This window comes from Arsenicibacter sp. R0_47 (assembly GCF_057652235.1).
The window spans coordinates 56326-171668 of the sequence record NZ_JBYFCJ010000004.1 but is presented as its reverse complement, the minus strand read 5'-3'; the positions used below and the strand labels follow the sequence as shown (position 1 = coordinate 171668).

Annotated in this window: 94 protein-coding genes (1 of these 94 running past the window's edge); 65 read left to right on the top strand and 29 right to left on the bottom strand. The window is 51.5% G+C overall.

All coding sequences use genetic code 11. The features are described from left to right. Nucleotides 1-104 carry the end of a patatin-like phospholipase family protein gene (locus AC23NW_RS09465; protein WP_293837858.1) on the top strand. It extends 904 nt beyond the left edge of the window, so 104 of the gene's 1008 nt are visible here — the last part of the coding sequence; the start codon falls outside the window, past its left edge; it ends in the stop codon at nt 102-104. On the opposite strand, the gene AC23NW_RS09460 is transcribed toward AC23NW_RS09465, so the two are convergent. Both AC23NW_RS09460 and AC23NW_RS09455 read right to left on the bottom strand, forming a co-directional pair. Continuing rightward, the gene (locus AC23NW_RS09460; RefSeq protein ID WP_487449095.1) at nt 93-956 is read right to left on the bottom strand and encodes a glycerophosphodiester phosphodiesterase family protein; all 864 of its coding nucleotides are present in this window, start codon (nt 954-956) and stop codon (nt 93-95) included. The two genes, AC23NW_RS09465 and AC23NW_RS09460, sit on opposite strands and share 12 nt — an antisense overlap. A gap of 69 nt (nt 957-1025) precedes the next feature. Then, nucleotides 1026-4433, bottom strand: a complete 3408-nt coding sequence (locus AC23NW_RS09455; protein WP_487449093.1) for a TonB-dependent receptor — start codon at nt 4431-4433, stop codon at nt 1026-1028. 432 nt (nt 4434-4865) lie between these two features. On the opposite strand from AC23NW_RS09455, the gene selD reads away from it, so the two are divergent. The 7 genes from selD to AC23NW_RS09420 all read left to right on the top strand — a co-directional run bounded on the left by selD (nt 4866) and on the right by AC23NW_RS09420 (nt 10501). Beyond that, nucleotides 4866-5927, top strand: a complete 1062-nt coding sequence (gene selD, locus AC23NW_RS09450; RefSeq protein ID WP_487449092.1) for a selenide, water dikinase SelD — start codon at nt 4866-4868, stop codon at nt 5925-5927. 275 nt (nt 5928-6202) lie between these two features. Then, complete coding sequence (locus tag AC23NW_RS09445) at nt 6203-6970, top strand: alpha/beta fold hydrolase (RefSeq protein WP_487449091.1); 768 nt, start codon at nt 6203-6205, stop codon at nt 6968-6970. Then, nucleotides 6970-7671, top strand: a complete 702-nt coding sequence (locus AC23NW_RS09440) for an SAM-dependent methyltransferase (RefSeq protein ID WP_293837868.1) — start codon at nt 6970-6972, stop codon at nt 7669-7671. Before AC23NW_RS09445 ends, AC23NW_RS09440 begins: the two co-directional genes overlap by 1 nt. Nucleotide 7672: 1 nt before the next feature. Next, nucleotides 7673-8314, top strand: coding sequence for an MBL fold metallo-hydrolase (locus AC23NW_RS09435; RefSeq protein WP_487449090.1), 642 nt, complete (start codon nt 7673-7675; stop codon nt 8312-8314). Between the two features lie 30 nt (nt 8315-8344). Beyond that, the gene (gene pssA / locus AC23NW_RS09430) at nt 8345-9031 is read left to right on the top strand and encodes a CDP-diacylglycerol--serine O-phosphatidyltransferase (RefSeq protein ID WP_487449089.1); all 687 of its coding nucleotides are present in this window, start codon (nt 8345-8347) and stop codon (nt 9029-9031) included. 88 nt (nt 9032-9119) lie between these two features. Continuing rightward, nucleotides 9120-9371: a phosphoribosylformylglycinamidine synthase subunit PurS gene (gene purS / locus AC23NW_RS09425; protein ID WP_293837874.1), complete on the top strand. Its 252-nt coding sequence runs from the start codon at nt 9120-9122 to the stop codon at nt 9369-9371. Between the two features lie 128 nt (nt 9372-9499). Beyond that, the gene (locus tag AC23NW_RS09420) at nt 9500-10501 is read left to right on the top strand and encodes a 3-oxoacyl-ACP synthase III family protein (RefSeq protein WP_487449087.1); all 1002 of its coding nucleotides are present in this window, start codon (nt 9500-9502) and stop codon (nt 10499-10501) included. A gap of 70 nt (nt 10502-10571) precedes the next feature. On the opposite strand, the gene AC23NW_RS09415 is transcribed toward AC23NW_RS09420, so the two are convergent. Beyond that, nucleotides 10572-10940, bottom strand: a complete 369-nt coding sequence (locus tag AC23NW_RS09415) for a CoA-binding protein (protein ID WP_293837878.1) — start codon at nt 10938-10940, stop codon at nt 10572-10574. Nucleotides 10941-11257: 317 nt separating this feature from the next. Between AC23NW_RS09415 and AC23NW_RS09410 the strand changes: the two genes are divergently transcribed. After that, nucleotides 11258-11824, top strand: a complete 567-nt coding sequence (locus tag AC23NW_RS09410; protein ID WP_487449085.1) for an NUMOD4 domain-containing protein — start codon at nt 11258-11260, stop codon at nt 11822-11824. A gap of 68 nt (nt 11825-11892) precedes the next feature. On the opposite strand, the gene AC23NW_RS09405 is transcribed toward AC23NW_RS09410, so the two are convergent. Then, complete coding sequence (locus tag AC23NW_RS09405; RefSeq protein WP_487449084.1) at nt 11893-15675, bottom strand: sensor histidine kinase; 3783 nt, start codon at nt 15673-15675, stop codon at nt 11893-11895. Between the two features lie 99 nt (nt 15676-15774). Then, nucleotides 15775-16086, bottom strand: coding sequence for a HesB/IscA family protein (locus AC23NW_RS09400; RefSeq protein WP_487449082.1), 312 nt, complete (start codon nt 16084-16086; stop codon nt 15775-15777). Nucleotides 16087-16206: 120 nt separating this feature from the next. Between AC23NW_RS09400 and AC23NW_RS09395 the strand changes: the two genes are divergently transcribed. Continuing rightward, nucleotides 16207-16731 carry a DUF7935 family protein gene (locus AC23NW_RS09395; protein ID WP_487449081.1) on the top strand — a complete coding sequence of 175 codons (525 nt, stop codon included), beginning with the start codon at nt 16207-16209 and terminating at the stop codon, nt 16729-16731. 115 nt (nt 16732-16846) lie between these two features. Here the strand turns inward: AC23NW_RS09395 and AC23NW_RS09390 are convergent, their stop codons facing one another. Beyond that, complete coding sequence (locus AC23NW_RS09390; RefSeq protein WP_487449079.1) at nt 16847-17695, bottom strand: hydroxymethylglutaryl-CoA lyase; 849 nt, start codon at nt 17693-17695, stop codon at nt 16847-16849. Between the two features lie 170 nt (nt 17696-17865). Here AC23NW_RS09390 and AC23NW_RS09385 point away from each other — a divergent pair, with 170 nt between their 5' ends. Both AC23NW_RS09385 and AC23NW_RS09380 read left to right on the top strand, forming a co-directional pair. After that, on the top strand, nt 17866-20271 hold the full coding sequence (locus AC23NW_RS09385) for an endonuclease MutS2 (RefSeq protein WP_487449077.1): 2406 nt from the start codon (nt 17866-17868) through the stop codon (nt 20269-20271). A 66-nt stretch (nt 20272-20337) separates the two neighbouring features. Further along, on the top strand, nt 20338-21375 hold the full coding sequence (locus AC23NW_RS09380) for an aldo/keto reductase (RefSeq protein ID WP_487449075.1): 1038 nt from the start codon (nt 20338-20340) through the stop codon (nt 21373-21375). Nucleotides 21376-21416: 41 nt separating this feature from the next. On the opposite strand, the gene AC23NW_RS09375 is transcribed toward AC23NW_RS09380, so the two are convergent. The 3 genes from AC23NW_RS09375 to AC23NW_RS09365 form a co-directional block, all read right to left on the bottom strand. Beyond that, nucleotides 21417-22793: a hypothetical protein gene (locus AC23NW_RS09375; RefSeq protein ID WP_487449073.1), complete on the bottom strand. Its 1377-nt coding sequence runs from the start codon at nt 22791-22793 to the stop codon at nt 21417-21419. 97 nt (nt 22794-22890) lie between these two features. Beyond that, nucleotides 22891-23478: a hypothetical protein gene (locus tag AC23NW_RS09370; protein ID WP_487449071.1), complete on the bottom strand. Its 588-nt coding sequence runs from the start codon at nt 23476-23478 to the stop codon at nt 22891-22893. A 79-nt stretch (nt 23479-23557) separates the two neighbouring features. Then, a complete protein-coding gene (locus AC23NW_RS09365; protein WP_487449069.1) occupies nt 23558-24064 on the bottom strand; it encodes a GbsR/MarR family transcriptional regulator in 507 nt (168 codons plus the stop codon). Between the two features lie 77 nt (nt 24065-24141). On the opposite strand from AC23NW_RS09365, the gene AC23NW_RS09360 reads away from it, so the two are divergent. Then, on the top strand, nt 24142-26040 hold the full coding sequence (locus AC23NW_RS09360; protein ID WP_487449067.1) for an AAA domain-containing protein: 1899 nt from the start codon (nt 24142-24144) through the stop codon (nt 26038-26040). On the opposite strand, the gene AC23NW_RS09355 is transcribed toward AC23NW_RS09360, so the two are convergent. After that, the gene (locus AC23NW_RS09355) at nt 26041-26373 is read right to left on the bottom strand and encodes a hypothetical protein (RefSeq protein ID WP_487449065.1); all 333 of its coding nucleotides are present in this window, start codon (nt 26371-26373) and stop codon (nt 26041-26043) included. It lies immediately after the preceding gene. Nucleotides 26374-26850: 477 nt separating this feature from the next. Here AC23NW_RS09355 and AC23NW_RS09350 point away from each other — a divergent pair, with 477 nt between their 5' ends. From AC23NW_RS09350 to AC23NW_RS09340, 3 genes are all read left to right on the top strand, one after another. Further along, a complete protein-coding gene (locus AC23NW_RS09350; RefSeq protein ID WP_293842376.1) occupies nt 26851-27681 on the top strand; it encodes a sugar phosphate isomerase/epimerase family protein in 831 nt (276 codons plus the stop codon). Between the two features lie 150 nt (nt 27682-27831). Then, complete coding sequence (gene pgeF / locus AC23NW_RS09345) at nt 27832-28593, top strand: peptidoglycan editing factor PgeF (RefSeq protein ID WP_487449064.1); 762 nt, start codon at nt 27832-27834, stop codon at nt 28591-28593. Between the two features lie 68 nt (nt 28594-28661). Further along, nucleotides 28662-28919, top strand: coding sequence for a GlsB/YeaQ/YmgE family stress response membrane protein (locus AC23NW_RS09340; protein WP_071501317.1), 258 nt, complete (start codon nt 28662-28664; stop codon nt 28917-28919). A gap of 56 nt (nt 28920-28975) precedes the next feature. Here AC23NW_RS09340 and AC23NW_RS09335 read toward each other — a convergent pair whose 3' ends face one another. Then, a complete protein-coding gene (locus AC23NW_RS09335; RefSeq protein ID WP_487449063.1) occupies nt 28976-29317 on the bottom strand; it encodes a transmembrane 220 family protein in 342 nt (113 codons plus the stop codon). 13 nt (nt 29318-29330) lie between these two features. Next, complete coding sequence (locus AC23NW_RS09330) at nt 29331-30056, bottom strand: tetratricopeptide repeat protein (RefSeq protein WP_293842386.1); 726 nt, start codon at nt 30054-30056, stop codon at nt 29331-29333. Nucleotides 30057-30399: 343 nt separating this feature from the next. On the opposite strand from AC23NW_RS09330, the gene AC23NW_RS09325 reads away from it, so the two are divergent. From AC23NW_RS09325 to AC23NW_RS09315, 3 genes are all read left to right on the top strand, one after another. Then, a complete protein-coding gene (locus AC23NW_RS09325; protein ID WP_293842389.1) occupies nt 30400-31551 on the top strand; it encodes a galactokinase in 1152 nt (383 codons plus the stop codon). Nucleotides 31552-31663: 112 nt separating this feature from the next. Further along, entirely contained in the window at nt 31664-32323 is a 660-nt protein-coding gene (fsa, locus tag AC23NW_RS09320) for a fructose-6-phosphate aldolase (RefSeq protein ID WP_293842392.1), read from the top strand. A gap of 59 nt (nt 32324-32382) precedes the next feature. After that, a complete protein-coding gene (locus AC23NW_RS09315; RefSeq protein WP_293842395.1) occupies nt 32383-33072 on the top strand; it encodes a cell division ATP-binding protein FtsE in 690 nt (229 codons plus the stop codon). A gap of 91 nt (nt 33073-33163) precedes the next feature. Here AC23NW_RS09315 and porX read toward each other — a convergent pair whose 3' ends face one another. From porX to kdsB, 3 genes are all read right to left on the bottom strand, one after another. Further along, nucleotides 33164-34720, bottom strand: coding sequence for a T9SS response regulator signal transducer PorX (porX, locus tag AC23NW_RS09310; protein ID WP_487449062.1), 1557 nt, complete (start codon nt 34718-34720; stop codon nt 33164-33166). Nucleotides 34721-34810: 90 nt separating this feature from the next. Then, a complete protein-coding gene (locus AC23NW_RS09305; protein ID WP_487449061.1) occupies nt 34811-35692 on the bottom strand; it encodes a glutamate--tRNA ligase family protein in 882 nt (293 codons plus the stop codon). 28 nt (nt 35693-35720) lie between these two features. Beyond that, nucleotides 35721-36473, bottom strand: coding sequence for a 3-deoxy-manno-octulosonate cytidylyltransferase (gene kdsB / locus AC23NW_RS09300; RefSeq protein ID WP_487449060.1), 753 nt, complete (start codon nt 36471-36473; stop codon nt 35721-35723). Nucleotides 36474-36579: 106 nt separating this feature from the next. On the opposite strand from kdsB, the gene AC23NW_RS09295 reads away from it, so the two are divergent. The 4 genes from AC23NW_RS09295 (at nt 36580) to AC23NW_RS09280 (ending at nt 39771) form a co-directional block, all read left to right on the top strand. Next, on the top strand, nt 36580-37674 hold the full coding sequence (locus AC23NW_RS09295; RefSeq protein WP_487449059.1) for a septal ring lytic transglycosylase RlpA family protein: 1095 nt from the start codon (nt 36580-36582) through the stop codon (nt 37672-37674). Between the two features lie 23 nt (nt 37675-37697). Continuing rightward, a complete protein-coding gene (locus AC23NW_RS09290; RefSeq protein ID WP_293839829.1) occupies nt 37698-37910 on the top strand; it encodes a hypothetical protein in 213 nt (70 codons plus the stop codon). 2 nt (nt 37911-37912) lie between these two features. Then, nucleotides 37913-38704, top strand: coding sequence for a TIGR02757 family protein (locus AC23NW_RS09285; protein WP_487449058.1), 792 nt, complete (start codon nt 37913-37915; stop codon nt 38702-38704). An 86-nt stretch (nt 38705-38790) separates the two neighbouring features. Continuing rightward, nucleotides 38791-39771, top strand: a complete 981-nt coding sequence (locus AC23NW_RS09280; protein WP_487449057.1) for an aldose epimerase family protein — start codon at nt 38791-38793, stop codon at nt 39769-39771. 87 nt (nt 39772-39858) lie between these two features. Here the strand turns inward: AC23NW_RS09280 and amaB are convergent, their stop codons facing one another. After that, on the bottom strand, nt 39859-41388 hold the full coding sequence (gene amaB / locus AC23NW_RS09275) for an L-piperidine-6-carboxylate dehydrogenase (protein ID WP_487449056.1): 1530 nt from the start codon (nt 41386-41388) through the stop codon (nt 39859-39861). A gap of 111 nt (nt 41389-41499) precedes the next feature. Here amaB and AC23NW_RS09270 point away from each other — a divergent pair, with 111 nt between their 5' ends. Further along, nucleotides 41500-42222: a glucosamine-6-phosphate deaminase gene (locus tag AC23NW_RS09270; protein ID WP_293839818.1), complete on the top strand. Its 723-nt coding sequence runs from the start codon at nt 41500-41502 to the stop codon at nt 42220-42222. Nucleotides 42223-42277: 55 nt separating this feature from the next. Here AC23NW_RS09270 and AC23NW_RS09265 read toward each other — a convergent pair whose 3' ends face one another. From AC23NW_RS09265 to AC23NW_RS09245, 5 genes are all read right to left on the bottom strand, one after another. Further along, nucleotides 42278-47638 carry a hypothetical protein gene (locus tag AC23NW_RS09265; RefSeq protein WP_487449055.1) on the bottom strand — a complete coding sequence of 1787 codons (5361 nt, stop codon included), beginning with the start codon at nt 47636-47638 and terminating at the stop codon, nt 42278-42280. Between the two features lie 248 nt (nt 47639-47886). Further along, nucleotides 47887-49107 carry a glycosyltransferase family 4 protein gene (locus tag AC23NW_RS09260; RefSeq protein ID WP_487449054.1) on the bottom strand — a complete coding sequence of 407 codons (1221 nt, stop codon included), beginning with the start codon at nt 49105-49107 and terminating at the stop codon, nt 47887-47889. A 96-nt stretch (nt 49108-49203) separates the two neighbouring features. Next, on the bottom strand, nt 49204-49989 hold the full coding sequence (locus AC23NW_RS09255) for a glycosyltransferase family 2 protein (RefSeq protein ID WP_487449053.1): 786 nt from the start codon (nt 49987-49989) through the stop codon (nt 49204-49206). Beyond that, nucleotides 49986-50585 carry a WcaF family extracellular polysaccharide biosynthesis acetyltransferase gene (locus AC23NW_RS09250; RefSeq protein WP_487449052.1) on the bottom strand — a complete coding sequence of 200 codons (600 nt, stop codon included), beginning with the start codon at nt 50583-50585 and terminating at the stop codon, nt 49986-49988. Before AC23NW_RS09250 ends, AC23NW_RS09255 begins: the two co-directional genes overlap by 4 nt. Further along, complete coding sequence (locus AC23NW_RS09245; RefSeq protein ID WP_487449051.1) at nt 50554-51471, bottom strand: glycosyltransferase family 2 protein; 918 nt, start codon at nt 51469-51471, stop codon at nt 50554-50556. Before AC23NW_RS09245 ends, AC23NW_RS09250 begins: the two co-directional genes overlap by 32 nt. Before the next feature lie 245 nt (nt 51472-51716). Between AC23NW_RS09245 and AC23NW_RS09240 the strand changes: the two genes are divergently transcribed. From AC23NW_RS09240 to AC23NW_RS09225, 4 genes are read left to right on the top strand one after another with little or no spacing between them, the layout of a single operon-like run. Beyond that, the gene (locus tag AC23NW_RS09240; protein WP_487449050.1) at nt 51717-54554 is read left to right on the top strand and encodes a fibronectin type III domain-containing protein; all 2838 of its coding nucleotides are present in this window, start codon (nt 51717-51719) and stop codon (nt 54552-54554) included. 24 nt (nt 54555-54578) lie between these two features. Next, complete coding sequence (locus AC23NW_RS09235; RefSeq protein ID WP_487449049.1) at nt 54579-55358, top strand: methionyl-tRNA formyltransferase; 780 nt, start codon at nt 54579-54581, stop codon at nt 55356-55358. A gap of 51 nt (nt 55359-55409) precedes the next feature. Beyond that, the gene (locus tag AC23NW_RS09230; RefSeq protein ID WP_487449048.1) at nt 55410-56261 is read left to right on the top strand and encodes a polysaccharide deacetylase family protein; all 852 of its coding nucleotides are present in this window, start codon (nt 55410-55412) and stop codon (nt 56259-56261) included. A gap of 27 nt (nt 56262-56288) precedes the next feature. Beyond that, on the top strand, nt 56289-56798 hold the full coding sequence (locus tag AC23NW_RS09225) for a hypothetical protein (RefSeq protein WP_487449047.1): 510 nt from the start codon (nt 56289-56291) through the stop codon (nt 56796-56798). A gap of 54 nt (nt 56799-56852) precedes the next feature. On the opposite strand, the gene pheA is transcribed toward AC23NW_RS09225, so the two are convergent. Then, the gene (gene pheA / locus AC23NW_RS09220) at nt 56853-57926 is read right to left on the bottom strand and encodes a prephenate dehydratase (RefSeq protein ID WP_293842269.1); all 1074 of its coding nucleotides are present in this window, start codon (nt 57924-57926) and stop codon (nt 56853-56855) included. A 251-nt stretch (nt 57927-58177) separates the two neighbouring features. Here pheA and AC23NW_RS09215 point away from each other — a divergent pair, with 251 nt between their 5' ends. Continuing rightward, the gene (locus AC23NW_RS09215; protein ID WP_487449046.1) at nt 58178-59248 is read left to right on the top strand and encodes a fasciclin domain-containing protein; all 1071 of its coding nucleotides are present in this window, start codon (nt 58178-58180) and stop codon (nt 59246-59248) included. Between the two features lie 113 nt (nt 59249-59361). On the opposite strand, the gene AC23NW_RS09210 is transcribed toward AC23NW_RS09215, so the two are convergent. Continuing rightward, entirely contained in the window at nt 59362-61251 is a 1890-nt protein-coding gene (locus AC23NW_RS09210; RefSeq protein WP_293842257.1) for a DNA topoisomerase IV subunit B, read from the bottom strand. 263 nt (nt 61252-61514) lie between these two features. On the opposite strand from AC23NW_RS09210, the gene AC23NW_RS09205 reads away from it, so the two are divergent. From AC23NW_RS09205 to AC23NW_RS09105, 21 genes are all read left to right on the top strand, one after another. Next, nucleotides 61515-64121 (top strand): SLBB domain-containing protein, encoded by a 2607-nt coding sequence (locus tag AC23NW_RS09205; protein ID WP_487449045.1) that lies wholly within the window; start codon nt 61515-61517, stop codon nt 64119-64121. Between the two features lies 1 nt (nt 64122). After that, complete coding sequence (locus AC23NW_RS09200; protein WP_487449044.1) at nt 64123-65229, top strand: hypothetical protein; 1107 nt, start codon at nt 64123-64125, stop codon at nt 65227-65229. A gap of 83 nt (nt 65230-65312) precedes the next feature. Continuing rightward, nucleotides 65313-66149 carry an ABC transporter permease gene (locus AC23NW_RS09195; RefSeq protein ID WP_293842251.1) on the top strand — a complete coding sequence of 279 codons (837 nt, stop codon included), beginning with the start codon at nt 65313-65315 and terminating at the stop codon, nt 66147-66149. Nucleotides 66150-66155: 6 nt separating this feature from the next. Continuing rightward, on the top strand, nt 66156-67421 hold the full coding sequence (locus AC23NW_RS09190; RefSeq protein WP_293842248.1) for an ABC transporter ATP-binding protein: 1266 nt from the start codon (nt 66156-66158) through the stop codon (nt 67419-67421). A gap of 49 nt (nt 67422-67470) precedes the next feature. Beyond that, a complete protein-coding gene (locus AC23NW_RS09185; RefSeq protein ID WP_487449043.1) occupies nt 67471-68574 on the top strand; it encodes a DegT/DnrJ/EryC1/StrS family aminotransferase in 1104 nt (367 codons plus the stop codon). 63 nt (nt 68575-68637) lie between these two features. After that, complete coding sequence (locus AC23NW_RS09180; protein ID WP_487449041.1) at nt 68638-70728, top strand: glycosyltransferase family 39 protein; 2091 nt, start codon at nt 68638-68640, stop codon at nt 70726-70728. A 7-nt stretch (nt 70729-70735) separates the two neighbouring features. Beyond that, nucleotides 70736-71437, top strand: a complete 702-nt coding sequence (locus AC23NW_RS09175) for a WbqC family protein (RefSeq protein WP_293841120.1) — start codon at nt 70736-70738, stop codon at nt 71435-71437. Between the two features lie 59 nt (nt 71438-71496). Further along, nucleotides 71497-72153, top strand: a complete 657-nt coding sequence (locus AC23NW_RS09170) for an acetyltransferase (protein ID WP_293841117.1) — start codon at nt 71497-71499, stop codon at nt 72151-72153. Between the two features lie 60 nt (nt 72154-72213). Continuing rightward, nucleotides 72214-73428, top strand: coding sequence for a glycosyltransferase family 4 protein (locus tag AC23NW_RS09165; RefSeq protein WP_487449642.1), 1215 nt, complete (start codon nt 72214-72216; stop codon nt 73426-73428). Nucleotides 73429-73439: 11 nt separating this feature from the next. Continuing rightward, nucleotides 73440-74528 (top strand): acyltransferase family protein, encoded by a 1089-nt coding sequence (locus tag AC23NW_RS09160; protein ID WP_487449039.1) that lies wholly within the window; start codon nt 73440-73442, stop codon nt 74526-74528. Nucleotides 74529-74573: 45 nt separating this feature from the next. Then, nucleotides 74574-75575, top strand: a complete 1002-nt coding sequence (locus AC23NW_RS09155) for a glycosyl transferase (protein WP_487449038.1) — start codon at nt 74574-74576, stop codon at nt 75573-75575. 2 nt (nt 75576-75577) lie between these two features. After that, nucleotides 75578-76612 carry a glycosyltransferase family 9 protein gene (locus tag AC23NW_RS09150; RefSeq protein WP_487449037.1) on the top strand — a complete coding sequence of 345 codons (1035 nt, stop codon included), beginning with the start codon at nt 75578-75580 and terminating at the stop codon, nt 76610-76612. Then, nucleotides 76609-77436: a DUF5672 family protein gene (locus AC23NW_RS09145; protein WP_487449035.1), complete on the top strand. Its 828-nt coding sequence runs from the start codon at nt 76609-76611 to the stop codon at nt 77434-77436. The genes AC23NW_RS09150 and AC23NW_RS09145 overlap by 4 nt, the downstream gene beginning before the upstream one ends. 10 nt (nt 77437-77446) lie before the next feature. Continuing rightward, nucleotides 77447-78469, top strand: a complete 1023-nt coding sequence (locus tag AC23NW_RS09140) for a glycosyltransferase family 2 protein (protein WP_487449033.1) — start codon at nt 77447-77449, stop codon at nt 78467-78469. A gap of 62 nt (nt 78470-78531) precedes the next feature. Continuing rightward, entirely contained in the window at nt 78532-79524 is a 993-nt protein-coding gene (locus AC23NW_RS09135) for a hypothetical protein (protein ID WP_487449031.1), read from the top strand. A gap of 100 nt (nt 79525-79624) precedes the next feature. Next, entirely contained in the window at nt 79625-80731 is a 1107-nt protein-coding gene (locus AC23NW_RS09130) for a glycosyltransferase family 4 protein (protein ID WP_487449030.1), read from the top strand. Continuing rightward, nucleotides 80728-81636 (top strand): glycosyltransferase family 2 protein, encoded by a 909-nt coding sequence (locus AC23NW_RS09125; RefSeq protein ID WP_487449028.1) that lies wholly within the window; start codon nt 80728-80730, stop codon nt 81634-81636. The genes AC23NW_RS09130 and AC23NW_RS09125 overlap by 4 nt, the downstream gene beginning before the upstream one ends. A 17-nt stretch (nt 81637-81653) precedes the next feature. Further along, nucleotides 81654-83051 (top strand): O-antigen ligase family protein, encoded by a 1398-nt coding sequence (locus AC23NW_RS09120; protein ID WP_487449026.1) that lies wholly within the window; start codon nt 81654-81656, stop codon nt 83049-83051. Between the two features lie 5 nt (nt 83052-83056). After that, complete coding sequence (locus AC23NW_RS09115) at nt 83057-84220, top strand: glycosyltransferase family 4 protein (RefSeq protein WP_487449025.1); 1164 nt, start codon at nt 83057-83059, stop codon at nt 84218-84220. A 15-nt stretch (nt 84221-84235) separates the two neighbouring features. Continuing rightward, nucleotides 84236-85390: a glycosyltransferase gene (locus AC23NW_RS09110; protein ID WP_487449023.1), complete on the top strand. Its 1155-nt coding sequence runs from the start codon at nt 84236-84238 to the stop codon at nt 85388-85390. A 43-nt stretch (nt 85391-85433) separates the two neighbouring features. After that, entirely contained in the window at nt 85434-86705 is a 1272-nt protein-coding gene (locus AC23NW_RS09105; protein ID WP_487449021.1) for a replication-associated recombination protein A, read from the top strand. Here AC23NW_RS09105 and argC read toward each other — a convergent pair. The 4 genes from argC to lpxK all read right to left on the bottom strand — a co-directional run bounded on the left by argC (nt 86702) and on the right by lpxK (nt 91344). Then, a complete protein-coding gene (gene argC / locus AC23NW_RS09100) occupies nt 86702-87682 on the bottom strand; it encodes an N-acetyl-gamma-glutamyl-phosphate reductase (protein WP_487449020.1) in 981 nt (326 codons plus the stop codon). The genes AC23NW_RS09105 and argC overlap by 4 nt on opposite strands. A 14-nt stretch (nt 87683-87696) precedes the next feature. Further along, nucleotides 87697-88953 carry a glycosyltransferase family 4 protein gene (locus tag AC23NW_RS09095; protein WP_487449018.1) on the bottom strand — a complete coding sequence of 419 codons (1257 nt, stop codon included), beginning with the start codon at nt 88951-88953 and terminating at the stop codon, nt 87697-87699. 73 nt (nt 88954-89026) lie between these two features. Next, nucleotides 89027-90217: an argininosuccinate synthase gene (gene argG / locus AC23NW_RS09090; RefSeq protein ID WP_487449016.1), complete on the bottom strand. Its 1191-nt coding sequence runs from the start codon at nt 90215-90217 to the stop codon at nt 89027-89029. 92 nt (nt 90218-90309) lie between these two features. After that, a complete protein-coding gene (gene lpxK, locus AC23NW_RS09085; protein WP_487449015.1) occupies nt 90310-91344 on the bottom strand; it encodes a tetraacyldisaccharide 4'-kinase in 1035 nt (344 codons plus the stop codon). Between the two features lie 121 nt (nt 91345-91465). Between lpxK and AC23NW_RS09080 the strand changes: the two genes are divergently transcribed. Beyond that, on the top strand, nt 91466-92551 hold the full coding sequence (locus AC23NW_RS09080; protein WP_487449014.1) for an o-succinylbenzoate synthase: 1086 nt from the start codon (nt 91466-91468) through the stop codon (nt 92549-92551). A 54-nt stretch (nt 92552-92605) separates the two neighbouring features. Here the strand turns inward: AC23NW_RS09080 and hemF are convergent, their stop codons facing one another. Both hemF and AC23NW_RS09070 read right to left on the bottom strand, forming a co-directional pair. Beyond that, the gene (hemF, locus tag AC23NW_RS09075; protein ID WP_487449013.1) at nt 92606-93526 is read right to left on the bottom strand and encodes an oxygen-dependent coproporphyrinogen oxidase; all 921 of its coding nucleotides are present in this window, start codon (nt 93524-93526) and stop codon (nt 92606-92608) included. 77 nt (nt 93527-93603) lie between these two features. Then, complete coding sequence (locus tag AC23NW_RS09070) at nt 93604-94227, bottom strand: AlbA family DNA-binding domain-containing protein (RefSeq protein ID WP_293838760.1); 624 nt, start codon at nt 94225-94227, stop codon at nt 93604-93606. 373 nt (nt 94228-94600) lie between these two features. Here AC23NW_RS09070 and AC23NW_RS09065 point away from each other — a divergent pair, with 373 nt between their 5' ends. From AC23NW_RS09065 to AC23NW_RS09000, 14 genes are all read left to right on the top strand, one after another. Next, the gene (locus tag AC23NW_RS09065; RefSeq protein WP_487449011.1) at nt 94601-94966 is read left to right on the top strand and encodes a hypothetical protein; all 366 of its coding nucleotides are present in this window, start codon (nt 94601-94603) and stop codon (nt 94964-94966) included. A 64-nt stretch (nt 94967-95030) separates the two neighbouring features. Next, complete coding sequence (locus tag AC23NW_RS09060; RefSeq protein WP_293838766.1) at nt 95031-95561, top strand: ferritin; 531 nt, start codon at nt 95031-95033, stop codon at nt 95559-95561. Nucleotides 95562-95685: 124 nt separating this feature from the next. After that, a complete protein-coding gene (locus AC23NW_RS09055; RefSeq protein ID WP_487449010.1) occupies nt 95686-97782 on the top strand; it encodes a pyrroloquinoline quinone-dependent dehydrogenase in 2097 nt (698 codons plus the stop codon). 138 nt (nt 97783-97920) lie between these two features. Beyond that, entirely contained in the window at nt 97921-99990 is a 2070-nt protein-coding gene (locus AC23NW_RS09050; protein ID WP_487449008.1) for an alpha-L-fucosidase, read from the top strand. 103 nt (nt 99991-100093) lie between these two features. After that, nucleotides 100094-102778, top strand: coding sequence for an alpha-L-rhamnosidase (locus AC23NW_RS09045; protein ID WP_487449006.1), 2685 nt, complete (start codon nt 100094-100096; stop codon nt 102776-102778). A gap of 103 nt (nt 102779-102881) precedes the next feature. Then, nucleotides 102882-103595 (top strand): class I SAM-dependent methyltransferase, encoded by a 714-nt coding sequence (locus AC23NW_RS09040; RefSeq protein ID WP_487449005.1) that lies wholly within the window; start codon nt 102882-102884, stop codon nt 103593-103595. Between the two features lie 181 nt (nt 103596-103776). Then, entirely contained in the window at nt 103777-104847 is a 1071-nt protein-coding gene (locus AC23NW_RS09035) for a FecR family protein (protein ID WP_487449003.1), read from the top strand. A 237-nt stretch (nt 104848-105084) separates the two neighbouring features. After that, complete coding sequence (locus tag AC23NW_RS09030) at nt 105085-108468, top strand: SusC/RagA family TonB-linked outer membrane protein (RefSeq protein ID WP_487449002.1); 3384 nt, start codon at nt 105085-105087, stop codon at nt 108466-108468. An 11-nt stretch (nt 108469-108479) separates the two neighbouring features. Continuing rightward, a complete protein-coding gene (locus AC23NW_RS09025; protein WP_487449000.1) occupies nt 108480-110000 on the top strand; it encodes a SusD/RagB family nutrient-binding outer membrane lipoprotein in 1521 nt (506 codons plus the stop codon). A gap of 142 nt (nt 110001-110142) precedes the next feature. After that, nucleotides 110143-110628: a RidA family protein gene (locus tag AC23NW_RS09020; protein ID WP_487448999.1), complete on the top strand. Its 486-nt coding sequence runs from the start codon at nt 110143-110145 to the stop codon at nt 110626-110628. Nucleotides 110629-110641: 13 nt separating this feature from the next. Then, entirely contained in the window at nt 110642-111862 is a 1221-nt protein-coding gene (locus tag AC23NW_RS09015) for an aminotransferase class V-fold PLP-dependent enzyme (protein ID WP_487448998.1), read from the top strand. 9 nt (nt 111863-111871) lie between these two features. Next, nucleotides 111872-113134: an amidohydrolase/deacetylase family metallohydrolase gene (locus AC23NW_RS09010; protein WP_487448997.1), complete on the top strand. Its 1263-nt coding sequence runs from the start codon at nt 111872-111874 to the stop codon at nt 113132-113134. Nucleotides 113135-113317: 183 nt separating this feature from the next. After that, on the top strand, nt 113318-114217 hold the full coding sequence (locus AC23NW_RS09005) for an RraA family protein (RefSeq protein WP_487449640.1): 900 nt from the start codon (nt 113318-113320) through the stop codon (nt 114215-114217). Between the two features lie 49 nt (nt 114218-114266). After that, nucleotides 114267-115163: an SMP-30/gluconolactonase/LRE family protein gene (locus AC23NW_RS09000; RefSeq protein ID WP_487448995.1), complete on the top strand. Its 897-nt coding sequence runs from the start codon at nt 114267-114269 to the stop codon at nt 115161-115163. The last annotated feature ends 180 nt before the right edge of the window (nt 115164-115343 follow it).

Sequence of the window (115343 nt, the reverse complement as noted above, 5' to 3'; positions counted from 1 at the left end):
TCGGCCGGTTGATGGTCCTCGGCTATCAGACGGCTACCGAAACCTTTAAACAGTTACGGCTGAACCAGGCTGCTGAAAGCAAGGAAACGAACCTACCGAAATAACCGGTTAACGGCAGCAGGGCGGTCGGTTGTCAGAATATCGCCGCCTTGTTCAACGATTCTCCGGTAGTCACCCGCAGCTTTTTCCATTGGTAGCTCGTCCGTATTATCTTTTCCGTACGTACCTGTTGAGCACGGTATTCCTGCTGCATGCATGGCGTCATAAAACGCTTTCGGTGGCACCTGACGGGGTGTCAGCGCAACCAGATGATGCAGCGGTAGTCCTGCTTTTTTAAACCTGTCCAGATCTTCGGCCATTGTAACCCCCAGCGCCAGCCAGAGGTCCGGATACGCCTGCCGCAATGCAACGGCACTTTCTACGGTATAGCAGATTATAAACACGCTGTTCAGGGCCTTGTGTTTTTCCACCATCGCCATGGCTTTCCGGAGGTCAACGCCGGGTTTAATATCCAGTGCCAGCACTGCACGGTTCCTGTTCCACCTGAGCACATCTTCGAATAGCGGCATTTTTTGAGCCGTTGGTTTGCCGGTCAGATCACGTAATTGCAGCCGCGATAAAGCCTGCCATGTCTGTGCTTTCAGGGAGCCGGTGCCGGTTGTGGTACGTTCCAGTTCATCGTCATGTAACAAGGTCAGCACGCTGTCCTTCGTCATCCGCACATCCATTTCAAGAATAGCATCCGGCACATCGCTAATTGCCTTACTGAAGGTTTTCAGACTGTTCTCCGTGTCTCCTGCATCGGGTCCGCCACGGTGGGCCAGTATCAACGGTTTTGTTCGCCGCTCAGGCATCAGAAAGGTACTGATGGCAGCATTGGTCTGAAAGCGGTTTTTCTGTGCCGATACACTCCCGGCCAGCCAGCAGCCCAGTAAGGTGATAATGAGTTTTTTCATAGGGTTGATTCTGTTAAAAACAAAAGCCCCCGCTTTGGGGCGGGGGCTCTGTTATGGCGTAAAACCGGCTTAGTTAAAGATATAACGCAGACCGATCTGTGCTTGCCATACGTTGTCGATTGACACGTTCTTCACGAATGAGTCACGCAACAGGATTGTTTTGTTCGTTGTTCCTTCGGTGATAACCTGTGTGTTCAGGCGGTATGTCGGAACTCCGGCAGCGCTGATGCTTGAGTTGGTCAACGGAGTAGCTGTCGTTGTCAGGTAACCTACACCCCACTTGTTGTTCAGCAGGTTGCCGAAGTTCAGGACGTCAGCACGCAGCTGGATTGTATTTTTCTTACCTTCTTTGCCAACACGGATGTAAAATTCCTGTGTAACGGTCAGGTCAACACGAGTCAGCCAAGGGAAGTAACCACCGTTACGCTCAGCATATTTGCCGCGACGTGTTTTCAGGTAATCGTTGTTGTCGATATACTGATCGAAAGCGGCCTGCTGCTGCTCCGGCGTATAAACAACTGCTGATGCACCAGAACCTACTGTCAGCGATGCAAATGACAGGTCAGACGCTTTAGCCGGCACGAAGATCAGGTCGTTGATCTGACCGTCACCGTTCAGGTCATTACCGTATGTATACGATACTTTACCACCGCTTTGTGAAGTCAGACCCAGTGTGAACATCGTTGAACCACCGAATTTGCCACCGTAGTTCAGACGGTAGTTCAGGTAACCGATGATCCGGTTACGCTGATCGTTATCGCTGTATGATTCTGTCAGGTAGTTCTGCCCGTAAACTGTCGGCATGTTCGCCTGTACCGTGCTGCCTACTGACTGCATATCACGTGCGTAACCATATGTATAGGCTAACATACCGCCGAAACCGTTTGTAGCTGGTTTTTCCAGTTTAAACGTGGCTGTGTAGGCATACCCTACGTTTGTGTTTTTCAGCACGAATACGTTTGAAACCGCAGTATTGTAGAAACGGGCTACAGCTACCGTGTTTGCTGCACCTGAACCTGAGCTTGCAACACCTGAAGCAGGGAAACGATCACGGGTATCTGTACCGCTGAACGTACGATCCGCGGCTTTCAGGTTGGCATCGATATAACGCAGACCGTTAATCGTTTTGTTATAGATAAACTCTACGGTACCAATCAGGCCAAACGGCAATTTCTGGTCAATCGCGATGTTTGTTTTCCACATCGACGGGTATTTCAGATCAGGGTCAGTTGCATTAACAGCGTAAGGAGCCAGGTTTGCCAGAATAACTTTTGATGGATCCGGACGCAGGTTAGCAGGTAATTCACTCGGATTCAGTGCAAACGGAACAGTGTTAGTGTTGGTCAGGTTGATAACAGCCGTGTTAACACCGTTGTTACCCAATTGATTTGACACCAGTACCTGTGGAACACGTGATACGAAGATACCGGTTCCACCACGCACCTGCGTTTTCTTATCACCGGTTACGTCCCAGTTAAAGCCAAGACGCGGAGACAGCAACAGACGGTTCTTAGGGAAGGCTCCTGTATTTACTTTATAATTTGCCTTGTTTTCGTCGCGGAATGTTAAGCCTGCAACAATCGGGTTAGTAAAGTCTTCTGCCAGTGACTGATCATAGGCGAAAATATCACCACGCAGACCCAGTGTCAGTTTCAGGTTAGGCGTCGCCTGGTATTCATCCTGGATATAAGCACTGTATGTGTTTGATGCCAGCTTCTGCCATGGTTCTGCACCGCCATCCAGCAAAGAATAACGCAGATTGTATCGGTTAACCGTTACCGGTGACGTAGTGGCGGTAGGGTTGTTTTTGTACGCTAACGCTGCTGTTTTGAAATCAGCTAGTGAGTTATATACATACACACCGTTTGACGCAGGGAAGAACAGGTTATTTGATACGAAGTTTTCGTAGCCCAGACCTAAAGTCAGCGTGTGCTTACCGGCAAAGTAGCTCAGGTTGTTTGTCAGGTTCAGGGTCGAATAGTTCAGCTTATTATTTGGCGTAAACGGATCGAAACCGATAGACATATAGGTAGTACCACCCTGCAGAATGTCGATTGACGGGAACACACTGTTCAGGTACTGGCGATCTTCGATCTGCTTGTTGTAGGTAGCGACTAACTGGTTCGCCCATTTACCCTTGAAGTTCGAGTTCAGTTCGGCAGCAAATGACCGTGTGTTATCCGCAATCAGGTAGCCTGTGCTTTGCGGCGACAGGGCAAGCGATGAGTTGGTACGGTTACCGTTACCCGCCGTGTTGCTACTGTTACTGTTGCTGATCGGAACACCTGACTGTGAGTTATGGTGCGAGTACCGTACGGTCAGCTTGTGATTGTCGTTGATGTTGTAGTCAAGACGAACAAGACCTTTCTTGCTGGTTACTTCGTTGTTGAAGTTGTCGAACGGACCCAGTTCACGACCAAAGTTCGTACGCATGAAGTTCGTGATGTCATCCACATCCGCCTGCGTTACCCGTGAAATGTTACCTGATGTCTGACCACGGTTAACCTGCCAGTCAAGAGCAGGCGTGCTGCTGGTAAACTGCTCATAGTTCACGAAGAAGAACAGTTTGTTTTTGATCAGCGGACCACCTACGCGGAAACCGGTTGTTTTCTCGTTGATGTTGACCGCCGGGATATTTCGGCCATCAGCTTTTTTACCCACCATCCGGAACGAGTCTTTGCTCGTACGGAACAGGTGGTATGCTGAACCCGAGAATTCGTTTGTTCCTGAACGGGTTACGGCGTTGATACCAGCACCGGCGAAACCTGACTGACGAACGTCGTAAGGCGCTACGTTCAGCTGAACTTCGTCAATCGCGTCAAGCGAAACGGCAGTAGTACCTGTACGGCCACCTGCCTGAGCCGAAGAACCCAGACCGAAACCGTTGTTAAATACCGAACCATCAATGGTGAAGTTGTTGAAACGGCTGTCCTGACCCGCAAAAGAGCGGCCGTTACCGTAAGCATTGTACTTCGTGATGTCGTTGATTGTACGGCCGATTGTCGGCAGAGTGTTGATCGTTTCACGACCAAACGTTGCCGCAGCACCCGTACGGTCTGAGCTGAACACATCACTGCGCGTGCCCGAAACCGTTACTTCTGACAGCTGTGTGCTGGCATTTGCCAGTTTGAAATCTACGTTAGCCGCAGAACCAAGGTTGGCTGTGATGCCGTCCCGTGTCTGTTCCTGATAACCAACGAAGGTTACTGATACTTTGTAAGGACCACCGATACGCACACCCGGAATGGTATACCGGCCGGCAGCATTTGTAGTTGTACCATAGCGGCTACCCGATGGCAAGTGAATGGCTAATACTGTGGCACCTGGCAGGGATTCTCCTTTGTCGTCAACAACGGCACCGTTGATCTGAGAGGTAGTAACCTGGGCCTGTGCATTGATTAGCCCCAAAAAAAATACGGCCAAAACTCCGAAAAGTTTAAAAGCCGTCCTTGTTTTTTGTACAAGTTTAAAATGCATAAACTTGGGTTGTTTGATTAAGATGATGAAAGACATCAGACAACAATGGGTTGCCCGAAAACTTCCTCAAAAAAACAATAAAATATACTAATGAGCAACGTCCTTCTTCGAGAAATCCAGTTTAAGTGAGCTGTAAATGAGCTTTTGTAGAAAAAGTATACTTTTATATTCACATTGTTCAAGCTTTGCCGGTTAAATAATTATGAAGGAAAGGCCCTTCATTTTTTCCTTTGCCTGATCTGATACTCATTTTGCTGTTTTCAGAGTGAATAGTTGCCTGATTTTTCTCCGGAAACAGTGCCGGAAATCCGGTAAACTTAAAATTATACAAAATAAGCCTTTTAGCAGGGTTGTGTAATTTGCCCTGTTTTTTATTGCTTTACTATCAAAATGTATCGTTCCGGTGTTTCTTCACCGATAAATAGTTGAGAAATGACGCCAGTTGACACTATAAAACTTACGCAATACAGCCACGGGGCCGGCTGCGGATGCAAAATCGCGCCGAAAATTCTGGACCGGATTCTGCACCATAACCAGACGACCATCAGCCCGCCGGCCGTCTCTCCCCTCGCCCACCGGCTACTGGTCGGCAATGATTCCCGCGACGATGCCGCAGTGATGGACCTGGGCAACGGAGAAGCCATTATCAGCACCACCGATTTTTTTATGCCCATCGTGGATGACGCCTTTGATTTCGGCCGGATTGCCTCTGCCAATGCCATCAGCGATGTGTATGCTATGGGCGGTGAACCGCTGATGGCGATTGCAATCCTGGGCTGGCCGCTGGACAAGCTGCCGCCGGAAGTTGCGGGTGAGGTGCTGGCTGGTAGCCGGGCGATCTGTGCCGAAGCGGGTATTCCGCTGGCGGGCGGCCACAGTATCGACTCGCCCGAACCGATCTTCGGGTTAGCTGTGACGGGCAAGGTGCGGACAGAGCACCTGAAGCAAAACAACACGGCCACTGCCGGCTGCCGGCTTTACCTGACCAAACCCCTCGGCGTCGGTATTCTGACGACGGCGCAGAAAAAAGGGATTCTGGCACCGGAACACGCGCAGCTCGCACCTGCGCAAATGGCACAACTGAACAAATTCGGGGCAGTGCTGGGGAAACTACCGTATGTGAAAGCGCTTACCGACGTGACCGGCTTCGGACTGCTCGGTCACCTGGTAGAAATGGCCGATGGCAGCGGTCTGAGTGCGAACATTACGTTTGATACCGTTCCTAAACTGCCGGTCCTTGATGCATACCTGGCGCAGAACAGTATTCCCGGCGGAACGCACCGCAACTGGGACAGCTACGGCCATAAAATTGCCGGCCTGACCGATCAGCAACGCGTTGTTCTGGCCGATCCGCAGACATCCGGCGGCCTGTTAATTGCCGTGGAGCCGGATTCTTGTGCCACATTTGAACAAGTTGCTGCTCAAAATGGGTTTACTTTGCAGTCATTCGGCGAGTTTATTCCTCGTCAGGAGAAATCTGTTTACGTTTTTTAAGGTTGTTTAAACCACTAAGGCGGGAAGACATAAAGCAGCACAAAGTTTTTCTTTGTGCCCCTTTGGTACTTCGTGGCTTAGTGGCAGGAATTTTTATAAACCACAAAGGCGGTAAGACACAAAGCAGCACGAAGTTTTTCTTTGTGCCCTTTTGGTACTTCGTAGCTTAGTGGCAGGAATTTTTATGAACCACAAAGGCAGTAAGACATAAAGCAGCACGAAGTTTTTCTTTGTGCTACTTTGGTACTTCGTGGCTTAGTGGCTAATCAGACAATATGAAATTATTCTTTCGTCAGTCGGGCGATACCGGACCAGCCGTCATTTTTCTGCATGGCATTTTCGGATCGTCTGATAATTACGTTACCATCAGCAAGGCAATTGCCGCTCAGGGCTTCCGCGTTTTTTCGGTTGATCAGCGGAATCATGGCCAGTCGCCCCGTAGTGATGAATTTGACTACGATCTGATGGCGGCCGATCTGCATGAATTCATTCAGGATCATCAGCTCGATAAGCCGGTACTGATCGGACACTCGATGGGTGGTAAAACGGTCATGCAGTACGCCATGTCATACCCGGATACGTACAGCAAATTGATTGTGGTCGATATTGCTCCCCGTTTCTACCCCGTGCATCACGGCGAAATCCTGCGCGGCTTCAACGCCGTTCCGCTGCAAACGTTAAGTAACCGCAACGAGGCCGACACGATCTTCAGTGAGTATGAACGTGCGCCGGCCGTACGGCAGTTTCTGCTGAAGAACCTGTACCGGACCTCGGAAGGTAAGTTTGACTGGCGCATCAACCTGCCGGTTCTTGAACGGGAAATCCACGGTGTTGGTGAAGAACTGAAAGCCGTCCGGCAGGTTACGGAACCAACCCTGTTTATGCGGGGCAGTGAATCGCCCTATATTACGGAGGAAGACGAACAAACGATTAAACGTATTTTTCCGAATGCCGTTGTTCAGACCATTGCCGGTGCCGGTCACTGGGTGCAGGCTGAAAAGCCGGCAGAATTTGTTGAAGCCGTTTTAGCCTTTATCGCCTGATGCCTACATTATATTTAATCCCTACAGTTCTGGCCGACAACACTGCTGACCAGGTATTGTCTCCCCAAATCCGGGAGGTGATGGGTAAGCTTGATGCTTACTTTGTCGAAAACGTCCGGACAGCCCGCCGCTTTATCAGCAGCCTCAAGACCGGTAAGGTCATCGATGAACTATCGTTTTTCGACTTACACAAAGACACGACCGATACTGAAGTACGCCGCAACATGCAGGTGCTGACCGACCGGAAACAGGATGCCGGTGTGCTGTCGGAAGCCGGATGCCCCGGTGTCGCTGATCCGGGCGCCGCCGCCGTGCGGGTAGCACATCAGCTGGGCTGGACGGTTGTTCCGCTCGTCGGCCCCTCGTCTATCCTGATGGCGCTGATGGGCTCGGGCATGAGCGGGCAGTCGTTTGTGTTTCACGGCTACCTCCCGATCGATCGGGGCGAACGCAGCAAGGCCCTGAAACAGCTGGAAAAAGATGCCCGCCAGAAGATGCAGACCCAGATTTTCATGGAAACGCCTTACCGCAACAATCAGATGATGGGCGATGTCCTGTCAGCCTGCGCCGGTGACAGCCGCCTGTGTGTTGCCTGCAACGTAACGGCGCCGGATGCGTTTATCAAAACAAAAACTATCAAAGACTGGAAAGGACAACTTCCCGACCTGCATAAAAAACCAACTGTTTTTCTCCTTTTCTGACATGGTTAAGACATTCACATTTTCCCCGTTTCAGGAAAATACCTATATCGTTATTGATGACGAAACCCAAAAGGCCGCCGTCATTGATCCGGGTTGTTATGATCAGGCTGAGAAAGAGACGCTGTCGGCCTTCATCGACAGCCGGCGGTTGACGGTTACTCACCTGCTCCAGACCCATTCCCATCTGGACCACGTTTTCGGCAGTGCCTATGTCAAGCGTAAATACGGCGTTAAGATGTACCTGCATGAACTTGACATGGTTATTTTTAACGATGTGCCGAAGCGAATGGAGATGTACGGCCTGCGGGGCTACGATCCGACCGAAGTAGACGTTTACCTCCGCGAGGGTGATAAAATTGCGGTTGGTAACACAACACTGGAAGTACTCCATACGCCGGGACACGCACCGGGGCATGTGGTATTCGTGAACCATAAAGACCGGTATGTTATTGGCGGTGATGTGCTGTTCAAAGGAAGCATCGGCCGGACCGATTTTCCGTACTGCGACCATCAGGCCTTGCTGAACAGCATCCGGACGAAGCTCTATACCCTTCCGGACGACTATACGGTTTACGCCGGTCATATGGACCCGACCACCATTGGCCGGGAGAAAAAATCAAATCCGTTTATCCGGATGGACTAATCGCCGGAGGCGCTGTTGATACCTATATATATGCTATCCAAACTAATTAAACAGCTTCCGAATACCATGACGTGCGGCAACCTGCTTTGCGGGAGCATAGCCATCGTCATGGCGCTGAACGGTGATCTGGTAACGGCCGCCTGGCTGATGGTCATCGCCGCCGTGCTGGACTTCGGGGATGGGTTTGTGGCCCGGCTGGTGCATGCTTCCGGTCCGTTCGGTAAGGAACTGGATTCGCTGGCCGACATGGTTACATTCGGCCTGTTGCCCGGCGTTCTTGTCTTTAAACTGGCGCAGGGGCTGGACATGGGCATGCTTTCCTATGGTGCATTCCTGATCACGGTATTGTCGGCAATCCGGCTGGCTAATTTCAATATTGATACCCGCCAGGCCGATGGATTTATCGGCGTACCGACACCGGCCAACAGCCTGATGATCGCCTCATTTCCGTTTATGAGCCATTACCAGCCCGAACTGACCACCTATTGGTACAACCCCTATGTGCTGGCGGCCATCACGCTTTTTGCGTTTATGCTGGTAGCAGAATTGCCGCTGCTGGCGTTTAAATTTAAAACCTTCAGCTGGCAGGCGAATAAAATAAAATACATTTTTCTGATTCTTTCCGCCCTACTTCTGTTAATTTTGCGGTTCGCAGCCCTGCCTCTGATTATCGGGTTGTATGTGGTATTGTCAATGGGCGCCAGAACGAAAAACTGAAAAAGCGGTATTCCCGTCATGCTTGTCCGGGTAATCTGTACAATGCGTTCACGCTTTCGCTCTCTCACTCTTTCACTCTTTATCATTCATGAAATTTTTCGCAGAAATCGACGTAATGCCCCGGAAAGAAATTCTGGATCCTCAAGGAAAAGCGGTTCGGCTTGGCCTCCACAACCTGCACATCGATAATGTCGGTGACGTTCGTATCGGGAAACACATCCGGTTAGAAGTTGACGCAGAGAGCGAAGAAGCCGCAACATCAACTGTCGACGAAGCGTGCCGGCAGCTGTTGGCAAACCTGATTATGGAAGAATACAGCTTTACGTTACATACAGCGTAAGCAGCAGTAAAAACCGCATACTTTTTTTGCATTATCCCGGCAAAGTCAGGACTTTATTCATGGATACCACAATCCTCCCCGAATAAAGTGCTATTTTAGCCGGGCTTTTTTTGCTTTATCGCAATACTATGACGTACTCGACCATAACGGGACTCGGCTTTTATGTCCCCGACAATATTGTAACCAACGACGACCTGACGCAATACATGGAAACTTCGGATGCCTGGATCCGCGAGCGTACCGGTATTCAGCAACGGCGTTATTTCACCTACGGAAAAGATACGAATGCCAGTATGGCTACGGCGGCCTCCCGCATGGCCATTGAACGGGCCGGCATTGAGACATCCGCCATTGATCTGATCGTGTATGCGACCATTACACCGGATTACTTTTTTCCGGGCTCAGCTTTCCTCATGCAGCGCGAACTAGGCCTGGACGGTATCGGTGTGATTGACATCCGCAACCAGTGTTCCGGCTTTGTGTATGCCCTTTCCATTGCCGACCAGTTTATCCGGACCGGGATGTATAAAAATGTCCTGATTGTTGGTTCCGAGATTCAGTCTTCGTGGATCAACAAAAGTACCGAGGGCCGTAATGTTGCCGTCATTTTCGGCGACGGTGCCGGTGCTGCCGTAGTGCAGGCTACCACAGATCCGGAACACCGTGTGCTGTCAACGCACCTGCACGCCGACGGCCGTTATGCCGAGGAGCTGTTTGTCAAAGATCCGGGCAGCAGCCGTCCGGGCCGGGCGGTTACCAAAGACATGCTCGATGAAGGGGGTATTGATGTGATTATGAACGGCAATGCAGTGTTCAAACATGCCGTTGTCCGCTTTTCGGAGGTAATCAACGAAAGCCTGAAAGCCAACGGATACTCAGCAAGTGATATATCGCTGCTGGTGCCGCATCAGGCAAATATCCGGATTTCGGACTATGTCCGTCAGCAGATGAACCTGCCTGAAGAAAAGGTGATGAGTAACATACACCTGTATGGCAACACAACGGCCGCTTCCATCCCGATTGCGCTGACAGAAGCCTGGGAACAGGGCCGTGTGAAACCAGGCGACCTTGTGTGTCTTGCCGCTTTCGGCAGCGGCTTCACCTGGGCCTCCGCACTTATTAAATGGTGACTATTATTGAATGATTAAGTGATTGAATGATTGAATTAAATTCTATTCAATCATTCAATCACTTAATCATTCAATAATTCCCGATCGAAAGCATAACCAGCGTACAGGCTTCAACCGGTTCGATACCCTCCTGCTGTAGTATACGCTCAAATTCAGGATTTTCTGCGCCGGGGTTAAAAATAACCCGTCGTGGTTTTAACGCTTTGATGTAGTCATAATACTGCGGCTGGTTGCGGGGCCCGACGTACATGGTCACCGTATCAATCCCGGTCAGCTCCGGCTGTCCGGTCTGAATCGCATTCCCGCGTATATGCCCCTGCCGTAAGCCCACCAGTTCGATGGCATGCCCGTAGTTCAGCAGGCTGAGTGCCGCCCGGTTCGCATAGCGGTCCGGATTCTCCGAAGCACCCAGAATCAACGTCTTTTTATCTGTTATCATAGTTGTTCTTATCCGATTTATTTACAATTACTGTGTTACCTTCACGAAACAATAGCGTCTTCTAATAGAAACACATTAATTCTTTTTTTTGATTTTTACTTTCTTATGCGGCACCTTTTGTTTATCTTTTCTTGAAATTAGTTCAATAACCAACTATGTCCATTTAAATGAACTTTTTGGCCAGTATGAACGACATAAAACGATCCATCTATTAAATTAGCAGCCAGTCTTAACTTTTTCCTCAGTATTTTGTTTAAGTTTATATAAACAAACAGGTATCCTACTCAATCTATTTTACTTCTACTTTTTTGTGAAAAATGAATGACAAAAAGAATCAAAGTTACTGGAATGAGAAATGGGTAACCATTCCGTTTGATACCGTTGAAAACCCTCCCCATTACGAGGTTTCCAACTACGGCCGGATCCGGAGTTTTCAGTCTGGTGCCGTACAGGGGACTATTATTAAAGGGTCGGTTATCCAGGGGTATCGTTCCTTAAACATTCGTTCACAAGGAAAAACGCTCAACCGTTATGTACACAAGCTGGTCGCCGAGTTTTTTGTAAAACGCCTGCAACCGGAACACACTTTTGTCATCCACCTTGACCATGATAAGATGAATAACTACCATCTTAACCTGAAGTGGGTGTCAAAAGAAGAAATGATTGAGCACAACCGGAACAATCCAAATCTCAAGAACCGTCCCCAGCCCCGTCAGACCAGTAATTACAAGCTGACGGAGACAAAGGTAAAAATCATTAAAAAGCTGCTGCGGAATGACAAAAACCGGCTTAAAATGATTGCCAAGCAGTTTGGCATTACGCATACCCAGCTCAACCGCATCCGCTCGGGCGAGAACTGGAAACACGTCACGATTGATGATTAGCACACAAGAAAGGGAGTATCAGCTGATACCCCCTTTCTTGTAAACTGCCGGTATGTTTTACAGATATCTTACCGCCGGATCACGCCTTCCGGATGTTTAGAGAGACTCCCGCTTGTACCGTTAGCCCGCTGAGCCAGTGGCAGCGTCACAAAAAACGAGGTACCTACATCTTCAGTAGTTTCAAACCAGATGCTCCCGCCGACGTGTTCTATCCCGCGTTTTGCAATGGCAAGGCCCAGCCCCGAACCGTCTTTCTTGGTACTGAAGTTGGGCAGAAATACCTTTGCCCGGATCGACTCCGGAATACCTGTTCCGTTATCGTGAATCTCAATCTGGACTTCTTCTTCCGTAGTAAACAGCTTTAGGTCAATACTCGGCTTACGCCCTTGCGGTACCGACTGAATACCGTTGATGATCAGGTTCGTGATGATGCGGCCGGTCATCTGCCGGTCCCCGATAACCATGATCGGCCCCTGCATAATATCCTTGTAGATGTTGTTCCGCTCGTCGTCGGCATACAGATCAGCAGCTTTGTTCAGTACAGACGTAATCTCAAACATTTCGTTTTTCGGGAGCGGCATCTTGGCCAGTTCCGAAAAGGAAGCCGCGACTTCGCTGATGTTGTCGATCTGCTCCAGTAAGGATTCAAAAGCATTCTTAATGATCCGCCGCGCCCGGCTATCTTCTTCACCGACCGGCATTGTCCGCTGCAAATGCTGCAGCGTCAGTTTCATGGGGGTCAGCGGGTTTTTAATCTCATGGGCAATCTGCTTGGCCATTTCACGCCAGGCCGACTGCTTTTCGCTGACCGAAAGGGCTTGCTTGCTTTCTTCCAGCTTCACCAGCATCCGGTTATATTCGCCCACCAGCAGCCCGATTTCGTCGTCAGACTTCCAGTCAAGCGGCTCGTTGAGCTTGTCAAGATTTGTCCGCCGGATTTTCTGTGTAATCAGCCGTAACGGACCTGTCAGCGAGTTCGAAGCAACGTAGGATAAAATCAGAAAAACGATAAACAGAATCATAAACACGTTCAGCGTGGAGGCGACTACCTCGCTCACCTGTTCATCAAGTTCCGGCTGTGCGTAGAAATAAGGCACACTCAGCACACCCAGCAAACGGCCATTATACGATTTGATACCAGCATACGCCGTGCGGTAATCCTTGCTGCCCAGCGATTCACTCAGCAGCACCTGTTTTTCCTTGTTCTCAATGAGGTGAATGTAGGCCAGCGGATTAATGCGTTTCGACAAATGGCCGCTCTCATACATCAGCGGACGGGTCGATGTAAACAAAACGCCCGTCGTGTCGAACACATTGATGTCCGTATCCACGTCACGCGCAATCTTTTTCAGTTCCTCCTGCGCCGACTCGAGACTGCGTTTCCCTTGCTGGTATTCATCGAGATACGACAGGAAGTTAGACGCAATGTTGCGTGTGTTGCTAATGAACGCCGTCTCCTGATTCGAAACATAATTTGAGGTAATTACCCCCAGAATAATCACCATGACCAGCAACAGCGGCAGGAAAAAGGCAATGTTCAACAGGATCTGAATCCGCGTTGAATAGTTCACACTGAAATGCGATATCTGGTACCGGATAGCATAGGTCATGATCGCCACAATAACGGTCAGGACCAGAATCAGGAACAGAAAGGAGAAATTAGAGAGAATACTGCTGACCGGAAACTCCAGCGACGACGTAACAATCGTCCGCCCGTTTTTCCCCCGTAAACCAACGTGTTTATAGCCGTTCAGCGTCATGCCCTCATCGTAGAGTTCAGGCCGTTCGAGCATCCATTGCGGCATTTTCCGGTCATAGTTATAGCTGCCCGTACTGTACATAATGGACCTGGGTGACCCACCGTAAATGACATAGCTGTAATCCTGGCTTTCGGGCGACTGAATGAGTTTCTTGTCTACCAGTAATTCAAGATAGACGTTTTTAGGCGTCTCATTCCGCAGTTTCAGATCAAGCACCAGCCGGCCGATCAGCGTGCTGTCAGGATCCTGCCCGTAAATATCAATAAATCCGATGTATTGTTTGATAATGTTGTTCCCGACTTCGTTGACAAAGTACAAGCCGTTGTACTGCGTTTTGTAACGGTCTGTCCGGTAGCGGGCATCATATTCTTTATAGTCTACTGCATTGGGCCGGTGTTCCAGCGGATTGCCATCGGCGTCAAACGATAGTACCTCGACATCGTACTTCTCAAAATACTTCTCCAGATAGGTGCTTTTCACGCGATGCTGAATCCGGGCACTGCCAAGGATCGAATCCCGCCGGAATGCTTTCCGGATTTTGTTATCACCGGCAATTGCCCCGCGCGCCTTATCGAGCAGAAATTCGCCCAGCACGTCATTCTCGGCCAGCAGCCGCGCCCCGAAATCCTTTTTCTGCGCTACATCTTTCTTGATTTCCTGCCGGTAAACAACATAAGCTGTTGTCAGCGCGCAGATAAAGGCGGCAAAAAACAAATAAATCGAGGTTTGGTAGCGGAACGTGTATAAGATTCTCGGAAACCGTGTCAGATAAAGGAAAATGAAATAAACGCCGTTCAGGACCCAAACCAGCTCCGCAATGACGCCGACCGCATAATACAATACCGCCGACAGCACTGTGCCGACCAGAAAGGCCAGCCATCCCTGCCGCAGATCGTTATTGAAACGGATAAACAGACTGGTCAGCAAATGCAGGGCCAGAAAATAGATCAGCGAAATACTGACAAAAACCAGCAGACAGGCGATTTTCAGATGGGAAAAATGAATGCTCAGAGAAATATCGAGCATATACTGCGACTTCTCGTAAATATTATTCAGCTCCGTGTAACACAGGTAAAAGACCACGTAGCTGGCAATTACGGCGCTTACCGAAACAAGAAGTTTCACCCAGTCATGTTGCCGGATCAGAAACCGGAACGTACGGGTCCGGTAATAGTGGGCAATCATGTATAAGCCCAGCACTGCCACTGCCAGAGCGTTCAGCAGCATGTCGCTGAGCGAAGGCGCAATAACCGAAGAGGCGTAAAACTTAGGGTTAAACAGATCCGTATCAATGAACAGGAACGGTACGCCAAAATACAGCATAACACCCCGCAGGATCAGCAGATAAGCCAGTAAAACAAAAAAGCCGGACTCAAACTGCCGCTTCCGGCCAAAACGGATCATAAGCCGGATTACATACAGCCCCAGAAACAACACCCCGAGCGTAGCCAGTATAACGGTATTGACCGGCGTAGTGTGGTTACGGTAAGCCTGAATATGCGGCGGCGTTACGGAAAACAGAAAGACCGGCGAATTATCGTAGATGTTCTGGTACGATTTAGCCTTCTGCATCGAAATGGCTTTGGGCTCAATCGGGAACAAGGTCGGATTATACCCGGATTGCAGGTAGGTGTTGGTGTTATTATAATGGCGGTACACCATTACCAGCGAATAAATATCATACCGGTGACCGTTTTTAACGACTTTCTGCCGGCTGACAATATAGTTTCCCTGATCAAAGTTGACGAGTCTCGGATGCGCTACATTGGCAATGCTCTCATAGTCGGGCACAAAAATCTGATCAGACCAATACAGTATTTTACCATCCTGAAAGATAAAATACGGATAGCGCGTAGGAAAGCTGAGGTTCGAAAAGGCAAAATCCTTTGTTTCTTTTACGCGGTCAGTCACCTGCATCAGTTCGTCACTACTGATCCGTAATTCCGTTTTAATCCGGTCCTGAATGGCGGCAAGGTATTGCTCATCAGTAGCCCCGGGCGCATCCCTTTCTAAAAAAACATAGCAGAGTGCTGACAGAAAAACCATCAGCATTGCCAGAAACAGAAATATATGCTTTTCGACTATTTTCACGATTCAGGATAAAGACACTATTCCTCCATCTTGTAGTAAAAATCGTGCCAGAAGATGGTTTTTATATGGCTATATCGGTAACTTATATTTACCATTTTTTCAACCAGCTGTATTTGACTGCTTATCGACGGTAAATCCCCTCCCTTCTTCGCTCATTTCATAGCCGATTTCGGCCCCCAATACGTAAAGAAGATGCTTTTTGTCGATAATGATCCGTACGCCATCTACGTTATACACTTCGTCGGCCGCGCCGGGCAGGTCGAAGCCAAGCAGCCAGGATGACCCGCAGCCACCGCCCTTTATACCAACACGGAGGCCATATTCGGCAGGAATTTTCTGGGTCTGAAAAATATCGATTATCTGCGTGCGGGCATCTTCATGAAGCCGCACCGGTTGATCAAGGACAAACATGGTCTGTATTCCGTTACGTTTTACGGCCCCGGCATCCGTTTCCGGCAATTTTAAGTCGTCCGGAGGCAAGGCCCTTTTTTCAAAGTTACCTAATTTTACGCACACATAACGAAACACAGAATGGAGCTGATTGCTGATTTGCTTAAGTTGATTGTCCCCGCGGCACTGGTTCTTTACGGCATGTATCTGACCGTGAAACTTTTGCTGGAACGGGAGGCTGACCGGCATAAAAATGAGACCAAAACAGAATACGTCAAAACCGTAATTCCGATCCGCCTGCAGGCCTACGAACGCATGGTGCTTTTTCTGGAGCGCATCAGCCCGAATAATCTGCTGGTCCGGCTGAGCGGTAATGCAACCACCGTACTTGAGTTTCAGCAGTTGCTGCTGCAGGACATCCGGGATGAATACAACCATAACTTGTCGCAGCAGATTTACATGAGCGACGCGGCTTGGGAGCATATTCAGACGGCCATGAATGAGGTGGTGACTCTGATCAATCAGGCATCAGGCAATACCTCGCCGGATGCACAGCCCATCGAGCTGGCCAAAAGGCTCTTTGAACACATTATCCAGCAGGATAAACAGCCAACGGCAGCAGCACTGAAGTTTGTAAAAGCCGAAATTCAGGAGCAGTTTATCTGATTTTCCGGGAAAATTAGTTTTGACAGGATTACCGGATAAACAGGATAATGCTGTAAGCACGCAACAATCCTGTTCATCCTGTAATCCTGTCGTTATTTATATGCTACCCCGCGATTCAGTTGCCAAAGACTTCGCGGGAGATCGTCATGGCCTCTGTGAAAGCCGCCATATTGAGATCCGGTAGCAGCTCATGCTTTTGCAATACCGGCAAAATACCTTCTGTCGGCAGGTTTCCCGTCAGGTCGTCGGCGGCCATCGGGCAGCCCCCTAATCCCCGCAGGGCTCCGTCGATCCGCCGGACACCGGACCGGATAACGGCCTCAACCTTGGCCTCAACGTCGCCCGGAAGCGCGTGCAGGTGTGCTCCGAACTCCACGGCCGGATGCTGTGCGATCAGGTGAGTAAATAAACGGTCAATGGCCTGAGGCGTTGCCGTACCGACCGTATCCGACGGGGCAATTATCCGGATGCCCAGGTCTGCCAGCTGCTGCGTGAACATACTGACTACCTCCGGACTGTACGGATCGCCGTATGGATTGCCGAACCCCATCGACAGATAAATGACCAGCTCTTTCTGCGCCTCTGAGCACAGTTCCTGCATCGTTGCCACCTCCGCCAAGGCCTGTGCGATGGATTTATTCGTATTACGCTGCTGAAAGGTTTCGGATACCGACAACGGGAAGCCCAGGTAATGTACTCCTTCTGAGGCCAGTGCCTGTTCTGCCCCGCGCAGGTTAGCCACAATGGCCAGCAGCTTCGTTCTAGTCGATGACAGGTCAAGTCCGGCCAGCACATCAGCCGTATCAGCCATCTGCGGAACAGCTTTCGGGGAGACAAAACTGCCGAAATCCAGGGTATCAAACCCAACCCGCAGTAATGCGTTCAGGTACTCAATTTTCAGTGTAGCAGGCACTGTATGCGTCAGGCCCTGCATGGCATCGCGCGGGCACTCAATGAGTTTCATGAATTGTAGGGGTTACCTTTTTGGTGAAAACGCATTAAAGGCAGATTCAGTTTACGGAAATGTGTGCGCCAGCGTTTCTATGAACCGAACCACATCCCGATTAATTCTGTTTTACAATAGGGCGTGGCCTGTATACACCCCTTTCCACTTTAATTGTTCATTCATTACGAATGCTTTACCCGAATACCCTCGAACAAAAATTAGGTTTCGATAAAATACGCGAACTTTTGAAGCAAGCCTGTGTCAGCACGCTGGGTCAGGACTATGTGGATAAAATACGCTTCACGGATAACCATCAACTCATCGATAAACTGCTCCGGCAAACAGCTGAATTTAAACAGATCGTTCAGTTCGAACCGGATTTTCCGTCATCGAATTACATCGACGTACGGGAGCAGCTGAAAAAAGCCCGTATTGAAGGGCTGGCGCTGACAGAGGAAGAGTTTTTTGACCTGAAACTGTCTTTACGGACAATTCAGGATTGTCTGCGTTTTCTGGAGAAGCGCTCAGAAAAAAACGAGTACCCGTTTCTGCGGGAGCTGGCAGGACCGGTTATGGTCAATAAAGCGGTCAGCGAAGCCATTGAACGCGTTATTGACGATCGCGGGCATGTGCGGGATTCGGCCTCGCCAGAACTGGCGCGGATCCGCCGGCAGATCATTGCGGAACAGAATAACCTGCGTAAGCAACTGGACAGTATGCTGCGCATGGCCCGCAACAACGGCTGGATTCCGGATGACCTCAGCCTCACGGTACGCGGTGGCCGGCTGGTAATCCCGATTGCGGCCGAACACAAACGTAAAATAAAAGGGTTTGTGCATGATGAATCTTCGACCGGGCAAACAGTGTACCTCGAACCGGCCGAAGTCTTTGAAGCCAACAACGAAATCCGCGAGCTCGAATACGAAGAGCGCCGCGAAGTATTCCGGATTTTACAAACCCTGACCGATCAGCTCCGACCCCATCTGGAAGATCTGAAGAAAGCCGTTAACTTTCTGGCGATGATTGATTTTATCCGCGCGAAAGCACGGCTGGCCAATCAGTTAGATGCCGGTATGCCGAAGGTACACAACCGCCCGTTTGTCAACTGGACGGCAGCCCGTCACCCGTTGCTGCACCTCTCGTTTCAGAAGCAGGGAAAAAGCGTGGTGCCGCTTCAGGTACGGCTCGACGAAAAACAACGGATTCTGATTATCTCCGGCCCTAACGCAGGGGGTAAGTCGGTGGCGCTGAAGACCATCGGGCTGGTACAGTTCATGCTGCAATGCGGACTGCTGGTGCCGATGAATGACTTCTCGGAAATGGGCGTATTCCAGAATCTGTTTATCGACATCGGCGATGAGCAGTCTCTTGAAAATGACCTGAGTACCTACAGCTCTCACCTGACGGCTATGAAGCAGTTCCTGATTGGTGCCAATAAGCGTTCGCTCTTCCTGATCGACGAATTTGGTACCGGTACGGAGCCAGGGCTTGGCGGGGCAATTGCTGAAGCCATTCTGGAAGACCTTAACAAGTCGGGAGCGTATGGAGTCATTAACACTCACTATACCAACCTGAAAGTATTTGCGGATAAAACGGATGGCCTCATTAACGGCGCCATGCGTTTTGACGGTGAGCACCTCGAACCGCTTTACGAACTTGAAATGGGTCGCCCCGGCAGCTCGTTTGCTTTTGAAATTTCCCGTAAGATCGGTTTGCCGAAAGGTGTAATCGACCGCGCCAAGGAAAAACTTGGTTCGCAGCAGGTTAATTTCGAAAAACTGTTGAAGGAGCTTGATATTGAAAAGCGTGTGTTTGCCGAGAAAAACATGGAGATCGGGATTAATCAGCGTAAAGTGGCCCAACAACTGGCCGAATATACCGCGCTGAAAACCCGTCTGGAAAACGAGCAGAAGCAGCTGATTAACGAAGCGAAACAGAAAGCGAAATCACTGGTACAGGAGGCGAATCAGCGGATTGAAAACACCATCCGCGAGATTAAGGAAAATAAGGCCGAAAAAGAAGCGACCAAAGCCGTCCGGCAGCAGCTGGAACAGTTTGAAACAAAGGAGCTGAAACCGGAAGTAATTGCCGATACAAAGCCCAAAGAGGAGTATGAACTGGCCGAAGGGACAATTGAGGCTGGCAACTACGTCCGGATTAAAGGACAGACGGCCGTCGGTCAGGTGCTGGCCATCCGCGGTAAGGATGCCGAAATCGGTATCGGCGATTTGAAATCGAACATTAAGCTGAACCGCCTCGAAAAGCTCAGTAAAAAAGCCTACAAAGAGGCTACCGGCGAAGAAAACAAACCACGAATGCAGGGTGTCGATATGAACGAGAAGATGATGAACTTCAGCTTCAACCTCGACATCCGCGGCAAACGCGGCGAAGAAGCCCTCGGCGTGGTGGATCAGTTTATGAACGATGCCCTGATGCTGGGCTATCCCGAACTACGGATCGTTCACGGTAAGGGCGACGGCATCCTGCGAACGCTCGTCCGGAATCACCTGCGGACCTACAGAGAGGTCGCCCGCATGGCCGACGAACACGTGGACCGCGGCGGAACCGGCGTGACGGTCGTACAAATGCGATAAACACAAACAGAACGGTGGTACAGCGACAGGTTGTGCCACTTTTTTTTTATACAACAAAAAAACGCTATGGAATACAGACACTTAGGTGGCTCCGGCCTTCAGGTACCGGTACTTAGCTTCGGAACGGCAACATTCGGCGGTGGAAATTCATTTTTCAAAGCCTGGGGCAGCACCCAGGTTGACGAAGCTACCCGGCTCGTGGACATTTGTCTGGATGCTGGTCTAAATCTGTTTGATACCGCCGACGTATACTCGCAGGGGCTATCCGAAGAAATTCTCGGGAAAGCCATTGCCGGCAAACGGGACCAGCTGCTGATTTCGACCAAAGCCACCTTCACATTCGGAGAAGGGCCGAATAATCAGGGATCTTCGCGTTTTCATCTGCTGCGGCAGGTCGAAAGCAGCCTGAAGCGCCTCGGCACTGACTACATCGACATTTTCCACATGCACGGTTTCGACGGTGTTACACCCGTTGACGAAACATTGCGGACACTGGATGATCTGGTCCAAAGCGGTAAAATCCGGTACCTGGCCGCGTCGAACTATTCGGGATGGCACCTGATGAAAGCCCTCGGTATCTCCGAAAAATACGGCTGGAACCGCTATGTGGCCCATCAGGTATACTACTCCCTGCTGAACCGTGAGTATGAATGGGAACTGATGCCGCTGGGTCTCGACCAGAAGGTGGGCGCTATTGTGTGGTCGCCACTGGCAGCGGGTATGCTGGGCGGTAAGTACCGGCGCCATCAGCCGGTTCCCGCAGACAGTCGTGTGGCGCAGGGAGGCAGTCCGATTCCGGCAGCGGTGGTTGATAACGAACGTTTGTACGCGATCATGGATGTACTGGACACGCTTGCGGAAGAAACCGGCAAAACCGTGGCGCAGGTGGCGCTGAACTGGGTACTGCAAAGGCCGACCGTGTCGAGCATTATTATCGGTGCCCGTAATGAAGAACAGTTACGGCAAAATCTTGGCGTTGTGGGCTGGAACCTGACAACCGAACAGGTGAAACGGCTTGATCAGGCAAGTGATACGGCTCCGATCTACCCCTACTGGCACCAGCGGCAGAACCTGACGCTCAACCCGCCGCCTTCATTCTACTAATCCGAACCGCAGAAGTTACCATCGGGTAGCTTCTGCGGCTATTACCTTCTTGCGGGCATTGTCATGTTACCCCTCATCAGGGAAGGGTTCAGGCGGAGGTATAGTTCGCCCGAAAGCGGTGAGTTACCGTAAAACGCCCGTAAAGCCGGATCAATCTGATAGCCCGTGGCCTGAATACCCGCCACCAGATCGGAACCGGCAAAACGGGTCAGGCGTCCGTTCACGCCTAATGTCAGTGCGTTTATCGTTACCAGAGTCTGGTTTGCCAGGGCGGTTTCCAGGCCTAGTTCTTCCGTCGACTTTGCCAGCCGTTCCAGACGGCCATACACCGCCAGCCGTCCCCATTGCAGGCTGCTTTCGGCCAGCCATGAATTTTCAGTTTTCCCGTGTGCCTGATTCTGGCCCCAGACCAGTGCGGAGGTGATGTAAACATCATCGCGCACCAGCGTTTTGCTGTGCAGCAGCGAAGCGGTTGTGCGTACCACATTGTCTTCCGGATGCAGTTCTTCAGGACTTTTAATAAATCCCTGTGAAAACTGAACGGCCAATGCCGGCGATGGGTTTACCGACAACCGGTACGAGTAACTGTCGAAACGTGGCCGGTCAATGCCAAACCGGTGTTCATCCGGCTCACGGCCTGTAAACGAAGACGCTTCCAGTTTAGCCCATTTATAGCGTACACCCGCGGTGGCCACCCCAAACAAAATGTGCGTGGCATCCTGCCAGTGATGACCCAATGTCGCATCCGGATTGTTGAAAGATGAAATCCGGTGCATGAATGCCGGCGGTCCAAGAGCCGGTTCGCCGGGCAGCCCAACGTATCCGTACACATCCACGTTTTGGTTGACAGCGTAACTATACCCGACCGACAGTTCAGAGAATAAATCGTGCGGGTGTTGCCGGTCAATCAATGGTTTGCCCTGAAACGACTCTCCCGTCTGAAATAAGAGCGGATACCCACCCCTCCCAACTGTCAGCGCGTCGAGCGACAACATGGCCCTCACCAACAGCAAACCCCGTTTGCCAACCTGGCGCTGGGCCATTCCCATTACCCAGTTCGGTGCATCTACCTGGCGGTCGCTTCCACGCATCGACTGATTATTAGCATTCTGGCTGGTATAGCGTAGAAAAACACTGTAGTGCACCATGTAGGTCCACTTATCGGAGTGGGCCATGTAAGCATACATAGGTGTATTATCGGGATGCCAGGATGTACCCGATCCATTCCGGTTCATCGGCAAGTTGCGCGAGAAGGAATGGGTCATGGCAGGCATAGCCTCCATCTCATGCATGTGATGGGGCATTGTATCTGCCTTCGCCGCAGACGGCATTGACTGCATAGGATCATGCCGGTGCTGCGCAAGACCCGTCTTTAAAACACTTAATGCAATAAGCACCGGTATAATTTTTCTTTTCATAACGTCGGGTTGCTGACCTGTATCTCTAACCACTGGCCCGTAGCACTGTTGCAAAAAGTTAGTATCCGATGCCTGAGAAGCAACCGTTATCGCCGCATTACCAGACGTGGGCCCGCTCCCGCACCCGGATCAGATACAGGCCACCCAGCGCATTCGAAGCAAGGCTGATGAGCGGAAATGCGACAAATATTCCTATGCTCAAATTCCGGTTAGCAAGCATTACATCCAGCGAAACAAATTGTACCAGAACAAAATACAGTATAAACCAGCACGCACCGGAAATCAGCACACTGCCAAACCAACGATTGATGGCCGGCCATGGATTTTCGCGGACAACCAACAGCAGAAAAAAAGCATTTATGGCCTGAACCACATAGTAGAGTGCAATGGACCGGATAAATGTATTTTCTACATACGTCGCCGTCAGACAACGGGCCGGCCCTGAAAAATACCACCAGATCAGTGTGATTGGCAGCGTGCAGAGCCACCAGACGGGTTTAACAGTTTCGGAATATACCTGCAGGATCAGCATCTGGGCGAACGTCAGTAAAAACGGGAACAACACGATGCCGCCCATTCCGGTCAGCCAGCTCAGCCAGTGTGCAATTACCGGTAAAAAAATCCAGCGTATATAAATCGTCGGCTCCGACACGGCGATCCCACGGAATCCAAACAGCGTTTTCATTTTCTTATTTTTGTATTTTCAGAAATAATTGAAAATTATTAACCAAAAAGAAGGCCTCAACGGCCTCTTCCCTATCTATCTAAATGCTCCGGAAAAACGTCAGAAACTGGCCCATTAACCAGTTCTCTTCTGCTTTAATTACCGCATTCAGCGTATTATCCGCAAATCCGACCACCTGGCTCAGATCACCCACAATTTTCCGGAAAGCCTCGGCTTCGGGCGTATCGGTATTTACTTTTTTCAGTTCTTCCAGCACCTCAATTACCGGTGTAATTTCCCGGCGGCGGCGTTCCTTTGCCACTTGCCGGGCAATTTTCCAGACATCCTTCTCCGCCACATAGTATTCGCGCCGGTCACCGGGCTTCAGCTGTTTGTAGACTAAGCCCCAGTCCATTAGCTCGCGCAGGTTCATGTTGGCATTTCCCCGTGAGATCTGTAGCTGCTCCATCACGGCATCCGTGTCAATTGGCTCCGGCGAAATCATCAGCAGGGCATGAATCTGTGCCATTGTGCGGTTGATCCCCCACTGCGTAGCCAGCGTACCCCATGTCTGGACAAATTTTGCCTTTGCTTCATCGAACGTCATGCTGCAAATGAAACGCAACTTTCTGTACTTTCAAAAAATATTGAAAATTAAATTCGCCGCCTGCCGTATCTTTGTCCATGCATTATTTTGATCAGCTCCTTGCCCTCCTTCAGACCGAGCGGGCCGAAGATCGCCGGCAGTACCAGCAGCTAACCGAAACTACGTCTATTATCGAGCGCCGCGCCGCCGGACTGGCCTGGTATCCGATTGCCATCCGTGGCTCGGAACTCAGCCGCGGCGATTACCTGACGATTGAGGCCGAACGCACCACGCATCAGGACATTCCGCACCAGCTGCGTTTCGGCGTGCCGGCGGTACTGTTCAGTAATTATAATCCGAAAGCCGACCGCGTTGAGGGTACCATATCGCACCAGAGCGGTAACCGGGTCCGGCTTACGTTGCGAACCGACGAGCTGCCCGACTGGGCCCGCGACGGCAAACTGGGTATCGAGGTGCTGTTTGATGACAACAGTTACGACGAAATGCAGCAGGCTATCAAACTGGTTAAGGCGCGCCTTGAGTCCGAAAAAGAGCCGCTGGTGAAGATTCTGGCCGGCCAGAAAGCCCCGACCTTCCGGCAGCAAACCACGCCGCTCCACCTGCCGAAGCTGAACCCGAGCCAGCTCAACGCTGTCGATAAAGCACTGCTGGCCAACGAACTGGCGATTATTCACGGACCGCCGGGTACCGGCAAAACCACGACACTGGTACAGATTATCAAGGCCCATATTCAGCGTGATCACACACAGCTGCTGGTTGTAGCACCCAGCAATACCGCCGTCGATCTGCTCAGCGACAAGCTACATGCCGAGGGGCTTAACGTAGTCCGGATCGGCAATCCGGCGCGGGTTTCAGACCGGCTCATGGCCCTGACACTGGACCAGAAAATGGCGGAACATCCGTACATGAAAGACATCCGCAAGTCGAAAAAACAGGCGAATGAGTTTAAAAACATGGCGCACAAATACAAGCGTCAGTTCGGGAAGGCGGAACGGGAGCAGCGGAAAGCGCTGTTTGATGAAGCCCACCGGATCATGAAGGATGTGGAACAGACCGAGCAATACATCATTGACGATATTCTGGCAAAGGCACAGGTAATTACGGCAACCCTGGTTGGCGCCAACAACTACGTTATCCGCCAGCGCACCTACGATACGGTGGTGATTGACGAAGCAGGTCAGGCCCTCGAACCCGCCTGCTGGATACCGGTTCTGAAAGCCGGCAAGGTTATACTGGCCGGCGATCACTGCCAACTCCCCCCTACCATCAAATCGCAGGAGGCAGCCAGAAACGGGCTGGCAACCACACTGCTCGAAAAATGTGTGGCGCACCACCCGGAAGCCGTTTCGCTGCTGACTGTTCAGTACCGCATGCACGAGCACATTATGCGGTATTCAGGACAGGTTTTCTATGGCAATGCGCTGAATGCCCATGCGTCGGTAGCGGGGCATCTGCTTACGGAAGGTGATCAGCCCGTATTATTTATTGATACCGCCGGATGCGGCTTTGAGGAAAAACTACAAGGCACCAGTTCAACCAATCCGGAAGAAGCGGCTTTGCTGGTACGACACCTGACCCGGCTGACCGCTGATCTGGCCAACACTTATCCGCCCGAGCGTTTCCCGACAGTTGCCATTATTTCGCCGTATAAGCAGCAAATCAGTATCCTGAATGAACTTCTGGATCAATCGGCTGATTTGCAGCCATACCGGCATGCAATTTCCGTAAATACCATCGACAGTTTTCAGGGGCAGGAGCGCGATATTGTCTATATTTCAATGACCCGCAGTAATGCAAACAGTGAGATTGGCTTTTTATCAGACATCCGGCGGATGAATGTTGCGATGACCCGTGCCCGGAAAAAACTGATTATTATCGGTGATAGTGCTACGCTTTCGGTGCTGCCGTTTTACAGTGATTTTATTGCCTACGCAGAAACGATAGACGGCTATCAAAGCGCCTGGGAATGGATGTGATTACGACACGCCAGACGCTTTACGGCAAAACTCGTCAATCAGGTTCTGCCAGCCGGGGTAATTGTCCGGCTTGGGCCAGCACCACCTTACACCCAACTCCTCAAGTTCCTGAGGAGTTGGCATTACCAGATCATCGCCCAGCCAGCCGATCGGTATCCGTTTCAAAAACGGAATGAGCCGTAAGGTCTGCGTCAGTTCATACCCGTTCATGCCATCCAGCTGATAGTCAATTACAATGAACTGAGGTGGCCGGTGCAGGCTGCTGACGTGTTCCAGTATACTCAGACAATCCGGAAAAATGAGTAGCTGGCAAGGATTTTCTATACGCGTCATGGACTGCTGCATGAAAATTGCATCCTCATCCATTTGATCAACCACCCAAATCAAAGGCAAAAGTCTCTCCATAGTCTCCCGTTTTGTTCACCAATCCGGCACTTTCTTTTTACGAAGTGTTGCCAGTTGATGATTTGTTCAACTGATGAAGCAATGGATTGTTCCCGTTCCGTTATAAAAACTACTAAATCACCGAAGTTAGCAGAGTTGTTTACAAGGGAAACAAGTACGCGCCTCCGCAGGTCAGGCTCAGGTATTGCCGGGCTATAGACAATAATAGCCCCGCTGTATACGTTAGCCATGTAAGATAACCAGAGAGCTAAAGGTTATGCCGTCTGTGGCGGGGCTCCAGTACGAAGTATTGGAGCTATTTTTTTTTCTTCTCACTCGTTTTTCAGCCTTTCATGGTAAAAATAACAGCCGGCTGCCTTTACCGGATAGTGCCTGGTTCAGGCATGTCTCATACTGTTATTTACCATGAAAAAACTTTTGATTCTCCCTGCCCTTCTCCTGCTGGGGAATGTTTTTGCACAAAAAAATCCGGAAGAAAAAGCAGGCTGGAAGCTCGGCGCACAAGCCTATTCATTCCGGTTATTCCCGTTTTCAGAAGCTCTCCGCAAAATTGACAGTTGCGGCCTGAAATACGTTGAAGCGTTTCCCGGACAGACGATCGGCGGAGGCATCGACGGCAAAATGGACTTTAAAATGAGTCCTGCTACCCGCGATGCCGTCAAGAAAATGATTAAGGACAAAGGCTTGACGATCTCTGCCTATGGCGTTGTTAATGCCCCTACGGAAGAGGACTGGAAACAACTGTTTGAGTTTGCCAAAGCGTTAGGTATCCCGAACATCAATACGGAACCGAATAAAAATCAGATGCCTTACATCATTCGTCTGGCGGATGAATACAAAATCAATGTGGCCATCCATAATCACCCGAAACCAACCAAATACTGGCATCCTGACTCCGTTCTGGCCGTAATCGGCAACAGTAAATACGTTGGTGCCTGTGCGGACATCGGCCACTGGGTACGCTCAGGCCTGAACCCGGTAGAGTGTCTGAAAAAATACGAAGGGCATATTCTGGGCATGCATTTCAAGGATGTGAAAAAAGATACCCCCGACGGCAAATACCATGACGTAATCTGGGGCACCGGCGACTGCGACATTCCTGCCGTTCTGACCGAACTGAAACGGCAGAAATTTAAAGGTCCGCTCTCGGCCGAATACGAATATCACTGGGAAAACAACGGCCCTGAAATTGCCGAAAGTGCCAAAGCATTCCGCAAAATCTATAGCGGCAAGTAAAATTCGGCCCGTTGAGGCCGCCCTGGACCAGGATAAACCGGTTAATGTAACCGGTAACTGTTACTTTCGTAGCCGGATATAAGTTATGCCCTCAAGAGGCCGGCTTATATCCGGCTTTTTTCCTGAACAACTGATACAACCCAAACAGCCATGATGCCAAATCCCTTTCCACTTTACCGTCCGGCGCCCAATCTGACCGAATTCAAGAACCTGACCGCTATTGAAAGCACCCGCCACGGCGGTGTTAGTCCGGCACCCTTCACCTCCCTGAATGTCGGCTACAATACCCCTGACTCCGAGGAAAATGTGACCGAAAACCGGCTGCGGCTGTATAGTGAACTCGGTATTCTGCCGGATCAGGTTGCGTCTTCACACCAGGTGCACGGGATTGAGGTACTGGTAGCCGAAACATCCGGACGGTATAGCGGCTATGATGCGTTAATTACCAATAAGCCGGATCTGTTTGTTGGGGTCAGTGTGGCCGACTGTACACCGATTCTGGTATATGACGCCCACAATCAGGCCGTTGCAGCGATTCATGCGGGTTGGCGCGGCACGGTCGGCGGCGTAGTTACGGCGGCGCTCCAGGCCATGAGCACAACCTTTAATACACGTCCGGCCGATTGTTACGCCTATGTCGGCACCTGCATTGACGAGACCTCATTTGAAGTTGGTGCCGAGGTTGCCGCGCAGTTTGCTCCGGCATTTAAACGGCTTGACGCTTATACGGACACTTGGTTTGTCAACCTGAAATCTGCCAACGTTCATCAGCTGACCAGCTTCGGGATTCCGCCTTCCCAAATCGGTATTTCTACTTTTTCAACGGTCCTGAACAACGAAGATTATTACTCGCACCGGCTTGAAAAAGGGCAAACCGGACGCATGATGGCATTAATTGGTATAAAATCCTGAACATTTTCTGACCTATGTTGTTAGGTTATCACTGCGACACTTACGTAGCAGATTAACTCAACAACGTTATGAACTTCTTGATCTGGATTTTAGTAGGTGCCATAGCCGGATGGCTGGCCGACCTGCTCTTCAAACGCTTCTCTTTTTCATTGCTTACGCAAATCCTGTTAGGGATTATCGGTGGTCTCGTCGGGGGCTGGATTTTTGGCAGCACCTTTGCAACGGGTGCCAGTGGCTTCCTTGACCGTGTACTGACGGCATTTGTCGGTGCAGTCGTTATTCTCGGTATCGCAGCGCTGATCAAAGGCAGCCGGCGATCAGTATAGGTATAGGCACAGATAGATAGTATATGAAAAAGGGCTGATCATCAGCCCTTTTTTTATTACTTATTTTTAACCAGCCACCCCAGCGCCCAGATAACTACGGCACAGATTGCCAGCCCGCCGGACTCTCTGGCCAGTTCGATATTTATAGTTTTCATACCCATCGAATCGAGCAGAAAACCTTCAAACACGGGCGGCCATTGCTGCCAGGCGGCCACGGCATAAACCAGCCCGATAACGCCATATAGCCAGATGGGTCCGGTTTTAAAGTAAGCCAGTATACAGGCTCCGACACCAATCAGGTAAATCGGGATCCATACTTCAGGATCCGGGTCGTTGTACTGAAAGGCGGCAAACAGCAGAAAAATCAGGGCAAAAAATACGGCGGTTAGTTTTCTCATCGTCACGTCCGGGTTATTTTTCACAATACTGGGCAATGGCCTCGACAGCGTCGGCATAGCCAAGCTGACGGGCCTGTTTCAGGCTCAGGCAACCGGCATCCTTTTCATTATTGATCATCTGCGCCACGCCCAGTGCATAAAAAGCTTTGCCGAAGCGGGAATCTACTTCCACTGCCTTCCTGAAATCATTCAGGGCACCAGCCACATTCTTCTGCTGAAACAGAATATTGCCACGGTTATAGAATGCCAGTGCATTCTTTTCATTTTTTGCCACTGCCTGCGAAAAATCATTCAGAGCCGCTGTCTCCTGATGCTGTAAGGCAAACAACTGACCACGGTTCAGGTAAATATCTGAAACGGCCGTTTTAGCCGTATCAGGGGCAAGACGGATAGCCTCCGAATAATCCTTCAGCGCTTCATTCTGTTCGTTCTGTGCCATTTTCAGCAGGGCACGGTTGTAGTAAGGCCGGTAAAAATCCGGTTCGAGCTTAATGGCCTGTTCGTAGTCCAGCAAGGCATTACTGTATTCTTTCAGTTCAAAATAAGCCACTCCCCGCGTATTAAAGGCTTCGGCATTTTCAGGATCGGCATTTACCGCCATGTTCAGCGGCTCAATTGCTTCCCTGAATTTTCCTTCTTTCATTAAGCTACGTCCCTGCTCAAGTTCCTTTTCTGACGATGTACAGCCCGTAAAAGCCAGAAAAGTGCAGGCAGCAATAAAAAATTTTAGTTGTTTCATTCCGCTTATAATCAATAAAATACAGCCTGAACGGCTTTTTTCGGCACTAAATTTCCGCACAAAACTACATCCGACATTTGGATTCTCTTAACAAATACCTAATTTTGCACCCGGCAAATCAGTGCTACCAGCTCCTACTGAATCCCCCAGGTCTTGACCGAAGCAAGGGTAGGTAGTTGAAGCGGTGAGACACTTGATTTGCCTTTTTTTATGTGCTTTTACAAACAACGCACATCTTCTCCGTAATTTGCCTGCTCAATCTGTTTTTTAACAATGTTTTAAGCAGTGAGCCCTGTTAGCAGCTTTCTAACATATTCAGTACATATTCCAGCCCTATACATTCATGCTCGAAAATCTTACGCAGACCTTTCAGCAAGCATTCGGGACTACCCCCACTCTACAAATTGCCTCTCCGGGCCGTGTTAACCTGATTGGCGAACATACCGATTACAACGAAGGGTTTGTGCTGCCCGCCGCCATCGACAAAGCCATTTTTCTGGCTGTCAGCCCGCGGCAGGATCAGGAACTACACTTCGTTGCCGCTGATCTGAATGAATCGTATACGGGTCATACCGATCAGCTGACACATACAGATGCCTGGCCGGATTACCTGCTGGGAGTTATCCAGCAGTTTCAGCTGGCCGGCCTGACCGTCGGCGGGTTCAACTGTGCGTTCGGCGGCACCATCCCGATCGGGGCGGGCCTGTCTTCCTCAGCCGCGCTGGAAAACGGCGTTGGTTTTGCCATTAATGAGCTGTTCGGCCTCGGCGTTGACCGGCTCGACCTCTTAAAAATGAGCCAGCGGGCCGAAAACAACTTTGTCGGACTCAAGTGTGGTATCATGGATATGTTTGCCAGTATGATGGGGAAAGCCGGTAATGTGATCCGGCTGGATTGCCGTTCGCTGGATTTTGCCTATGCGCCGTTAAAAATGGAAGGCTTCCGGATCGTTTTGTGCGATACGCAGGTTAAACACTCACTGGCGTCATCGGAATACAACACCCGCCGCGAAGAGTGCGAGGCCGGTGTCCGGATTCTCCAGGCCGCTTACGGCGATTCGGTGAAGAGTCTGCGTGACGCGACCATGGATATGCTCGACACACACCTGAAAGACCGTGAGCCGTTGCTGTACCGCCGTTGTGCCTATATCGTACAGGAAAACGAGCGGCTGTTAACCGGCTATACTGATCTGGAAGCCGGCGATGTAGAGGCGTTCGGCCAGAAAATGTATGGCTCGCATGAAGGGCTCAGCAAATGGTACGAAGTCAGCTGTGATGAGCTTGACATACTGGTAGACATTGCCCGCACACAACGCGGCGTACTCGGTGCCCGTATGATGGGCGGAGGCTTCGGCGGCTGTACCATCAACCTTGTCCGGGAAGAAGCACTGGATGCCTTTAAAGAAGCCATTACGGAGCAGTATCAGGCCAAAACCGGCCAGTTGCCGCTGATTTATATCTGCAAAATTGAGGATGGCACCCGTGTGGTAGCCTGACCGCGTTTTGATTGCGAAACCGATTCTTTAATTTTGCTCCCTGTAAGCCAAATACCCGTGTATTTGGATCCAGGTTTTAATCATTCGGACGTGGAGGTCCGATATACAGACCATGAAATTTTTTATTGACACGGCTAACCTCGCCGAAATCCGCGAAGCGCAGGATCTGGGCGTCCTTGACGGGGTAACAACGAACCCGTCGCTCATGGCTAAAGAAGGCATTACCGGCAAGGATAATGTCATGCGCCACTACAAACAAATTTGTGACATCGTTGAAGGCGATGTAAGCGCTGAGGTAATCGGCACTACATTCGACGAAATGATCAGCGAAGGAGAAGAACTGGCCGAGCTGGATGAGAAAATTGTCGTGAAAGTTCCGATGATTAAGGATGGTGTGAAAGCCATTAAATATTTCTCAGAAAAAGGCATCCGGACCAACTGTACGCTGATCTTCTCAGCGGGTCAGGCTTTACTGGCAGCAAAAGCCGGTGCCACCTACGTATCCCCGTTCGTTGGCCGTCTGGACGACGTCTCGACCGATGGTGTTGCCCTGATTGAACAAATCGTTATGATTTACCGCAATTACGGCTATACAACCGAAGTACTGGCCGCGTCAATCCGCCACCCGATGCACATTATCCAGTGTGCTGAGGTGGGTGCTGATGTGATGACCGGTCCGCTGAGCGCTATCACAGCCCTGCTGAACCACCCGTTGACTGACATTGGTCTGGCTAAGTTCCTGGCTGACCACAAAAAAGCTTCGTCTAAGTAATTTGCCGGCATACAGCATCGTTATCGGTGCTGTATGTCCTTTTTCCCGACTCATTCGCTATGTTTAACACGGAACCCGTTCTCAATCTCGATCATGCTGATATCTATCAGGGACCAAAGCTGATCCTTGGTGATATTAGTTTCTCCATTCATAAAGGTGAGTTTGTTTACCTGATCGGGCGAACGGGCAGTGGAAAAACATCGCTTCTCAAGACCTTATATGCCGACCTGTACCTGCAGGGCGGTAAGGGATTTGTTGCCGGTTTTCCACTCGACAAGCTCAAGCCGAAAGATGTACCATTCCTTCGCCGGAAAATCGGGATCGTGTTTCAGGACTTTCAGCTGTTTTTTGACCGGAATGTGGAGGAAAATCTGCTTTTCGTGCTGAAAGCAACGGGCTGGACGGACAAAACAAAGATGAAAAACCGGGTTGCTGATGTATTGATGCAGGTAGGTCTGGGTACGGCTCAGAAAAAAATGCCGCATCAGATGTCAGGCGGTGAGCAGCAACGTGTCGTTATTGCCCGTGCCATGCTCAACGAGCCGCAGATTCTGATTGCCGATGAACCGACCGGTAACCTTGATCCGGCCGTTTCTGATCAGATTATGCAGGTTTTTCAGGCGATCAATAATGCCGGAACAGCCATGCTTATGGCAACGCACAACTACGATCTGCTGAAAAAATATCCGGCACGTACCCTGCGGGTCAACGACGGTAAAATCAGTGAAGTAATCGGGGGCAGCTTTTAGATATCGGAATTCACCCTCGAATCGGGTAAAGCATAGTAGTGGTGTCAGGTTTACAGGACGGTGCGTCCTGTAAACCTGACACCACTTTTTTTTATTTCGCCTTCAGGTAGGCAAACGGAATGATTACCTCTTCGAGCGACACCCCGCCGTGCTGGAAGGTATCCCGGTAATAATTCACGTAATAATTGTAGTTGTTCGGATACGCGAAGAAGTAATCTTCCAGCGTAAACACGTAGGCCGTGGATACGTGTAGTTTCGGCAGGAAAAACCGTTCCGGTTTCCGGCAAACCAGTACGTGATTCTCGTCGAAGCCCAGATTTTTGCCTTGCTTGTAGCGCAGGTTCGTATTGGTTTCGCGGTAGCCAACGATTTTGGCCGGTTTCTGCACCCGGATCATACCATGGTCGGTTGTCACAATCAGACGGCCTCCCTTATCCGAAATTTTCCGGACCAGCTCATACAGCGGTGAATGCAGGAACCACGAACGGGAAATGCTCCGGTAGGCTGCTTCATCGGGTGCCAGCTCCTTGATCATCGCCATATCCGTACGGGCATGCGAGAGCATATCCACGAAGTTGTACACAATCACATTCAGCTGATTCTGCATCAGGTTGTTGAAGTTATCGACCAGCGATTTCCCCTGATTCGTGTTCAGAATCTTGTTGTACGAAAACTTAATATTGAGCCGTGAACGCTCCAGCTGACGGCGCAGGAACTCATCTTCATGGTTATTCAGGCCTTCTTCGTCATTTTCGTCATTCACCCAGATATCCGGATGATGCTTTTCCATTTCGCTCGGCATCATACCCGAGAAAATGGCATTACGGGCAAAACCGGTCGTTGTCGGCAGAATGGAGTAATAAGACGATTCTTCTTCAACCGTAAAGAAATCGGACAGAATCGGCTCAATCACCTTCCACTGATCATACCGCAGGTTATCAATCAGGATAAAAAACAACGGTGAGTTCTGCTCCAGCAGCGGGAATACCTTTTTCCGCATCAGCTGGTTCGACAGTACCGGCTTGTCCGCTTTCGGGTCGTTGAGCCAGTCCTCGTAATTGTCCTCCAGAAATTTACAGAAGTTAGAGTTGGCTTCGCTCTTCTGCATGTTCAGGACCTCAACCATACTGCGGTCCTGCGCGCCGTCGAGCTCCAGCTCCCAATAAATGAGTTTTTTATAAATTTCAGCCCACTCATTGAAATCAATCCGGTCGTTATACTGCATGGCAATATTCCGGAAGTCCTGTTGATAGCTGATGTTGGTCCGTTCGGTAACCAGCCGTTTGTTGTCGAGATTTTTTTTCAGCGACAGCAGCAACTGATTTGGATTTATAGGCTTAATCAGATAGTCAGCGATTTTTGCTCCGATCGCCTCCTCCATGATGTGTTCCTCTTCGCTTTTGGTAATCATGACCACCGGCATATTCGGACGCATCTGCTTGATTTGCGCCAGAGTCTCCAGACCTGTCATACCGGGCATCATTTCATCCAGTAAAACCAAGTCATATTTTTCCTGTTCGACCTGTTCGAGGGCATCAGCGCCGCTGTTTACAGGGGTCACCTGGTAGCCTTTATTTTTCAGAAAAAGGATATGGGGTTTAAGCAGGTCGATTTCGTCGTCTGCCCAAAGGATCGAATAATTTTGCATAATTAATGTATTAAAATTGGACTTGTCGTCGTCAGTTGAGTACGTATCTGTTAAACCTCTAACGCGCCACAGTGTTTGAATGGTTTATTTTTAACTTTCTTTAACAGTCTGAAAAACAACGGAAATCGTATTTTCAAGGTCTGTTAGGGACTGAATATCAACCGGTGAGATTCCTGCCAGCCGGGCTGCCTCCTGATACACAGCGACCGGTGTAATGCCGGCTGCCCGCCACGATTTTAGCGCGGTACTGCCAGCGGATTTTGCTAATTTCCGGCCATCAGCGTCCTGCACAAGCGGATGGTGCCACACTTTCGCGTCCGGAAATGCGCCCGTTTTTGGGTTAGCCGGTTGCAGCAGACCAGCCAGATAGGCCTGCATGCGGGTGGAGTACCTCAGGTCTTCGCCTCTGACAAGGTGAGTCACCCCAAAATAAACATCGTCGGTTAGGGAGGCTACCTGGTAGGCCGGAACTCCGTCGCGTCGCCGCACCACAAAATCACACTCCTCATCCAGGCGCCACAACGGAGCCTCATCTACACTAATCCGCCACGCCGTTTCCGGTGCATCCAGGGCAGCCCCCGTTACCCGACAATCGGTTGGATAACGGTTTCCATAGGCCTGTAATTGCTTTCTGGAGAGTAAGGCGGCAAAAATTTTTCCAGTGGCCCGCAATGCCGCTAACTGCTGCTCATATAAATCGCGCCGGTGCACCTGTGACCATCTTGCGTCAAAATCGTCCGGTCCGGCAGGGCCGAGATCGTAGGAAAGCCCCAGATAATCAATGCAGTCAAAGATATCCCGGATATATTCCGGCCGTTTCCGGTCCGCATCCAGGTCATCGATCCGGAGCAGAATCCGGGCATTCAGCTGCCGGGCCAATACATAATTCAGCACCAGATTGATGCCGTTCCCTACATGCAGGTACCCGGAAGGCGTCGGCGCGAACCGAAAGAGCAGGTGCTGGTCAGCCATAAACGGTAAACACTGTCCGGTGCCGGTTTTACCCTACCACCCGTTTCAAATCACCCGGTGTGTCGATGCCGTGGCTTTCCAGTTCCGTCTCAATAATCCGGATGCGGTACCCGTTTTCAATCCAGCGGAGTTGCTCCAGCGCCTCGGCCCGTTCCAGCGATGACGGTGCCAGCCGGGTAATGCCGGCCAGTACGTCTTTGCGGTAGGCATACAAGCCAATGTGTTTATAATAAACATGGTTTTCCAGCCACTGAGCGGGTTCATGATTACGCTGATACGGAATTGGTTGCCGGCTGAAATACAGTGCCTCCCGCGTAACCGGATTCCCGAACTGGCTCACCACCACCTTCGGCGAATTCGGGTCGAATAATGTATGCTCGTCATTGATCCGTTTCACCAGTGTCGCCAGTTCCGTAGCTCCATCCAGAATCGATGTCAGCAAATTAATCTGCTGCGGGAGGATAAACGGCTCGTCGCCCTGGATATTTACCACATAGTCGACGCCGGCCGCTTCACCACCCAGTATTTCCATGGCTTCCTGACAGCGGTCCGTTCCGCTCTGGTGTTCGGTTGAGGTCATAACCACCTCGCCCCCAAAGCCTTGTACATGGGAGAAAATCCGGTCGTCGTCGGTAGCAACAACTACCCGGCTCAGCGACGATGTCTTCAGCGCCTGTTCATACACGCGCTGTACCATGGTCTTGCCGTTAATATCTACTAAAGCCTTCCCCGGAAATCGTGTCGATCCGTACCGGGCCGGTATAATGCCAATATAGTTCATCTTGGTTATTTCGTTATACAGACGGGTATCTTTCGGGATCTCCTGCTGTTTTTAGGGCAAAAAAACGGTTTTATCCCTATTTTTACACTTTGTTTACCCGCTACCCATGAATAAAAAGTTAACATTCCGGCTGTTAGGTCTCCTTTTTCTGACCTGGTACCAAAGTCAGGCAGCCCGTTTTCCTGCTGACTCAATCGGTATCGAAAAGAAAGACGGTAAGGTCTTTATCCTGCACCGTGTCGAAGACGGACAAACCCTGTATGGCATTGCCCGCCGCTATAACAGTTCGGTTGAAACCATCCAGAGTGCTAATCCAACGCTTGGTGCGGGTCTGCAGTTTAATCAGGTGATCCGGATTCCGACAACGGTTGCTGTCCGGAAGGAGGCAAAAGCAGCATCCGCTGACAAAATTGACGAATCCGAGCTTTATAAACCCGAGCCTAAGCCTAAAAATGCAAAAGAGCAGGCAGAAATGGATGTGAAAGCGGCTCAGCGCATTGAAAAATCATTCCCGAAAACACCGGGTATCCATATTGTTGAAGCAGGCCAAACCCTGTACAGTCTGTCGGTTCGCTACGGTGTTCTTCAGTCTGAAATCCGGACCTGGAACAACCTGACCAACGATAATCTGAAAGCCGGACAGGAACTGATTGTATCCGAAAAAGCTTTCGCCGCGCGCCATGCTTCAGGGCCGGCAGAAACAGCGGTTAAACCGGCAGCCCCAAAGCCGGAGGTTGCAAAAGCAGAGCCAGCCAGGCCGGAACCGGTGAAAAGTGAAACGCCCAAAGCCGAACCGCCAAAGGCTGAGCCCAGTAAAGCCGTTACGACGAAACCAGAATCGGCCAAACCTGCACTCGGAAAGCCCTCGCCGGTTGAGCCGACGATTTCGGCCGAAAAAACACCGGTACCTGCCCTGCCATCGAAAGGGCGCCGCATTTCCGAAATCGGTATGGCCGATGTGATTGACCCGACCGATACCTCACCGAAGCTCCTTGCGCTTCACCGCACGGCCCCGACCGGTACACTCGTGCAGGTCAGAAACGACATTAACAACACGTCGCTTTGGGTAAAGGTAATCGGTAAGCTGCCTGATACGGGGGTTAATGACCGGATTCTCATCAAACTCTCAGCAAGGGCTTTTGAGAAACTTTCCCCGAACCAACAACGTTTTCGGGCTGAGGTGTCTTACATGGCCCCCTAATGTCCGCTCAGACCTATTAGCTTATGGAAACTAAAGAAGAACGAATTGCCCGGCGACGCAAAGAACGTGATGCCAAATACATGGCCACCTCCGGTTATAAGGTATTCAGTGTTATGTTCACCATCGCCTATCCGTTCATTGCCCTGTTTACGGCTGTCTTTTCCGTTATTGTCGCCGTTTTCTCCACGATTTCCCGCGGGCTTGCCTGGGTAATCAGCGGCGGCCGTTCTCATTAATAATGTACCCTGTTTCCGACGAAATCATCAGGCTGCTGCATCAAAAAGTAAGCCAGTATAACCAGCCTGCCTTCATTGATAAAGATCCCATCAGTATTCCGCACCGGTTTACGCTGAAGCAGGATATTGAGATTATGGGCTTCTGGGCCGCAATGCTGGCCTGGGGGCAGCGGCCGATTATTCTGAAAAAATCACAGGAGCTTATTTCCCGCATGGACGGGGCTCCGTATGACTTTATACGGAACCATCAGGAATCTGATCTGAAACGCTTTCTGGATTTTAAACACCGCACGTTCAACGCAACGGATGCCTTGTATTTCCTGCATTTCTTCCGGCAATATTACCAGCAGCACGACTCGCTCGAAGATGCGTTTCTGCCCGACGATCCTGATACACTCACCGTTGAGCCGCACCTGATCCTCTTTCACAACCGGTTCTGCGGCGGTTATGACCTTGATGACAGCTATTTCCCCGCCCGCACGCGGAAACACATTGCCACACCGGTCCGCAACTCAACCTGTAAACGCTTATTGATGTTTCTTCGCTGGATGGTCAGGCAGGATAATGCGGGCGTGGACTTTGGTATCTGGACCCGGATTAAACCCCGCCAGTTAGTCATCCCCATCGATGTGCATGTCGGCCGGGTGGCGCGTACCTTCGGGCTGTTAACGAGGGATCAATCCGACTGGAAAGCGGCGCTCGAACTCACGGATGTGCTCCGGCAGCTTGATGCTGACGATCCGGTAAAATTTGATTTTGCGCTCTTTGGCGCCGGTGTAGAGGGCGAATTTTAATCGGCTTTCTTGTCCCTTTTCTGCGTTTTTCTGAACAACTTCCTCTACTTTAGTGTCCTATATAACGACGCAGAATTTACAGCTTTATGGCATTTTCAATTACTCAACAACCCTTCGGTGCCTACACCGAATACGTCATTCAGTATACAGAAACCGGTGAAGGCCTGATTGTTGTACCTGGCCACGGTGGTGTAATCCGTAAACTTGTTCTAAAAAAGTCAGGTTCAGCCCCGACTCCGGATCAGCCCGAGGGGCTGGTTTCACTGCTGCGGGTTGCCGATAACCCCGAAGCATTAAGAGCCGACGAGGCCTATTCGAGTGCCCTTTTATTTCCTTTCCCGAGCCGGATCAAATATGGCATTTATCGCTTCGACGGGGAGGCATATACCCTGCCGTTCAATGATTATGGCCGCGATAATTCCATTCATGGACTCGTGCACCCTAAACCGTTCGAAATTGTCGGCCAGACCATTAGCGAACAGGCCGCTTCGCTGACCCTGGCTTATATTTATACCGGCGAGGTAAACGGCTATCCGTTTCCGTTCCGGCTCGAAATGACCTATACGCTGACACTTGCCGAAGGGGATAACCTTGTGTTGTCGCTGGATTTCCGGGCGACTAATACCGGTATCACCCGTGCGCCGATGGCATTTGGCTGGCACCCGTATTTTACACTCAACAACGAGCCGGTCGACGGGATGAGCATTGTGCTGCCGACCGACACGTCAATCACGCTCGACGAAGATCTGTTGCCGGTTGGCCGGAAGCCCTTTCCGTATTCAGGCCCGCTTTCTCTTCATGAAAAAAGTCTGGATAATGCCTTTCTGGTATTGCCTGAGCAAACCGGTGCCGAGACGGTACTTCATGCACCGGCCATCAATACATCCTTACACGTCTGGCAGGATTCGTCCCTTCCGTATCTGGTTGTCTATACCCCGGATCGTCGCGACAGCATTGCGATAGAACCTCTGTCAGCCAACGTCAACGCGTTTAATAACGGCGAGGGCCTCCAGGTACTGGAACCGGGCCAATCCATGGCAGGCCATATTAAGGTGTGGTTGTCCTGATTTTAATGTAACATGAATACTGGTTAATGTACAATGCAGCATGCTGAAATGCCCATTATTCATTAACCAGTATTCATTTTCCCTTTTCTACAGGTCGAACTTTATCCCCTGTGCCAGCGGCAGCGTTGTTCCGTAGTTAATCGTATTTGTCTGACGGCGCATGTAGGCTTTCCAGGCATCCGAGCCCGACTCCCGGCCACCGCCCGTTTCCTTTTCCCCCCCGAATGCTCCCCCTATCTCAGCACCTGACGTACCGATATTCACATTGGCAATGCCGCAGTCTGAACCGGCAACTGACAGGAACTGCTCAGCCTCGCGCATATTGAGGGTAAAAATTGACGACGACAGCCCTTGCGGTACTCCGTTTTGTAAGGCGATTGCGTCTTCCAGTGTCCGGTACTTCATTACGTACAGAATTGGTGCGAATGTTTCGCGCTGCACCACCGCCCAATGGTTTTCGGCTTCGGCAATGCACGGTTTTACGTAGCAGCCCGACTCGAAGCCGGCACCGTCAACCACGCCCGGCTGCACCACAAAGCGGCCACCCTGCGAACGGATTTCGTCAACCGCCGCCAGATAGCTCTGTACCGCCTGCTGATCAATTAACGGTCCGACATGGTTTACCTCATCCAGCGGGTTACCGATCCGCAGCTGCTGATAGGCACGACCCAGCCGCTGTTTTACCTCTTCGTAAATACTTTCATGAATGATCAGCCGGCGGGTCGTCGTACAACGCTGGCCGGCCGTCCCGACCGCACCGAACACAATGCCCGGAATCGCAATGTCGATATCGGCATGCTGCGAGACAATGATGGCGTTATTGCCGCCCAGCTCAAGCAGGCTGCGACCCATTCGTTCGGCTACTGCACTACCGACGGCCTTACCCATGCGCGTACTACCCGTTGCCGACACCAGCGCCACACGCGGATCGCGGGACAACCATTCGCCGGTTTCACGGCCACCGCTGATAAGGCAGGAGACCCCTTCCGGTACCTCGTTATTCCGCAATACATCCTGAATGATCTGCTGACAGGCCAGTGCCGTCAGCGGCGTTTTTTCCGAAGGTTTCCAGACACACACATCGCCACACACCCAGGCAATCATGGCATTCCATGACCAGACAGCTACCGGAAAATTAAACGCCGAGATGATGCCGACGATGCCCAGCGGATGCCATTGTTCGTACATCCGGTGCGACGGCCGCTCCGAATGCATGGTCAGGCCATAGAGCTGCCGGGACAGTCCGACGGCAAAATCGCAGATATCAATAATTTCCTGCACCTCGCCCAGGCCTTCCTGTAGCGATTTGCCCATTTCGTAGCTCACAAGCGTTCCCAGCTCTTTTTTATAGATCCGGAACTGATCCCCCATTTGCCGGACAATATCGCCCCGTTTCGGTGCGGGCCAGCGCCGCCAGTCGTGGAAAGCGGCCTGAGCGGTGTCTATAACTTTATCATAATCGCTGCGGGTTGAGGTATAGACCCGTGCGATTAGCTGGCCGTCGGCCGGTGAATACGATTCAATGGTTCGTTCTGATGAGTCGTTGTGCCAGAAAATCTGGCCGGTGCTTGTTCCTGGTTTTATTCCCTGCACCGGAAGTGGTAAGATCGATTGCATAAACTCGTTTTGTTTACTCCATTCCGCAATAATAACGGGCTTTTGGGTATAAGCTTACCAATTTTTCGTTTTTTTGAGGAAATAGCAAATCCTTACTCCAAGCCTTATTGTATGTCATTCCGTCGTTTTCCTACGTACGCTGAACTGTCGCAACATGCCGCCGAACACATTGCGGCGCTCCTGAAACGTAAACCGGACGCCCTCATCTGCCTGGCTTCCGGCGCCACGCCTATCGGTACCTTTCACCAGCTGGTTGACCTGGCGCAGACCGGCCACGCTAATCTGAATCAGTGTTCGTTTATCGGCCTCGACGAATGGGTCGGCATGGGACCGGATGATGACGGAAGCTGCTCGTACCACCTATACCACGACCTGTTTATTCCGCTCGGCATTCCGGCAGAACGGATTCATTATTTCAACGCGAAAGCGGATGATTTAGCGGCTGAATGCCGTCGGATTGATGCAGCCATTGCTGCTCACGGCGGGCTGGATCTGCTGCTGGTAGGTATCGGCCTGAACGGGCACATAGCCCTGAACGAGCCAGGTACACCGTTTACCAATTATTGCCACGTAATTGACCTGCACGAAACAACCATTACTGTCGGGCAGAAGTACTTTACCAAACCAACACCGCTGACGAAAGGGATTACCATTGGCCTACAGCATTTGATGGATGCCAAAGAAGTGATCCTGATGGCCAACGGACAGGGGAAAGCAGCCGTCATTCATCAGGCGCTGACAGCTCCGGTGTCAACCGATTTCCCGGCTACTATTATTCAGCGTCATCCGAACGCCCTTGTCTGGGTAGATGAACCCGCCGGTGCCCTGATGTAAAAAACAAAACCCGGACAGGTTCTGGCCTGTCCGAGTTTTGCGTAAATAATGCCGGCTATTGCCTCAGGATCTTCACCACTTTTACGGCTGACCCCGATTTCACCATCAGCAGATACATACCGGCCTGACGGCCCAACCGGATTGTCTTGCGTTCGACCGGTGCCGGTTTCTGAATCTGTTCGTCAAACCGGACATTCCCCTGCGCATCAGTCAGGTACAGACTAATTGTATGGTTGCCTGTACTTTCCAGCTCCACCTCTACTTCTTCACTAAGCGTTGGGTTACCGAGTACCTTTACATTGACAAAATCTGTACTGCCGGTACGTTCACGTCCGCCTGCCGCACAGACCGTCCGTGGGTCCCAGGTAAGGGTAACCGTATTCCCGTCCTGTCGGGCCCGCAAGGTATACGGACTGACCTGAGAACTTTGACTGCGGATTAAGGCAACCATCGCCGGATCGTCAATGGCTGACTGGCAGTTACTTGTCCAGCCGGTAATGCCGATCGCAAAGTATTCAATGGTTTTACCATTGCCTCCTGTCGTCCTGAACTGAACAGCTCCGGTCTGGCAGTCATAGCCCGGTGCTAAAAGGGCCAATGCGCTGCCAATTGTATTTGCCGCACTCCCGCAACCGGTCGTTGGCGAGGTCGAGGTGGTCGATGACGGAGGGGTTGAGGTTGTTGACGATGGCGGCGTTGAGGTCGTTGCTGAAGGTGGCGTTGTCGTCGTTGACGATGGTGGCGTCGTCACGTTACAAACCGCCTTCCAGTCCCATGTATACGAAACAACGGTATTCGGATTACCCTGCGTTCGGGCAAACAGAATAAATGAACCAGCATCTGCCGCCGGTTTTACGGTATAAGGTCCCGGTGATGTCGTCCAGCCGGAAACGCCTACCGCTGAGTATTCAACCGGTGTACCATCGCCGCCTGTTGAGTTATAGACAAACTGACCGGTACTGCAATTATAGGTTGGCGCCGTTAGTACCAGCGGCGCACACGCCGTAACAAACACAGTAGTTGTAGCAACTGCAACGCAGCTCCCCAGCGTAACCGTTACCGATAACGGGGTTGTACCGCCCGGTCTGTAGTTAATCGTTCTGGTCGATTCACCAGTTGACCAGCGGAAGCTGGCCCCGTCTGAGGTCGATGCTGTCAGCAGCGTACTAGCTCCTGAGCACACGGTTGTGTTACCGGTTATGAATGCAGTAATGGCTCCAGCTTGGGTAGTAACGGCTATCAGCGGACTGGAGGTGAGACAGCCGGAAGAGAACCGTACATCAACAAAATATTGGCCAGCTACACTAACATCAATTGAATTGCTGGTCGTTTTCGAGTAAAAATTATTCGGGCCATAAAATTCATATGTCTGTGCGTTTCCTGTATGAACAGCACTAAGTGTAACTTTTGATTGTGAACACGATAACTGCCCGTTAGATTGCAGTACAACCCTTGGACTTTCCGATGATTGAGAAACAGTGGCGACGGCTGTATTCGTACAACCGCTCTGGAAAATAACTTTTACCGAATAGGTCCCGGCAGTATTGGCCGTAATTGAATTTGACGGTGGCGTTACCAGCGTTGTTACCCCTGATGGTGACGTAAATTCATACCGCGTAGCCTGATCTGTGTGCAGCGCCGATAGTGTCACTGTAGGATTCGAGCAGGATACCTGTCCGCTGGCACTCAGCGTTACATTAGGCAGGGAAGTGCTTGCCAGTACCTGAACAGTTCCTACGCCCACACATCCGTTCGTAAACGTTACCTCCACCTGATATAATCCGGCGGTTGTTACGTCAATGGTATTGTTGGGAGGCGTCGCAAATGCCACATAGCTGGGTACATTGAAATTAGTAAACTTATAACTTGTCGCCGTTTCGGTATGCGTTACGGCCAGTTGCACCTTAGGCTGTGCACACGTAATCTGCCCGCTAACGGTCAGTCCGACTGTCGGCACCGCGTTGTTCGACGTAATGGTTGCCGTAGCAGTTGCCGTACAACCACTTGTCGTCGAGACCACTACCCGATAGGTACCGCCGGTATGGCCGAATGCCGTATTTAATCCATACGTGTTCTGCGTACTGCTTTGTACCAGAACACCGGCCGGGTTATAAAACGAATAAAAATCGCCTCCGGTAGCAATTAGTGTGCTTGTCCGGTTTGTACAGTTAAAAACAGAATTTGTAGCCGTCAGGGTGGCTGTCGGAACGGTATTATTGGCAATGACGAACGTACTGGCTGAAGCTGTACAGCCATAGACGTCGGTTACCCGTACGGTATAGGTTCCCGGCTGATTAACAGTAATTGTTCCGGTTGTATTGGTTAACGTACTTCCATTAATCGGCGAAAATGCATAATTCACCCCTCCACTGGCAAACAGGATTGCAGATGGCAACGAACAGGTTAACACACTGGTTGAGGTACTCAGTGTGGCTACCGGTGCCGCCGTTCCAACCTGTACCAATGCACTCGATTGTGCCGTACAATTCTGGTTAGCCACAATCAAACTATACGTACTCGTCGCGGCCGGCACTAACACTGCGTTGAATGGCGATGCAGCCGTTCCGGTGCCAAAGATATTCGATGAACCGTCTGTCAATGTATAGCTGTAGCCACCTGTTAACCCGCTGACAAGGGCTGTAAAGGTTGACGGACGCCCGGCACAACTTGGGGTAGCGGCAAAACTAACTATAGACGGCGTAGCATTCAGCGAGATACTCTGGGTAGCGCTGGCAGTACACCCCTGAGGCGTACCGACAGTCAGCGTGTAGACCGATGTTCTGGTCACAGACATGAACTGTGCATACTCACCCGTGCCCGGAATGGCGCCGGAGACCGATCCGGCCGGGCTGCCAAGCGTATAGCTTGCCGGCGTGGCCAGATTCCCGATATTGGCTGTGAACGTAGTTACCTGGCCGGTGGCCGTACATAAAGCCGAAACAGAAGCCCCGAATGTGGATAAATCCGGAATGGTATTGACGGTCGTGCTCATGGAGGCAATGCCCGTACACCCCAGCCCGTCAATTACCGTCAGCTGGTAAGCGCCGGTTGCTGTTGCGGAAATGACCGGCGTCGCTTCACCGGAGTTCCATTGGTACCGTAGCGGTAATTGCCCGCTGTTTACAACGGCACTCAGCGAGACGGTTTTACCCTGACAATACGAGGTACTCGCCGGACTGATGGTAACACTGACCGGCCGTACATTCGGAATCACAGTAACCGTAGCCGTTCCCGATAGAGTCCCTGCCGTAACACTCAGCGCATCAGTCACCGAAACAAGGCTGTAACTGGTTGTGCTGGTCAGACTGAGCGGGATTTTTGCACCGCTGGTATAGCCTGTGATGGTGGTTGTACTCGTTCCGTTGTTAATGACTACCTGATAAGGAGCAACCCCTCCGGCAATCGTTACCGTAAGGGGAGCTGTGTTTTCGCCGCAGATCGTTGACGTACCGACAAGGGTGGCCGTCAGCGAACCCGGTGTAGCCAGACTGAACCGGGCCATTACAGGCAGGTAATCAGATGTACTCATACCCCAGTCAGCCGCCGATGCCAGGTATTCCGGCACGACTGCGTCCGGCGAAATCGTTGCGGCTGTTCCGGGAATGTAATTCCTGAACAACTCATCAGAAATGAGTACATGACTGGTCATCCGGTCTGCCGACAGTGACGTTGTTAACCGGCGGGCCGACAAGGTTTGTGTCACAGCCGAATAGCTGCCCGTACCGCTCAGGAGGCTTTCATAAGGGGATGGATTCGGCGCCGCAACGGAGGCGGTAATGTCATCCCCAAATTCACCGGCTATAAAAAAGGCTTCTGTAGAACGGCTGTCGAGGTAGGTTTTCAGCTGAGACGCTGCCCGTTGCCGGATCGAAAAATCAGTTACCGTGCTGCCTTCATGCGCATGAATCCCGACAATATTTATCCGCCGTGTTAACCCGTTCAGCAATGCATTTCCGGTCAGAACAACCGGAAACCGGCCGCCATCCCAATCAGCGGCTACCATACTGACCGACACGACTGAGACAGCCGGAGGAGCAGTAAATAATCCGGATGCATACAGGAAGCAGACCCGCGGGTTTTCCGCTGTATAATAACTGCTCTGTGCGCAAACCGCAACGTATGTTTTACTGGCCACACTGCTTACCTGTGCCGCAATGGTTGTCAGCATGGCCGGATTCGAGACGCCTTGTAGCACATAGACGTCCGCTCCCAGATAGCGGATAATATTACCGACATTCGCTTGCTGGCGACCATCATTCACCCCACTGAATACAGGCCCCTGAAGCAGCGCTCCCAGACTATCGACATTCCAGGTAGCCAGTTCAAGCGTCTGTTCGCGGTTCGGAACTCCGCCATCTGACACAGCCAGTTCCGTTGTACCGTCTATATCTTTCTGAGAACGCGGATACAGCCGGTTTCCCAGCGAACCGTTTTCTGTTTCATCATCCACATCGTAGCCGTCCAGAATACCGGTCAGCGAAAACCGGCGTGGCGGCTTCAGGGAGTTAATGACATCATTTACACCGGCACGGATCCGTAATTTAGCCGTTGCGTTTGTCGTATCCCGGAAGGAAAAATCTGTTTCCGGCACAAAAGCAGGTCTGGTATCAACAATGGACGCACTATCGATTCTTACCAATAAACCGAGGTTGTCCGGATCACCCATTTGCCCGGTTGTAATGAGTTTGGGGGCCGGTAGTGCCGTTGTCGCATTGACAACCGAAAGACTTGAGATTGCCGTAAGCCCGACTGCGCCCTTCTGATACCCCAGTACTCCGCGCACCCTTACTTCGTTACCAGGCAGTATCCCTGTCTGAGCCTGCGTAAAAATTACCGGACTGGTAGCCGGCGTAAACAAGGCAATCCCGCCGGTTTTATCCTGAATGTACATCACCTGACCGTTGTCAAACTGCCGGCTAACAGTCACTGTCCCCTGAATGAGTACCTCTTTTGACTGGGCCAGCATCCGGGCCTCCGCAATTGTTGTGATTCCGGTAAACGGCGTCACCGTACCGGTCACATTGAGTGTTCTCGTCAGCATACCGGTGCTGATATGACTGACTGAGCCATTATTAGCCCCGACAAACAAACCAGTCATCCGTATGATGATGATTGCGGTTTCGGTAGAGGGCGGCAGACTCAGCGTTGAGCTATAAAAAGAGCCGTTCGGGCTGATCTCATAGCCTGCGGACGCGATTAAACGAAGGGTATCCCGCAAATTTGCCGCCTGCAGTGTGTAGGCTTTGGGAGCAGACGGCTTACTCTGTTCTGTCGTAAAACCAGTAATAACGGTTGGGGTCAGGGTCAGGGTTGGTGTAGTTGTCTGAGCAAACGTGCTGTAGCTACTGAAAAGCAGACCAATAAGGACGCTTAGCTTCGTGATTACGCTCAAACTTACTTTTATACGTAAAATCATAAAATAAAGTAAAATGATACTGGTACGATGCATTCAGGTTGTTCTTCCAAATAAAATTATCCTTAATCCGGCCGGAAGCAAAATTATCTTACCGTTAACTAGTTATTTTTTATCCAACGTAATGCTTTTTAGTTACGCTGCCCTATACGCCGGAGCCTCTTTAGTATACTGATTTTACAAATCGGGAAACAAAAAAAGGCAGCTTCTTCCGAAGCTGCCCGAAGATCATTTCAGTATGGCATAAACGCTTACAACCAGTCTATCAATCGTTTAGTACCCTCTCTGCCGGTAAATGCGCTCATAAACTCGCGGCGAAGTACAGCACGGCGCCGGCGCGGATGCGTCGAAATAAACAGCGCCCGCATCTTCAGCACAAAACTGATCAGCATATACAACATAAACAGCGCTGCAAGCACAAGCAGTGATTGTGTATTGGTAATATTCCGGTGCAGCATGAAAAACAAGACCGTATTGAACAGCGAAGCTGCACACAGGAACATAGTCGCCTGGGCATGGCTCAAGCCGTTGTCCAGCAGAATATGGTGCATGTGATTCCGGTCAGCCGCAAACGGTGAACGGCCAGCCAGAATACGTACCAGAAATACGCGCAGGGTATCAAAAATCGGTACGATCAGAATCACAATGGCAATGATGGGGGCGTTAAAAAACGCCGTCGGCTCGAAACGGTACGATGCGTTCAGGTTTATAAACCGGACAGCAAAGAATGACAGCATAAAACCCAGAATCAGCGATCCGGTATCACCCATGAAGATTTTGCTGGTCTTCGAAAAATTGAACCGTAAAAAACCAATCAGGGCGCCTGACAGGGAAAACGCCAGACAGGCCATCGCAAAGTGATTCGTCAGTAGAAACCAGCCGCCAAACGTAGCACTGGCGATGGTCGCAATACCGCCCGCCAGACCGTCGATACCATCAATAAGGTTAATGGCATTGGTCAGGGCAATAAAGATAAAACAGGTTAGTAATACGCTGATTAACTGCTCAATATGGTGAAACCCCATAATTCCGTACAGGTAATCGACCTTCAGATCCCCAAAGAAAATAAGGATCATGGCAGATAGAACCTGAAAGAAGATTTTCTTATTCGGATCAACATTAACCAGGTCATCCTTGATGCCGACAAAGAAGAGGATGGTCATGCCGACAATTGACAGGTTAGTCCGGTAAATATCCGTCTGGTCAATGCTCGGCCACAAAAAATAGCTGATCAGTACTGCCGCGAAGATGCCGATTCCGCCAAAGGTCGGGGTCGGGGTTGTGTGCGAACGGCGCTCGCCCGGCTTATCCATCAATGATTTCAGTTCCGAAATTTTTATGACAACCGGAATCGAAATTATTGAGACAAAACACGCAACCAGGAACGACAGCAAACACTGGTATAGGCCTATCGTAAACAGTTCTTCATTGAACTTATTTTTGATGAAGGCAATGAGTAATTCCAGGTTCATAGAAATAGTTTTTAAAGAGTCAGGCAGGTTAGAAAATGTGACTAAAAATTACATTATTCCGGTTAATGCCAATGACATATTGATCAAATGACATTTTCATTTATTTAACGGATACGTAAAGGTGTTCTTCTTTTCTTTCAGAATCAGCTGAGGCAGTTTCCGCAACGGCTTGAAAAACAGCGTAAACGGATAGGGTTTTATCTCATTCAGTTCCCAGGCCCTGCGATCTTCCAGATTTCCCCGCAACCAGTTTTTCAAACTGCCGTTACTGACCCCACCTTCCCGCATCACGATGGTCGTTTCGTCCATGTAAGTCAGCGAAATCTTATGCTTGTGAATAAAGCGCAGCATCAGCTCATAGTCGGCCGCACTTTTCAGATCAAGCCGGAACAGCCCGTACTGATCATATAGTTTTTTCTTCGCAAAGAAGGATAAATGCCCCGGCATCCATCCCCATAAAAAGGCTCCTGTGGCGTACTTGCCCGACCTGAAATAACGGCGTACGTTGTACACATCGTTCCGGTCCACATACAGCATATCGCCGTAAACGGCATCGCTTTTTGTCCGGTCAAACGTTTCCACCACATGCTTGATCACATCCTGATGCCGGTAAAAGTCATCGGCATTCAGGAGACCAATCACATCGCCGGTGGCCCGTTGTATGCCTTTATTCATGGCATCATACAACCCTTTGTCCGGTTCTGACACAAATTGAGCAATTCGCGTGCCGTAACTTTTTATGAGGTCAACGGTGCCGTCTTTCGATCCACCGTCAATAATGATATATTCAATTTCAGGGTACGTTTGGGCTAAAATTGACTCAATTGTATCCTTTATGGTTTCAACACCGTTGTATACGACTGTGATTATGCTAACTTTCACGCCTTTATCTCTCTTTTTCGCACAAAATTTGCGGGGTTACCCTGGTACACGCCATAAGGCTCCAGGGAACGGGTCGCCACTGAACCCACGGCCAGAACCGAGTGACTGCGGCAGATAACCCCGGGACAAACAACTGTCTGTGCGCCTACCCAGGCCCCTTCTTCAATTATGATCGGCTTTGGCATCAAATCAAAGGTCGGCAACTGATAATTATGATTCCCTGTCAGCAGCATGGCTCCCTGAGAGAGACAAGCATTATCCCTAATGGTTACCATCGAAAAGTTATCAATCCAGACACCCTCCCCGATCCAGACGTAATTACCGATCTCCAGAAACCACGGGTACTTCACGTTGACGTTGGGCTTAATCATTACATGATGACCGATTTTAGCGCCAAACAGTTGCATTACTTTTATTTTTATTAATACCGGAATGGGCAGATAGTTTTTCAATACCAGTGTATTCACGAAAAACCAGAGGAGCACCTTCCAGCGCGGCCCCGGCTTATACCAGCTGTTATTAAACCGGGAAAGATCGGTAACACCCTGCCTGTCAACCCTGTTACTATCTTGGTCCTGCCCGTAAGTCTTTTCCATATTCGGTTAAAAAGAATTCGATAATCGCTTCCTTATTATGCCCTGCATGCCGGTATACTTCCAGCATTTTTGCATCGACCAGAAAACGGTACCACAGACCCTGTAAAAAATGCCAGACCAGTCCGCGCCGGCCGTCCAGAAAGCCAAGTCCGAAAAAATACCGGTAGAAGAAATACATAAACGGCCGCGTAAACAAAGGCAGTGAAGCGTATTTTACTTTCAGATACCGCTTCATTTCGTCACGCGTGCCACCGATCAGTCGTGGCTCCACCCGCTCGGCATTCGTAAAGTTATACTTGATATTCAGCAGATCGATGACTTCCCGAATGGCATAATTATTATGCTTCTGTGTCCACCAGGTCAGGTTATTCAGGTTGTGATCGACAACGTCATGGTCAAACCGGATGTGCCGTCCCTGCGTCAGCTTGATGTGTTCATCCATCCAGGTCTGCTCGCAGATGCCCTGCCCGCGCCGCCAGAACCGCATCAGCCAGATCGGGTAATAACCGCCATGCTTAATCCACCGGTCCATGAACAGCACGCGGCGCTTAATGTAAATTCCGCTTACATCATCGGGCAACCCCGGTAGTTTTTTGGACACCTCCTGCGCCAGCTCAGGCGTAATGTATTCGTCGGCATCCATCCGCAGAATCCATGTTGTCTGAAACGGCAGGTTATCAATGCCGAAATTGAATTGGGTAGCATAAGTCACCCACGGGTTCTGTACAACTACCGCACCTAATGAACGGGCAATCTCCACTGTCCGGTCCGTCGAGAACGAATCGACAATAAAGATTTTATCAGTGAACGGCAGCAGACTTTTCAGGCAGCGCCCTATGTGTTTTTCCTCATTAAAGGTGAGGATGATGACGGACAGGTCGGTCATAGGTGACGGTGGGCGTTTTTGGACTATTTTCGCAACACCTAAAATAATATTTTTGGTCAATAAGGCTGGAAAATCATTATTTTGCCACGATTTTCAAACCAAAAGACAGGCAAAATTATCATTTTTTTAAGAATTAAGAAATGGCATACTGTTTCCCGCCTGAAATCACCGAAATATTGATTTTTCGGCAAGCACTGTACATTCAACAGCCTTACGGTTACCCTGAAAATTTTAGCGCTCATTAAATGTTTAAACTTTTACTTTTCCTGTGCCTGGCATTTAGCACTTTTTCGGTGCTGGCACAACCTTCGGTATCATTTACCCAGCTGCCAAAAGATTTACAGTTATATCCCCGCGATGGCCAGAACCAGGCAGAGGTCATCATTAGCGGACAAGTAAATGATGCCGGTTTTCAACAGGTTGATGTCTCAGTCCTGAAAGAAGGTACTTTTTGGAAATCAGCCAGCCAATCCATCTCCGAAGGGGGGGGCAGCCAATTTCGCATTCCTGTTTCGATCCAGGCCGAGCCGGTCGAATATACGTTCCAGATCACTCTCCGTCGTGGCAATGAAACTGTGCCGGTGACCGAACGGAAACGCATCGTATGCGGCGATGTTTACATGCTGTACGGACAGTCTAACGCCCTGGGCCTTGCCGGTCTCGACGATTACCAGCTCGACGACCGGCTGCTCCGGAACGTAACCTATCCTTATGGATCAACTAATGTCCCGGCCGAGATACGCTGGTATTCCGCGCGTGAACCCTTTGGCAGTGTCGGTATGCTGGGGATGGAAATCCAACGGCATATTTTACAGCAATACGGTATTCCGACGCTGGTGATAAACGGTGGTATTGGCGGAGCCAGTATTCTGGAACTTGGCAACCGGACGCCCGCCAATCATGCTGACTACAGTAATTACTATGGTAGCTTACTGTACCGGGCGCAGTGGGCCGGTGTGGCCGATAAGGTGAAGGCCATTATTTACAAACAAGGCGAAAATGAAGCAGGGGGCGAACCGGCGGGCTATGCCGATAAATTCCGGACGTTCTACAACCAGCTCCGCGAAGACTTCGGGCAAGCCCCGAAAATCTACATCGGTCAGATCAATATTATGACGCCCTCAGTGCCGGGGGCCGGTGATCTCCGCGATTTTCAGCGCCGTACGCCACAGCTATATGCCAACCTCGCTGCTGTCGCTACTGTCGGCGCCGTTGGCTATGATGGTCTCCATTATGAGCCAAGGGCCAATCAGCAGCTGGCGCTTGAACAGTTCCGGCTTATTGCCCGCGATATCTACGGGTCTACTGATACCCGGCAGATCAATTCGCCGGACATTAAAAAAATAGCCTATAACGAACGTCGGGATGAGCTGACGCTGACGTTTGATGATGACATGCAGATGGTATGGCCACAAGACACAACCATCTACAATCCGTTGACGGGTAATCAGGTCACCCGCCGCATGGCAGATTTCATTTATCTGGACGAGCAGCCGGGGCTGGTCAGAAGTGGCCGTGCAGAAGGCAACCGGATAGTTTTGACACTTGCCTCACCGCAGACGGCCAGGACAGTCACCTACCTGCCCCCGTTTTACAGTACAGCCGAATTACCGTTCTATCAGGGACCCTACCTGAAAAACAGCCGCGGCATGCGGGCGTTTAGTTTTTCGAAGGTTGCGATTGATGCCGTACCGGTCATTGTCACGCCCCCCGCAGCACCAGGCAACCTGGTGGCGTCAGCCGGTTCTCCGACTATGATTACCCTTACCTGGCAGGACAACGCCGACAATGAAGCCGGCTTTGAGATAGAGCAGCAACAGGCTGACGGATCGTTCCGCCGGATTGCAACTCCTGCCGCAAACAGCCAGTCATTTCAGGTGACCGGTCTTGCCGAACAAACGGGCTATTCTTTCAGAATAAGGGCCGTTAACAGTATCGGCGCGTCAGCTTATACCAATACAGCATCGGCATCAACCCCTGCATCCATCCCGCTTCAGCCTCAGAGCCTTACCGCTACTGCCATTTTTTCTAACAGTGTTAACCTGTCGTGGGCCGACCGTGCTTTTAATGAAACCGGCTACGAAATTGAGCAGAGTACAACCGGACAAAGCTTTACCCGTGTAGCCGCGCTTTCGCCCGGATCAACGACTTATGCAGCTACAAATCTGACGGAAAATACAACGTACATTTTCCGGGTACGGGCCGTAAATAGTGCCGGTGCATCAGCCTGGAGTAATACGCTTCCGGTAACAACACCGATCTCTGTCCCATTGACGCCGGGAAGCCTGACTGCGGTTGCCGCGACTCCTTCAAGCCTGACGCTTGCCTGGCAGGATGCCGCGTTTAACGAAACCACCTATGAAGTAGAACAGGCGACCCCGGGGCAGTCGTTTACCCGCGTAGCCTCGCTGACAGCGAACGTTGCCAGCTTCTCCCTTGCAGGGCTGACCGAAACGACGACCTACCTGTTCCGGGTACGGGCGGTGAATAGTGCCGGAGCGTCTCCTTACAGCAACACCCTGACCGTTACCACACCGGCTACCCTGCCGGCCGCCCCGACCAACCTGACTGCCGGTGCTTTCACGCCGACGAGCATTTCGCTGGTCTGGTCCGATAATGCATTCAACGAAACGGGGTATGACATTGAGCAAAGCACCGGATCGGGCGAGTATCAGAAGGTGGCTACCCTACCGCCGAATTCCACTACCTACATCAGCAGCGGCTTAACTGAAGCCACGCTTTACCGGTTCCGGGTACGGGCCGTAAACAGCGCCGGTGGTTCCGCCTACAGCAACATTGCCCAGTCGCTCCCGCTGATTCTCGGCGTAGAAGACCTGACGGGAAGCCTGCGGATCTATCCGAATCCGGTCCGGACCGGCCAGTATTTGCAGGTCGAACACGATCAGCCTATCTTTACGGGCTTTGATGTGTATACGATTGACGGCCGTGTCCTGTCATCCGGTCAGCAAAAAGCATCCCGCACGCTGTCGGTTCCGCTGGTACAGGCCGCTGCCGGCCGGTACATTGTACTTCTCCGGACTACTTCCGGACAACCAATCCGAAAACACATTCTGGTATATTAGCCTAACAAACAGTTTCCTGATAGCATGAACGACAAAAAAATGCGCCTTGTATTTCTAACCCAGGACGATCCGTTTTACCTGGCCCGCAACATTGATTACCTCGTTAAGCATCTGCCTCCCTATGCCGAGGTTGTTGCGACCGTGGTATTTGATGTATCGCCTTTCGGAAAACGGGAAAGTTTTTCGGATAAGATGAAAAAGACGCTCGACATTTTCGGGCTGCCATTCTTTATCCGGTATGGCGTAAAATTTGTCAAGTCGAAGCTGGATCCGCGCAACAATGTCCGCAAGGTGCTGGCAGGCTTTAAAATCCCGCTGATTCACATTGAAGGGAATATTAATAAAGACGAAAATCTGGCGAAGATCAAGGCCTACCAGCCCGACCTGCTGGTATCCATTGCCGGTAATCAGATTTTCAGACAAAAGCTACTGGATACGGCTACGCACGGCTGCATTAACCTGCATACAGCCCTGTTGCCTAAATACCGTGGTCTGATGCCATCATTCTGGGTATTACGGCATAATGAAAAACGCACGGGCGTATCCGTTTTCTTTGTGGATGAAGGCATTGACAGCGGTCCGATTCTCGTACAGAATCCGGTCGAAATCGGGAATATGTCCCAGGAAGAGCTGATTCATGTCACCAAGAAGATGGGCATGGACGCTATTCTCGAGGCTATCGATAAAATTCATTCCGGTAATTATCAGCTTCAGGAAAATGATGCGTCGCAGATGACGTACTTTACCTTCCCGACGAAGGAAGATGTACAGGCGTTTAAGGCGGCCGGTAAAAAATTCTATTAATGCTCCGTCACCGGGTCAGTCAGCCATCCTGTCCGGTGCAAATTTCTACACATGAATATCCTGACGTTTGATATCGAAGAGTGGTTTCATATTCTGGACAACGCCTCAACCCGGACCGAAGCCGAATGGAGCCGGTATGAGTCGCGTATCCACCGGAACATGGACCTGATTTTCCAGCTGCTCGATGAAACCAATTCACGGGCGACATTTTTCTGTCTGGGCTGGGTTGCCGAAAAATATCCTGACGTAATCAAACGGATTGATGCGGCGGGCTATGAGGTGGCTACCCATTCGTATGCCCATCAGCTGGCTTATGAGCAGACACCCGCCGAATTCACGGAAGACCTGCAGCGGTCGATAAAGGCATTACAGGATGTAACGGGCAAAGCTGTCAGGGCATACCGTGCGCCCGGCTTTTCGATCAAATTCCTGAACCGCTGGGTATTCCCGATCCTGCTCGAAAACGGAATCAATATGGACTGCTCGGTCTTTTCAGCGCGCCGTTCACACGGTGGGGATGCGGCATTCGGGATCACCGCCCCAAGCCTGATCGATATCAACGGGGCACCACTTAAGGAGTTTCCGATCAACACGGTGAGTATTGCCGGGCAGGATGTTATTTTCTCCGGCGGGGGATATTTCCGGCTGCTACCCTACCCGGTTATTCACCGGTTTACGCAGAAATCGTCGTATGTGATGACCTATTTTCACCCGCGGGATTTTGACCATACCCAACCGGTCATCGACGATCTGGGCATGGCACGCCGGTTTAAATCGTACTACGGCCTGAAGGGTTGCTGGCCGAAGCTGCACCGGTTGCTGAAAAATTTTGAATTCATCGATCTGGCCGAGGCCGACCGCCGGATTGACTGGAACGCCGTTCCTAAAAAATCATTTGGGTAATATTTTCAGGGAGCTTATATTTCTCCCATGAAACACCATACATTCATTGAAGTCCAGCGGAACAAATACAGGTGGATACCAGTATATCTACTGGCCGCTTATCCGCTGGTTTTTCTTTATCTCGTTGATATAACCATTTTCATGGACGATGTCTGGTTTGTTCCAGCTATTTTGATCGCTTTTTTTCTAGGTAAGTGTGCATTTGTTTACCTGATTTTGTTCAAAAAATTTGAAACCAGAATAGACCACAAAGACGTTCGGTTCCGGTATTTTCCGTGGGCCAAATGGATGGTTTATTCTTGGGAGGAAATTCAGGAGGCTTACGTCAGGGAGTTTGCATTAATCGGGGAATATCCGCAGGGCGTAGGCGGAACCAGGCAGGGTCCCGGCGGCTGGGTGTATTCAATGGATGGTACGTGGGGGCTTCAGCTTGTCAAAAAAAGCGGAGCCCGAATCCTGATCGGAACGAAACGACCGGATGAAATCCGCCGGTTTCTGGAGACCAGACAAACCGAGAGTAATCAGTCCGGCAAATAACTGTTTATCTTTTTGCTGAAGCGACAAGGCCTGCCCTGTCGCTTCAGTTTTTTTTTACGAGACCCGCACGTAACTGCCGACCCATTTCACATCAGCAGCATGGTGGTTCAGAATTTCCTGAAGGCGCGGTTCATCGGCATGGCCTTCGCACTCCAGCAAAAACCAGTACACAAACGACGCACCACCGCGCATCGGACGGCTTTCAATTTTGGTCAGGTTAATCCGGCGGGCGTTAAACTCCTGGAGGAACTCCGCCAGCACACCCGGCGATTCGGTGTTGGGCAGCCGGGCAATCAGGGTTGTTTTATCCTGGCCGCTAGGCTGGTTCTTAAAATCTTTTGCCAGAATCAGGAAGCGCGTCCGGTTCAGGTCACTATCCTCAATGTTATCAAATAATACCGGCACGCCGAATAATTTAGCCGCAATGGTTGAGCATATCGCCGCTGCATTCGGTTGCTGAGCGGCCAGTTTTGCGGCTTTTGATGTTGACTCTACCGGTACTAATTCAGCTTTCAACCCATCAAACGAGTCATTCAGGAACTTGCTGCACTGACGGAACGCAATGTCCTTTGAATAAATATGGGTAATGTCGGCGAGATTTTCGGCCTGCGTCGCAAACGTAAAATGCACCGGGATTTCGGCCTCGGCCGCAATCATCAGCTCCTTTTCATTCAGCAGGTCGATGGTCTCAAAGACAACACCTTCCTGATTGTTTTCGATGGGTACTACCCCAAACCGTGCCCGGCCGGTCTCCACGCTTTCAAACACCGAACGGATGGTTGGCAACGCCATATATGCGCTCATTGCCCCGAACCGGCTTTCGGCGGCCTGGTGGGTAAAACTGCCGTCCGGACCCAGAAAAGCTACGTGTTCCGGTAGCTCAAGGTTACGGGAAACGGCAAAAATTTCCAGAAAAACAGCCTCAATCGCGGCGCGGGTCATTAATCCGTTATTCTGCTGTTCTAACCGGTCGATAATCTGCTTTTCGCGTTCCGGCCGGTAGATCACAGCATTCGTTGAACGCTTTAGTTCACCCACATGACGAACCAGTTCCATGCGTTCGTTCAGCAGGGTCAGCATTTGATCGTCAATGGCGTCAATAGCGTTTCGGAGAGAGTCTAGTGTCAACAAATCAGTAAGAGGTCAGTCAATAGCTGCAAATTTACACCTTATGCCTTTATACCATTGCTAAAGGGGCATTTTTCCTTCTGCTTACCCGATTTTTAATCCTATTGAGAGGCAATGCCGTGTTCCCGCAGGAAAAAAAACGCAAACAACTTTTAAACACTCCCCGTTCTAATTACGATGTTACCCCATGCAGGGCCACAAAAGGCATCCTCCGGACGGGTTCATATTTCACTTATCTATAATCTCAACGTATGAACAAGACCATGAAACGGTACGGCTGGTCGTACCTTGTTGCCGCAACAATGCTATTTTCAGCGCCTGCCTTCGTCGGCTGTAACGGAACAGATCCGGACCCACAATCACCAGGTACCGGTACAACGCCTCCAGGCTCAACTACAACCCCTCCGGGTACTGGCACGGTCACCAATCCACCAAGCTCAACAACGTCGACTCCCGGTAATTCAACGGTCGTTCCCGGCACTGACTATATCAAAAATGCCGGCAATCTGACGTTCTTATCAGCTGCCATAGCCCGTGCCGGTCTGGAACAGGATCTGCGCTCAGGTTCGCTGACGATTTTCGCGCCTTCTGATGATGCCTTTAAAGCAGCCGGTTATGCCAGCGCAGCAGCTGTCAGCGCCGCAAACGCCGCTGACCTGAAACGTATTCTTCAGTACCACGTACTGGGTTCGCAGATTGACCAGGCCGCTTTCCCGACCGCAGTCAATACGTCATATCAGACAACGCTGTCGGATGGCCGCCTGTCCGTATACAAAACTGCGGATAATGTTATCAGTGTGAACAACGCAAAAGTAGTTCAGGTAAATATTGCCGCTACTAACGGGGTAATTCATGTTATCGACAAGGTATTGATGCCACCGACAGTGACGGTGCTCGACTTTGCTAAAGGTAACGCTGACCTGTCATTCTTTGCAGCGGCTGTTGAACGGGCCGGTACTACTGTCCAAAACAGCTTAGCAGCTAATGCCCAGAACGGTATTACGGTCTTTGCTCCGACGAATGCCGCCTTCAAGGCTGCGGGTTATGCAGATGAAGCAGCCGTACGGGCCGCCAACGCCCAGACACTGGCAAACCTGCTGAACTACCACGTGTTGACCTACCGTGCATTCTCCAGCACTTTCCAGAACGGTGCTGACCTTGTAACGGCACAGGGAACCAGCATCCGGACAAATGTTAGCGCTGGAAAAGTTACGATCCTGGGTAAAGGCAATGGCACCAACGTTGCCAACGTAACGTCAGCCGATCAGGTGACTACGAATGGTGTTGTCCACATCATTGACCGTGTGCTGATGCCACAGTAAGTTGCATACCGGATACCTGATTAAAACAGGGTAGTCCGAAACCGTTGACTACCGCCATGCATGTGTAATGGCGGTATAAACAAAAAAGACCTGAGAAATCAGGTCTTTTTTGTTTATACCAGGGCAGCTTCTTCAAGATCTTTTTCTACCCTCAGGTTGTCAATAATAAACCGTTGCCGGTCCGGGGTGTTCTTGCCCATATAATAGCCAAGTAGCTTCGGGATGGAAATTTCCTTCTCGATGATTACCGGTTCGAGACGCATATTTTCACCGATAAAGAGTCCGAATTCATCCGGAGAAATTTCGCCCAGGCCCTTAAACCGGGTTATTTCGATCTTCTTACCGCCTTTCGACAGCTTTGCACCGGCAATCTGCTTTTCTTCTTCTGAATAACAATACGTTGTTTCTTTATGATTTTTCGGATTCCGTACCCTGAAGAGCGGTGTCTCCAGAATGTACAGGTGTCCGTTACGCACCAGATCAGGGAAGAACTGGAGGAAGAATGTCAGCATCAGCAGCCGGATGTGCATGCCGTCTACGTCGGCATCGGTAGCAATAACAATCCGGTTATAGCGCAGCGAATCAAGGCCATCTTCAATATCCAGGGCGTGTTGAAGGAGGTTAAACTCTTCGTTTTCGTACACAACTTTTTTGGTCAGGCCAAAGCAGTTGAGTGGTTTGCCACGCAGGCTGAAAACCGCCTGTGTCTGTACATTACGTGACTTGGTAATGGATCCGCTGGCCGAATCCCCTTCGGTAATAAACAGCGTGGTCTGATACCGGTCTTCGGCTTTCGGGTCGGGCAGGTGAATCCGGCAGTCGCGCAGCTTCTTGTTGTGCAGGTTTGCTTTTTTCGCCCGGTCATTGGCCAGCTTCTTGATTCCGGCGAGCTCCTTGCGTTCCCGTTCCGATTGCTCAATCCGTTTTTTAAGCGCATCCCGTACGGCAGGATTCATGTGCAGAAAGTTATCCAGCGTACCGCGGACAAAATCCTTCACAAAGGAGTTGACGGTCGGGGCATTCGGCTCGGGGGCCATCGCGACCGAGCCCAGCTTGGTTTTTGTCTGGGATTCAAACACCGGTTCCTGCACCCTGATACTGATGGCGGAGATAATAGAGGCCCGGATGTCGGCCACTTCATAATTTTTATCGAAGTGTTTCCGGATCGTTTCAACAACGGCTTCGCGCAATGCCTGAAGGTGGGTTCCGCCCTGCGTGGTATACTGACCGTTCACGAACGAATAGTATTCTTCTCCATACTGATTGCCGTGGGTCATGGCAATCTCCAGATCCTGTCCTTTCAGGTGAATAATCGGATATCGGAGTGTTTCGGCATTGGTCTTGTTCTGTAAGAGATCGAGCAGACCGTTCTGCGAAACGTACTTCTGACGGTTAAATGAAATGACCAGTCCGGCATTCAGGTAGCAGTAATTCCAGATCATATTTTCCAGATACTGCGGAATGTAATGGTAGTTTTTAAAGACCGAGTCATCGGGCTCAAAACAGACCAGTGTACCGTTGCGCTCACTGGTAGCCAGTTCGCCCTGGTTTTTCAGGATCCCCCGTTCAAACTCAGCCCAGACACTTTTACCCTCACGAAACGACTGTACCTTGAAATAACCGGACAGTGCGTTCACGGCTTTTGTACCTACCCCGTTGAGGCCCACCGACTTCTGGAATGCCCCGGAGTCATACTTACCGCCGGTATTGATTTTTGAGACAACCTCAACCACCTTGCCCAGCGGAATGCCCCGGCCATAGTCCCGGATTTCCACCCGGTGGTCGGATACCTTAATCTCAATGGTCTTACCAAACCCCATGACGTGTTCGTCAATACAGTTATCGACCACTTCTTTCAGTAATACGTAAATGCCATCGTCGGCGGCTGATCCATCACCCAGTTTGCCAATGTACATCCCCGGCCGGAGGCGGATGTGCTCCCGCCAATCCAGCGACCGGATACTATCCTCATCGTACTGAACCGTCTTTGTTAAATCTGCCATGTAAGGTTGCAACTAAAAGGCACAGTGCTCCGGTAATGGATACCAAAGTAACCGTTCCTTAATAAATCCAAAATTTATTTTATGTGTTTACTCTAAGAGGCAATATACGAAATTCCGCCGTGAAATAGAAATGTATTTAAAATAAGATAAAAGTTCGCTTACTTTGCCAGCAAATCCCGTTTAAGTAATAAAAACAATTCTTACAACGTAAGGGTTATTAGGTCCAATAAAGCCCCCTAATGTTAGTCATACACCTAAAAAATATGCAAAATTTTCGGTGTCTTCACTTCTCCGAGGTAAAAACAAGTACGAAGCAATTGTTTAAACGAAGCCTTAAATCAGCCTGCGCCCTCTTACTGGCAGCCGCACTGATACCTGTTTCATTCACGAACGCCCAGGTTACACCCGGGCCGGTTGCTGTTCCGGGCGGTTTGCCCGGCGGCACTACCCCTGCCGGTACATCAATTCCAGGCAGTGCTCAGCCAGGAACATCCCAGCCCGGAAAAGGGCAGCCGGGTGGTACTCAATCCCAGCAAGGACGCCTGGGCGGGGTAAATCAGCCTAACCAGCAGGGTCGTTCGGCTACCGGACAAGGTACTCAGAATGGCCAGGTACAGAATGCCGACGGAACCCTCCAGTCCAATGATAAAGCGGATGAAATAGACGGCAAACAGGCCCAGAAGACCAATGAAGAGGTAATCGAAGACGGCTACGAAGCCGCCCGTACCCGCGAAAAACTGGAAATCCGCCGGAAACTGTTCGGCAGTTCCGTATTCAATAACCCGGATCTGGCGTCTGCTTTCCAGCCTAATATCAACGTGGCCACGCCACAGAATTATGTGCTGGGGCCCGGCGATAAGCTGAATATCCTTATGTACGGCTACACTGAGGCCGATTTCAGCCAATCGGTTTCACCCGACGGGACTGTTTTCCTCGGGAAACTGACCGGGCTGGGTCCTGTATCCGTTGCCGGTTTATCGGTCGAACAGGCCAAGATACGTATCCGGGACCGGCTGTCTCAGAAATTTGTCGGGCTGAAAAGCTATAACGGGGCTCGTCCGAATACGTTCCTCGATCTGACCCTGGCCGACCTGCGCAGTATCCGGGTGTCTATTCTCGGTGAAGCCATTCGTCCGGGCACGTATCCGGTTTCTTCGCTGGCTACCGCTACCAATGCCATTTATCAGGCCGGCGGCCCCAACGAACTGGGTTCTTACCGGAAAGTCAACGTGATTCGTGGCGGCAAAGTGCTGGTAACGCTGGACTTATATGATTACCTGCTCAACGGCGTTCAGCGGAATGACGTTCGTCTTCAGGACGGTGACATCATCCGGATCGGCACCTACCAGTCGCGCATAGAGGTAACGGGTACGGTTAAACGTAACAACTTGTTTGAACTGCTACCAAACGAAACACTGGATAAAGTGCTGTATTACGCAGGTGGTTTTGCGGCAAATGCCTATAAAAACCGCATCAAGGTAACCCGTCTGACCGACCGTGAACGGAAGGTAATTGACGTTACCGCTGACCAGTATGCCAAATTTGAGCTGCAGGATGGTGATGTTGTGACCATCGAACAGTTGCTGGACCGCTTCGAGAACCAGGTAAACATCGAAGGTGCGGTCTATCGTCCGGGTCGTTATTCGCTTGATCAGAACCCGACGCTCCGCACGCTGATCCAGAATGCGGAGGGCCTGCGCGGCGATGCCTTTACCGGCCGTATCCAGATTCTGCGTACCCGTGAAGATCTTTCAGTCGAAAATATTTCGCTGAACCTGGCCGACATCATTAACGGCAAGGCAGAAGATATCGTCCTGAAGCGGGAAGATCAGGTCGTCATTACGTCCCGTTTCAGCATGGCTGAAAATGCTACTATATCTATTACTGGTGCAGTCAACCAGCCAACGGGTGATATTATATATGTCTCGAACATGACACTGGAAGATCTGATTCTGAAGGCGGGTGGGCTGAAAGAATCAGCGGCGGCGGCACAAATTGAAGTGATACGCCGTAAAAAGGATGTGGATGTTTCGTCGAAAACGGCGCAGCTGGCTGAGGTATTCCACTTCCAGGTAAACCGCGACCTGACGCTAGACAGTGACGACAGCCGCTTTTTCCTGTATCCGTTTGATCAGGTAATTGTCCGCCGTTCGCCAAACTATGCAGCCCAGACCTTTGCCCGGGTAGAAGGCGAAGTAATTATGCCAGGAGAATATCCGATTGACCGCAAAGATCTCCGTATTTCTGATCTGATTAAGCAGGCCGGAGGTTTGTCGCCCTATGCCTACAAAGAAGGGGCTACCCTGCAACGCCCTGTAAAAGAATCTGCGGAGCAGCTGGCCCAACGTCAGAAGGCTATTGATGAACTGGCTGATGTGTCACGGAATACGGTTGTGAAAAAGACAGAACTGGTTGCCGGCACGCCGGAGCCAATCGGTATTAACCTTGGTAAAGCACTGGCAAATCCGGGCTCGGCGGAAGATATGATTGTAGAAGAAGGAGACGTACTTCTCGTACCGAAATATCTGGAAACGGTACGGGTACAGGGCGAAGTACTGCTGCCGACAAACGCTAAATTCCGGCCAGGCAGTACGTTTCAGGATTACATTGCGCAGGCTGGTGGCTTCACGGAAAAGTCACGTCGCCGCGGTGCCTATATCGTGTATGCCAACGGTTCAGCAGACCGTACCCGCCGGTTTATGTTTTTCAACATCTACCCGCGCGTTGAGCCAGGCGCAACCATTACCGTTCCGCTCCGGACGTCAACACCGCTTACACCACAGCAGGTCCTGAACTCAGCCATTGGTATTACCGGTTCATTACTGACGTTAATCACAACCGTTCTGGTGTTAACCCGCGTAGGCAATTAATATGGAAAGCATCAATAAAAATAACATTCCAAGGACCGTAGAACGTCCGCTTCCACCCGACCAGCTGTCTCCGAAGGCAGTAATGCTGCGCATTTTCAGCCTGAAAGACGTCTTTAAACGCTATTGGAAGCTAATGCTGGCCTTTACGGTTATCGGTGCCGGCATCGGTAAGTTTATTGACATTTCGGAGGAACGGAAGCCGATCTATAACGCAACCATCACCTTTAACCTGGGCGGTGGCAGCAGTGGTGGCGGTATGGGCGAACTCGGTGCGCTGGCCAGCGCTTTCGGTCTGGGCGGCAGCGCACCGGATGCCAGTATCTTCGTGGGGGATAACTTCATGATTTATGCGCTGTCGCGGCCGGTCGTAGAGAAAACGCTGATGAAAACCGTTAAGATCAACGGAAAAGATACGCTGCTGGTGAATTATTACATACGCCATAGCGGCATCCGGGACAAAGAATGGGAAGACGATGATAGCCTCCGTAGCTTCTATTTCGATCGGGCCAAGAAGGTTTCTGAGTACACAAAGCAGGAGATCAACGCCATGTCGCAGATTTATACCCGGGTAAAGGGCGAAATCAGCGTACAGCAGCCGGAACGGAAATCATCCTTCATGGAACTTTGGGGAGGTATGCAAGGCGAAATGCTCACAAAAGTGTTCATCGAAACACATCTTGAGACTATCGAAGAAGATTACCGCCAAAAGCAAAATAAGAAGAGCCGAGAAGTGGTAGATGTTCTTGAAAAACGGATTGACTCATTGTCTCGTTTGTTAAGAGGTAATGAGAACCGTCTGGCCCGAACGATCGATCAGAACCAGCAAATGGTTGTTGCATCGGGTAAAATGGAAGAAACGAAACTTACCCGTAATTCCTCTTTCCTGTCAACCCAGTATTTTGCTGCCGTTCAGCAGTTGGATAACATGCACTTATCGATGATCAAGGAGGCTCCTTTATTCACCGAAATTTCGCCGGTTTATTTACCGTTGTATAAAGAAGTGCGTACGTCTATTGCGATGCAGGCCGGTTTAGTATTAGGTTTGATACTTAGTTTATTGATCGTTTTCTTCCGTGAGACCTATATTTCGGTCATGCGCGAAGCCTAAAATAGCGTACGTTTGCGGGGTTGGTCAGTGGTAGACAGTATGTTCACTGCTGACCAACTTTTGCAAATACGCAACCACTAATCATGAAATCCGAGGAAGTACTTATACAATCCGGCCGGGCAGAACGGCATTACTGGCGAGATTTATGGCGCAACCGGGAATTACTTTATATTCTCTCCATGCGCGATGTGTCGGTTCGTTACAAACAAACAGCATTAGGCACCGCCTGGGGACTTATCCGGCCCCTGACCACCATGTTGATCATGGTGTTTGTCTTCAGCAAAATCGCCAAATTACCGGCTGATCCGGGCGTACCATACCCCCTGATGGTTCTTGCCGGTATTACGGTCTGGACTTTTTTTTCTACCTCCTTCACGCAGATCAGCAACAGCGTGACCCTGAATTCGAATCTGGTCACGAAAGTGTATTTCCCGCGGCTGATCATGCCGATGAGCTCGATTGCCGTTAGTTTTATCGACTTTCTGGTTTCGCTGGGACTGTATATTGTTATTGCCATCTGGTATAAATTCGTTCCCGACTGGCACATCCTGCTGCTGCCGGCGTTTATCCTGCTGGCCCTGCTGGCTTCGTTTGCTTTCGGATTGTTCTTTGCCGTTATCAACGTGCGGTTCCGGGATATTGCCCAGCTGATCCCGTTTATCGTTCAGATCGGCTTTTACATTTGCCCGATTGCCTACAGCAGCCGGCTCGTGGCTGATTCGCAGGACTGGTGGGCACCCATTTACTGGTACAACCCGATGGTAGGCATCATCGATGGTTTCCGGTGGGCTTTACTGGGCGAACAGGCCTATTTTAACCCGCAAAGCCTGATCACATCAATCATTACAATTGTGTTATTTTTGTCTTTCTCACTGACCTTCTTCCGGAAGCGTGAGAATACATTTGTAGACGATATCTAGGAGCTCATGTCTGTAATCACTGTCGACAATATCAGTAAACGTTACATAATTGACCATAAAAAAGGCAAAGGCGGCACTACCCTCCGGGATATGCTGGCGGAGAATGTAAAAAGCCTGTTTGGCCGCAAAAAAGATACTGCTGACGGCGGACTGGAGCACGAAGAGTTCTGGGCCCTGCAAGATGTAAGCTTCAGTATAAATCAGGGAGACCGTGTCGGGATTGTCGGCCACAACGGTGCCGGGAAATCGACACTCCTGAAAATTCTCAGTAAAATTATTGAACCCACCAGCGGCTCCGTCCGGATCAAAGGACGGGTTGCCAGTCTGCTGGAAGTCGGTACGGGTTTCCATCCGGAGCTTACCGGCCGCGAAAATATCTTCCTTAACGGCTCGCTGCTTGGCATGAGCCGTTCGGAAATAAAAAAGCAATTCGATGCCATCGTTGACTTTGCCGGTGTTGAAAAGTTTCTGGATACGCCCGTCAAACGGTATTCATCGGGTATGTATGTGCGGCTTGGCTTTGCCATTTCGGCGCACCTTGATCCGGAAATCATGATCGTGGATGAGGTACTGGCCGTTGGCGATGCGGAATTCCAGAAGAAAAGTCTCGGTAAAATGCGGGATAACTCAGCCAGTGGCCGTACAATCCTGTTTGTCAGCCATAACCTGACCGCTGTACAGGCACTTTGTAACAAAGCACTGTATTTTGAAAAAGGCCGGTTACTGGAAGACGGCGAAACCAATCAGGTTATCGGAAATTACCTCAGTAAAGTTTCGAAAACGAAACTTGTGCGGCAATGGGAGACGCCTGAAGAAGCACCGGGTAACGATAAGGTCCGGATACGCCGGATTGAGCTGATTCCGGAGATGCGGGAGGGTCAGACGCATATTGACGTGCGTACACCGATGCGCCTCCGCTTTGAGTTCTGGAATCTGATGGAGCAGGCCAACCTGAACCTCAGCCTTCACCTGAACTCGCTGACCGGCGAATGTATTTTTAACGTCGGTACCCAGTCAAAAAGCTACAGCAAAGGACTGCTGGCCGGCGAATGCGAAATCCCCGGCTATTTCCTGAATGACGGCTCGTATACGATTTCCGTCATGATTGTTAAAGATACGGTAACTCCCTTGTTCAATATGGAGGAGGGAATTACTTTTGACATTGAGGACTATCGGGAAGGCATTGCCTGGTATGGTAAATGGCCGGGCTATGTCCGCCCTCAGTTTCCGTTTGTCATGCAAACCCTGGAGCAGGGTGTACCCATAAAATAAGCAGAGTGCCCTGACAGGGCGCCCGGCTTTTTCGACGCAACTACGCATTATGATTAACGTTACCAAGTCTTATCTGCCCGATTTAGAGGAGTTTACCGGATATCTGAAAGGTATCTGGGAGCGTACACAATTAACTAATGACGGCCCCCTTGCCCGCGAACTCGAAGCTAAGCTGAGCGAGTTTCTCGGTGTAAAACACGTAAAGTTTTGCACCAATGGAACAGTTGTGCTCCAGATGGCCCTGAAAGCGCTGAATATTACCGGTGAGGTGATTACGACACCATTTTCATATTGCGCGACGACAACGGCAATTATGTGGGAGAACTGTACTCCTGTTTTTGCCGACATCCGGCCGGAAGATTATTCCATTGATCCGGAAAAAATCATTCCGCTGATTACGGATAAGACACAGGCAATTCTGGCAACCCACGTATATGGCAACGCCTGCCAGATCGAACGCATTCAGGAAATTGCGGAACAATATAATCTGAAGGTCATCTACGATGCCGCCCATACCTTCGGGGCCACTTACAACGGTAAATCGCTGATGAGTTACGGCGATCTGGCGACCTGTAGCTTCCATGCAACCAAGGTATTCCATACGGCCGAAGGAGGCTGCATTGTAACAGACAGCGACGAAATGGCCGAAAAACTGGGCTTATACCGCAGTTTCGGCCACCGTAACGACGATTATTACAGTATTGGTATCAATGCCAAAAACTCGGAAATTCATGCAGCCATGGGCCTCTGCGTACTGCCGAAAGTACCGGAGCTGATTGCGGCCCGGAAAACGGTAACCGAACTGTACAATAATACCCTTGATTTCAGCCTGATGACCCGCCCTGAGCTGCATCCGTCCGTTGGCTACAACTATGCCTATTACCCGGTTGTGCTGGAGTCAGAAGCCCTGTTGCAGGAAGTACGTGAAGCGCTGAATAAAGAAGAGATCTTCCCGCGCCGCTACTTCTATCCGTCGCTGAACACACTGCCCTATGTGACAGATAAGCAATCGTGCCCCGTTTCGGAGGATGTTGCCCTGCGCGTGCTGTGTCTGCCCCTGTATCCGGGTCTGCCGGAGGCCGATGTTGAGCGTATCTGCGGCATCATCAATAACGTTACTCAATCAAATCTGGCATTAGACAGTAAGCAATAGGCAACGGAACGGTGCCGGCCTCACCGCCTGCGCGGTTTCTGCCTTTGCCATTGATTCTTACCCATGACAGTTATCTATCTGCTGACATTTGTGCTGTTCGTTGCGTATGTCGGGTACCTTGCTTCGCGCATTACCCGCCGTTCGCTGAGCGAATGGATGATTACATCATTTCTGCTGTTTGCCGGAAGTGTCATATTCACAGGGTTTGTGTTATCAGCCCTCTACCAGACTGCTCATACACCGGTATGGGCGATTTCGGTTTTCTTTACAGCAACGCTCTTTGGCCGGGGCCTCCATTTCCTGACGGTCAAAAGTAGTCCGGATCGTACACACACACCGTTTTCACCAACCCTGCTGATTCGTGAACGGCGTCGCCAGCTGATCCGCTGGTACCGGGCACTGGATACATTCCCCAAGTTCATTTTCGGGATTATGTTTATTACGCTGGGCATTATCGGGATCATGAACCTCATTCTGGTCTTGTTTACTGCACCAAACGAATGGGACAGCATGACCGGTCACCTGAACCGTGTGGTGCAGTATATCCAGCGGGGTTCGATGCGCCATTTCGGCGGAACAAACTGGAACATTGACACTTACCCCAAAAGTGTCTGTACTTTACAGATTTACGGCTACCTCATTACCGGCCATTTCGAAAACGGCTTCAAGCTCATTCATCACCTGTCGTACTGGATGGCCATTGTTTCTGTCTTCGGCATTGTCCAGCGCATTACCAACGGCCGGTTGTCGGCCAGCATCCTGTGTGCCCTCGGGTACGCACTGCTGCCTGATTTCCTGATGCAGGCTATTACAACAGAAACCGATATTGTCCTGACGGCTTATCTGAGCGTGGTTCTGTATATGCTCTTCACCTTCCGGCAAACGGGGGATAACCGCTATCTGTACCTGACCGCAATGGCCTTTGCAATTGCATACGGACACAAAATCACCTTTACCCTGCTGCTGCCTTCGGTGTTTGTCATCATGGTTTACACGGTTTTTCTGGCACCGGGCTTCAGCATTTTCGTCGGTCGTACACTTCGACTCGGCATTGCGATTGTCATTGCCATGTGCCTGTGGACATTCCCGACCGGCTATCTCAAAAACATTGAGGTATTCGGTCACCCGATCGGACCGCCAACGGCACTCAGGCACCAGTCGGTCGAACGGGCGGGTTCACTGCGTAACCTGCTCGAACAAGGCTCAAGGAATGTGGTCCGCTATGGCTACGATCATGTTAACCTGGATGGTATCCGGAACATCGAAGCTGGCGTTGTTCTGAATCATGAGATGCGGAAACCGCTGGTGTTTCTGGAAGACAAGCTCCGGATGCGGCTGGATGAAGAAACCGACTTCTCGATTCAGCCTTTTTCGTTTGACCGCCGCTTTATTTTCTACAATGCCAACCCGTACTGGGGCATCATTGGCTTCGGGCTGATTTTTCCGGTTCTTTTTCTGGTTTTACTGGGCATTTTCGGTGTTCCGGTGGCCCGTTCAACGCCACACGCATACTTAGCTGTTGCTTTTCTGCTTCACTTTGCGGCTCTCTCCTACTCGGCTCCCTACGATCCGTTTAAGGGCCGTTATTTTATTGAAACCGGTTTGTTCGGCATTCCGATGCTGGCGCTGCTGTTCAGTAATACAAGCCTGTCGGTCGACCGGCCCGGTCGCTGGCTGTGGAAAGGGTACGTCGGCATGGTACTCACCGGCGGTTGTATTTCGGCGCTGTTGTGCGTATTCTACAATACCCGCGCCTTGCCGTTTAGCTGGCATACGCCGGACGGACGCGATATTCCGTCGGTGTTTGACGCCGACCGGATGCGGGTACTGACGCTGGGGCGCCCGGATATTTACCGTCCGTACAAACGCTTTGATGAACTCGTACCGGAGAATGCGACAGTGGCCCTGGGTACTATCAACGATGACTACGAATATCCGCTGTACGGCAAGGACCTCACCCGCCGGCTGATTGCGATTAACCCGTTTGAACGCGGGGTACAACCTATTCCGAAAGAAGCAGATTACCTCTTCTTTGCCAAAAGTGTCATTAAGCCACAGCCGGGCGATATCCGGTTAGGAACCGATACAACCATGACTGAAGCCGATGGTATTGTTGTACCCGGCGAAGACTATTATCTGCGAAAATTAAAGTAATACGCCGGTGAAACTAGCTATCATGCAGCCCTATTTCCTCCCGTATATCGGGTATATGCAGCTCATGCATGCAGTCGACAAGTTCGTGCTGTACGACGATGTTGCCTTTATCAACCGGGGCTGGATTAACCGCAACCGAATGCTGGTCAATGGGCAGGAATTTATGTTTACCATTCCGCTGAAAGAAGCCAGCCAGAATAAAAAAATTAATGAGATTGAGCTGAGCAACGATCCGAAATGGCGCGGAAAACTGCTGAAAACAATTGAACAGAGCTACCGGAAGGCCCCCTGTTATGGAACGGTATACCCGATGCTCGAAAAAATTATCAATTTTACGGGCGGTTCCATTGCTGAGCTGATTTATCCCGGACTGCTTGAGTTGAACCGGTATCTTGGCATTACCACCGAAGTGGTTCCCTCCTCGGCGGTATACCGGAACGATCATCTGAAAGCGCAGGATCGTATTCTGGACATTTGCCTCCAGGAGAAAACGACCCATTACATCAACCCGGTCGGTGGCATGGAATTGTACGATAAGGAACGGTTTTCGCAGGAGTCCATCCAACTCAGTTTTATCCAGGCGAGGAAAGTGGTCTATCCCCAGCTGAACCGTCAGGAGTTTATGCCCTGGCTGTCGATGCTTGATGTATTGATGAATAACGACGTTGACAGCATCCGCTTAATGCTCAACGAATACGATTTAATTTAACCCGGTGTGCTTTCCGGCTGCGCAACACGCCGCCCGAATATACCATTCACGAATCAACCATGGCTAAAGTTGTTATTTTTGGAATACTTGATACGGCTGAGCTGGCCCATTTTTACCTGACGCACGACTCTGAGCATGACGTCGCTGCCTTTACGGTAAACCGCGAATACCTGAATGAGGTCACGTCTTTTAAAGGGCTGCCACTCGTTGCATTCGAAGATGTCGAGACGCTGTTTCCGCCGCAGGAATATAAGTTTTTTGCCCCGATGACGGCACGGAACATGAACCGTAACCGTGAAAAGGTTTACCTCGAAGCGAAAGCAAAAGGGTATGAATTAATCTCCTACGTCAGTTCTAAAGTGACCATGTTCGGCAACGAAATCGGTGACAACTGCTTTATTCTGGAAGACAATACGATCCAGCCGTTTACAACAATCGGCAACAACGTTGTTCTCTGGAGCGGTAACCATATCGGACACCATGGCCAGATTAAGGACCACGTTTTCTTTACCTCGCAGGTTGTCTTGTCGGGGCATTGCGTTGTGGATTCCTATTCCTTTTTTGGCGTAAACAGCACCATCCGTGACTACACCCATATCGCGCAGGGTACGCTGGTCGGGATGGCGTCTGCGATTTACAAAAACACGGATGAATGGGGTGTGTACATCGGCAATCCGGCCAAGAAACTCCCGAAACCAAGTTACGAGACTTATTAATCCGGCAAGCGCAACCCGGTTCTACGACTAAGTAATCACCTGGAATAACCATTCTCTGTACTGAAAACGATTTTATTAATTGGCCATGATGCCAACCGCGCCGGAGCCCAGCTGGTTCTGCTACAGCTTATGCGTTTGCTGAAGCAGGAAGGTATCCATATGCATTTGCTGCTCGGCGCCGGCGGGCCGTTACTGGACGAGTATCAACAGGTTGCCTCTGTCACAATCTGGCCGGCAACCAACGATCAGCCGGTTGTTAATCCACTCGTTGATAAAGTTTTAGGCAAAATCGGCCTCTGGGATGCTATGTTCCGGCAGCAGCAGCAGCGTCAGCAAGCGAAACTGCGACAAACCCTGAATCTGGATAAAACCAGTCTTATTCTGGTCAATACCGTTACCAGCAGCCGGTGGTTTCATGCGCTGGGGCTGGGCGACATGCTGCCGGGCCATACGCATAGAATACCGGTCATTACCTTTGCCCACGAACTGGCTATGTCCGTTGGCATTTATACGGATCCCGACGAATTAAGCTATTTACTGACCCATACGGATCACCTGCTGGCCGTATCAAAAGCCACGGCATCGTATTACGTTGACCGGCATCAGTTTGATCCGAAGCGCATTACACAGTTTACCCTGATCGACACCCCGGCCCTTCAGCGGAATGTAGAGCAGGCACGCCATCAGCCTACTCCGTTACCGGCCCTGGGCATTCCGGCCGATGCGATTGTCGTCGGCGGATGTGGCCTGGCCGAATGGCGTAAAGGCAATGACCTGTTTGTTACCCTCGCGAAACTCGTGAGCCGGCGACCGGTCAAACGACCGGTCCACTTCGTCTGGGTCGGTATGAAGCCGGGCGGCTACCGCGACGACTTGTGGCTCGATGTACAGAAAGCCGGGTTAACAGCCTGTGTTCACTTTGTCGAACCCACGCCGGAAGTACTCCGCTACATGGCAGGCTTTCACATGCTGGCCCTGACCTCGCGCGAAGACCCCTACCCGCTGGTTGTGCTGGAAGCAGGCTTGTGTCAGGTACCGGTCTTATGCTTTGAGCATGCCGGCGGATCTCCCGAACTCATCGAACAGGACGGCGGCGTGGTGGTTCCTTATCTCGATATCGAAGCCATGGCAGACTCCATTGCCTGGCTGGCGGACGACGATACTACCCGCACCGGACTGGGAAGACAGTTACAGCGGAAAGTGTTGCAACGGCACCCGGCCAATCAAAGCGTGGCGGTCCTTTTACATTTAATCGGGGATCTGGTCCGCGACTAACCATTTTTTGTATGCGATTACCTACCGGACATATGCCCCAGCTGGATGCCCTGCGAACCTTCGCGGTGCTGCTGGTTGTCATCTACCACTGGTTTCCGACCGATCGGGGCTTTAATTATTATGTTCCGAACGGCACCATCGGCGTCATGATCTTTTTTGTTATCAGTGGTTTTCTGATTACCAGAATCCTGCTCGATAACCGGAACCGCTGGCTCGACGGACGGGTAACCCTGGGCGAAACATACCGGAAGTTTTTCATTCGCCGCGCACTCCGGATTTTCCCATTGTATTACCTGATTATATCGCTCGTCTGGCTGCTGATTCCGGAAGCAACCGACGTTGATGAGCATCCGTTATACTATTACCTCTACGGCTATAACATACTGCTGCATAAGACAGGGAACTGGTCTGATCTGCTGTCGCCGTTCTGGACACTTGGCGTCGAAGAACAGTTATACCTGGTCTGGCCATGGATTGTTTTTCTGACCCCAAGGGCATCTTTGCAATGGGTTATCACCGGTATGGTCGTACTAGGAATTGCCTTCCGGGGATTCGGTTTTCTGACCGGCGACCTGGATGGTGTACTGACTCCGGCCAATCTGGATTCGTTCGGACTGGGCGCCTTGTGGGCGTGGCTGATTGTTGACCAGCCGCAGCATATACCCGCCTTCCTCAATAAGTTAACGATTGCTGCTATTGTAGCATTTATCGCGTTTATTGGGTTCCAGTTTTTACCTAATGACCATTTTTTAGTTGTTTTATTTCAACGATTCGTTATTTCAGTAGTATCTTTATTTTTGGTTGTTCAGGCCAGTATTGGCTTTAGCGGATTGACGGGCGCAGTGTTCAATAATACACTGCTGCAATACATCGGCCGGATCAGCTACGGTATCTATGTATTTCACATGATTGTACCGGGTTATCTGGTTCCATTTACCATCCGTGTCATCAACCGGTTTATTACCCTGCCACCCTTTGGATTCTGGACCCACCGGCTATTCAGCTTTTGTGTCCTGTTTGTTCTTGCATCTGCCTCGTGGTTTCTTTTTGAGAAGCCAATTAATGAGCTGAAGCGCTATTTTTCATACAAAACCACATAAACAGACGACTACCACTGGCTGTCCGGACTGTTTTTATTTTTTGGAATGACGCTTGCATTTACGATATGTTCGGTGAATTATCTGGCCCAGGCGCGGACACTTGGTGATTCACTGCGTGCGACCAACCCGAACTGGGAATACATCATTGGTCTTGTTGATGATTTATCGGCGGCCAATCTGCCTGATGAGCTTCGTCCGCCTTACCCGATGCTGGAAGTGGCCAATATCAATATTCCGGACTTTCAGGCGATGTGTGACCGGTATGATATTACGGAGCTTAATACCGCCGTCAAACCGTTCTTTATTGACTACTTCTACGCCACTAAGCCGGAAATGACCGAAATTATCTATTTCGACCCAGATATCATTGTTTTTCAGCCACTTGTGGAGCTTCAGGAACGGTTGGCCAAGTACAGCATCGTTGTCACGCCGCATACCTGCTCGCCAACCCCTGATTGGGAACGGCCCAATGAACTCCATCACCTGAACACCGGCATTTTTAACCTTGGTTTTGTCGGATTGCGGAAAGATGCCGAATCACAGGCCTTTGTCAACTGGTGGAAAGAGCGGTTAACCTACGAATGCCGGATTGATCTCTGCGCCGGTCTGTTTGTGGATCAGCATTGGGTCAACTTTGCACCAGCCTATTATAAATCGGTTTTTATCGACAAAAATCCCGGCTATAACGTAGCCTACTGGAACTTACACGAACGTTTTTTCAGTAAAGAAGATAATCAATGGATTGTTAATGGAAAGTACCCGCTTTTATTTTTTCATTACAGCGGATACAACCCTTACAAGCCGAATGAGGTCTCTAAATATCAGACAAGGTATACATTTGACAGTACCGACGCGCGCAACCGGCCCGATGCCTTCCCGCTTTTTCTCTACTACCGGGACCAACTGCTGGCCAATGCAAACGATACGTACCGGCATTACCCCTGTGTCTATATCAAGCCGCCGGTTGTACCACGGTACAAGCGCGTGCGGAAGGCGCTGAAAGCACCGCTGAACAGACTCATCACCCTATTAGAAAAAAGGAACTAGCTATGTTTTCATGGCCACGCACCAAAGCACTCTGGATCCATCGATATACTAAATATACCCATATTGTCGGGACGTATTTTTCTTTCTGGCGTAAATATGTTCAGCTTCGCCAATTGAAGGCCACGCTGAAAGGACGGCCGTTTATAGCCATTATACTTTCCGAGCAGATGGGCGATATTATTGCCTGTGAACCGGTAATCCGGGAAGTACGCCGCCGTTATCCGGATGCCTATCTGATTTGGTTTGTGCGTCAGGCCTACCTTGATCTGGTAAAATACCACCCGGATCTGAACGGCCATTTAATCGAAAAATGCCCGGGCGAACGTGTCAAACTAATTAATTCGGGGGTTTTCGATCACGTTTTTAATATGCACCTGTCGCACCGGAAGTGCAAATACTGCGTTGAAGACCCGGTAAATCCGGTGGCAGAAAAACTGCATATTAACTACTCCAATTACTATTTTCACGGTAACCTGCTGCATTCGTTTTCGCTGGCCGCCGGACTTCCCGCGCTTGAGGATCAACCGGTTATGCACATCCCTGCACAGGTTCAAAGCAAAATTAACCGGCTGAACCTCCCTAAGGATGCGATTGTTATTCACTGCCAGTCCAGCCATGCGCCACGGGACTGGCAACCGGCTAACTGGAACAAACTGGTGCGGTGGATACTGGCCACATACCCCAATCCTGTCATCGAAGTAGGTTTAACACCAATCGTGCAACTTAATGACCCGCGTTATATAAATTTGTGCGGTCAACTGAGTTTGCTGGAAACAGCCGAAGTCATCCGGCAGGCCCGCTTATTCATTGGTATCGACAGCGGACCGGCTCACATGGCTAATGCCGGCGGAACCGATGGCATCATTATGCTGGGACAGCTCTTCGATTTTGTGAATTACATGCCTTACTCAGGCCGCTACAAGCATGGAGAAGGCGTAACCATTTTAAACCAACTGGGGCATCCGTGTGCGGACATGCCATATGAGTGGGTGCAGGAGGCCGTCGTTAACCGATTGGCCCAGCCCAAACTAGTATGAAAAAAAACGGAAAACAAACAGTTTGCATCGTCATTCCGGTCTACAAAGCGGTGCCTTCACCGCATGAAATCATTTCATTAACGCAATGTTTTAAGATTTTAGGTCACTTTCCTATAAAGCTGGTTCACCCGGAAACCCTTGACCTGACCGCCTATCTGACCGCATTTCCGACGCTTGAATCTGTACCCTTTCCGGCGCACTACTTTACTGACATTCAGGCCTACAACCGCCTGATGCTTTCCGAAGACTTTTACCGGACCTTTCTGTCGTTCGACTACATGCTTATTCACCAGCTGGATGCCTTTGTTTTCAAGGATGAACTCCTGTACTGGTGTAACCGTGGTTATGACTATATCGGTGCGCCGTGGCTCCGCGACCGGGATTTCGCCGGTTTTACCGATGAGCTGATCTTCACCCTGAAAAAGCGGGTTGCCATTTTATTTGATCTGAAGAAAGAAGACGGCATCACCCCGCGTGAAATTACAGGTCTGAATGGTGTGGGGAACGGTGGCTTCTCCTTACGGCGCGTTTCTGCTTTTCTGGCCTGTTTACGTATCTTTGATAAAAAAATCAGACAGTACGAACGTAGTACGCTTTACCAGTATAATGAAGATGCTTTCTGGGGTATTGAAGTAAACCGATACTGGCCCAGGTTAAACATTCCGGACTTCCGGACAGCCCTACGTTTCGCTGTTGAATTTTACCCACAACGCGCAATAAACAATTACAATCAAGGGGAGTTACCCTTTGGTTGCCATGCATGGGACATTCATGGGACTGACTATTGGCAAGGTATTTTTGCCCGTTATGGCTACGTAATTTGACTTGTAACTGATGAATCCGCGTAAATCGCCAGGTATTTCTATAGCTTTATGCACCTACAACGGAGCAGCCTTTCTGCCCGCGCAGTGGGACAGCATTTTAAAACAAACCCGCTTACCCAACGAAGTCATTATTTGTGACGACGGTTCGACCGATGGCACAATCGACCTGTTGCATCAGTACCAGGCATCGGCTCCTTTTCCGGTACAGATTTTTCTCAATCCGGTACAGCTCGGCTTTAACAAAAACTTCGAACAGGCCTTGAGCCGGTGTACGGGTGAGCTTGTCTTCATCTGTGATCAGGATGATTACTGGATGCCGGAAAAACTGGACGTCATGACCACCTTTATGGAGGAAAATCCGGATACAAAGGTTGCCTTCAATAATGCGTTTGTGGCCGATGACGAGTTGAATAATCTGCACGAGCTGTTCTGGCTACGCGTCCGCTTCGACGAAGAAGCACAGGAACGCTGGAAAAACGGCGAGGCAATGGAGGTCCTCCTGGATGGCGCCCGGATGATGGGATGTGCTACCGTTATTCGCAGGGACTTCATCCCGAAACTCATTCCGATCCCGACCGATATTCCCAAATACATCTATGACGGCTGCATTTCGCTGGTCGGAGCTGCCTTTAATACCATCCGGTTTGTCGATAAGCCCCTACAGCTTTATCGTACGCATCAAAGCCAGCAGGTCGGTGTCAGAGCCGCCCCGATTCCGCCGCGTACCCGCCTGCGCGACCGGTTCACCCGCCCGCGTGCCGAAAAACTGGAACCGCTCGTTTACAAACGGATGCAGATGGAAAAAATTCATCAGTTTCTGGCTCCCCGCGTGCCGGCAAATACACCTGCCATGCAGCAACTCAACCGGAAACTTGCCCATTACACCATGCGTAGCTCACTGTCTACCAACCGGTTGGCGCGCATTTTCCCTGTGCTGCGGGATTTACAGCGTGGGTTATATCACCGCTATGCCGATGCCGCAACCGACTGGTATAGCCCCTATCTAGCCGCTATCGGTGACCTTCTGGAATGAGTTGACTTCCGGTCACGCACTGTTCGTTGGTCCGCCTGTTAACTCACTGTCTCTAACCTGTTATGTTTGCTGTACTTACCGTTTGCCATACACGTCAGTTACCACAAGCCATTACGCTTGGAAAATCCGTTCAGCAGGTCACTCCGGAAGCTACATTTCTGATCGGGCTGGCCGATGAATTACCCGATGGCGTTACTCCCGAAACGCTGCCATTTGCAATTATTCCGGCCTCAGCGATTGTATCCGGGCCGGAATTGACCAGCTTATCGGCGGTTTATACCCCAACGGAAATGGCAGGAGCGCTTAAACCCTTGTTTTTGAAAACCTGCTACGAACGCTTGCCGGATTGTGATACGTTTATTTACGCCGATCCGAATATTTGCTTTTACCAGCCCCTCAGTGCCATTAAGGAGCAACTGACTAACGCCTGTTTCCTGCTGACACCTTATCTGGTGAATGCTCCTGCCGACGGGAGGTTTCCCGACGAAAAACACTTGCAGAACATCGGGCTCTATAACAGTGATTTTCTGGCACTGCACCGTTCGGATGAGGTAACGCGGTTCCTCGATTGGTGGGACAGCCGGGTCCGTACACGGGCTCATATCAACTTCTGCGAGGGCTTATGTACGGATCAAATCTGGCTGATGCACGTACCGGCTTTTTTTAACGGTGTCCGAATTGTGCAACAACCCGCATGGCATGTGGGCGTATGGAACCTGCATAACCGGCAACTCCGCAACGAGGCAGGCATATGGCATGTTGACGAACACGGTCCGCTGGTCTTTGCTAATCTCAAAGGGCTTACCAATCCGGATGATGGTTTTTTTCCGTATCAGAACCGGATTTCTATCCGAAAACGCCCTGATATTCAGCAGCTCATTGCAACCTATAGCCAGCAACTTCAGGTAAACAAACAACCCGCGCTGACCAGTCGCCCGGTATATGGCCAACTGCCGGAACCTGTCATTCTACGGGGCTGGCGGAAAGGAACCATTGACACGCTTCGGAAAATCACCACCTTTATCGACATCATGCCGATTCCGGTTATCCGCTGACGAGGCTCGCCACTAAGTAAGTCCTTCTTGAATCTGGCTAGTAAATACGCTACTTTTGCAGTAGTTTTCTAAGAAAAATACAAACAGGACGTTTCACTGCATGAAGGTATTATATGACCATCAGTCGTTTACGGGTATGGCTTATGGAGGTGTTACCCGCTATTTCTACGAACTGATGAAGTCATTTGCCCGGCGCAATGACATAGATTTTGAGCTTTCCCTGAAGTTTTCCAACAACGAGTACCTCGATCAGTCGGCATTCAGCCGGCATTTCCGGTTTCGTCGGTGGGCACATTTACAGCAAGTAAATCAGGTCGCCTCTGCCCTGAACAGGCTCTACAGCGTACAACGATTGAAGACCAATGGATTTGATGTCTTTCATCCGACTTATTACCATAAATATTTTCTGAATCACCTCGGCGGCAAGCCCTTTGTCATTACGTTCCATGATGCAACCAGTGAGCGATATGCCAAACTGTATCCTGAAGTAGGCGAACACATGACCGAGGTCAAAAAAGCGCTCCTGCCACGGGCCGACTGCATCATTGCCGTTTCGGAATACTCAAAGCAGGAAATTCTCCGGTTTTTTGATGTAAAACCCGAAAAAATAAAAGTCATTCATCTGGGTTCATCGTTCAGTCACTTTAAGCCGGCCCGCCCGTTTGACCCGCTGCCCTTTTCGTATTTACTCTACGTTGGAAAACGCGGACTGTATAAAAACTTTGACGGTTTCTTCCGGGCCATTCAGCCGGTGCTGCAAAAACATCCGGATATGCATCTTGTCTGTGCCGGCGGGGGTGCGTTTACCCGGCAGGAAAACGAGCTGTTTCACTCGGCAAGGTTAGGCAACCGGGTTCACTTCCGGCCCATTACCGACGCTGCCCTGTTCGGGCTCTACCAGCATGCTACAGCGTTTGTGTTTCCGTCGCTGAATGAGGGTTTCGGCATTCCGGTCCTGGAAGCCTTTAGCGGAGGCTGCCCTAATGTTCTCAGCGACCGGAGCTCACTGCCCGAAGTCGGTGCGGATGCGGCCATCTATTTCGACCCCGAAAATGACGAGTCGATGGCCTATGCCATTGAACGGATTATTTCCGACAGTGAGCTGCGGGCAACACTGTCCCGGAAAGGAACCGAGCGGCTTAAACTTTTCTCCTGTGAGAAAACCGCTCAGCAAACATTTGATGTGTATAAGGAGCTAACCAAGTGATTTCACCGACTGACCCATTCCTGCATACCTTCGTCACGAAACCGTTTGTTGCTGATCCGCAGACGGGAAACGGGCAATGGCCAAAACTTACTGTAGTGACGCCATCCTACAACCAGGCCCACTACCTGGAGCGAACCATCCTGAGCGTGCTGAACCAGCAATACCCCAATCTGGAGTATTTCATCATCGACGGCGGATCGACGGACGGGAGCCTGGACATTATCCGGAAGTATGAACCCTGGCTGGCCGGCTGGGTCAGTGAAAAAGATAAGGGGCAAACCGATGCCATCAACAAAGGCTTCCGAATGGCAACCGGCGACTATGTAGCGTTTCAGAATTCAGATGATGTCTTCGCTCCTAATGCGCTGTTAAACGTCGGAAAAGCCTGGCAGCAAAACCAGCAAACGGATGTGTTCTTCGGCGACATGTACACCATCGACGAAGCAGATTTCGTTATCGAAGAAAAACGGGCACTTCCGTTTATTCCGGCCTGCCAGATTTACAGCGGCATGCAGGTATATAATCAGTCGATGTTTATCCGCCGGGACGTTTTAGCGAAACACGGATTACTCGACGAAAGCCTGCGGTTTGTGATCGACTACGAAATCATCGCCCGTCTCGGCGTGTTGCCCGGCATCCGTTTTCAGCACGTTGCTGATTTTTGGGGCGGATTTCGTGTCCAGCCCGATGCCAAATCATCGACCATTGCCCAAACCGTTGGTGTACAGGAACACCAGCGAATAAAAGAAAAATATCAGCCGTATCTTCGCAGCTGGTTACCCGAAGCATTCTGGCGGCGGTATGCGCCTTTCCGCCAGCTTGCTTACTTTGCCCTTCGCGGTGATCTGGACTATGTCCGGCACCGGATGCAGATTCGAAAAGCCAACCGTATTACTAACGGATAAACATATAATGACGAACCATGTTCCGGCTCATACAAAAACTTGATCTCATGCGGATTGTCCTCGGCATCTGCATGGTTGTCGACGGTCCGCCGCTAATTACGTTCCTGAAAGAAACTGTCCACCTGGCCCCCAACAGCCAGGCGTTTACGGCTGCTTTTCAGGGCCTCGGCTTTGTGCTGATGATACCGTTTACCTTTCTCAGACGGCTGTATACCCCCAACATACTGCTCTTCTGGATGGCAATCTGGTTTATCCTGCTCTGTATTTTCTACATGTTTTATTTCAACGGCGAACCCGGGTTCAAGGGCTATGCAACCGACCTGACCTATTTCGCCTTCTCGCTGGTTTTCATCCTGTTGCTGCTCAATGTTCCCAATGATATCATTGAGGTAGCCATACCGGTCATTATCCTGTTTACGTTTATTTCCAATCTGGCCTTGCTCTATGCCATGGTTACCGACCCGACATGGAGCATCGGACAGCGGGCCGCGATCAATTACGGCACAACGGATACCGGCGAACGGATGGGGAACCCCCACATTTTCGCCCGGAACGCGCTAATGTGTGTGGTTGCCTGCGGGGTCTGGGCATTCCGCCCGCAAACCGGGCCTCTGATGCGTATTGCTACTCTCTTTACGGGTGCATTCAGCATTGCCATCCTGATCATGACCCAGACACGTTCCAGCATTGTTGCCCTGGGGATCGTGGTTGCTTTGTTTCTGTTCTTCAACGTGCGGCCACCTCAAATCAAAGCGGCCATCCGCGGCCTTCGGCATCCGTTTTCGCTGATCACCATTTTCCTGATGTTCTTTGCGTTTTCGATGTTCGTCCGCAAATACAATGATATTTACGGCATCCTGTACGGCTATGCGGTAAACTTCATGGAGCGTAACCTGGAAAACGTGTATGCCCTGCTCGGCCTGCAATCATCCGGCGCAGCCTACAAAGCAGCACTTGACGCCTCGGCAGCCAACCGGGCGGTAAGTGCCAACTTCTTTTCCAATGTCGTTGTCGGGCACATGGAAATGCTCATTTTCGGAAACGGGTATAAGTTTTTGTACCTCGATGTGCCGGTCATGGAGGCCTGGGTAAACCACGGTATTCCGGGGCTTATTCTGTTCGGCGGGATGAATGTCCTGATTTTGTATTACTGTTTCAGGGTTATGAAAAACAACCCGAACCCGCTGTCGACCTTCCTGGCCTATTTTTATATCCTGATTTTTGTGCAGTTATTTACGAACGGGCGGCCCTATGAGCAATCCTTCTGGTATCCGTTGGGGCTGATGATCCGGTTTATCGGCATCGAATCCCTGTTTCCGGTCCGGCTCTGGAATCATCCGCCGTCGGTCGACTATAACGGGTATGCCGTCCCGTCCGCTCTTTCTGCCAGCGGAGATGAAGCCGCAGCCACGTAGCGTCCATGAAAATTCTGATCGTACATAATCTGCTTTGGGCTCACTATAAGGCAAAGGTATTTCAGGAGGTCGACCGGCTCGCCCGCACCTATCCGGATGTGGAGGTGAAGGTGATTCAGATTGCGCGGAACGAAAAATCCCGCAAAGGGCTGGAAACAAACGACCCGGATACGCCGGTTTACCAATACCGGTATGAACTGTTGTTTGATGCCTTCATTGAGGATACGACCGTACAGCAACGTACCAAAGCGTTATTGCAGCACATCCGGGCCTACAAACCGGATGTGCTGAACCTGACCGGCTATTACGATCCGGCTCAGCTTGTCCTGCTGCTTTACGCCAGACTGACCGGCATCAAGGTGGTTATGCAGAATGAAAGCACCGCCGCCGATAATGCCCGCGGGGGCCTGAAGGAACGCTTCAAGAAAATAATTTTCCGGCTTTGCGACGGTTTCTTCTGCTTTGGCACCCTTTCGGCCCAATACCTGCTTCAGTCCGGGGTAAAGCCATCCCGGATTTTACTCAAAAAGAACGCGGTTGACAATGATGCGTTGCTGCATGCATTCACGCGGGCGCAGCAAACCAGAACGGTACAGCAGCAGGCGTTGGGAGTAAAACCGCATAATTTCATTTTCGTGGGCCGGTTGATTGAGGTAAAAAACCTGATCCGGCTGGTTGACGCCTTTGCTGTCAGCCGGCAAACCAATCCGGACTGGGGCTTGATCCTGCTCGGCGAAGGACCATTGAGCGAAGCCATTCAGCAACGGGCCAGGGAGCTCAACGTGGCAGATTCCGTTACAATGCTGCCCGGACGGGCCTGGTATAAGGTTCCGGACATACTGGCGATGGCGGATGTACTGGTGCTCCCCAGCTTGTCTGAACCCTGGGGGCTGGTCGTTAATGAGGCCATGGTCTGTGGCATGCCGGTGATCGTCTCCGACCGCTGTGGCTGTGTCGTTGATCTGGTCCAGGATCAGCAGAACGGCTTTGTCATTGATCCCGAACAAACTGCACAGCTGGCCGGTGCCATGCAGCAGTTCATGACTGGTCAGGCCGACCAGACCAAAATGGGAGTTGTTGCTCAAGAGATAATCCGGCCTTATTCAGCAGAAGCCGTAGCACGGGAGATGCTCGAAGGCTTTTTAACCATTCACCGAAGTAGACGCTAAACACAAACCATTCGCATGCGGATTCTGGATATTTGCGCGTATTCCTGGGAAATTGGCGGACCGCCGAAAATCATCTACGATCACACTAAAGTTGCTTTATCACTGGGCCACCAGGTCGATATTCTCAGCCCGATTTCTCCCGGCGAAAAACCATATCCGGTCCCTGAAGGTGCACGCCTGATCCTGTGCAAACGCACGCCGGTCATCAGCCGTTTTTTCCGTGAGTTTTCTATTGAATTATATCAGTACCTGCAGCAGCATATCCACGAGTACGACGTGGTTCATTGTCACGGCCTTTGGCACTTCGGCAGCATTGCACCGTTTATGGTGGATAAGAAGGTGGTAAAAGCGATCACCACGCATGGGCTGCTCGACAAATGGGTATATGCCCGCAGCTACTGGAAAAAGCGGATCATGGACACACTCGCTCAGAAAGCCTACGTACGGCGCGCGGATGTGGTTCAGATCAATAACACCGACGAAAAAGAGAATCTGGCAGAGTATCTCGGCTTTCAGCATCCGAACGTCGTAATTATTCCTAATGGGATTAATGTTGCCGATTTTGCCAATGCGCCGGCAAAAGGTACGTTCCGCAAGCAGTTCAATATCCCTGAAGGCAAAAAGCTGGTACTGTTCATGAGCCGCCTGAACCTCAAAAAAGGTCTTGACATCCTGTTACCGGCGTTTAAAGCCTACGCGCAGGAGAATAATGACGCCTTTCTGGCCCTTGCCGGCTCGGATGACGGTTACGAACAGGAAACCCGTGCGTTTATCGAACAACACAAGCTGTCGGACAGTATGCAGCTGGTCGGTATGCTGACCGGCGAAACCAAGCGGGCCGCCTTAGCCGATGCCGATATTTTTGCTCTTCCATCCTACTCCGAAGGGTTCTCGATGGCCTGTCTGGAAGCGCTCGCATCGGGAACGCCCTCCCTCTTGTCGGACCGGGTAGGTTTTGGCGAATCCCTGCGGGCCTACGACGCGGCCGAACTCGTCGAGCTTACCGTTGACGGCGTACACAAAGGGCTGACCCACATGCTACAGTCGCCGGAGCGTCGGGAGCAGGTCCGGCAGAATGCCTACCGCCTGATTCAGGAAAAGTACGACATTAACCTTGTAGCCCGTCAGCTCCTGGCTGCCTATGAGACCGCCTTACAGCGACGAAAATAGGCTACGGGTTGCGCTGTGCCGCCGGATGGGGTAATTTCGCCGTATGAACAGTGAAACAACACCCCTACCCGAACGCGTCCGTCCCCGAACGCTGGATGACGTCATCGGCCAGCAAAAACTAATTGGCCCCAACGGTGCCCTCCGTCGGGCCGTTGATGCCGGCCGGTTGCCGTCCATGATCCTGTGGGGACCGCCGGGCGTCGGTAAAACTACCCTGGCCCTGCTACTGGCCGAAGCCGTTAAACGCCCGTTTGTCTCGCTGAGTGCCATTAATGCGGGCGTAAAGGACGTCCGCGACATTCTGGGAAAATCATTCGGCTTTTTTCCGCCGGTTGTTTTCATTGATGAGATTCACCGCTTCAACAAAAGCCAGCAGGACGCCTTGCTCGGGGCGGTTGAAAAGGGACAGATTACGCTGATCGGGGCTACGACCGAAAACCCTTCATTTGAAGTCAATTCTGCTCTCCTCTCCCGTAGTCAGGTTTACATACTGGAATCGTTAAGCCGTGATGAACTGATTCAGCTCGTTAATCGTGCTCTGGATCGTGACGACTACCTTCGGTCGCGGCAGGTGCGGGTGGAGTCGTATGATGCGCTGCTGCGGCTGTCAGGTGGCGATGGCCGGAAACTGCTCAACCTGCTCGAACTGGTGGTGACCAACCATGTCAGCGCCGGTGAACTGGTCATTACCGATGATCTGGTCACGGCCGTTGCCCAACAGAACATTGCCCGCTACGATAAGTCGGGCGAACAGCATTACGACATTATTTCGGCCTTTATCAAGTCCATGCGCGGTTCTGATCCGAACGCGGCCCTGTACTGGATGGCCCGTATGCTGCAGGCGGGTGAAGACCCCGTATTTATTGCCCGCCGTATGCTGATTCTGGCCTCGGAAGACATCGGGAATGCCAACCCGACTGCATTGATCATGGCCCAGAACGCCATGCAGGCGGTTCGGGTAATCGGCTATCCGGAGTCGCGGATTATCCTGTCGCAGGTAGTCGTTTATCTGGCGACCTCGCCCAAAAGCAACGCCAGTTATCTGGCCATCGACGAAGCAATGGCGCTGGCCGAAAAAACGAGTCACCTGCCGGTGCCCCTACACCTGCGCAATGCCCCGACGAAATTGATGAAGGAAATTGGCTATGGAAACGAGTACCAATACGCCCATAACTATGAAGGAAATTTCACCGAACAGAACTTTATGCCCGACGAGCTTCGTGGCCATAAGCTCTATGAGCCTGGCCACAATGCCCGCGAAGCTGAGATTCTGCGGAATTTACAGAAGTGGTGGGGAGACTGGTACGGGTATTAAAACGCTACCGGTTTCAGCCGCAGCCCTGTATCCTCCGGTAATCCGAAGAGCAGGTTCATATTTTGAACCGCCTGACCCGACGCACCTTTTGTCAGGTTATCAATAACACTCGTAATCAGCAGCTGATCATCGTGTTTTTCAAGGTGAATCAGGCATTTATTGGTATTAACGACCTGCTTCACATCGACAGGCGCTGCGCTTCGATGTGTAAACGGATGGGACGCATAATACGCATCAAACATTGCCTGTGCCTCTTCCAGTGTCCCGTCGTACGTCGTATACACATTGGCGATGATACCCCGTGTAAAGTCACCGCGATAGGGAATGAACTGAATCGCCTGATCAAAATCCGGTTGCAGGCTTTTCAGGCTCTGTCCGATTTCTTTGAGGTGCTGGTGCGTGAAGGCTTTGTAAATAGACACGTTGTTGTTCCGCCACGTGAAATGCGTAGTAGCGCTCAGTGCCTGACCAGCCCCCGTAGAACCGGTTACCGCACTGACATGTACGTCGTCTGTCAGTTTACCGGACGCTGCTAACGGCAACAGCGCCAGTTGTATACAGGTAGCAAAACAGCCAGGATTTGCCACTTTATACGCCTCCTGAATCCGTTCCCGCTGTAACTCCGGCAAGCCATAAATGAAGTCATCCGACTCATCACGGAAATCCGTACTGAGGTCGATCACATTCAGGTTTTCCGACAGGTCGTGTGCCGCCAGAAATTTTGCTGACTCTCCGTGGCCTGAACAAAGGAAAATGACATCCAGCCCTTCCTGTGCCAGCAGGACTGTGGTCTCTTCGCCGGAAAAACGCAGATCGGTATCGCCCAGTAAATCAGTATGCGTGGCATAGACCGGTTTTCCTGCCTGGCTTTTGCTGTGCACAAAAGCGATGTTGGCGTGCGGGTGATTAATCAGTATGCGGAGTAATTCGCCACCGGTATAGCCGGCTCCGCCAATAATGCCAATGTTTATTTTCATAATGGTAGTATTGCTTATGCAATACGTTTATACAAGTCAATGTGTTCCTGAACAAAGCGCTCGCGGGAAAACAATTTTGCCCGCGCCGCCGACCTGACAGCCATTTGTTGTCGTACATCAATGTCATTGACAACCGTCAGTATAGCCTGGCATAAGGCATCGGCATCCGTCGGTTCTACCTGAATGGCGGCGTCGCCGACAACTTCGGGAAGCGACGATACATTGGAGGTAATCACCGGCAGGCCGCATTGCATGGCTTCAAGCGGCGGCAGGCCAAACCCTTCATACAACGACGGATAGATAAACGCCAGCGCTCCGCTGTATAGCGCAGCCATGTGTTCATCCGGAACAAAGCCCGTCACGATAATCCGCGACCGGATAGATTCGTTATGCTCCAATTCCTGCATGATCGAATCGAACAGCCAGCCCTTCGTTCCGACCAGTACCAGGTTCACTTCGTCGGGAAGCTCGCCGCTGTTGATGAGCCGGACAAAACTCCGGATCAGGTGATCAATGTTTTTCCGGGGCTCCAGCGTAGCCACGCTTAACAGGTAGGGCTGTTCGCCAAGGCCAAACTCCTTCCGGACGGTTTCGATTCGTTCAGTGCACGTCTCCGGATAAAATAATTCGGGGGAAGCCGCCAGCAGAATCGGCGTTACCCGATCAGGATCAATGCCGGTATAGTTGCAAAAATCATCCTTCGTTGCCTGTGACACGGTTATGACATGACCATCCTCCGGAATGGAGGCAATCGTCTGACGGACGGTATCTTCTGTTTGCTTAAACCATTCGGGATGCAGTAACGGAATCATATCATGAATCGTTACTACTTTATGCAGGGTCGACGCCTGCCGGATGGCTTCAGGCAGCGGAAAGAATACAGAATGGTAAACGGCGTTCTGCGGAAGGGCCGTCGCTGTAAACCGCGCCTGTTCCCGCTTAAGTGCCGTTCGTAGCTGATAGGCACCCTGCCGGATTGCCTTCGACAGCACACTATCAGGAGTAAACGGGCTCAATAGTGCATTTTCAATAGCGGCTAAACGCTGTTCTCCGGAGGCATTCACAAAAGCAGGTAATGTTCCGGAAACCGTTTGTGTAACATAGCGGAGGCTTGCACTCAGGTTGGTCGGAGCCGCCAATGATAATTCTATCTCCGGATGTTGGTATAACCCCAGGAACAATTCTTCTAAAACCCTGCTGACGCCCGTCCGGGCATGTCGCTGATAAAGACTCAATCCCAGTGGACTTATGTCCAGCACTACAGTTGGCATAAAGGAGACCGGAAGCGCGGAGAAAGGCAGATTGGTGATCTGCCCACTCAGCCTTTCTCCCGCAGCTTCCCGCTTATTGATTTTTTATTTTTTCGTAAATCATGACCTGGTTCGACATCACTTTCGAGAAGCCCCGAACGTCGTCGCCCGTCCATGCATTGTTCATCTCGCCGTAGCTGCCGAATACCGACGACATCAGATCGTACGGTGACTCAATGCCCAGTACCGTGAAGCGGTATGGTGCCAGCTGCACCTGTACTTTTCCCGTCACATGGCCCTGCGTATCAGACAAAAACGTTTCGATGTTCCGCATGACCGGATCCATAAACTGGCCTTCGTGGAGCATGGTGCCGTACCAGTTTGCCATCTGGTCTTTCCAGTACATCTGCCACTTCGTCAGTACGTGTTTTTCCAGCGTGTGATGCGCTTTGATAATGATCAGCGGAGCCGGTGCTTCAAAACCAACACGGCCTTTGATACCGATGATTGTATCACCGACGTGAATATCACGGCCGATACCGTAAGGTCCGGCCAGCGCCGTCAGCTTACGGATTGCATCAACCGGATTGGCAAACGTTTCACCGGCCACACCAGTCAGTTCACCCTTCTCAAAATCGAGCGTAATGGTCTTCGGTTCGGTTTCCGTCACCTGCGTTGGCCAGGCTTCTTCCGGCAGATAGCCGTTTGAGGTCAGTGTCTCACGACCACCAACAGACGTACCCCACAGCCCCTTATTAATCGAGTAAGCGGCTTTGTGCCACTCCTGATCAACACCTTTCGACTTCAGGTATTCAATTTCGGCATCACGCGACAGCCGCAGATCGCGGATCGGTGTAATGATTTCGGCATCCGGCGCAATGATCCGGAACGCCATATCGAAACGCACCTGGTCATTACCGGCACCGGTACTGCCGTGAGCAATGGCCGTCGCCCCGATTTCACGCGCATATTCAGCGGCGGCAATCGCCTGGAAAATCCGCTCGGCACTCACCGACAGCGGATAGGTATTATTTTTCAGGACGTTACCATACACCAGAAATTTCAGGCATTGCTGGTAATAATCGTCCGTTTTAGCCATAGTTACGTGCTTTTTCACGCCGAGCGAATAAGCCCGCTCTTCGATGGCTTTCAGTTCGTCGTCCGAGAAACCACCTGTGTCAACCAGCACAGAATAAACTTCCATGCCCCGGTCTTCAGACAAATATTTGACACAAAACGAGGTATCCAGACCTCCACTAAAGGCAAGTACTACTTTTTGAGACATTAGCGTGTATGGCGGAGTCCTTTTCCGCTCAATTGTTAATTGGCGGTGCAAATATCCGGGTTCTTCCGGTAAGTTGCTTGATTTATTATTATTCAGTTAACCGTCCGGTCCAGTATTTTCCGGAATTCAGCCTCTCCCGACAGAAATTTCACCCCGATGGGCAGGTAAAAAAGGGGCAGTGTCTGCCGTTCAGCTTCCGTGACCAGTTCACTCAGCTTTACCCAGTCCTTCTCGGTTGTCAGTAACCCGGTGCCCTCCCTGAGATCCTGTACGATTCGCTCCAGCTCTGCACGGCTATACCGGTGATGGTCGCCGAATTGTTCGTGCCGGATCATGGCAAAATGTGTCCTGACGTAGGTTTCCAGCGGACCGGCCTGCGCAATGCCCGTCACCAGGATTACTTTTTCCGGAACCGGCAGGCTGTTTACCGGGCTGAAAGCGACGGGTGGCAAGTAGGTTAGTCCCGCAAAACAAACAGGCGTATCAGGCCGGCTATAGGCCCTGATGTTCCGGCGGATCTCCTCCTGCTTCGCCTCCGGTAATGCATCAGGGCACTTAGTAACAACCACGACATCAGCGCGACGCGCGCCATGCCTGCGCTCCCGCAAGCGCCCCGCCGGAAACGGGTGATCGAGATAAAACGGCCGGTTGTAATCCATCAGCAGCACCGAAAGATGCGGGCTGACGGGCCGGTGCTGATAGGCATCATCAAGAAGTACGAGGTTAATGTTTGGCCGCTGTGTTTCCAGCTGTGTCAGGGCAGCCACCCGCTTTTCGCCGACCGTAACGGTAACGTTCCGGCCAAATTTACGGTATAACTGCAGGGGTTCATCCCCGATGGTTCCGGCGGTATCAGCCTCACCGGCGATCCGGAAGCCCTTCGTCAGCCGGCCATATCCCCGGCTCAGCGTACCGATGGTTCCGGCCGGCCGGCGACCGAGAAAGTAGGTCAGCAAATATTCGACCATCGGCGTCTTCCCGGTTCCGCCTACAGTGAGGTTACCGACACTGATGATTTTTTGTCGGGGCAGCTGTGACCTTTGCCATTTTTTGTCGTAACTAATATTACGAACATCGGTCACAAAACCGTAAAGGAAGCTGAGCGGGCGTAAAATAATTGACAACACAATAAAGAATTGATCAAAATGCACCTTTTATCGGTGCATTTCATGAGAAAGTTGCTTTTATTAGCGGTCAAAGTTAGTTTTGCCGCCCGCAATTTCCTCACCGGAATTTGTTTATTGTCTCATGGCCCTTACATCCGACTACCTTACATACACGCTCAGGTTTCGTTTTGAAGCCGGTACGTCGCGGGGCATCCTGACGGAGAAGACATCCTATATTATCCGGATTTACGACACAGACGACCCCTCGGTGGTCGGCTTTGGCGAGTGTGGGCCCCTCAAAGGCCTTAGTTTTGATGACCGCCCTGACTTTGAAGAACGTCTTGCGGAGGTCTGCCAATACTTCAATCAACTGGATTTACAGCTTTTTACCTGGAACATCCCCATTATTCTGAATCAGGTTATCGGCCAGGCGCTGCCAAGTGTTCTGTTTGGCTTCGAAACGGCGATGCATGATTTTTTATCGGGAGGACAGCGCGTCATTCGTGACGGAGACTTTGTGAAAGGGCATCGCAGTATCCCGATCAACGGGCTGATATGGATGGGATCTCCCGATGCGATGCGTCAGCAGATCGACGAAAAACTAGCCGCCGGCTACACGACCCTGAAACTAAAGATCGGGGCAATTGATTTTGAGCAGGAGTGCGCTATACTGGCTTCTGTCCGCGAGCGGTATTCCCCCGATCAGATTACGCTGCGGGTTGATGCCAACGGGGCTTTTTCGCCCGACCAGGCCATGAACCGGCTGGAACGGCTGGCACAGTATAGCCTGCATTCGATCGAACAACCTATCCGGCAGGGCCAGCCTGATGCCATGGCCGAACTTTGCCGTCACTCTCCGGTTCCGGTCGCGCTCGACGAAGAGCTGATCGGTCATATGGAGTACGTCGATAAATTTAAGCTGCTGAAAAAAATTCAGCCGCAGTACATCATCCTCAAGCCTTCGCTGCTGGGTGGCCTCCGTCACTCCGACGAATGGATCGAACTGGCCAACCGCCTGAACATCGGCTGGTGGATTACCTCAGCGCTCGAATCCAACATCGGGCTTAATGCCATTGCCCAGTATACCGCCCAGTTCAAACCGGTGATGCCACAGGGTTTAGGCACCGGGCAGCTGTATCACAATAATGTTGACAGCCCGCTGACGATTCAGCAGGGCCATCTTTTCTACCACTCCCAACACAACTGGAACCTTAGCGCCTTGCAATAACACAGCAGGGGATGATGACTCATCCCCTGCTGCTTTTACCGTATTACCTCCCGTTTATACCCAGTCAATTCCTTTTTTGAGCAACGATAGCGTATGTTGCTCCCTCGTGCCGGTTTGCGGCTGATGGTTATAGGCCCAGTTGGCCTGTGGCGGTAAACTCATCAGAATGGATTCGGTCCGGCCGTTTGACTCCAGGCCAAATTTCGTACCGCGATCCCAGACCAGGTTAAACTCAACGTACCGCCCCCGCCGCAGATACTGCCATTGTTTCTCCGCCTCCGAAAACGGCAGACTCCGGTTTTTGTGCATAAAATGCGTATAAGCCGGAGCGAAGGCATTCCCGACATCCTGCACAAAGGCAAACAAATCCTGCTTTGATACCTCACCGGAAGGCTTCAGATAGTCAAAGAAAATCCCCCCGATACCGCGTGTTTCTTCCCGGTGCCGGATATAAAAATAATCATCAGCCCACGCCTTGAACTTCGGGTAGTACCCTGTATTGTGGCGGTCACAAACGGCTTTCAGGTGCTGATGGAACCAGCGGGCATCATCTTCAGCCACGTAATGCGGTGTCAGATCAATGCCCCCGCCGAACCAGAAAATACCATTGCTAAGCTCAAAATAGCGGACATTCATGTGGATAATCGGCACCATCGGGCTGTTGGGATGCAGCACAATTGACACACCGGTTGCGTAAAAATCGGCAGGTTCAGTCTGGTTCAGCTGCCGGAGCGTTGCCTCATTGGCCGGCCCGTGAACGGCCGAAAACAAGACACCGCCCTTCTCGATCACAGTCCCGTTTTCGATAATACGCGTCCGGCCGCCACCACCTTCGGCGCGCTCCCAGTTGTCTTCCCGGAACCGGCCGTCGCCGTCGGCGTCTTCCAGTGCCTGGCATATGCGGTCCTGTAAACCGGTAAAAAAGTTAGTTATGGTTATTCGGTCGGGTACCCCGTTTTGGTCTGTTTCTGCCATACGTAAAGTGGCTCCCCATTGGCCGGAAGCCGGATATTGAGCCGTAAAATTAGCGGGTTCGTCCGAATGGAAGGCAGTTAATCCGAAACTTTCAGCGAATAACGGGGCGGTCGCGGGCGGTCGATCATCAGAAGCAGCCCCTTCTCGGTATATTCACGCAGCATTTTTTCGGCCCGCTGATCGGAAACATTGATCAGCTGTGCCAGTTTAGCGGCCGTAATGGAGTCATTTTTACGGAAATACTGCAGCAGCATCCGGACATTCGGCGTCTGTAACAGTTTGGTATCGACGGCGTTTTCCGATAAAATCAGCTTGTTGGTCGGAATGGATTTATCCCTTGACCGGACATACAATATCTTATGCCCGCGTTCATCGATGGCCTTAACCGGTTTTTCGTCGCTTTCCGGCACATTAACCACCAGCACATCCTTACCTTCGTGAACAATCATTTCATAACTGACAGACAGTGCCGGCTCAGTAAAAAAATCACTCGCCTTCTCAATTTTCTGTATTTCGTGGTACTCCGACTCAATGCCCGACACCTGCCCGTCATCATCCACACCAACGATCAACAAACCGCCCGATGTGTTGGCGAAAGCTACCAGCGTTTTTGCAATTCGGGACGCCGAGGACACGGTACTCTTAAACTCTAACCGGACTCCTTCTCCTTGTTCAATCAGCTCTGCAAGATTATATGGCATCCTTTTCGTGGATTATTACGTCCGTTATTGCTGAGACAAACTACAAAAAAGTTTTCAGTTTGTCGTTGACAGCATTGGTTTTATGGGCTGGCTTATCATGGGAACAAAGATCCTGCTCCGGTCAAACGGTAACGTATTTGTCTCTCAATTGTTTATTTTTTTACTTATTTTTTCTAAACTATATATGGTAAAAGGTTATATTTGCCTTAATGAAATAGTTAAGTTGAGTACCGCAAGTACTCAGATAATCCCGGTTTCAACTTGAAAGCCGGGATTTTTGTTTATACCGGTTTTAAATAATTTTTATTTAGATTTTTTCTAAACAAAAAATTAGCTGTTATTTTGCTGTAGAAATCGTGAAGACTTATCCGACATGCAGGACAGCTGGCAGGAATTATATCAGAATACAAAAGGTACGGTATATCAGTGTGCGTTAACAAACCGGTTTATCGTGGATTTCTGCGGCGAGCAAACCGCATTTTCAGTACTTGATTTCCGGCAGTTCCGGCGCATGGCCGAAGCCGTTGATCTCCGGCAAATGGCTCTCATGACCGATGATGCCCATGATGTAGCGATACTCTCCCCTCCCCGTACCGACCGTTGTTTTGTCCTGACGCTCTGTGAACTCGTTCACCTGCGCGACCTGCTCAGCGGGACCCGTTTCGTACAGGATCTGTACCGGCTTATTGACGAATGTGGCTGCTCATTTACTGAAGATACCCGGCTCGCTGTCCAGTAGTTTCCGGCAAACATTACCGGCGTTTATTTCTTTTACTCAATAACTAACTATCCATTCTTTTCTTATGAAAGACATTGTCAGACTTCGTACGTCGATTAAGGAAGACATCGAACAGATTCTGAATCAGCAGATTCAGATGGAATTTGAATCTTCGTCAAAATACCTGGCGATGGCCAGCTGGTGCGACCGGAATGGTTTTGAATTCTCGGCGGGTTTCTTCTACAAGCAATCCGATGAAGAGCGGCAGCATGGTCTGAAGATTTTCCATTACCTCTGCGATCAGGGGGTGGTTGCCATTACGCCGGCGGTTGGTGCCGTTCAGATTGAATTCGACACACTGCGGTCGGTTTTTGAAGCTGCACTGGAGCAGGAAATTACGGTGACCAACGCCATTAACCGGATCATTGCGACCTGTCGCCGCGAAAACGACTACATTACCGAAGAGTTTCTGCGCTGGTACGTGAAAGAGCAGATGGAAGAAGAATTCATTGCCCGGCGTTGTCTCGATCTGTTCAACCTTATCCCGGCAGACGACACCCTCCGCCTCGACAAAGAACTTGCCCGTGTTACCTTCACCGGCGAAACCGTTGATTAACACCCCGCGTCCCGTTCCTCTGAGCGGGACTTTTTTTCTGTCTTTTCAGTAGAAAGCCCCTCGTTTTCACTCCTGTAAGCAAATCGAGCTTGTCCCATACAGCTGTTTACTGTTTACTCCGTATATGAAACGAGTGTTCCTGCTCCTTTTTCTTTGTCTGCCCTTTGTGTGGGCAAGCACCTTAACGTCTGACACCAGCTGGACGGAATACAACGGTGATGGCGCCCGAAGCCACTATTCCGCCCTGAAGGAGATCAACACCGGAAATGTTGGTCAGCTGAAACCCGCCTGGACATTCCGGTCGCAGGATGCAGATACGCTGAAAAACCGCAGTCAGGTCCAGTGCAATCCCATTATCATCGACGGCGTACTGTATGGCGTATCCGCCGCAATCCAGGCCTTTGCGGTGGATGCCCATACCGGTAAGCTGCGCTGGAAAACGGCCCTGACCGATAACGGCGGCACGCTCAGCCGCGGGGTAACGTACTGGCGTGAGGGCAACGATGCCCGCATCTTTTTCGGTGCCGGGCAGTGGCTCTACGCCCTCGATGCCAACGCAGGACAACTGATACCAACCTTTGGCAATGGCGGGCGCATCGACCTGAAAACCGGTATTGAGCGCCCCGGCGGCGATGACTATATCCGGATGAATACCCCGGCCACACTGTATAAAGACAACCTCATTGTCGGGGCACGCCTTGCGGAGGGAGAGACTGCCCTGCTGGGCGATATCCGGGCGTTTGATGCCCGGACGGGTAAGCTGCGCTGGACGTTCAAAACCATACCGGAACCCGGTACTCCCGGCTACGCTACCTGGTCGCCGGCAAAACCACGCGAGCGGCTGGGCGGGGCGAATGCCTGGGCGGGTATGGCCGTTGACCGCGAGCGGGGCATTGTTTACGCCCCCACCGGCTCAGCGGCTTTCGATTTTTACGGCGGCAACCGCAAAGGCGACAACCTGTATGCCAACTGTCTGATTGCCCTGGATGCCAACACCGGCAAACGCCTCTGGCACTTTCAGTTCGTCCACCACGACATCTGGGACCGCGACCCGCCCTCACCGCCCAACCTTTTGACCGTTACCCACCACGGCAAACGCATCGATGCCGTGGCGCAGACAACCAAACAGGGGCACGTATTCGTGTTTGACCGTGTAACCGGAAAACCGCTGTTTCCCATTGAGGAAAAGGCTTTCCCGCAGACCCATATTGCCGGCGAGCAGACGGCACCAACCCAGCCGATTCCCGTAAAACCGGCCCCGTTTACGAAACAGACCTTCACCGAACAGGATGTTAATACGTGGGCTTCTAACCGCGATGAAATCATTGCGCAGCTCCGGAAAGCCCGCACGGGCAGCCCCTACACACCACTCACCGAAACCATGACCCTCTTCTTCCCCGGCACCGATGGCGGGGCGCAGTGGGGCGGTTCAGCGACTGATCCGGAAGGGACAATCTACATTCCGGCCAAGCAGAACCCTTGCTTTTCGTCACTGATCCGTAAGGAAACGCCCGGCTCAACGGCATCTATTACCGGTGCACAGCTGTACACCCGGAACTGCTCAGCCTGTCACGGCGCCGACCGGCGGGGCAACCACGACGGCTCCTACCCGTCTTTACTCGGGCTGGAAAAACGGTATACGCCCGACGCCGTAAACCAGATTTTACTGAAAGGGCGTGGCATGATGCCTTCCTTTTCCCACATTCCCGAAGCCGAACGAAAAGCGATTCTGGCTTTTTTGATGAATACGGGCAATCCGGCTACGGTTCAGGGAGCGGTTGCCAAATCAACGGAGATTCCCTATCAGCATACCGGCTACAACCGCTGGTACGACAGCAAAGGCTATCCTGTCAGCAACCCGCCGTGGGGAACGCTGACGGCAATCGACCTCAATACCGGCGAACACCGCTGGCAGATTCCGCTGGGTGAATATCCGGAACTCACCCGTCAGGGCATTGCCCCTACCGGCACCGACAACTATGGCGGACCGCTGGTCACGGCCGGGGGACTGGTGTTCATTGCTGCCACGAAAGACGAAATGTTCAGGGCTTTTGATAAACGGACGGGGAAATTAATGTGGCAGGCCAAATTACCCGCTGCCGGCTATGCTTCGCCAAGTACCTACACGGTTAATGGCAAACAATACATCGTGATTGCCTGCGGCGGTGGCAAGCTCAATACTAAATCCGGAGACCAGTACATTGCCTTTTCCCTGAACTGATTTTCTTATTAATCCATCTTTACCGGAGCCAGGACTAAAACTTAATCATGTACCTCCTGTAATCCTGTCAAAGTCTGTTCAAACGTGTAATTTGCAGGTCAATTCTCAACCAATCGACGCATAATTTCTCATCAGTAGATGAAAAAACTCACGTTAATGACCCTGCTGGGTCTCAGTGCCAGCCCGTTATTGGCGCAAAAAACGCTCCCACCGGCACCGTACGGAGCCGTACCGTCTCCCCAACAGATTGCCTGGCAGAAAATGGAGTATTACATGTTTATCCATTTCGGGCCGAATACGTTTACCAACAAGGAATGGGGACACGGCGATGAAGACCCGAAGGTCTTTAACCCGACGAATCTCGATGCCCGCCAATGGGCGCGCACGGCTAAGGCAGCGGGTATGAAAGCCATTATCATCACCGCTAAGCACCACGACGGGTTCTGCCTGTGGCCGAGTAAATTCAGTACGCACACCGTCCGCGAAAGCGCCTGGAAAGACGGCAAGGGCGACGTTCTCCGCGAGCTTTCCAATGCCTGTAAGGAATACGGCCTCAAGTTCGGCGTCTACCTCTCGCCCTGGGACCGGAACCACCCGAAATATGGCACGGACGAATACAACCAGATTTTTGCCAATACACTGAACGAGGTTCTGGGGAACTACGGCGATGTGTATGAGCAGTGGTTCGACGGAGCCAACGGCGAAGGTCCGAACGGGAAAAAGCAGGTTTATGACTGGCCGCTTTTCCATAGTGTCGTATTCAAAAACCAGCCCAAAGCCGTTATTTTCAGCGACATAGGCCCCGGCTGCCGCTGGATGGGTAACGAAGAGGGTATTGCCGGCGAAACAAACTGGTCAACGCTGAACGTCAAAGGATTCGGCATGGGCAATGACGCCCCGCCGACCAATATCCTGAATACCGGCAACGAAAACGGTGAACGCTGGATTCCGGCCGAAGTGGATGTATCCATCCGTCCTGGCTGGTTTTATAGCCCCGATACCGACGACCGCGTTAAGTCCCTGAATCACTTACTGAAAATATATTACTCGTCGGTCGGCCGCAACGGAAACCTGCTGCTGAACGTGCCGGTTTCCCGCAAAGGGCTGATTCACCCGAATGACTCAACGCGGTTAATGGAGTTCCGCCGGACCGTCGATGAGTCGTTTAAAACAAACCTGGCGCTGCGGAAATCCGTCAGTGGTTCGGAAGTGCGCGGCAACGACAAAGCCTACGCGGCCACCAACCTGACCGACGGCAACTTTGACAGTTACTGGACTACCAACGACAACACCCGGCAAGGATCGTTTATCGTCGATCTCGGCAAACCAACGGACGTGAACCGTGTGGTACTCCAGGAATACATTCCGCTTGGTCAGCGGGTGAAGTCGTTTAAACTGGAAGCCTGGAACGGTTCGGCCTACGAAACCATCGACCAGCAGACAACGATTGGCTACAAGCGCATTCTGGCATTCCCGACCCGCAAAACGGCTAAAATCCGCGTGACGATTCTCGACGCCCTGGCCTGTCCGGTGATTTCGGAGTGCAGCGTCTACAAGGCACCGGAACTGTTATCTACCCCGGCCATCAGCCGGAACAAGCAAGGTCTGGTCAGCATCACGACCGAACTGGCCGACCCGATTATCCGCTATACGACCGATGGCTCCGAGCCAACGGCTTCGTCGCCGGTCTATGCCAAACCGTTTGAGCTGGTACAGGGCGGAACGGTCAAGGCAAAGGCATTTATTCAGAACGGAGCCAAATCGACGGAAACGGTCCGGGCATCGTTTGACCTTGCGCCGGCTAAATGGTCGGTTGTCAACAGCAAGGATACCCGCGCGATCGACTCGAATCCGGGCTCCGTCTGGGTCAGCAACCGCCCGGATGCCGGCAAAAAATACCCGCACGAGCTGGTGGTCGACCTTGGCGAATCCCTGAACCTTACCGGCTTCACCTATACGCCCCGTCAGGATAGTAACCACAGCGGAACCATCTATCAGTACAGTTTTTACGTGAGTCAGGACGGTCAGAACTGGCAGGCGGTGCAGGAAAACAGTGCGTTCGGCAACATTAAAAACAACCCGATCAAGCAGGAAATCCGTTTCCCGAAAGCATACGGTGCACGGTATTTTAAGCTGGTTGCCCTCGCGCCTGCCAACGACACGGATACAACTGCCTCGGCGGCTGAGGTGGGTATACTGGTGAACTAATATGATTTATGGGGCAACTCCATTTGGGCAACCACGTGCATTTGGGCAACCACGTGCATTTGGGCAACCACGTGGGGTTGCCCCTACATTTATGAAACCCGATATGAAACCTTTTTTAACGATATTCCTGACGCTTCAGCTGGGCGCGGTGATGGCTCAGAAACCGGCCTGTGTGCCAACGGGTTTACAGTGTGAGCACCTCGTGAATCCGCTCGGGCTCGATACACCGGCTCCACGGTTTTCGTGGCGGCTGGACGATGACCGCCGTGGTGCCCGGCAAACGGCCTGGCAACTGGCTGTCGGTACCGATTCGGCAGCCCTGGCAGGCGGAAAAGCCGACAGCTGGCAAACCGTTAAAACAGCCACCAATCAGGGACTGGCGACCTATCATGGCAAACCCCTGAAACCGTTTACTCCCTACTTCTGGCGCGTTACGGTATGGGACAAAGATGGCAAACCGGCGACGTCTGCCATTGCCCGCTTTGAAACCGGCATGATGCAACAGAAGAACTGGATGGGCGCCTGGATCAGCGATGTCAGTAACGTCGATCTGAAACCCGCGCCTTACTTCCGGAAAGGCTTTACCATTGCCAGAAAAATCAAATCGGCACGGGCCTATATTGCAGCGGGTGGTCTCTATGAGCTCTACATCAACGGAGAAAAAACGGGCAATCACCGGCTCGATCCGATGTATACCCGCTTCGACCGGCGCACGCTTTACGTGACGTATGATGTGACAAAACAGCTTCAGACCGGCAAAAATGCCATTGGCGTACTCCTTGGCAATGGCTGGTATAACCACCAGTCGACCGCTGTCTGGGATTTTCATAAGGCCCCGTGGCGCGCACGGCCCACTTTCTGCCTCGATCTCCGCATTACCTACGACGACGGCACGACCGAAACCATCGCCTCCGGTAAAGACTGGAAAACGGCGCTGAGTCCCGTCATCTTTAACTCCATCTATACCGCCGAACACTACGACGCCCGGCTCGAACAACCCGGCTGGAATACCGCCTCGTTTGATGACTCGAAATGGAAAAATGTATTGCTGCGGGCAGCACCTTCGGAAAATATCGTCGCGCAGGCCATGCATCCGGTACGCAATGTCGAAGCCATCCCGGCCCGGCAGATGCGCCGGATCAATGACACCACCGTTGTGTTTGATCTCGGCCGGAATATCGCCGGCGTCAGCCAGTTCAGGGTGAGTGGTCCGGCCGGCACCGTCGTCCGGCTGAAACACGGGGAGCGCATTTATCCAACCGGTCTGGTGGATATGTCGAACATCGATGTACACTACCGCCCAACCGACAAATCGGATCCGTTTCAGACCGACATCGTTATCCTGAGCGGAAAGGGCGAAGAAGTCTTTATGCCGCACTTTAACTACAAGGGTTTCCAGTATGTTGAAGTTACCAGCAGCAATCCGCTGACCTTGAGCGAGAAAAGCCTGACCGGCTATTTTATGCACAGCGATGTACCACCGGCGGGGCAGGTTACATCATCGAATCCGACGATCAATACGCTGTGGTGGGCGACCAATAACTCTTACCTGTCGAACCTGTTCGGCTACCCGACCGACTGCCCGCAGCGGGAGAAAAACGGCTGGACCGGTGACGCTCACATCGCCATCGAAACCGGCTTGTATAGCTTTGACGGCATAACGGTTTATGAAAAATGGCTGGCCGACCACCTCGACGAACAACAGCCCAACGGGGTGCTGCCGTCGATTATCCCGACCGGCGGCTGGGGCTACGAATGGGGCAACGGCCCTGACTGGACCAGCACCATCGCGCTGATTCCGTGGCATGTGTATCTGTTTTACGGTGACAGCAAGATTCTGGCCGACAACTACGAGGCCATGAAACGGTACGTCGACCGGATTACCGCCATCAGCCCCACCGGCCTGACGACCTGGGGGCTCGGCGACTGGGTGCCGGTTAAGTCGAAAACGCCGGTTGAGTTTACATCGTCGGTGTATTATTTCACCGACGCGTCCATTGTTGCCAAAGCGGCTAAGATATTGGGCAAACAGGCAGATTTTGTGGCTTACTCTGCACTGGCCGCCAAAATAAAGAATGCAGTCAATGCAAAGTATTACAATCCGGCAACCGGTTTATACGGCCAAGGGGTTCAGACCGAGCTGAGTGTGCCCCTGCACCTGGGCATTGTACCGGACGACCAGAAAGCAAAGGTGGCGGCCAATCTGGCCAAACGGGTTCAGGCCGATAACACGCATCTGGACGTTGGGCTGCTGGGGACCAAATCCATTCTGAACGCGCTGAGCGAGAATGGCTATGCCGATGTTGCCTATCAGGTAGCGGCGCAGGAAACCTTCCCGTCGTGGGGCTGGTGGATTAAAAACGGCGCGACAACGCTGTACGAAAACTGGCCGATTGATGCCAAAAGCGACATTTCGATGAACCACATCATGTTCGGCGAAATCGGGGCGTGGCTGTACAAGGCCCCTGGTGGCATCAAACCCGATCCGGAGCAGCCGGGCTTCCGGAACATCTTGCTGGAGCCTCATTTTGTTAAAGGGCTCAACCGGTTTGACGCGTCCCACGCAGGCCCGAACGGCCTGATTACCTCAGCCTGGTCGCGGGGGAACGACGGCATTACGTATTCGGTTGTGATTCCGGCCAATTCCAGCGCCACCCTTACCCTGCATCTGGCATCCGGCCAGCAGCTATGGGAAAACGGGCAGGTTGTGAAACCGGTAAAAGCAATCTCAGGTAACACCGCCCGGTATACGTTGCAGGCGGGCAACTATTCGTTTATTATCCGATAAAAGCGGTGAGCTGGCCAGACCTTCCAGGAAGTTTTGAACTTCCTGGAAGGTCACCGGACGGTCTTCTTCCCGGAAGGTAAATCCATACCAAAAACAAGACAACATGGAGGATATTTATGAACCAGACTATGTAAAAAGGCTTTTTGATAGTATGTCAGACTCCTACGAACGAATGAATTACATTACTTCGTTTGGTTTCTCAATCCGGTGGCGCAAGCAGTTTATACGTGCTCTGGGCCATAATACCGCTGACATACAAGCCATTGATTTATTATCAGGTCTGGGCGAAAACTGGACAATTCTGGCAACCCAGTTTCCGAATGCACACTTTACCGCATTAGATTTTTCAAAGCGAATGTGTGCGTTAAGCCAGCAAAAGCAGGTTAACAGGCCGGGGCGTAAATTCGTAATACTGCATCAGGACGTTTTGAAAAACAACCTGACAGCCAATCAATACGATATCATCACCTGCGCGTATGGACTGAAAACGTTTAACAAAGAACAGCTTGGCAGGCTGGCCGCTGAAGTATACAGAATTTTAAAACCAGGCGGAAAATTTTCGTTTATTGAAGTATCCAAACCCCGTAATAAGCTATTATTATTTACGTACAGACTGTACCTGAAACACATTATCCCGAGACTTGGAAAATTGTTTCTGGGGAATCCGGAGGACTATCGTATGCTCTGGACTTATACCGAAAATTTCGGTGATGCCTCAGTTGTTAAGGAAATCTTTCAAAGCCATCAGCTGGCGGTACGTTTTGATTCGTATTTTTTTGGTTGTGCTACCGGCATCAGCGGCACAAAGATGGTCTGAATACTCTGGTTAACTTTTCAGGAGGCTGGTAAAAGCCATACCCGCCCCTTGGCAAAACTTCCGTAAACGGCAACATTTGAAGGTCGTTTGCAAAAAATGCAAAATATTTTTCCCTAAACGGGAGTATTAGCGATAGTTCCTTGCATCATTACGGTATAAACGCCAAACCGCGTCCGTTTTCATGCAAAATTTTCGGAATTATACCCCAGAAGCATTAGCCGGTGAACCTTCCTTCATACGCTGGAAGCTGTTCAACGTTGCGGATGATGCCGCTTTCTGGGAGGTTTGGCTGCTGCAACATCCCGACAAACAGGAAGTGGTAGACCAGGCCGACCAGCTTTTGACGATGCTGCACAGGGTTTATGACAACCGGCAGCCGGACAATAGTCTAGTTGAAGCCGGAATTCAACGCCTGACCGGATATCTGGAAACCCATACGGCGACCCATACCCGCCCTTTATGGCCAAAGGTTGCCCTGCTCCGCATTGCCGCCGGACTACTGCTGCTGGCCAGCAGCTGGCTTGGCTATCAGCGGCTGGCCAATCAGGCTGTCAGTTACCAGGCACTGGTGAACGCAACCCCTCGCCCACTGACCGAAGTCGTTAACCAGCGTCCTCACCCTGTTACGATTACGCTGCCCGACCAGAGCACCGTGTTGTTACAGCCGAAAAGCCGGCTAAGCTTTCCCCGCTCTTTCAGCGATTCGACCCGCGAGGTTTTTCTGTCGGGCCAGGGCTTTTTCTCGGTAACCCATAATGCTACCCAACCGTTTGTGGTAAAAACGCACCGGCTGACGACCCGTGTGCTGGGAACCAGCTTTCTGGTTGAGGCCGTCGAGGGTATGCCGCAAGCCAGGGTGATTGTCAGAACCGGAAAAGTGCGTGTTTCCGCAACCGGCCGCCGGCAACAGATGCAGTCCGCCACGCTTGACTTAACTCCCAACCAGCAGGCCACGATCACGGATACGCGCCAAACGCTGGTCCGCAGTTTAGTTGATCAGCCGCTCCTGCTTCAACCGGTCAGCATGCAGTTTAAAGCGTCGTCAATAACCACGGTCTTTCAGCAGCTCGAAACAGCATACGGCATTCCCATCCGGTTCAACGAAGGTCTCATGCAGGATTGCTACCTCACGGCTACGTTTACCAACGAGCCGCTTTTCGATAAACTAACCCTTATCTGCCATACAATTGACGCCCGCTATACGGTTTCCGACGGGCAGATTTTCATCACCAGTAAAGGATGTATCAATTAACCCGTATTTTCTTAGCCTTGAACAGACCCTGAGTTGCCTATGATGAAATAACAGACGATGAAGCAAAAAAAAGTCGGACATGCGCCAACATATCCGACCTGAGAAGCTCCCCTGATTTACGACGTACGACCATCATCCGCAAGGCGGACAGGGGATTTTTTGTGCCGGTTTTTCACCTCGACAAGCATCAAAATTATGTCAAAAAGTGTACTTATTCCAAAAAAAATACAGAAAATTATGCGCTTTAGCCTGATTCAGGCAGTGCTTTCTGTTACGCTTACCGCCTTAACCTTCGCCCATGCTGTGAACGGGCAGAAACTACTGGACCAGCGTGTTACCCTCCAGCTATCAAATGCCACCATAGCCAGCGTACTGGAACACCTTGAATCGCAGGCCCACGTAAAATTCATGTACAACCCGCAGATTTTTGGCGCCGGCAACCGCATCGTTTACCGGTTCCGGGATGAGAAACTGGCGGATGTACTGAAAAAAATTCTGGCTCCCTATCAGGTAACATTTGACGTACTCCAGAACCAGATTATCCTGAAACGCACGGATGCACCGGCAACGATGCGGTCGCCGCTCCCGGCCGAAGCCCCTAAGCGCCGGCTGACGGGACTCGTTCTCGACGAGACCGGTTCGGGGCTGCCGGGTGTTAGCGTCATCATTAAAGGCACCGAACGGGGCACTTCCTCGGGCTCCGACGGCAAATTTGCCATTGAACTGCCGGAAAGCGCCGAAGCCACCCTTATTTTCAGCTTCGTGGGGTACACCCGCCAGGAGATTGCCGTTGGCAGCCGCACCGATCTGACGGTGAAAATGGTACCGGAATCGAGCACGCTCAACGAAGTAGTAGTCACTGCCCTCGGTATTGCCAAAGACAAAAAAGCCCTCGCCTATGCCGTGTCGGAAGTAAAGGGCTCGGAATTTACCCAGGCCCGCGAAAACAACGTAGCCAATGCGCTGTCGGGCAAAATCGCCGGGGTTAATGCAACCGGTATGTCAACGGGCCCGGGCGGTTCGAGCCGCATCATCATCCGCGGTAACGGCTCACTGACCGGCGATAACCAGCCCTTGTACGTAATCAACGGGATGCCGATCGATAACACGGTGCCGGGCGGTCCGGCAACGACCAACGGCGGCCAGGGCAACGTGGACCGCGGTGACGGGATTGCGGGCATCAACCCCGACGACATCGAGTCAATCAACGTCCTGAAAGGTGGTACGGCCGCTGCCCTCTACGGCTCACGGGCTGCCAACGGCGTTATTCTGATCACAACCAAGAAAGGACGCGCGCAGAAAGGGGTCGGTATCGAATACAACTCGACCTTCACGATGGAAACACCGGCCGTAACGCCCGACTGGCAGTATGCATACGGTCAGGGCGATAACGCCGCCAAACCAACGACGCAGGCACAGGCCATTGCCTGGGGTCGCCGGTCGTGGGGCGCTAAGATCGACGGATCGGATTTCGTGGCCGCCGACGGCCTGACACACCCGTACACAGCGCAGAAAGACAACATCAAAAACTTCTACCAGAACGGTACGACATTTACAAACACGCTGGCCTTTACCGGTGGCAATGAGAAAGTTAATTACCGTTTTTCCCTCGCCGATCTGGCGGCTAAAGGCGTATTACCGTCGAATACCTACAAGCGCAAAACCGGTAATCTGAACATCAACGGTCAGTTTGGCAACAAGATTTTAATTGAGGCACTCGCGCAGTACACCCTCGAAAACGGCCACAACAAAACCGGTGCCGGTGACGCCCTCGGCAACCCGAACTGGACGCCGTATATGATCGGCAACACCTCGGATATCCGCTGGCTGAGCCCCGGCTATGATGCCAATGGCACCGAAATCGCCTGGAACGACGCCGACATTGCCTCGAACAGCTATTTCGTAGTCAATAAATACAAGCAGGACGACAGTAAAAACCGGTTTATCGGCCAGTTCGGTATCACGTACAAAATCCTTGACAACCTGTCGGTTAAAGGCACCGTAAGCCAGGATTTCTACAACTACAATTACAAGTATATCCTGCCAACCGGTACGCGCTACATTCCGAACGGACAGTACAACCAGATGAAGGCCGACGTGAACGAGCTGAACGCCATGCTGACGGCTAACTATAACACTAAAATCGGCGAGAACTTCGGTATTTCGGCCATGGCTGGCGGCAACACGCGGAAGTATGCCTACAACCAGCTGAGCATTGCCGGTCAGACGTTTATCATCCCGTACTTCTACAGCTCAACCAACCTGGCAACGGCTACCACAACACCGCTGAACCAGCGCACCCAGACAAACTCGGTCTTCGGTTCGGTTGATCTCGACTACAAGGAAATTGCCTTCCTGACCATGACCGGCCGGCAGGACTGGTTCTCCACACTGAGCCCGAAAAACAACACGATTTTCTACCCGTCAATCGGTGGCAGCTTTGTGCTTTCGCAGGCGTTCCGTTTGCCGGCCGCCATTGATTTTGCCAAACTGCGGGCTTCGTGGGCGCAGGTAGGCGGTGCGACACCGGACCCGTATGTGATTAACCTGACCTACTCGATTGTGCCGAGTTCCGGGCAGCCGTTACAGAACGTTACGAGCAACGCCATTACCAACGCCGGACTGAAGCCGCTCACCTCAACCACCTACGAGCTGGGGATGGACCTGAAGCTGTTCCAGCGCCGTGTGGGCCTTGATCTGACGTACTACAACCGCGCTACCACCAACGATATTGTGCAGACCAGCATCTCTCCGACATCCGGCTACAACTCGGTTTACCTGAACGTTGGTAAGCTCAACAACAAGGGTATTGAGGCACTCGTGACCTACAATCCTGTGAAAGCCGCTGATTTCGGCTGGAACATCAGCTACAACGTCGCCTATAACCAAAGCAAGGTGGTGAAACTGGCCGACGGCATCAAGTCCATGCAGATGGCAACGTCGGTCAACAACTGGGCTTATGTAAACTCGGTCGAAGGCCGTACCTACGGCGCTATTTACGGCACAACGAAAGTGCGCGACACCAATGGCAATATTGTTTATGATCCGGCGACCGGCTACGCTCAGAAAACCGGCTTACAGGAACTTGGACTCGGTGTTCCACCGCTGACAATGGGTCTGTCGAATGAATTCCGCTACAAAAATTTCTCCCTGAACATCCTCGTTGACGGTAAGTTCGGCAACAAGGTATTCTCGGTAATGGAGGTGTATGCCATGCGGATGGGTAAGCTGAAGTACACCCTCGACGGCCGTGATAACGGGCTGGTCCTGAAAGGCGTGACACCAACGTGCGACGCCTACACGCGCACGGTTCCTAAGGAAAGCCTACGGATTTACTACGACAACGAGAAAAACTACTCAGACCTGTTCCTGCACGATGGCAGCTTCATTAAACTGCGGCAGGTGATTCTGAGCTATAACGTACCGGCCAGCATCGTCAGACCCCTGCGGATGCAGTCGGCCAGCCTGTCCTTTGTGTCGCGTAACCTGTTCACGCTCATGAAGCACACCGACAATTTCGATCCTGAACAAAGCTTTACCAACAGTTCCAATCAGGGTTTTGAGTCGCTGGGCTTACCGCGTACCCGCAGCTATGGCTTTAACCTCCTCGTTAAATTTTAATCGTGACAACCATGAAAAAGAACCTGACTACCCTCGCCATCGCCCTGTGCGGTCTTAGCCTGTTAACGGGCTGCGATAAAGGTTTCGAGGATCTCAATACCAACCCGGATGCCTCCAACGTAATCCGGCCGGAATATGTCTTCACCAAGTCGCAGTACGACGCGGCCGGCAACATGATCACCGGATTGCAGGGAACGATGCAGTATACCACCAGCTATAATGACGTAGCCAGCTGGGGGTCAAAATACATCTTCAACCAGGGAACAGCTCCGTATACGGTTTTCAGCAACGCTTATCCGAACGAAATCAACGAAATCGGTGAAGTCATCCGGGCCGTGGAGAAAGATCCGGCTCAGGTCAATAAACTGGCCGTCGCCCGGATCTGGCGGGTATATGCCTTTTCAAAAATTACGGATCTCTACGGCGATATTCCCTATACGCAGGCGGGCCTTGGCTATACCCAAAGCCTGTTTAAGCCTAAATACGACGCACAAAAGGACATTTATGCCGACATGCTGAGCGAGCTGGAAAAATCAGTGGCTCTGTTCGATGCGTCGAAAGCAACGTTCGGTGCGGCAGACCTGGTATACGGCGGCGATATCACGAAATGGAAGAAATTTGCGTATTCGCTGATGCTCCGGCTGGGTATGCGGATGACCAAACCCGACGCGGCATTGGCCGAAACATGGGTTAAAAAGGCTATCGCCGCCAACCTGCTGGTAACCGAAGACGCCGACATCGCCAAAATTACCTATCTGGCTTCGGGGCAGGTCATTAACCAGAACCCGCTGGCCTACTGGATGCTGAACAGTGATTACCTGAAAGCCGACGGTTCCAGCAATCCGGAGGGCGGTAAGTTTCACGAAACGTTTATCAACTACCTGAAAAAGACCGGCGATCCGCGTCTGCCGGTACTGTCGGTGGTGTATGTCGGTGGTAAGCCAAACAATGATCCGGCCATCCAGAAAGGCATGGTGGCGACGATCCCGAACACCAAGCCATCGGATTTCGTGACCTATTCAGAGCCTAACCCCGCTACGCTCCTGAAATTAAACGCGCCGATGCTGATGCTGACCAATGCCGAAGTGAACTTTTATCTGGCCGAAGCGGCTGTGCGGGGCTGGTATACCGGCAAAACTGCCGCGGCCGCCTACGATGCCGGGGTAAAGGCCAGTATGCGTCAATGGGCCCTGTTCGGGGCCGACGGGGTGATCCCGCAGGCAAGCATCGACGCCTACGCGGCCGCCAATGCGCTCAAAACCGGTACGACGGCCAGTCAGCTGGAGCAGATTTATAACCAGTTCTGGGTATCGGTTTTTCCGAACTCGCAGGAAGTATTCCTGAACTGGCGGCGGACGGGCTACCCTGCCCTGACACCGAACAACTACCCGGGCAACATCACCGGCGGTAAGATCTTCCGCCGGATGCTCTACCCGGCGTCCGAAGAAAACCTCAATAAGGAGAACTACAACGATGCTGCCGGCAAGCTGGGCGGTAACACGTTCCTGACCCAGATGTGGCTAGACAAATAAGCTAACCCTGCCTACCCTTAACCCAATGCCCTGCACCAGTCAGCCGACTGGTGTCAGGGTACCTTGTGCCCGTTTTTCCCGCTACCCGGTTTTACCCGCTCCTTGCTGAAGTTATTACAAACGCATTTTACCCGAAAAAACCATGAAACCAGTTGCGCAGCGCCGTTCCATTCTGAAGCGCCTGTTTACGTCTGTAGCCGGACTTGCCGGTATCAATACTATTGCTCATGCGGGTTCCCGAACCGGTAGCCCGCAGCCCGATGCAGCGCCTGAAAAAGAAGCCTTTACCATTACTACCGATGAGGGTGTTCCGCTTTTTTCCGGCTCAACCAAAATGGGCAACTTCGTCTTTGTTGCCGGTAAGGGTTATCACAAGGAAGGCGACATCCGCGTACATACCGATGAAGTCCTGAAAGAACTGGAAAAAGAGCTGATTAAAGCCGGCTCCTCGATGGAAAAAGTCCTGAAAGTCAATGTCTATCTGCATGACCTGAACGACTACAAAGCCATGAATGAGGTCTATAAAGGCCGGTTCGGCAGCAAGCCGCCGGTCCGGACAACGGTGGCCGTATACGGCGGTGTTCCGGGCGATTCGCTGGTCGAAATGGATTGCATTGCGTATATCTAAACCCGTTACTCCGATGCTCAACCGACGAAAACTCATCAAACGCCTGTCAGGCGTTCCGCTCCTGTCCGGTGCCTTGGGCAGCCTGTCGCTGGACAGTCTCACTGGCCCGAACGTCAGCCCGAAACGCGACCTGTATAAGGAACTGGGCGTCCGCACCTTCATCAACGCCACCGGTACGCTTACCTACCTGACGGGTTCGCTCATGCAGGATGAGGTACTGGACGCCATTAACTATGGTGCTAAAGAATTCTGCCAGCTCGACGAGCTACAGGACAAGGTGGGCGCCAGAATCGCACAGATGGTCCATGCCGAAGCCGCTGTGGTAACCTCGGGCGCTTTTTCGGCCATGACCCTCGGTCTGGCCGGTATCCTGACCGGTATGGACCAGAGTAAGGTGGAGAAACTGCCCCATCTGGCCGGTACAGGCATGAAAACCGAAGTAATCTGCCAGAAAGCCCATGACATTGTCTACAATCACGCCCTGACCAATACCGGTTGCAAAATCATACAGGTCGAGACGGCGGCTGATGTTGAAAAAGCAATTAATGAGCGGACTGCCCTGATGCACTTTCTGCACATCGAGGCCGACAAAGGCAAGATTATGCACGAAGAATGGGTTGCCCTCGGCAAAAAATACAATATTCCGACTTCCATCGACATTGCCGCTGACGTACCGCCGGTCTCGAACCTGTGGCGCTTCAACGACATGGGCTTCAGTTTCGTGGTGATTTCCGGCGGCAAGGCCATGCGCGGCCCCCAAAGCGCCGGTCTGCTGATGGGCAAAAAGGATATTGTTGCCGCTGCCCGCCTGCACATGCCGCCGCGCGGTTTTAACATCGGCCGGGGCATGAAGGTAAACAAGGAAGAAATTCTGGGGATGTATGTTGCCCTGGAGACGTTTATTAATCTGGACCACGATAAGCTCTGGAAGCAGTGGGAAGACGGCATTGCCTATGTGCAGGATGCGGTCAGGGGTGTGAAAGGCATTACAACGTCGGTACATGTGCCGCCGCTGGGCAATCACACGCCTACCCTGAAAATTACCTGGAATCCGGCCGATTGTAAGCTGACCGGCTCCGCCTTACAGGAAGCCCTCCGGAAAGGCGATCCGTCGATTGAAATCGGTGGCGGCGGACCAGCCGGTGTGCAGGTAACCGTCTGGATGATGAAACCGGGGCAGGAGAAAATCGTGGCCCGCCGGTTGAAGGAAGAGCTGATGAAAGCCACTGTCTAAGCCCCGGCCATGCAGTATTTACTCAGCGTCATTCTCTGCGCAATGTGTCTGAGGGCCGTAGCGCAACCGTACCACATTGTGATCCGGAACGGCCACGTTATCGACCCGAAAAACCACATCGACACCCTGCTCGATGTGGCTATTCTCGACGGAAAAATTGCCGCCGTTGCACCCCATATCGATGCGGCCGGCGCCCGTCAGGTGGTCGATGCCAACGGGCTTTATGTTACGCCCGGCCTGATCGACATCCATACGCATGTCTTTTTCGGCACCAATCCCGACCAGGCCTATGCCAACGGCCCGAGCGCCATCCCGCCCGATGGCTTTACGTTCCGGACAGGCGTAACAACCATTGTCGACGCCGGCTCTTCGGGCTGGCGGGAGTTTCCGACGTTCAAAAAGCAAACCATCGACCGTTCCCAAACGCGGGTGCTGGCCTTCCTGAATATTGTCGGCAACGGGATGCGGGGCGGCACATTTGAACAGAATCTGGACGACATGGACCCAAAACCAGCCGCCGACATGGCCGCTCAGTTTCCCGACCAGGTTGTTGGCTTCAAACTGGCGCATTTCAACGGCTATAACTGGACGCCGACGGAGCAGGTGGCAGAAGCCGGAAAGCTGGCCCGGCTGCCGGTCATGATTGATTTCGGGGGGAGTACGCCGATGCTGTCCCTGGCAGATTTACTGCTGAATCACCTGCGTCCCGGCGATCTGTTCACCCACTGTTTCGGGCAGCTGCGGACCCGCGAAGCCATTGTGGATGTGGCCAGTCAGCAGGTAAAGCCGTTTGTACTGGAGGCCCGCCGCCGCGGAATCCTATTCGACGTGGGTTACGGGGGAATCAGTTTTGCGTTCTCGCAGGCGATTCCGGCGCTGGAACAAGGCTTTTTTCCGAATACGATCAGCACCGATATACATACGGGCAGCATGAACAATGCCATGAAGGACATGCTCAACGTGATGTCGAAGTTTCTGGCGATGGGGATGCCGCTTCATGACGTCATCCGGGCCAGTACCTGGGCACCTGCTCAGGCCATTAACCGGCCGGCCCTCGGGTCGTTGTCGGTAGGCAGTGAGGCTGATGTCGCCATTCTGAATCTGGAAAAAAGTACGTTCTCCGTCCGCGATGAGGGTGTGTTCGGCTTCTTCGACTATACCGGCCGGAAGATCACAGGCACCCGGCGGTTTAGTTGCGAAATGACCATCCGCAACGGCCGCATCGTTTACGACCTCAACGGCATCGCCCGGCCAATTTATGTTAAGTTCTGAGCCGGAGCGTCAGGTCCGTAATAGATAGCTTTCTGCTTGTTCTGTCTTTTACGGATAAGCATCGTCTTAGCGGGACAAAAGCCGCTTTTGCGGTTCCCCCGCCGATGCTGCCGGTAGCCCATTCATTAACCTTTACCTGTTTGTTAGCCCGTGCATTACACGTTCCGAACCCTTGCTGTTTGTCTGGCCCTCGGCCTGCCGGCTTTCCGTCCCGTCTCGGCCCAAACCATCCCCAAAGACGAACTGACTTATCTGACCGCCGAATGGAAAGGCGAACGGTTTCCGGACGGGCGTCCGAAAGTGCCCGACGATCTGCTGCGCCGCGCCCGGAACATCGGCATCGAAGAAGCCTGGCAGGTGCTCAACAACGAAGGCTATACCTGCCAGTTCGAACGGGGCTGGAAAATCATTCACGAGGACGAGCCTATTGTCGGCCGCGCCCTGACCGCCATGTACCTGCCCAGCCGGCCTGATGTGGAAAAAAGCATCCGGGAACGCGGTAAAAAACAGGGGCGTATCGGCAACACCAACGCCTGGCCGATCGACCAGCTTACCAAAGGCGATGTGTATGTTGCCGACGGGATGGGAAAACTGACCGACGGTACCCTGATCGGCGACAATCTGGGGAACTCTATTTTTGCCAAAACCGGTACAGGCGTTATTTTCGATGCCGCCGCCCGCGATCTGGAAGGGCTGAAAAACATCAAGGGCTTCAACGCCTACGTCCGCGACTGGGACCCGACGTTTCTGAAAGACGTGGTCCTGATGGGTCTCAATACCCCGATCCGCATCGGTAAAGCCATTGTGATGCCGGGTGATCTGGTACTCGCCAAAAGCCAGGGCGTGGTGTTTATTCCGGCCCACATGGCCGAAAAGGTGATTCTCACCGCCGAATTCATTGCCCTCCGCGACAAATTCAGCCGTGCGATGCTCAAATCCGGAAAATACACGCCGGGACAGATTGACAACCAATGGACCGACGTCATCAAAACCGATTTTCTGAAGTGGCTTGATGCCAATCCGGATGAACTACCGATGAAACGCGCTGAGCTTGACGCCTACATGGAGAAACGTACCTGGTAATGCGCGATCCATTACCTTTGCTAACTGACCGAATTACTCATTCACGTACATGCACTTTTTTTCACGCGTAACCACTCTTTGCACGACTGCCCTGGCAACCGGCCTTTTCCTGACAGCCTCGGCCCCTGACCCTGCTCTTTTCAAAGCGCGGGTATTCACGCCGGCAAACGGCTTTACCAATGGTGTCGAAGGGCCGGCCGTCGATAAGGCCGGAACCATCTATGCCGTCAATTTTGCCAAAGAAGGCACCATTGGTCAGGTTACTCCGGCAGGGAAGGCCAGTCTGTTTGTTGAATTACCGGCCGGCAGTGTCGGTAACGGCATCCGGTTCAACAAAGCGGGTGATATGTTCATTGCCGATTACCCGAAGCATAATATCCTCCGCATCAAAAAGGGCACAAAATCAGTTACGGTTTTTGCGCACGAAAGCCGCATGAATCAACCGAACGACATTGCCATTGATGATAAAGGCCGGTTGTATGCCAGCGACCCGAACTGGAAGGAAAACACCGGCAATATCTGGCGCATCGACCCCGACGGGAAAGTAACACTACTGGAAGCAGACATGGGCACGACCAATGGAATAGAGGTAAGTCCGGACAATAAAACGCTGTATGTCAACGAATCCGTCCAGCACAATGTGTGGGCCTATGACCTGTCGCCGTCGGGCGCGGTCAGCAACAAACGCCTGCTGATCAAATTCCCTGATTTCGGGATGGATGGTATGCGCTGCGACAAGGCCGGTACCCTGTACATCGCACGGTACGACAAAGGCACCGTTGCCAGGGTGTCGCCTCAAGGCAAACTACTGCGGGAGATTGAACTGACCGGCAAAAAACCAACCAACGTGACCTTCGGCGGCAAAGACAACCGAACGGTGTACGTTACCCTTCAGGATCAGGGAAATCTGGAAGTTTTCCGTGCAGACCTGCCCGGACGGCAGTAATCCATTCTACAAACCTGTTGTGTTCCCTTCGTAGAGACGCAATATTTTGCGTCTCGTTTTTATGCCAGTTTACGTTTTTCTATTAATCTACCTGACGGGTGATGAGACGCAAGATGTTGCGTCTCTACGATTTTATATCCGTTTCACGGCCATTTCTTGCTTTTACTACCTGACGGATGA

What these genes read in the sequence shown, in the direction of transcription:
- AC23NW_RS09380 (WP_487449075.1), top strand. Translation starts at nt 20,338, where the DNA reads ATGGAATACAGACACTTAGGTGGCTCCGGCCTTCAGGTACCGGTACTT.
- AC23NW_RS09290 (WP_293839829.1), top strand. Translation starts at nt 37,698, where the DNA reads ATGGAAACTAAAGAAGAACGAATTGCCCGGCGACGCAAAGAACGTGAT.
- AC23NW_RS09010 (WP_487448997.1), top strand. Translation starts at nt 111,872, where the DNA reads ATGCAGTATTTACTCAGCGTCATTCTCTGCGCAATGTGTCTGAGGGCC.
- pgeF (WP_487449064.1), top strand. Translation starts at nt 27,832, where the DNA reads ATGATGCCAAATCCCTTTCCACTTTACCGTCCGGCGCCCAATCTGACC.
- AC23NW_RS09160 (WP_487449039.1), top strand. Translation starts at nt 73,440, where the DNA reads ATGCGATTACCTACCGGACATATGCCCCAGCTGGATGCCCTGCGAACC.
- AC23NW_RS09155 (WP_487449038.1), top strand. Translation starts at nt 74,574, where the DNA reads ATGACGCTTGCATTTACGATATGTTCGGTGAATTATCTGGCCCAGGCG.
- AC23NW_RS09340 (WP_071501317.1), top strand. Translation starts at nt 28,662, where the DNA reads ATGAACTTCTTGATCTGGATTTTAGTAGGTGCCATAGCCGGATGGCTG.
- pssA (WP_487449089.1), top strand. Translation starts at nt 8,345, where the DNA reads ATGCTATCCAAACTAATTAAACAGCTTCCGAATACCATGACGTGCGGC.
- AC23NW_RS09210 (WP_293842257.1), bottom strand. Translation starts at nt 61,251, where the DNA reads ATGGCAGATTTAACAAAGACGGTTCAGTACGATGAGGATAGTATCCGG.
- AC23NW_RS09390 (WP_487449079.1), bottom strand. Translation starts at nt 17,695, where the DNA reads ATGAAACTCATTGAGTGCCCGCGCGATGCCATGCAGGGCCTGACGCAT.
- AC23NW_RS09065 (WP_487449011.1), top strand. Translation starts at nt 94,601, where the DNA reads ATGCAGGACAGCTGGCAGGAATTATATCAGAATACAAAAGGTACGGTA.
- AC23NW_RS09385 (WP_487449077.1), top strand. Translation starts at nt 17,866, where the DNA reads ATGCTTTACCCGAATACCCTCGAACAAAAATTAGGTTTCGATAAAATA.
- AC23NW_RS09370 (WP_487449071.1), bottom strand. Translation starts at nt 23,478, where the DNA reads ATGAAAACGCTGTTTGGATTCCGTGGGATCGCCGTGTCGGAGCCGACG.
- AC23NW_RS09000 (WP_487448995.1), top strand. Translation starts at nt 114,267, where the DNA reads ATGCACTTTTTTTCACGCGTAACCACTCTTTGCACGACTGCCCTGGCA.
- AC23NW_RS09015 (WP_487448998.1), top strand. Translation starts at nt 110,642, where the DNA reads ATGCTCAACCGACGAAAACTCATCAAACGCCTGTCAGGCGTTCCGCTC.
- AC23NW_RS09285 (WP_487449058.1), top strand. Translation starts at nt 37,913, where the DNA reads ATGTACCCTGTTTCCGACGAAATCATCAGGCTGCTGCATCAAAAAGTA.
- AC23NW_RS09170 (WP_293841117.1), top strand. Translation starts at nt 71,497, where the DNA reads ATGGCTAAAGTTGTTATTTTTGGAATACTTGATACGGCTGAGCTGGCC.
- AC23NW_RS09335 (WP_487449063.1), bottom strand. Translation starts at nt 29,317, where the DNA reads ATGAGAAAACTAACCGCCGTATTTTTTGCCCTGATTTTTCTGCTGTTT.
- AC23NW_RS09135 (WP_487449031.1), top strand. Translation starts at nt 78,532, where the DNA reads ATGTTTGCTGTACTTACCGTTTGCCATACACGTCAGTTACCACAAGCC.
- AC23NW_RS09435 (WP_487449090.1), top strand. Translation starts at nt 7,673, where the DNA reads ATGGTTAAGACATTCACATTTTCCCCGTTTCAGGAAAATACCTATATC.
- AC23NW_RS09040 (WP_487449005.1), top strand. Translation starts at nt 102,882, where the DNA reads ATGGAGGATATTTATGAACCAGACTATGTAAAAAGGCTTTTTGATAGT.
- AC23NW_RS09060 (WP_293838766.1), top strand. Translation starts at nt 95,031, where the DNA reads ATGAAAGACATTGTCAGACTTCGTACGTCGATTAAGGAAGACATCGAA.
- selD (WP_487449092.1), top strand. Translation starts at nt 4,866, where the DNA reads ATGACGCCAGTTGACACTATAAAACTTACGCAATACAGCCACGGGGCC.
- fsa (WP_293842392.1), top strand. Translation starts at nt 31,664, where the DNA reads ATGAAATTTTTTATTGACACGGCTAACCTCGCCGAAATCCGCGAAGCG.
- AC23NW_RS09050 (WP_487449008.1), top strand. Translation starts at nt 97,921, where the DNA reads ATGAAAAAACTCACGTTAATGACCCTGCTGGGTCTCAGTGCCAGCCCG.
- AC23NW_RS09055 (WP_487449010.1), top strand. Translation starts at nt 95,686, where the DNA reads ATGAAACGAGTGTTCCTGCTCCTTTTTCTTTGTCTGCCCTTTGTGTGG.
- AC23NW_RS09215 (WP_487449046.1), top strand. Translation starts at nt 58,178, where the DNA reads ATGAACAAGACCATGAAACGGTACGGCTGGTCGTACCTTGTTGCCGCA.
- AC23NW_RS09375 (WP_487449073.1), bottom strand. Translation starts at nt 22,793, where the DNA reads ATGAAAAGAAAAATTATACCGGTGCTTATTGCATTAAGTGTTTTAAAG.
- AC23NW_RS09200 (WP_487449044.1), top strand. Translation starts at nt 64,123, where the DNA reads ATGGAAAGCATCAATAAAAATAACATTCCAAGGACCGTAGAACGTCCG.
- AC23NW_RS09455 (WP_487449093.1), bottom strand. Translation starts at nt 4,433, where the DNA reads ATGCATTTTAAACTTGTACAAAAAACAAGGACGGCTTTTAAACTTTTC.
- purS (WP_293837874.1), top strand. Translation starts at nt 9,120, where the DNA reads ATGAAATTTTTCGCAGAAATCGACGTAATGCCCCGGAAAGAAATTCTG.
- AC23NW_RS09280 (WP_487449057.1), top strand. Translation starts at nt 38,791, where the DNA reads ATGGCATTTTCAATTACTCAACAACCCTTCGGTGCCTACACCGAATAC.
- AC23NW_RS09140 (WP_487449033.1), top strand. Translation starts at nt 77,447, where the DNA reads ATGAATCCGCGTAAATCGCCAGGTATTTCTATAGCTTTATGCACCTAC.
- AC23NW_RS09080 (WP_487449014.1), top strand. Translation starts at nt 91,466, where the DNA reads ATGGCCCTTACATCCGACTACCTTACATACACGCTCAGGTTTCGTTTT.
- AC23NW_RS09130 (WP_487449030.1), top strand. Translation starts at nt 79,625, where the DNA reads ATGAAGGTATTATATGACCATCAGTCGTTTACGGGTATGGCTTATGGA.
- AC23NW_RS09325 (WP_293842389.1), top strand. Translation starts at nt 30,400, where the DNA reads ATGCTCGAAAATCTTACGCAGACCTTTCAGCAAGCATTCGGGACTACC.
- AC23NW_RS09355 (WP_487449065.1), bottom strand. Translation starts at nt 26,373, where the DNA reads ATGACGCGTATAGAAAATCCTTGCCAGCTACTCATTTTTCCGGATTGT.
- AC23NW_RS09395 (WP_487449081.1), top strand. Translation starts at nt 16,207, where the DNA reads ATGGAGCTGATTGCTGATTTGCTTAAGTTGATTGTCCCCGCGGCACTG.
- AC23NW_RS09350 (WP_293842376.1), top strand. Translation starts at nt 26,851, where the DNA reads ATGAAAAAACTTTTGATTCTCCCTGCCCTTCTCCTGCTGGGGAATGTT.
- argC (WP_487449020.1), bottom strand. Translation starts at nt 87,682, where the DNA reads ATGAAAATAAACATTGGCATTATTGGCGGAGCCGGCTATACCGGTGGC.
- AC23NW_RS09035 (WP_487449003.1), top strand. Translation starts at nt 103,777, where the DNA reads ATGCAAAATTTTCGGAATTATACCCCAGAAGCATTAGCCGGTGAACCT.
- AC23NW_RS09115 (WP_487449025.1), top strand. Translation starts at nt 83,057, where the DNA reads ATGAAAATTCTGATCGTACATAATCTGCTTTGGGCTCACTATAAGGCA.
- AC23NW_RS09445 (WP_487449091.1), top strand. Translation starts at nt 6,203, where the DNA reads ATGAAATTATTCTTTCGTCAGTCGGGCGATACCGGACCAGCCGTCATT.
- AC23NW_RS09020 (WP_487448999.1), top strand. Translation starts at nt 110,143, where the DNA reads ATGAAACCAGTTGCGCAGCGCCGTTCCATTCTGAAGCGCCTGTTTACG.
- porX (WP_487449062.1), bottom strand. Translation starts at nt 34,720, where the DNA reads ATGCAAAATTATTCGATCCTTTGGGCAGACGACGAAATCGACCTGCTT.
- AC23NW_RS09305 (WP_487449061.1), bottom strand. Translation starts at nt 35,692, where the DNA reads ATGGCTGACCAGCACCTGCTCTTTCGGTTCGCGCCGACGCCTTCCGGG.
- AC23NW_RS09225 (WP_487449047.1), top strand. Translation starts at nt 56,289, where the DNA reads ATGAAACACCATACATTCATTGAAGTCCAGCGGAACAAATACAGGTGG.
- kdsB (WP_487449060.1), bottom strand. Translation starts at nt 36,473, where the DNA reads ATGAACTATATTGGCATTATACCGGCCCGGTACGGATCGACACGATTT.
- AC23NW_RS09145 (WP_487449035.1), top strand. Translation starts at nt 76,609, where the DNA reads ATGAAAAAAAACGGAAAACAAACAGTTTGCATCGTCATTCCGGTCTAC.
- AC23NW_RS09025 (WP_487449000.1), top strand. Translation starts at nt 108,480, where the DNA reads ATGAAAAAGAACCTGACTACCCTCGCCATCGCCCTGTGCGGTCTTAGC.
- AC23NW_RS09360 (WP_487449067.1), top strand. Translation starts at nt 24,142, where the DNA reads ATGCATTATTTTGATCAGCTCCTTGCCCTCCTTCAGACCGAGCGGGCC.
- AC23NW_RS09415 (WP_293837878.1), bottom strand. Translation starts at nt 10,940, where the DNA reads ATGATAACAGATAAAAAGACGTTGATTCTGGGTGCTTCGGAGAATCCG.
- AC23NW_RS09105 (WP_487449021.1), top strand. Translation starts at nt 85,434, where the DNA reads ATGAACAGTGAAACAACACCCCTACCCGAACGCGTCCGTCCCCGAACG.
- AC23NW_RS09270 (WP_293839818.1), top strand. Translation starts at nt 41,500, where the DNA reads ATGTCATTCCGTCGTTTTCCTACGTACGCTGAACTGTCGCAACATGCC.
- AC23NW_RS09420 (WP_487449087.1), top strand. Translation starts at nt 9,500, where the DNA reads ATGACGTACTCGACCATAACGGGACTCGGCTTTTATGTCCCCGACAAT.
- AC23NW_RS09240 (WP_487449050.1), top strand. Translation starts at nt 51,717, where the DNA reads ATGTTTAAACTTTTACTTTTCCTGTGCCTGGCATTTAGCACTTTTTCG.
- AC23NW_RS09045 (WP_487449006.1), top strand. Translation starts at nt 100,094, where the DNA reads ATGAAACCTTTTTTAACGATATTCCTGACGCTTCAGCTGGGCGCGGTG.
- AC23NW_RS09195 (WP_293842251.1), top strand. Translation starts at nt 65,313, where the DNA reads ATGAAATCCGAGGAAGTACTTATACAATCCGGCCGGGCAGAACGGCAT.
- AC23NW_RS09190 (WP_293842248.1), top strand. Translation starts at nt 66,156, where the DNA reads ATGTCTGTAATCACTGTCGACAATATCAGTAAACGTTACATAATTGAC.
- AC23NW_RS09440 (WP_293837868.1), top strand. Translation starts at nt 6,970, where the DNA reads ATGCCTACATTATATTTAATCCCTACAGTTCTGGCCGACAACACTGCT.
- AC23NW_RS09205 (WP_487449045.1), top strand. Translation starts at nt 61,515, where the DNA reads ATGCAAAATTTTCGGTGTCTTCACTTCTCCGAGGTAAAAACAAGTACG.
- AC23NW_RS09260 (WP_487449054.1), bottom strand. Translation starts at nt 49,107, where the DNA reads ATGAACCTGGAATTACTCATTGCCTTCATCAAAAATAAGTTCAATGAA.
- AC23NW_RS09110 (WP_487449023.1), top strand. Translation starts at nt 84,236, where the DNA reads ATGCGGATTCTGGATATTTGCGCGTATTCCTGGGAAATTGGCGGACCG.
- AC23NW_RS09095 (WP_487449018.1), bottom strand. Translation starts at nt 88,953, where the DNA reads ATGCCAACTGTAGTGCTGGACATAAGTCCACTGGGATTGAGTCTTTAT.
- AC23NW_RS09235 (WP_487449049.1), top strand. Translation starts at nt 54,579, where the DNA reads ATGAACGACAAAAAAATGCGCCTTGTATTTCTAACCCAGGACGATCCG.
- AC23NW_RS09250 (WP_487449052.1), bottom strand. Translation starts at nt 50,585, where the DNA reads ATGGAAAAGACTTACGGGCAGGACCAAGATAGTAACAGGGTTGACAGG.
- AC23NW_RS09180 (WP_487449041.1), top strand. Translation starts at nt 68,638, where the DNA reads ATGACAGTTATCTATCTGCTGACATTTGTGCTGTTCGTTGCGTATGTC.
- AC23NW_RS09070 (WP_293838760.1), bottom strand. Translation starts at nt 94,227, where the DNA reads ATGCCATATAATCTTGCAGAGCTGATTGAACAAGGAGAAGGAGTCCGG.
- AC23NW_RS09030 (WP_487449002.1), top strand. Translation starts at nt 105,085, where the DNA reads ATGCGCTTTAGCCTGATTCAGGCAGTGCTTTCTGTTACGCTTACCGCC.
- AC23NW_RS09410 (WP_487449085.1), top strand. Translation starts at nt 11,258, where the DNA reads ATGAATGACAAAAAGAATCAAAGTTACTGGAATGAGAAATGGGTAACC.
- AC23NW_RS09365 (WP_487449069.1), bottom strand. Translation starts at nt 24,064, where the DNA reads ATGACGTTCGATGAAGCAAAGGCAAAATTTGTCCAGACATGGGGTACG.
- AC23NW_RS09245 (WP_487449051.1), bottom strand. Translation starts at nt 51,471, where the DNA reads ATGACCGACCTGTCCGTCATCATCCTCACCTTTAATGAGGAAAAACAC.
- hemF (WP_487449013.1), bottom strand. Translation starts at nt 93,526, where the DNA reads ATGGCAGAAACAGACCAAAACGGGGTACCCGACCGAATAACCATAACT.
- AC23NW_RS09330 (WP_293842386.1), bottom strand. Translation starts at nt 30,056, where the DNA reads ATGAAACAACTAAAATTTTTTATTGCTGCCTGCACTTTTCTGGCTTTT.
- AC23NW_RS09400 (WP_487449082.1), bottom strand. Translation starts at nt 16,086, where the DNA reads ATGTTTGTCCTTGATCAACCGGTGCGGCTTCATGAAGATGCCCGCACG.
- AC23NW_RS09265 (WP_487449055.1), bottom strand. Translation starts at nt 47,638, where the DNA reads ATGATTTTACGTATAAAAGTAAGTTTGAGCGTAATCACGAAGCTAAGC.
- argG (WP_487449016.1), bottom strand. Translation starts at nt 90,217, where the DNA reads ATGTCTCAAAAAGTAGTACTTGCCTTTAGTGGAGGTCTGGATACCTCG.
- AC23NW_RS09185 (WP_487449043.1), top strand. Translation starts at nt 67,471, where the DNA reads ATGATTAACGTTACCAAGTCTTATCTGCCCGATTTAGAGGAGTTTACC.
- AC23NW_RS09230 (WP_487449048.1), top strand. Translation starts at nt 55,410, where the DNA reads ATGAATATCCTGACGTTTGATATCGAAGAGTGGTTTCATATTCTGGAC.
- AC23NW_RS09295 (WP_487449059.1), top strand. Translation starts at nt 36,580, where the DNA reads ATGAATAAAAAGTTAACATTCCGGCTGTTAGGTCTCCTTTTTCTGACC.
- AC23NW_RS09315 (WP_293842395.1), top strand. Translation starts at nt 32,383, where the DNA reads ATGTTTAACACGGAACCCGTTCTCAATCTCGATCATGCTGATATCTAT.
- AC23NW_RS09120 (WP_487449026.1), top strand. Translation starts at nt 81,654, where the DNA reads ATGTTCCGGCTCATACAAAAACTTGATCTCATGCGGATTGTCCTCGGC.
- AC23NW_RS09460 (WP_487449095.1), bottom strand. Translation starts at nt 956, where the DNA reads ATGAAAAAACTCATTATCACCTTACTGGGCTGCTGGCTGGCCGGGAGT.
- amaB (WP_487449056.1), bottom strand. Translation starts at nt 41,388, where the DNA reads ATGCAATCGATCTTACCACTTCCGGTGCAGGGAATAAAACCAGGAACA.
- AC23NW_RS09150 (WP_487449037.1), top strand. Translation starts at nt 75,578, where the DNA reads ATGTTTTCATGGCCACGCACCAAAGCACTCTGGATCCATCGATATACT.